This is a genomic window from Aestuariibaculum lutulentum (assembly GCF_032926325.1).
GTDB classification, from domain to species: Bacteria; Bacteroidota; Bacteroidia; order Flavobacteriales; family Flavobacteriaceae; genus Aestuariibaculum; species Aestuariibaculum lutulentum.
The window spans coordinates 1652501-1767843 of sequence record NZ_CP136709.1 but is presented as its reverse complement, the minus strand read 5'-3'; the positions used below and the strand labels follow the sequence as shown (position 1 = coordinate 1767843).

91 protein-coding genes and 2 tRNA genes (2 of these 93 running past the window's edge) are annotated in these 115343 nt (G+C 35.7%); 53 read left to right on the top strand and 40 right to left on the bottom strand.

The window, feature by feature from the left end; translation table 11 throughout:
• The 3 genes in view from infB to rimP are tightly spaced (at most 31 nt apart) and all read right to left on the bottom strand, a layout consistent with a single transcriptional unit that may run on beyond the window.
• Window positions 1-2129 carry the 5' portion of a translation initiation factor IF-2 gene (gene infB / locus R1X58_RS07580; RefSeq protein ID WP_240575227.1) on the bottom strand. The gene continues 715 nt to the left of window position 1, outside the view, so the window shows 2129 of its 2844 coding nt (coding positions 1-2129); the start codon lies at window positions 2127-2129; its stop codon lies beyond the left edge, outside the window.
• 31 nt (window positions 2130-2160) lie between these two features.
• Window positions 2161-3393: a transcription termination factor NusA gene (gene nusA, locus R1X58_RS07575; RefSeq protein ID WP_240575225.1), complete on the bottom strand. Its 1233-nt coding sequence runs from the start codon at window positions 3391-3393 to the stop codon at window positions 2161-2163.
• Window positions 3394-3406: 13 nt separating this feature from the next.
• Entirely contained in the window at window positions 3407-3868 is a 462-nt protein-coding gene (rimP, locus tag R1X58_RS07570; protein WP_240575224.1) for a ribosome assembly cofactor RimP, read from the bottom strand.
• 223 nt (window positions 3869-4091) lie between these two features.
• Between rimP and R1X58_RS07565 the strand changes: the two genes are divergently transcribed.
• A complete protein-coding gene (locus R1X58_RS07565; protein WP_240575223.1) occupies window positions 4092-4922 on the top strand; it encodes a universal stress protein in 831 nt (276 codons plus the stop codon).
• A 73-nt stretch (window positions 4923-4995) separates the two neighbouring features.
• Here the strand turns inward: R1X58_RS07565 and R1X58_RS07560 are convergent.
• A tRNA-Gln gene (locus tag R1X58_RS07560) sits at window positions 4996-5068 on the bottom strand.
• Between the two features lie 152 nt (window positions 5069-5220).
• Here R1X58_RS07560 and R1X58_RS07555 point away from each other — a divergent pair.
• Together R1X58_RS07555 and R1X58_RS07550 are read left to right on the top strand one after the other, a co-directional pair.
• Window positions 5221-8532 (top strand): glycosyltransferase family 117 protein, encoded by a 3312-nt coding sequence (locus R1X58_RS07555; RefSeq protein WP_240575222.1) that lies wholly within the window; start codon window positions 5221-5223, stop codon window positions 8530-8532.
• Between the two features lie 3 nt (window positions 8533-8535).
• A complete protein-coding gene (locus tag R1X58_RS07550; RefSeq protein WP_240575221.1) occupies window positions 8536-9189 on the top strand; it encodes a polysaccharide deacetylase family protein in 654 nt (217 codons plus the stop codon).
• Here the strand turns inward: R1X58_RS07550 and R1X58_RS07545 are convergent.
• The 3 genes from R1X58_RS07545 to R1X58_RS07535 form a co-directional block, all read right to left on the bottom strand.
• Complete coding sequence (locus R1X58_RS07545) at window positions 9186-9482, bottom strand: thioredoxin family protein (RefSeq protein WP_240575220.1); 297 nt, start codon at window positions 9480-9482, stop codon at window positions 9186-9188. The two genes, R1X58_RS07550 and R1X58_RS07545, sit on opposite strands and share 4 nt — an antisense overlap.
• 193 nt (window positions 9483-9675) lie before the next feature.
• Complete coding sequence (locus R1X58_RS07540; RefSeq protein ID WP_240575218.1) at window positions 9676-10911, bottom strand: metallophosphoesterase; 1236 nt, start codon at window positions 10909-10911, stop codon at window positions 9676-9678.
• Window positions 10912-11011: 100 nt separating this feature from the next.
• The gene (locus R1X58_RS07535; protein ID WP_240575216.1) at window positions 11012-11743 is read right to left on the bottom strand and encodes a copper homeostasis protein CutC; all 732 of its coding nucleotides are present in this window, start codon (window positions 11741-11743) and stop codon (window positions 11012-11014) included.
• A 145-nt stretch (window positions 11744-11888) separates the two neighbouring features.
• On the opposite strand from R1X58_RS07535, the gene polA reads away from it, so the two are divergent.
• From polA to R1X58_RS07520, 3 genes are all read left to right on the top strand, one after another.
• Window positions 11889-14744: a DNA polymerase I gene (gene polA / locus R1X58_RS07530; protein WP_240575213.1), complete on the top strand. Its 2856-nt coding sequence runs from the start codon at window positions 11889-11891 to the stop codon at window positions 14742-14744.
• Between the two features lie 201 nt (window positions 14745-14945).
• Complete coding sequence (locus R1X58_RS07525) at window positions 14946-15857, top strand: hypothetical protein (protein ID WP_240575212.1); 912 nt, start codon at window positions 14946-14948, stop codon at window positions 15855-15857.
• A gap of 153 nt (window positions 15858-16010) precedes the next feature.
• Window positions 16011-18800: an alpha/beta hydrolase family protein gene (locus tag R1X58_RS07520; protein ID WP_240575211.1), complete on the top strand. Its 2790-nt coding sequence runs from the start codon at window positions 16011-16013 to the stop codon at window positions 18798-18800.
• 65 nt (window positions 18801-18865) lie between these two features.
• Here R1X58_RS07520 and R1X58_RS07515 read toward each other — a convergent pair whose 3' ends face one another.
• Window positions 18866-20812 (bottom strand): YgiQ family radical SAM protein, encoded by a 1947-nt coding sequence (locus tag R1X58_RS07515; protein ID WP_240575210.1) that lies wholly within the window; start codon window positions 20810-20812, stop codon window positions 18866-18868.
• A 325-nt stretch (window positions 20813-21137) separates the two neighbouring features.
• On the opposite strand from R1X58_RS07515, the gene rplM reads away from it, so the two are divergent.
• From rplM to R1X58_RS07460, 11 genes are all read left to right on the top strand, one after another.
• Window positions 21138-21593: a 50S ribosomal protein L13 gene (rplM, locus tag R1X58_RS07510; protein WP_240575209.1), complete on the top strand. Its 456-nt coding sequence runs from the start codon at window positions 21138-21140 to the stop codon at window positions 21591-21593.
• Window positions 21593-21979 carry a 30S ribosomal protein S9 gene (gene rpsI, locus R1X58_RS07505; RefSeq protein WP_240575208.1) on the top strand — a complete coding sequence of 129 codons (387 nt, stop codon included), beginning with the start codon at window positions 21593-21595 and terminating at the stop codon, window positions 21977-21979. The genes rplM and rpsI overlap by 1 nt, the downstream gene beginning before the upstream one ends.
• 144 nt (window positions 21980-22123) lie before the next feature.
• Window positions 22124-22885 (top strand): 30S ribosomal protein S2, encoded by a 762-nt coding sequence (rpsB, locus tag R1X58_RS07500; RefSeq protein WP_240575207.1) that lies wholly within the window; start codon window positions 22124-22126, stop codon window positions 22883-22885.
• An 85-nt stretch (window positions 22886-22970) separates the two neighbouring features.
• Window positions 22971-23945, top strand: a complete 975-nt coding sequence (gene tsf / locus R1X58_RS07495) for a translation elongation factor Ts (RefSeq protein WP_240575206.1) — start codon at window positions 22971-22973, stop codon at window positions 23943-23945.
• A gap of 148 nt (window positions 23946-24093) precedes the next feature.
• Complete coding sequence (gene pyrH / locus R1X58_RS07490) at window positions 24094-24801, top strand: UMP kinase (RefSeq protein ID WP_240575205.1); 708 nt, start codon at window positions 24094-24096, stop codon at window positions 24799-24801.
• 49 nt (window positions 24802-24850) lie between these two features.
• Complete coding sequence (gene frr, locus R1X58_RS07485) at window positions 24851-25408, top strand: ribosome recycling factor (RefSeq protein ID WP_240575204.1); 558 nt, start codon at window positions 24851-24853, stop codon at window positions 25406-25408.
• Window positions 25409-25457: 49 nt separating this feature from the next.
• On the top strand, window positions 25458-26741 hold the full coding sequence (locus R1X58_RS07480) for a hypothetical protein (protein ID WP_240575203.1): 1284 nt from the start codon (window positions 25458-25460) through the stop codon (window positions 26739-26741).
• Window positions 26742-26788: 47 nt separating this feature from the next.
• Complete coding sequence (locus R1X58_RS07475) at window positions 26789-29179, top strand: efflux RND transporter permease subunit (RefSeq protein ID WP_240575202.1); 2391 nt, start codon at window positions 26789-26791, stop codon at window positions 29177-29179.
• A 65-nt stretch (window positions 29180-29244) separates the two neighbouring features.
• The gene (gene asnS, locus R1X58_RS07470; protein WP_240575201.1) at window positions 29245-30681 is read left to right on the top strand and encodes an asparagine--tRNA ligase; all 1437 of its coding nucleotides are present in this window, start codon (window positions 29245-29247) and stop codon (window positions 30679-30681) included.
• A gap of 68 nt (window positions 30682-30749) precedes the next feature.
• Window positions 30750-32210: an RNA polymerase factor sigma-54 gene (gene rpoN / locus R1X58_RS07465; RefSeq protein ID WP_240575200.1), complete on the top strand. Its 1461-nt coding sequence runs from the start codon at window positions 30750-30752 to the stop codon at window positions 32208-32210.
• Window positions 32207-32815 (top strand): hypothetical protein, encoded by a 609-nt coding sequence (locus tag R1X58_RS07460; protein WP_240575199.1) that lies wholly within the window; start codon window positions 32207-32209, stop codon window positions 32813-32815. Before rpoN ends, R1X58_RS07460 begins: the two co-directional genes overlap by 4 nt.
• Here R1X58_RS07460 and R1X58_RS07455 read toward each other — a convergent pair.
• The 8 genes from R1X58_RS07455 to R1X58_RS07420 all read right to left on the bottom strand — a co-directional run bounded on the left by R1X58_RS07455 (window position 32810) and on the right by R1X58_RS07420 (window position 38000).
• Window positions 32810-33505 carry a porin family protein gene (locus R1X58_RS07455; RefSeq protein WP_240575198.1) on the bottom strand — a complete coding sequence of 232 codons (696 nt, stop codon included), beginning with the start codon at window positions 33503-33505 and terminating at the stop codon, window positions 32810-32812. The two genes, R1X58_RS07460 and R1X58_RS07455, sit on opposite strands and share 6 nt — an antisense overlap.
• Window positions 33506-33628: 123 nt before the next feature.
• The gene (locus tag R1X58_RS07450; RefSeq protein WP_240575197.1) at window positions 33629-34105 is read right to left on the bottom strand and encodes an ExbD/TolR family protein; all 477 of its coding nucleotides are present in this window, start codon (window positions 34103-34105) and stop codon (window positions 33629-33631) included.
• A gap of 17 nt (window positions 34106-34122) precedes the next feature.
• Window positions 34123-34713 (bottom strand): ExbD/TolR family protein, encoded by a 591-nt coding sequence (locus R1X58_RS07445; protein ID WP_240575196.1) that lies wholly within the window; start codon window positions 34711-34713, stop codon window positions 34123-34125.
• 11 nt (window positions 34714-34724) lie between these two features.
• Window positions 34725-35147, bottom strand: a complete 423-nt coding sequence (locus R1X58_RS07440; RefSeq protein ID WP_240575195.1) for a hypothetical protein — start codon at window positions 35145-35147, stop codon at window positions 34725-34727.
• A 21-nt stretch (window positions 35148-35168) separates the two neighbouring features.
• Complete coding sequence (locus R1X58_RS07435; protein WP_240575194.1) at window positions 35169-35942, bottom strand: MotA/TolQ/ExbB proton channel family protein; 774 nt, start codon at window positions 35940-35942, stop codon at window positions 35169-35171.
• A 72-nt stretch (window positions 35943-36014) separates the two neighbouring features.
• A tRNA-Ser gene (locus tag R1X58_RS07430) sits at window positions 36015-36102 on the bottom strand.
• Window positions 36103-36182: 80 nt separating this feature from the next.
• The gene (locus R1X58_RS07425) at window positions 36183-37214 is read right to left on the bottom strand and encodes an asparaginase (protein ID WP_240575193.1); all 1032 of its coding nucleotides are present in this window, start codon (window positions 37212-37214) and stop codon (window positions 36183-36185) included.
• An 18-nt stretch (window positions 37215-37232) separates the two neighbouring features.
• Entirely contained in the window at window positions 37233-38000 is a 768-nt protein-coding gene (locus tag R1X58_RS07420) for a TatD family hydrolase (protein ID WP_240575192.1), read from the bottom strand.
• 148 nt (window positions 38001-38148) lie between these two features.
• Here R1X58_RS07420 and R1X58_RS07415 point away from each other — a divergent pair, with 148 nt between their 5' ends.
• Together R1X58_RS07415 and R1X58_RS07410 are read left to right on the top strand one after the other, a co-directional pair.
• The gene (locus R1X58_RS07415; RefSeq protein WP_240575191.1) at window positions 38149-38598 is read left to right on the top strand and encodes a retropepsin-like aspartic protease; all 450 of its coding nucleotides are present in this window, start codon (window positions 38149-38151) and stop codon (window positions 38596-38598) included.
• A gap of 48 nt (window positions 38599-38646) precedes the next feature.
• Window positions 38647-39279, top strand: coding sequence for a response regulator transcription factor (locus tag R1X58_RS07410; RefSeq protein ID WP_240575190.1), 633 nt, complete (start codon window positions 38647-38649; stop codon window positions 39277-39279).
• Window positions 39280-39907: 628 nt separating this feature from the next.
• Here R1X58_RS07410 and odhB read toward each other — a convergent pair.
• Complete coding sequence (gene odhB / locus R1X58_RS07405) at window positions 39908-41119, bottom strand: 2-oxoglutarate dehydrogenase complex dihydrolipoyllysine-residue succinyltransferase (RefSeq protein ID WP_240575189.1); 1212 nt, start codon at window positions 41117-41119, stop codon at window positions 39908-39910.
• 40 nt (window positions 41120-41159) lie between these two features.
• Window positions 41160-43901 carry a 2-oxoglutarate dehydrogenase E1 component gene (locus tag R1X58_RS07400; protein WP_240575188.1) on the bottom strand — a complete coding sequence of 914 codons (2742 nt, stop codon included), beginning with the start codon at window positions 43899-43901 and terminating at the stop codon, window positions 41160-41162.
• A 163-nt stretch (window positions 43902-44064) separates the two neighbouring features.
• On the opposite strand from R1X58_RS07400, the gene R1X58_RS07395 reads away from it, so the two are divergent.
• From R1X58_RS07395 to R1X58_RS07380, 4 genes are all read left to right on the top strand, one after another.
• Complete coding sequence (locus tag R1X58_RS07395) at window positions 44065-44586, top strand: alpha-ketoglutarate decarboxylase (protein ID WP_240575187.1); 522 nt, start codon at window positions 44065-44067, stop codon at window positions 44584-44586.
• A 92-nt stretch (window positions 44587-44678) separates the two neighbouring features.
• A complete protein-coding gene (locus R1X58_RS07390) occupies window positions 44679-45062 on the top strand; it encodes a hypothetical protein (protein ID WP_240575186.1) in 384 nt (127 codons plus the stop codon).
• Between the two features lie 141 nt (window positions 45063-45203).
• Window positions 45204-46046 (top strand): hypothetical protein, encoded by an 843-nt coding sequence (locus R1X58_RS07385; protein ID WP_240575185.1) that lies wholly within the window; start codon window positions 45204-45206, stop codon window positions 46044-46046.
• Window positions 46047-46108: 62 nt separating this feature from the next.
• Entirely contained in the window at window positions 46109-48109 is a 2001-nt protein-coding gene (locus R1X58_RS07380) for a TonB-dependent receptor plug domain-containing protein (protein WP_240575184.1), read from the top strand.
• Window positions 48110-48150: 41 nt separating this feature from the next.
• On the opposite strand, the gene R1X58_RS07375 is transcribed toward R1X58_RS07380, so the two are convergent.
• Complete coding sequence (locus R1X58_RS07375) at window positions 48151-48501, bottom strand: hypothetical protein (protein ID WP_240575183.1); 351 nt, start codon at window positions 48499-48501, stop codon at window positions 48151-48153.
• Window positions 48501-49475, bottom strand: a complete 975-nt coding sequence (locus tag R1X58_RS07370; protein ID WP_240575182.1) for a polyprenyl synthetase family protein — start codon at window positions 49473-49475, stop codon at window positions 48501-48503. Before R1X58_RS07370 ends, R1X58_RS07375 begins: the two co-directional genes overlap by 1 nt.
• A 123-nt stretch (window positions 49476-49598) precedes the next feature.
• Here R1X58_RS07370 and R1X58_RS07365 point away from each other — a divergent pair, with 123 nt between their 5' ends.
• From R1X58_RS07365 to R1X58_RS07330, 8 genes are all read left to right on the top strand, one after another.
• The gene (locus tag R1X58_RS07365; protein WP_240575181.1) at window positions 49599-50204 is read left to right on the top strand and encodes a TetR/AcrR family transcriptional regulator; all 606 of its coding nucleotides are present in this window, start codon (window positions 49599-49601) and stop codon (window positions 50202-50204) included.
• Window position 50205: 1 nt separating this feature from the next.
• Entirely contained in the window at window positions 50206-51552 is a 1347-nt protein-coding gene (locus R1X58_RS07360) for a TolC family protein (protein WP_240575180.1), read from the top strand.
• Between the two features lie 27 nt (window positions 51553-51579).
• Complete coding sequence (locus tag R1X58_RS07355; RefSeq protein WP_240575179.1) at window positions 51580-52752, top strand: efflux RND transporter periplasmic adaptor subunit; 1173 nt, start codon at window positions 51580-51582, stop codon at window positions 52750-52752.
• A 12-nt stretch (window positions 52753-52764) separates the two neighbouring features.
• Entirely contained in the window at window positions 52765-56232 is a 3468-nt protein-coding gene (locus tag R1X58_RS07350) for an efflux RND transporter permease subunit (RefSeq protein WP_240575178.1), read from the top strand.
• Between the two features lie 165 nt (window positions 56233-56397).
• Entirely contained in the window at window positions 56398-58152 is a 1755-nt protein-coding gene (gene aspS, locus R1X58_RS07345; RefSeq protein ID WP_240575177.1) for an aspartate--tRNA ligase, read from the top strand.
• A gap of 48 nt (window positions 58153-58200) precedes the next feature.
• Window positions 58201-59994 carry a chloride channel protein gene (locus R1X58_RS07340; protein ID WP_240575176.1) on the top strand — a complete coding sequence of 598 codons (1794 nt, stop codon included), beginning with the start codon at window positions 58201-58203 and terminating at the stop codon, window positions 59992-59994.
• Window positions 59995-60037: 43 nt separating this feature from the next.
• Window positions 60038-61828, top strand: a complete 1791-nt coding sequence (locus R1X58_RS07335) for a chloride channel protein (protein ID WP_240575175.1) — start codon at window positions 60038-60040, stop codon at window positions 61826-61828.
• Between the two features lie 3 nt (window positions 61829-61831).
• Window positions 61832-62068 carry a hypothetical protein gene (locus R1X58_RS07330; protein ID WP_240575174.1) on the top strand — a complete coding sequence of 79 codons (237 nt, stop codon included), beginning with the start codon at window positions 61832-61834 and terminating at the stop codon, window positions 62066-62068.
• A gap of 44 nt (window positions 62069-62112) precedes the next feature.
• Here the strand turns inward: R1X58_RS07330 and R1X58_RS07325 are convergent, their stop codons facing one another.
• Complete coding sequence (locus tag R1X58_RS07325) at window positions 62113-62562, bottom strand: nucleoside deaminase (protein WP_240575173.1); 450 nt, start codon at window positions 62560-62562, stop codon at window positions 62113-62115.
• Window positions 62563-62666: 104 nt separating this feature from the next.
• Between R1X58_RS07325 and dxs the strand changes: the two genes are divergently transcribed.
• From dxs to R1X58_RS07310, 3 genes are all read left to right on the top strand, one after another.
• Entirely contained in the window at window positions 62667-64448 is a 1782-nt protein-coding gene (dxs, locus tag R1X58_RS07320) for a 1-deoxy-D-xylulose-5-phosphate synthase (RefSeq protein WP_240575172.1), read from the top strand.
• A gap of 159 nt (window positions 64449-64607) precedes the next feature.
• Window positions 64608-64844 (top strand): thioredoxin family protein, encoded by a 237-nt coding sequence (locus tag R1X58_RS07315; protein ID WP_240575171.1) that lies wholly within the window; start codon window positions 64608-64610, stop codon window positions 64842-64844.
• 76 nt (window positions 64845-64920) lie between these two features.
• The gene (locus R1X58_RS07310; RefSeq protein WP_240575170.1) at window positions 64921-65898 is read left to right on the top strand and encodes a permease; all 978 of its coding nucleotides are present in this window, start codon (window positions 64921-64923) and stop codon (window positions 65896-65898) included.
• A gap of 36 nt (window positions 65899-65934) precedes the next feature.
• Here R1X58_RS07310 and dgt read toward each other — a convergent pair whose 3' ends face one another.
• Window positions 65935-67275: a dGTP triphosphohydrolase gene (dgt, locus tag R1X58_RS07305; RefSeq protein ID WP_240575169.1), complete on the bottom strand. Its 1341-nt coding sequence runs from the start codon at window positions 67273-67275 to the stop codon at window positions 65935-65937.
• 191 nt (window positions 67276-67466) lie between these two features.
• On the opposite strand from dgt, the gene R1X58_RS07300 reads away from it, so the two are divergent.
• The 3 genes from R1X58_RS07300 (at window position 67467) to R1X58_RS07290 (ending at window position 73070) form a co-directional block, all read left to right on the top strand.
• A complete protein-coding gene (locus R1X58_RS07300) occupies window positions 67467-67850 on the top strand; it encodes a carboxypeptidase-like regulatory domain-containing protein (protein WP_240575168.1) in 384 nt (127 codons plus the stop codon).
• A gap of 279 nt (window positions 67851-68129) precedes the next feature.
• Complete coding sequence (locus R1X58_RS07295) at window positions 68130-70871, top strand: TonB-dependent receptor (protein ID WP_240575167.1); 2742 nt, start codon at window positions 68130-68132, stop codon at window positions 70869-70871.
• A 153-nt stretch (window positions 70872-71024) separates the two neighbouring features.
• On the top strand, window positions 71025-73070 hold the full coding sequence (locus R1X58_RS07290; RefSeq protein WP_240575166.1) for a hypothetical protein: 2046 nt from the start codon (window positions 71025-71027) through the stop codon (window positions 73068-73070).
• 73 nt (window positions 73071-73143) lie between these two features.
• Here R1X58_RS07290 and R1X58_RS07285 read toward each other — a convergent pair whose 3' ends face one another.
• On the bottom strand, window positions 73144-73494 hold the full coding sequence (locus R1X58_RS07285; protein WP_240575165.1) for a toxin-antitoxin system YwqK family antitoxin: 351 nt from the start codon (window positions 73492-73494) through the stop codon (window positions 73144-73146).
• A gap of 391 nt (window positions 73495-73885) precedes the next feature.
• Between R1X58_RS07285 and R1X58_RS07280 the strand changes: the two genes are divergently transcribed.
• From R1X58_RS07280 to ppnP, 3 genes are all read left to right on the top strand, one after another.
• Window positions 73886-75076 carry a porin gene (locus tag R1X58_RS07280; RefSeq protein ID WP_240575163.1) on the top strand — a complete coding sequence of 397 codons (1191 nt, stop codon included), beginning with the start codon at window positions 73886-73888 and terminating at the stop codon, window positions 75074-75076.
• Between the two features lie 69 nt (window positions 75077-75145).
• Window positions 75146-77452, top strand: a complete 2307-nt coding sequence (locus tag R1X58_RS07275; protein ID WP_240575161.1) for an inorganic phosphate transporter — start codon at window positions 75146-75148, stop codon at window positions 77450-77452.
• 291 nt (window positions 77453-77743) lie between these two features.
• Entirely contained in the window at window positions 77744-78025 is a 282-nt protein-coding gene (gene ppnP / locus R1X58_RS07270) for a pyrimidine/purine nucleoside phosphorylase (RefSeq protein WP_240575158.1), read from the top strand.
• Window positions 78026-78141: 116 nt separating this feature from the next.
• Here the strand turns inward: ppnP and R1X58_RS07265 are convergent, their stop codons facing one another.
• The 3 genes from R1X58_RS07265 to R1X58_RS07255 form a co-directional block, all read right to left on the bottom strand.
• Complete coding sequence (locus R1X58_RS07265) at window positions 78142-80628, bottom strand: ribonucleoside-diphosphate reductase subunit alpha (RefSeq protein ID WP_240575156.1); 2487 nt, start codon at window positions 80626-80628, stop codon at window positions 78142-78144.
• Window positions 80629-80827: 199 nt separating this feature from the next.
• A complete protein-coding gene (locus tag R1X58_RS07260) occupies window positions 80828-81808 on the bottom strand; it encodes a ribonucleotide-diphosphate reductase subunit beta (protein WP_188217076.1) in 981 nt (326 codons plus the stop codon).
• Window positions 81809-82087: 279 nt separating this feature from the next.
• Window positions 82088-82654: a DUF3109 family protein gene (locus R1X58_RS07255; RefSeq protein ID WP_240575289.1), complete on the bottom strand. Its 567-nt coding sequence runs from the start codon at window positions 82652-82654 to the stop codon at window positions 82088-82090.
• A gap of 110 nt (window positions 82655-82764) precedes the next feature.
• Here R1X58_RS07255 and R1X58_RS07250 point away from each other — a divergent pair, with 110 nt between their 5' ends.
• Genes R1X58_RS07250 through R1X58_RS07240 form a run of 3 tightly spaced genes read left to right on the top strand, consistent with a single transcriptional unit; the run spans window position 82765 to window position 84183 of the window.
• Entirely contained in the window at window positions 82765-83352 is a 588-nt protein-coding gene (locus tag R1X58_RS07250) for a MarC family protein (RefSeq protein ID WP_240575153.1), read from the top strand.
• Between the two features lie 14 nt (window positions 83353-83366).
• Window positions 83367-83570 (top strand): hypothetical protein, encoded by a 204-nt coding sequence (locus tag R1X58_RS07245; RefSeq protein WP_240575152.1) that lies wholly within the window; start codon window positions 83367-83369, stop codon window positions 83568-83570.
• 1 nt (window position 83571) lies between these two features.
• On the top strand, window positions 83572-84183 hold the full coding sequence (locus R1X58_RS07240) for an FAD-dependent oxidoreductase (protein WP_240575150.1): 612 nt from the start codon (window positions 83572-83574) through the stop codon (window positions 84181-84183).
• On the opposite strand, the gene R1X58_RS07235 is transcribed toward R1X58_RS07240, so the two are convergent.
• From R1X58_RS07235 to R1X58_RS07220, 4 genes are all read right to left on the bottom strand, one after another.
• A complete protein-coding gene (locus R1X58_RS07235) occupies window positions 84184-85776 on the bottom strand; it encodes a S41 family peptidase (RefSeq protein WP_240575141.1) in 1593 nt (530 codons plus the stop codon).
• On the bottom strand, window positions 85776-86207 hold the full coding sequence (locus R1X58_RS07230) for a deoxycytidylate deaminase (protein WP_240575139.1): 432 nt from the start codon (window positions 86205-86207) through the stop codon (window positions 85776-85778). The genes R1X58_RS07235 and R1X58_RS07230 overlap by 1 nt, the downstream gene beginning before the upstream one ends.
• Before the next feature lie 215 nt (window positions 86208-86422).
• Window positions 86423-87013: a HupE/UreJ family protein gene (locus tag R1X58_RS07225; RefSeq protein WP_240575137.1), complete on the bottom strand. Its 591-nt coding sequence runs from the start codon at window positions 87011-87013 to the stop codon at window positions 86423-86425.
• Between the two features lie 38 nt (window positions 87014-87051).
• Window positions 87052-88023 carry an NAD-dependent epimerase/dehydratase family protein gene (locus R1X58_RS07220; protein WP_240575135.1) on the bottom strand — a complete coding sequence of 324 codons (972 nt, stop codon included), beginning with the start codon at window positions 88021-88023 and terminating at the stop codon, window positions 87052-87054.
• Window positions 88024-88180: 157 nt separating this feature from the next.
• Between R1X58_RS07220 and R1X58_RS07215 the strand changes: the two genes are divergently transcribed.
• Both R1X58_RS07215 and R1X58_RS07210 read left to right on the top strand, forming a co-directional pair.
• Window positions 88181-88699, top strand: a complete 519-nt coding sequence (locus R1X58_RS07215; protein WP_240575133.1) for a hypothetical protein — start codon at window positions 88181-88183, stop codon at window positions 88697-88699.
• Window positions 88700-88815: 116 nt separating this feature from the next.
• A complete protein-coding gene (locus R1X58_RS07210; RefSeq protein ID WP_240575131.1) occupies window positions 88816-90909 on the top strand; it encodes a M13 family metallopeptidase in 2094 nt (697 codons plus the stop codon).
• Between the two features lie 56 nt (window positions 90910-90965).
• Here R1X58_RS07210 and R1X58_RS07205 read toward each other — a convergent pair whose 3' ends face one another.
• Window positions 90966-91679, bottom strand: a complete 714-nt coding sequence (locus R1X58_RS07205; protein ID WP_240575122.1) for a tetratricopeptide repeat protein — start codon at window positions 91677-91679, stop codon at window positions 90966-90968.
• Window positions 91680-91868: 189 nt separating this feature from the next.
• Here R1X58_RS07205 and R1X58_RS07200 point away from each other — a divergent pair, with 189 nt between their 5' ends.
• Window positions 91869-92336, top strand: a complete 468-nt coding sequence (locus tag R1X58_RS07200; RefSeq protein WP_240575120.1) for a CBS domain-containing protein — start codon at window positions 91869-91871, stop codon at window positions 92334-92336.
• Window positions 92337-92458: 122 nt separating this feature from the next.
• On the opposite strand, the gene R1X58_RS07195 is transcribed toward R1X58_RS07200, so the two are convergent.
• On the bottom strand, window positions 92459-93514 hold the full coding sequence (locus R1X58_RS07195) for an NAD(P)-dependent alcohol dehydrogenase (RefSeq protein ID WP_240575119.1): 1056 nt from the start codon (window positions 93512-93514) through the stop codon (window positions 92459-92461).
• A 142-nt stretch (window positions 93515-93656) separates the two neighbouring features.
• On the bottom strand, window positions 93657-94007 hold the full coding sequence (locus R1X58_RS07190; RefSeq protein WP_240575117.1) for a hypothetical protein: 351 nt from the start codon (window positions 94005-94007) through the stop codon (window positions 93657-93659).
• A gap of 174 nt (window positions 94008-94181) precedes the next feature.
• On the opposite strand from R1X58_RS07190, the gene R1X58_RS07185 reads away from it, so the two are divergent.
• The gene (locus tag R1X58_RS07185) at window positions 94182-94514 is read left to right on the top strand and encodes a single-stranded DNA-binding protein (RefSeq protein ID WP_240575115.1); all 333 of its coding nucleotides are present in this window, start codon (window positions 94182-94184) and stop codon (window positions 94512-94514) included.
• 56 nt (window positions 94515-94570) lie between these two features.
• On the opposite strand, the gene nadB is transcribed toward R1X58_RS07185, so the two are convergent.
• The 3 genes from nadB to R1X58_RS07170 all read right to left on the bottom strand — a co-directional run bounded on the left by nadB (window position 94571) and on the right by R1X58_RS07170 (window position 99182).
• Window positions 94571-96130: an L-aspartate oxidase gene (gene nadB, locus R1X58_RS07180; RefSeq protein WP_240575113.1), complete on the bottom strand. Its 1560-nt coding sequence runs from the start codon at window positions 96128-96130 to the stop codon at window positions 94571-94573.
• Between the two features lie 77 nt (window positions 96131-96207).
• A complete protein-coding gene (nadA, locus tag R1X58_RS07175; RefSeq protein WP_240575111.1) occupies window positions 96208-97146 on the bottom strand; it encodes a quinolinate synthase NadA in 939 nt (312 codons plus the stop codon).
• Window positions 97147-97370: 224 nt separating this feature from the next.
• The gene (locus R1X58_RS07170) at window positions 97371-99182 is read right to left on the bottom strand and encodes a hypothetical protein (protein ID WP_240575109.1); all 1812 of its coding nucleotides are present in this window, start codon (window positions 99180-99182) and stop codon (window positions 97371-97373) included.
• A 268-nt stretch (window positions 99183-99450) separates the two neighbouring features.
• Here R1X58_RS07170 and R1X58_RS07165 point away from each other — a divergent pair, with 268 nt between their 5' ends.
• Window positions 99451-102039, top strand: coding sequence for a phosphoenolpyruvate carboxylase (locus tag R1X58_RS07165; protein ID WP_240575287.1), 2589 nt, complete (start codon window positions 99451-99453; stop codon window positions 102037-102039).
• Window positions 102040-102324: 285 nt separating this feature from the next.
• On the opposite strand, the gene R1X58_RS07160 is transcribed toward R1X58_RS07165, so the two are convergent.
• The 4 genes from R1X58_RS07160 to R1X58_RS07145 all read right to left on the bottom strand — a co-directional run bounded on the left by R1X58_RS07160 (window position 102325) and on the right by R1X58_RS07145 (window position 106504).
• Window positions 102325-103551 (bottom strand): ammonium transporter, encoded by a 1227-nt coding sequence (locus R1X58_RS07160; RefSeq protein WP_240575107.1) that lies wholly within the window; start codon window positions 103549-103551, stop codon window positions 102325-102327.
• A gap of 35 nt (window positions 103552-103586) precedes the next feature.
• Window positions 103587-103925 carry a P-II family nitrogen regulator gene (locus R1X58_RS07155; RefSeq protein WP_240575105.1) on the bottom strand — a complete coding sequence of 113 codons (339 nt, stop codon included), beginning with the start codon at window positions 103923-103925 and terminating at the stop codon, window positions 103587-103589.
• A gap of 160 nt (window positions 103926-104085) precedes the next feature.
• Window positions 104086-105390, bottom strand: coding sequence for an ammonium transporter (locus tag R1X58_RS07150; RefSeq protein ID WP_240575103.1), 1305 nt, complete (start codon window positions 105388-105390; stop codon window positions 104086-104088).
• 112 nt (window positions 105391-105502) lie between these two features.
• The gene (locus R1X58_RS07145) at window positions 105503-106504 is read right to left on the bottom strand and encodes an outer membrane beta-barrel protein (protein ID WP_240575101.1); all 1002 of its coding nucleotides are present in this window, start codon (window positions 106502-106504) and stop codon (window positions 105503-105505) included.
• A gap of 464 nt (window positions 106505-106968) precedes the next feature.
• On the opposite strand from R1X58_RS07145, the gene gltB reads away from it, so the two are divergent.
• From gltB to R1X58_RS07120, 5 genes are all read left to right on the top strand, one after another.
• Window positions 106969-111483: a glutamate synthase large subunit gene (gltB, locus tag R1X58_RS07140; protein WP_240575099.1), complete on the top strand. Its 4515-nt coding sequence runs from the start codon at window positions 106969-106971 to the stop codon at window positions 111481-111483.
• A 5-nt stretch (window positions 111484-111488) separates the two neighbouring features.
• Window positions 111489-112952: a glutamate synthase subunit beta gene (locus R1X58_RS07135; protein ID WP_240575097.1), complete on the top strand. Its 1464-nt coding sequence runs from the start codon at window positions 111489-111491 to the stop codon at window positions 112950-112952.
• Between the two features lie 236 nt (window positions 112953-113188).
• Window positions 113189-113443 (top strand): hypothetical protein, encoded by a 255-nt coding sequence (locus tag R1X58_RS07130; RefSeq protein WP_240575090.1) that lies wholly within the window; start codon window positions 113189-113191, stop codon window positions 113441-113443.
• Window positions 113444-113525: 82 nt separating this feature from the next.
• Window positions 113526-115118: a SulP family inorganic anion transporter gene (locus tag R1X58_RS07125; protein WP_240575088.1), complete on the top strand. Its 1593-nt coding sequence runs from the start codon at window positions 113526-113528 to the stop codon at window positions 115116-115118.
• Between the two features lie 131 nt (window positions 115119-115249).
• A protein-coding gene (locus R1X58_RS07120) for a carbonic anhydrase family protein (protein WP_240575086.1) crosses the window boundary here: on the top strand, window positions 115250-115343 show its 5' end (the start). The gene runs 536 nt beyond the window's last position; the window shows 94 of its 630 coding nt (coding positions 1-94); it begins with the start codon at window positions 115250-115252; the stop codon falls past the right edge of the window.

Here is a 115343-nt window from a genome sequence, read left to right as displayed (position 1 = left end):
ATTTGTTTTGCTTCACGTTCGTCTTCGAATACGTTGAATTTATCACCTGCTTGTGGTGCACCATCTAAACCAAGAATAGATACCGGAGTAGATGGACCAGCTTCAATAACATCGTTACCACGCTCGTCGTGCATTGCTTTAACTTTACCACTGTTTTTACCAGCTAAAACGTAATCTCCAACTTTTAATGTACCACCTGTTACTAATACTGTTGCTACATAACCTCTACCTTTATCAAGGAAAGCTTCTACAACCGTACCTACTGCTGGCTTGTTAGGATTGGCTTTAAGCTCTAATAATTCAGCTTCAAGTAATACTTTTTCTAATAATTCTTTAACACCGGTTCCTACTTTTGCAGAGATATCGTGTGATTGAATTTTACCACCCCAATCTTCTACTAAAAGGTTCATATTTGCTAATCCTTCTTTAATCTTATCAGGATTCGCTGTCGGCTTATCAATTTTGTTAATTGCAAATACAATTGGAACACCTGCAGCCTGTGCGTGAGAAATCGCCTCTTTAGTTTGTGGCATGATATCATCATCGGCAGCAGCCACAATAATAGCAATATCGGTTACCTGAGCACCACGAGCACGCATCGCTGTAAAGGCCTCGTGACCTGGTGTATCAAGGAATGCTATTTTTTGTCCGTTTTCTAATTCAACTCCATAAGCTCCAATGTGCTGTGTAATACCTCCAGACTCACCAGCGATTACATTTTCCTTACGGATGTAATCTAAAAGCGATGTCTTACCGTGGTCTACGTGACCCATTACCGTTACAATCGGGGCTCTTGGTTTTAAATCTTCTTCTTTATCTTCAACGACTTCTATTGACTCTTCAATATCCGCTGTTACAAATTCTACTTTATAACCAAATTCTTCAGCAACAATCGATAAAGTTTCTGCATCTAAACGTTGGTTCATGGTCACCATCATACCAAGCGACATACAAGCTGAGATAATTTGTGTAACAGGCACATCCATCATAGTAGCCACCTCGTTCGCTGTAACGAACTCGGTTACCTTAAGGATTTTGCTTTCTGCAGCTTCCTGCATCAACTCTTTTTGAGTTTGATCTCTGTGCTGATCTCTCTTATCTCTACGGTATTTAGCTCCCTTACCTTTAGTTGATTTTCCCTGAAGTTTTTCAAGTGTTTCACGCACTTGTTTTTTAACATCTTCATCACTAGGATCCTCTTTAATAATAGGGCGTCTAGCTTTGTTACCTCCTTTATTAAAACGATCGTTAGGACGGTTAGTGTTTCCTCTGTTATCACCACCACCTTGACCTGGCTGTCCTGGTTGATTTGGACCTCCTGCTTTACTTATACGACGACGCTTTTTCTTATTGGCATCGGCAGCATTACCTGGCTTATTATCACCTTTTTTATCTTCCTTCTTTTTCTTAGGCTTATTAAATTGAGATAAGTCAATTTTATCACCTGCAATTTTAGGACCGGTAAGCTTTTGGTACTGAGTTTTTACTTTTTCTTCTGCAACGATTTCACCGTTTTCATTAGTAACAAGTGTTTTCTCAACTTCAGGACCTTTGTGCTCTTTAGGTTTATTTACTTGCACAGGTTTTGGAGTTTCAACTTTTGTTTTTTCTTCTGCCTTTGGTTCCTGAACAGGAGCCTCGGTTTTCACTTCTGTTTTTGCCACCTCTTCTTTTGGAGCTTCGGTTTTAACAGGCTCTTCTTTTGGAGCTTCAACCTTAGGTTCTTCTTGTTTTGGTGGTTCTGGTGTTTCAGCCTGAGGAGTTTCAGCAGGTTTTTTAGGATCTAAATCAATCTTACCTACTTGCTTAGGACCAGAAAGTATTTTAGTGGCTTTTACAATTTCTTCCTTTCTAGCTGCCTCTTTTTGTTTTTCTTCAAGTTCACGCTCACGTTGCTCTCGCAGCTCCTCTTTTTCTTTCTGCTTAGCTTCACTAACCTCTTTAGATGCTACTTTTTTGTTTGCATCTACTTGAAATTCACTAGAAAGCACATTGTATACTTCCTCGGAAATTTTCGTGGTTGGTCGCTTCTCTATTTCGATACCTTTAGAATCTAAAAATTCTACGGCACGATCTAAAGAAATATTCAGCTCGCGTAATACTTTATTTAATCTAATTGTTTCAGCCATAAATTGCCTTTAAAATACTCAAATATATATGTTATTCTTCGAATTCTTCTCTTAAAATTCGAATAACTTCTTTAATAGTTTCTTCTTCTAAATCGGTACGTTTTACTAAATCTTTAACATCCTCTTCTAAAATACTCTTTGCAGTATCTAATCCAACTCTGCTAAATTCTTCAATAATCCATCCTTCTATTTCATCTGAGAACTCGCTTAATTCTACGTCTTCCTCAGCACCTTCTCTAAACACATCGATATCGTAGCCTGTTAACTGACCCGCTAAACGGATGTTGTGACCACCTCTACCAATAGCTTTACTTACTTCTTCCGGCTTTAAGATGACTTCTGCACGTTTGTTATCTTCATCGATTTTGATTGAAGTAACCCTTGCAGGACTTAACGCTCTGGTAATATATAACTGTAAGTTATTTGTATAATTAATAACGTCGATATTTTCGTTACCTAACTCACGAACAATACCGTGAATTCTAGAACCTTTCATACCAACACACGCTCCAACAGGATCGATTCTGTCATCATAAGAATCTACCGCTACTTTCGCTTTTTCTCCAGGTATTCTTACTACATTCTTAATAGTAATTAAACCGTCGAACACCTCTGGAATTTCTTGTTCGAAAAGTTTCTCTAAGAATGAAGGCGATGTTCTAGACATGATAATAGTTGGTTTTGCTCCTTTAAGCTCCACACTATCAATAACACCTCTTACATTATCTCCTTTTCTAAAGAAATCCGAAGGAATTTGTTTGTCTTTTGGTAAAACAATCTCATTACCTTCATCGTCTAATAAAATAACAGCTCTGTGACGAATGTGGTGCACTTCAGCTGTATATATTTCTCCTACTAAGTCTTTAAAGTTTTTAAATACTATAGTATTGTCGTGTTCGTGAATTTTTGAGATTAAATTTTGGCGTAATGCTAAAATAGCACGTCTTCCTAAATCTATAAGCTTTACTTCTTCTGATACGTCCTCACCTACTTCGAAGTCTGGTTCAATTTTACGAGCCTCTGTTAATGAAATCTCCTGATTTGGATCTTCAACCTCACCATCAGCCACTACAACTCTGTTTCTCCAGATCTCTAAATCTCCTTTATCAGGATTTACAATAATGTCGAAATTATCATCATCACCATATTTCTTTTTTAAGGCGCTTCTAAACACTTCCTCTAAAATCGCCATTAACGTAACACGGTCAATTAGCTTATCGTCTTTGAATTCTGAAAAAGATTCAATTAACGCGATATTCTCCATAACTCTTATTGAATTAAAATTTAATCATAACTTTTGCTTCTACAATATCCTCGTAAGCGATGTTCGCTTGTTTTGTTACAGTTACTTTCCCTTTACCTACAGGTTTAGGTTCTCTAACCTTCCATTCTAATGTTATATCTGTTTCGGTAGCCTTTGCAAGTGTTCCTTCAAATTTCTCTAAAGCTGTTTTTACTTTAAGGTCTCTATTCAGATTCTTTTTATACTGTCTTTTGTTTACTAATGGAGATGCTGCTCCTGCCGACATAACTTCCAGAGAAAAATCATGTTCTTCTCTATCTATATTATGCTCTATTGCACGACTCACAAACATACAGTCTTCAACCAAAACACCACTATCGCCATCAATCACAATTTTAATATGATTATCTGGACTAATAGTGAACTCGATTAAAAACAAGTCTGAGCGTTCTTCCAACGCAGCACCAAGTAAATCTTTTACGGTTTCTTTAAACATTTTTTATTATAAAAAGAGGGGACCCTATGTCCCCTCGTTCTTAATTTCGCCTTTCAACGCTGCAAATATATAACATTTTATTGATTTTTAAAGGAATATTTCATAAATTTAGATATAAACACCTATAGCTACAAGTAAATTAAAATCATTAAATTCATACCAGAATTTTTAAAAATCAATCATTCTAACAAACATTAAACTCAAATACAAAACCTCAAAACCAATGAAAAAAATTCTTGTTCCCACCGATTTTTCTACTGAAGCTGAAAACGCCCTAAAGGTCGCCGCTCAACTGGCAAAAAAACACAAGTGCGAACTTCACTTATTACATATACTTGAAATTCCATTGCATCAGGTAGATCCAATTAGTGGTTTTAGTGAATTACCGGAAGCTATGTTTTTTATGAAACTGGCTCACAAGCAATTTACCGAACTAAGAGAAAAAAGCTATCTCGAAGGACTTAATATTCAAGAACATGTCGAGTTTCATGAAATTTTTAAAGGTATTTTTCATGTTTGCAAAAAACAAAACATCGATTTAGTTATTATGGGCTCGAGTGGCGCTAACGGACTCAAAGAAATATTCATTGGAAGTAACACCGAAAAAGTAGTGCGCACCTCAGAAGTACCTGTATTGGTTATTAAAAACGAACACAACAACTTTAATGTTGAGAATATGGTTTACGCATCAGATTTTGAAACCGATAGCCAAAGTGCCTTCGAAAGTGCTGTGGGATTCGCAAAACTTTTTAAAAGCAAACTACACCTAATCATGGTGAATACGCCTAACTTCTTTATCACAACAGATGAAGCTAAAGCCAAAATAGAAAACTTCACAAAAGATTTCAATTTAAAAGACTGTACAACGGTAATTTACAACGATGCCAGTGTAGAAAGCGGCATTTTAAATTATGCCAAATCTATTTCAGCCGATTTAATTAGCATAAGCACACATGGCAGAAAAGGTTTATCTCATTTTTTTAATGGCAGTATAAGTGAAGATCTGGTAAACCATGCCAATCAACCCATTATGACCTTCAAAATCAAAGAATAATACTCATTTAAAACCTTAAATTTAGCGCATAAAAAAATCCTAATCTTAATAGATTAGGATTTTAGCAATTTTGTTGGCCTACTAGGGCTCGAACCTAGACTCTTCTGGACCAAAACCAGACGTGTTGCCAGTTACACCATAGGCCAATGCTTGATTGCGGGTGCAAATTTATAACAAAGTTTGGTTTCTGCAAGCTTTTTTTAAAAAAATTTTTATTCTCCCCTTAAGGTTTCCTTAAAAAGGTATTGTAAACCATATTTATTATTAAATTCGCCTTCATAAAAATAAAGAAAAATTCATGACCAATTTCAACTTTAAGAAATGGAATACCATTTTAGGATGGTTTGCTTTTTTAATTGCTCTTATAACTTACACCCTAACTACCGAACCTACTGTAAGCTTCTGGGATGCCGGAGAATATATCTTAACCTCAGCAAAGTTACAGGTTGGTCACCCACCTGGAGCTCCGTTATTTCAAATGCTTGGTGCATTCTTTTCGATGTTTGCCTTAGAACCTTCTCAGGTTGGTTTCATGATGAATATGATGAGCGCCATATCTAGTGCCTTCACTATTTTATTTATGTTCTGGACCATTACATTGTTATTAAAAAAACTAATAACTAATGATGAAGAATTAAACCAAAATAAAGCAATCGCTATTCTAGGAAGTGGTTTAGTAGGTAGTTTGGCTTTCACTTTTACCGATTCGTTTTGGTTTAACGCTGTGGAAACCGAAGTATATGCCATGGCAACACTTATTATGTCTGTGATGTTTTGGCTAGGGTTACGCTGGGAACAGGACATGGATAAACCTCGAGGTAACCGCTGGTTAATTTTAATCTCCTTTATTATTGGTCTGTCTTTTGGGGTACACTTTATGGGGTTATTAACCATTCCGGCAATTGGTTTAATCTACTACTTTAAAAATTACAAAACCATCACCCTTAAAAACTTCATTATTGCCAATGTTGCTTCGGTTGCGGTTTTATTATTTGTATTTAAATTATTAGCACCTAATATTCTTAAAATATTTAGTGCTTCTGAAATATTCTTTATTAACACAATAGGTCTTCCTTTTAATTCAGGAACTATTATTGCTGGCATTGTATTGGTTGCTCTTATATATTACGCTTTAAAATACACCAAAACTAAAGGTTACACACACTTAAACACAACCGTGCTTTGTTTAACGTTTGTTATCATTGGATTTTCAACCTGGTTAATGCTACCTATTCGAGCTAACGCTAATGTGGTAATTAACGAAAACAATCCATCCAGTGCCAGAGAACTTTTAGCTTACTACAACTTAGAACAGTATCCGGAAACCCATTTATTCTACGGGCCACAATTTACCGATCAATATGCCTTTTTAGATGAAAACAATCCGTATGTAGACGACAAGCCTAAATACGAAAAAGACGAAGAAAAAGGAGAATACGTTATTGTTAACGATTATAAAAACGCGAAACAAAACTACAATTCTAAACACGCCTCTTACTTACCACGTATGTGGAGTGCTGAGCACGCGGAAAATTACATGATGTTTACCGGATTCTTAAATTTCAAATTAAAGCCAGAACATCAAATGGATAACCAACTTCGCAGCGCCATTAATCAATTTAAAAATGATGTAGCCCAGGGTAATGTAGACCGCGAAGGCTACAACACCTTTTTAAAGCGTTTTAAAAGCTATATCGATATTGAAAAGCCAAGCTTAGCCGACAACATTAAATACATGTTTCAATATCAATTAGGATATATGTACTGGCGTTACTTTATGTGGAACTTCTCAGGAAGACAAGATGATATTCAAGGTAAATACGACAACCACGGAAACTGGATTACCGGCATCAAACCTATTGATGAAAAATTACTTGGGCTATCGCAAGACAATCTGCCCAGCGATGTTAAAAACAATAAAGCCAGAAACACCTATTACTTATTACCTTTCCTTTTAGGATTGGTTGGTTTCTTCTTCTTGTTCAATAAAGACAAAAAAGTATTCTGGACCTTGTTGGTTTTCTTCCTGTTTACAGGAGTCGCTATCCAGGTGTATACTAATGTACGTCCGTTTGAACCAAGAGAGCGTGATTATTCAGTTGTAGGATCATTTTACGTTTTTGCTCTTTGGATTGGTTTCGGAGTTTATGCCATTTACGATGCTGTTAAAAAATTAGCACCTTCAAAACTTACTGCCCCGGCAATCACTATAGCTTGTTTAGTTTTAGTTCCGGGAATTATGGCTGCCAACAACTGGGATGATCATGACCGTTCAGGAAAATACACCGCCAACTCTATGGCTAAAATGTATCTGGATTCCTGTGAAGAAAACGGTATTTTATTTACTATTGGTGACAACGATACTTTTGCGCTTTGGTACGCTCAGGAAATTGAAGGATACCGCACCGATGTACGTGTGGTAAACACCAGTTTATTCCAAACCGATTGGTACATCGACCAAATGAAACGTAAAGCTTACGAAAGCGACCCGATTCCGTCACAGTTAACACATAACTTATACCAATATGGAACCAACGATTATATTGTTATTGAAGATGTGATTCCTGATACTCTTCAAGTAAAACAATTTTTAGATTTTGTTGCGAGTGATAATCCGAAAACAAAATACAAGTACGTTTTACAACAAAACAATATCGACATCTCTCAGGTACGTCGTCAAGATTTAAATGCTACCTATTTACCTACACGTCATTTACGTCTTCCGGTAAATAAAGAAAACGCGTTAAAATCAGGCATCGTAAAACCAAAAGATGCCGATAAAATTGTACCATACATTGATCTTACTATAACCGGTAACGCCCTTTATAAAAACCGTTTATTAATGCTGGACATTGTTGCCAACAACGACTGGAAACGTCCTATTTATTTTACTGGCGGAAGTTTTGGTGATGATGATTACATTTGGATGAAAGACTATTTACAATTAGATGGTTTATGCTACAAATTAGTTCCTATTAAAACACCTATCAACAAATCAAATCCGTTTGACATGGGCCGTGTAGATAGCGATTTAATGTACGAAAAAGTGAAAAACTGGTATTGGGGTAACAGTGGTAGCCCGGATATTTACCACGACACCGAAACTCGTAAAAACTCTATTACATACAGAAGTAACTTAGCGCGTTTAATAGAACAGTTATTAAACGAAAACAAACTGGATAAAGCTGAAGAAATAGCCGATATAGCTATGACGAATATGCCGGTTGACTACTTTGGTTACTACACACTATTAGAACCATATATAAGTGCGTATTATGAGGTTAACAATAAGGAAAAAGCTGAAAATTTATTCAAACAGGTTGCTAAAAAATATCAGGAGAGTTTAACCTATTACAGTAGTTTATCTATCGATAGCCAGAACAGAATGTTCGAAGAAATCTATACCGATATTCAGCGTTATAAAGCTCTTGTAGATGTATTGGCAAAATACGATCCTAAATTCGCTGAAACAGAAGGTGATATTTTCAACAATCATTTAATGTTATTTAAGCATTTTTATGGAGATCAAGCCGATGAAGACTATTACGCTCCAGAGGAAGAAGACACAACCTTCAGTCCACAAGATAGTAGCGCAGATATCCTTGATTAAGATATGCCTACGTCTTTTGTAAAAATACCGGTAGTTATAAAAAAGATGTTCCCAAACTATGTTTGGGACGTCTCTACTACCGAAAAAATCATTTACCTTACTTTTGATGACGGACCTACTCCCGAAATCACAAACTGGACATTAGATACTCTTAAAGCTTACAATGCCAAAGCCACATTTTTCTGCATTGGTAATAACGTGGAAAAACATCCTGAAATCTTTCTGAATATTCTAAAAGAAGGGCACGCTATCGGCAACCACACACACAACCACCTTAAGGGCTGGAAAACCGCTACTGCGGATTACTTGCAAAATATAAAACAGGCACAAACTACTATTGCAGAGCAGAAATTTGAAGACAAGTCTGTAACCACAAATCTATTCAGGCCGCCTTACGGTAAACTCAAACCAAAACAAGGGAAAAACCTATTAGCCTTAGGTTATAAAATTATTATGTGGGATATTATTTCGTTTGACTGGGATAAAGATATAACCGAAGAACAATGTTTAGAGAATGTCATTTCTAAAGCTGTAAACGGAAGTGTTGTTGTGTTTCATGACAGCTTAAAAGCCGCAAGAAACATGCAGTATGCACTACCAAAAGTATTAAAACACTTTACAGACAAAGGGTATCGATTTGAGGCGATTCCGCATTAAATATACTGTTGAACAATACCAATAATGGTGTTAGCGTCCTGTTCTCCACTTTGACGCCATTTCATTTCACCGCCTTTATAGATTATTAGTGTTGGTATCGCTTTTACACGTAAAGCTTCAGCAAGTTCTCCGTTTTTTTCAACATCAATCTTAATTACTTTTGCCTTATCGCCTAACGCTGCTGCAACATCTCTTAAAACAGCGTGCATTGTAGAAGACTGTTCATTCCAATCAGTAAAAAAATCTAACAACACTGGAATTTCTACATCAATAAGTTCCCCAAATTTTGACATACTTTATTGTTTATGAGTCAAATATACTTTTACAAACCTACACATTTTTTTCATATTACGAATATTCGCATAGTTTTACTTTATATTTAACAATGCCTACTTATAAAAATACGCAATTTCTTTAGGAAATACAACATTTCTTAAGCAATCGATATTCGTTACTAATTCGAGATGCCTTAAAAGCAAATTAAGCTTAAGCCGTAGCAGTACCTTTTTTAAGTTCGATAACGGTAATTTCAGGCCAGATACCCACACGTCCGGGAAATGCCAAATAGCCAAAACCTCTGTTTACATTAAGGTATTGCCCCATTTCATTATACATCCCAGCCCAGTATTTGTAACGCCATTTTGCAGGACTCCATTTAAACCACCCCGGAATTTCAATACCAAACTGCATCCCGTGTGTATGCCCACTTAAAGTAAGATGGTAATGATATTCATCATCCTTCACCTTTTTTTCCCAGTGTGTTGGGTCGTGACTCATCAATATTTTGAAGTCATTGGCATGCACATCTTTAGTCGCTTTCTTAAGGTCTCCGGCCTTCTTAAATCCGCCGGTTCCCCAGTTTTCAACACCTACTAAAGCCAATCGTTGTCCGTCGCGTTCTATAAATCGACTTTCATTCAACAACAAATCGAAACCTATTTCCTTTTGGTGTGCTTTTAAATCTTCCAAATTTTGATGTTTCGCAGCCTCAGAATCCCAAGACACATAATCGCCATAATCATGATTCCCCAAAACAGAATACAAGCCATCTTTAGCATTTAATTTTCCGAAGATTCCTAAATAAGGTTTCAGCTCTTCGGCTTTATTATTCACCATATCGCCCGTGAATAAAATCATATCGCTTTCCTGCTCATTAATCAGGTTAATCGCATAATCTACCTTATTAACATCATCAAAACTCCCCGAGTGAATATCACTCACCTGTGTGACTTTATAACCATCGAATGCATCTGGTAAATCATCAAAAGTCAAAGTATATTTTAAAACTTTAAAATTGTATTTTCCTTTATAAATTCCGTAGATAATCGATGCAAAGGGAATCGCAGCAACACCCAAAGCAATCTTGCTTATAAACTGACGACGCGAAGCAAAATAGTTCCCTTCAGCCGAACTTCCTTCGGTAAAATATCGGTAAATCGCCTGAGGTATCCTGAATATATCTTCACCCAACATGGCAACCAATACAATCATTTTAGGCACCAATAAAGCTATAAAAAAACCAAACGCAAAGGCATGTCTGTGGCTAAAGCCATCACTTCGGTTAAAACCGTAATAGTTATAAACAAAATTACCAATAACCAATAAGGAAATAAGCCAATACAAGCCTAAAATCCAATTGTTTTTTGTGACCGTTCTAAAGGCTTGAAAGGCATATAAATCGGCGATGATGTAAATTATAATAAAGATGAGCCAACGCATCATAATCGTTTTTTTATCAAATATAACTGAATTTAAACTCTAAAATAAATGCTGAAATGCTTTTAACGCTACCTTAAGACTTCCTTGTAAGTAAGTTAACCAACTATGCGTCAGAACCTGTAACAGCCAAAATCTGCTTTATGGTTTTGATATCGGAATACGACTTTATGGTTTCATCAAAAAACTTAGCACTATTCATAGATACCTTTGGGGTTTCAATAACCGTTTCTATGGTTGATGCCGATACATGTATTTCTGAAAAACCAGCCGACCTAAACTTGCCTGCATTTTCGGGTTTAATTCCACCCCCGGGAAGAATATTTAACTCACCTTCAGTTTTATCTTTTAATTTCTGAAGTAGAGCAAGTCCTTTTTCTGCTGAAGATTCCTGCCCTGAAGTTAAAATGCGATTTACCCCTAAGGCTTTCAATTGTTCCAAAGCCTCTTTTGGATTAGAAACCCAATCGAAGGCACGATGAAATGTAAATTCTAATGGTTTTGAAAGTTCAATAAGCTCCTTTGTTTTTTCGGTATCAATCGTGTTATCATGATTCAAAACCCCTGAAACAATCCCAGCACAACCCAATTCTTTACACAATGCAATATCATGTTTCATAATGTCCATTTCGTCATCATTAAACGTAAAATTCCCACTTCTTGGACGAATTAAAACAAATACGGGAATAGATAAACTTTCCATCACTTTTTTAATAAGTCCGAACGACGGTGTTATTCCACCAACTGCCAGTTCTGAACACAATTCAATACGATGCGCTCCGGCCTTTTCTGCGTTAAGCGCTGATTCAAATGAGTTTGCGCAAACTTCTACTATCATAACTTTCAATTATAAAACAAATATACACATTCAAAAACACTAAACAGCAAGACAAAAAATTGATTTTAAAACACGCCTCAACCTATTTAAAAGGCAATTATCCCGTAAGTTTTTGTAGTTTTGAACTTCTTATAAAACAATACATATGTCTGATCAAAAACGTCTATTTTTAGTTGATGCCTACGCCTTAATCTTCCGTGGGTACTACGCCTTTATAAAGAACCCAAGAATTAACAGCAAAGGTATCGACACCTCAGCCATTATGGGTTTTATGAACTCTCTTTTAGATGTTATTAAACGTGAAAGACCAGACCATTTAGCCGTTTGTTTCGACAAAGGCGGAAGTACCGATCGCGTGGAAATGTTTGAGGCTTACAAAGCCAATCGCGATGAAACTCCGGAAGCTATAAAAGTAGCTGTACCTTATATTCAGGAAATCCTGAAGGCTATGCATATTCCAATTATGGTTAAAGAAGGCTATGAAGCCGATGATGTTATTGGAACACTTTCTAAACAAGCTGAAAAACAAGGGTATCAAACGTTTATGGTAACCCCTGATAAAGATTTTGCCCAACTTGTTTCTGAAAACATTTTTATGTATCGCCCAAAATCGTTTGGCGGTGGATATGAAACCTGGGGTATCGAAGAGGTGAAAAAGAAATTCGAAGTTACCGATCCCTTACAAGTTATTGACTTTTTAGGAATGATGGGTGATTCAAGTGATAATATTCCCGGTCTACCTGGTGTGGGAGAAAAAACAGCCAAAAAGTTTATTGCCGAATACGGTAGCATGGAAGGCTTGCTGGAAAATACCCATGAACTAAAAGGAAAGATGAAAGAGAAAATTGAAGCTAATAAAGATCTTGGTTTACTTTCAAAAAAACTGGCGACTATCATGTTGGATGTACCGGTGGAATTCGACGAACATGACTTTGAAATGTCTACGCCAGATATTGAAAAAGTAACCACTATTTTCAACGATTTAGAGTTCAGACAGCTTTTAACCAATTTCTTAAAAACGTTTTCAACAAGTACTGAAGTTGCCCCTGCTCAAGTAACCGCAACTACCGAAACCGGAAAAACAACCGAAACCAAAAAAGAACCTGCTTCAGCTGGAGCCGGACAATTCTCTTTGTTTGGAGGTGGAGATGATGAAGAAACTACTGAAACAAGTTCAGCATACACCAGAAAAACAGCAGAAACCACATCGCACTTTTACCAAAGTGTAGCTTCAGGCATGGCAACCAAACTATTCATTAAAAACTTAATGAATCAAACCTCGGTGTGTTTTGATACCGAAACCACAGACCTTAATCCATTAGCTGCTGAATTGGTCGGCATCGCCTTTTCATGGGAAACGGGCAAAGGCTTTTATTTACCATTCCCGGAAGATAAAAACGAAGCTCAGGAACTTATCGAACAACTACGTCCGTTTTTTGAAAGTGAAAGCATCGAAAAAATTGGTCAGAATTTAAAATACGACATTAAAGTTTTAGCCAAATACAACATCACCGTTAAAGGAAAATTATTCGACACCATGTTGGCTCATTATCTGATAAATCCGGATATGCGTCATAACATGGATGTTCTGGCTGAAACCTATTTAAATTACACACCAATTTCAATTGAAACTTTAATTGGTAAAAAAGGAAAGAATCAGTTATCGATGCGTCAGGTGGCATTAGACAAGCAAACCGAATATGCCGTAGAAGATGCCGATATAACACTTCAGCTTAAAGAACATTTCGAAAAAGAATTGGGCGAAGCCAATACACAAAAGTTATTTGACGATATTGAAATTCCGTTATTACGCGTATTATCGTCCATGGAACTGGAAGGCATCAACTTAGATAAAGACTTTTTACATAGTCTGGCAGAGCAGTTAGACAACGATATTAAAACTTTGGAAAGTAAAATTTACGAGATTGCCGGAGAAGAATTCAATATCGCCTCTCCCAAACAATTAGGTGATATTTTATTTGAAAAACTAAAACTGGTAGATAAACCTAAAAAGACCAAAACAGGACAATACGCAACTTCCGAAGACATACTAAGCTACTTAGCTAAAGACCACGACATCATTCAGTACATTTTAGATTTCAGAGGATTATCGAAACTAAAAAGTACTTATGTTGATGCGTTACCGCTTCAGGTCGATGACGTTACCCATCGCGTACACACCGATTATATGCAAACTGTTGCAGCAACTGGTCGTTTAAGCAGTAACAACCCGAACTTACAAAATATCCCGATTCGTACCGAACGCGGACGACAAGTGCGTAAAGCTTTTATTCCGCGTAATGAAAATTATACCTTACTGGCTGCCGATTACAGTCAAATTGAGCTACGAATCATAGCCGCCTTAAGTGAGGAAGAAACCATGATTAATGCCTTTAAACATGGTGAAGATATTCACGCATCGACAGCTTCAAAAGTATTTAATGTACCTATTGAAGAAGTGACTCGTGAACAACGTAGTAATGCTAAAACAGTAAACTTCGGAATTATTTACGGCGTTTCTGCTTTCGGATTAAGCAACCAAACCAATTTATCTCGAAGCGAAGCAAAAGAGTTAATTGATACGTATTACGAAACCTATCCGAAGCTAAAAAACTATATCAGCCAGCAAGTCGATTTTGCTCGCGACCATGGTTATGTCCAAACCGTTTTAGGACGCCGCCGTTACTTAAAAGACATCAACTCTCGTAACGCCGTAGTTCGTGGTGCTGCCGAACGTAATGCCGTAAATGCACCCATACAAGGTAGTGCTGCCGATATTATTAAAATTGCCATGATTAATATTCATAAGAAATTAGAAACGGGCAATTTTAAAACCAAAATGCTACTTCAGGTTCATGACGAATTGGTGTTCGATGTATACAAACCAGAACTAGACACCATTAAAACCTTAGTAAAAACCGAAATGGAAAACGCTTACCAATTAGCCGTTCCGTTAGATGTCGATTTAGGCACAGGCAATAACTGGTTAGAGGCGCATTAAAACACTTCTTACACCCGATGAATAGCATCAATCACCTTAAACTATGCTATTCATCGGTATTTTTTACACATTCTTTCCGATGGTCTGAAATTCAATGATTTTCATCAAATAATTTTCGAACAAAATGTATTTCTTCCTTCATTTGCTGCTCCCTCAATCTACTAAACAATAGTGTTTATTAGCAGCTTAACCATACTTAAAATGAAAAAAACTACACCAATCTTTCATTTAATAGCCTGTGCTATTATCTCATCAGCAACATTTTTTGTTTGTCAACAAGAAGACTTATCTTCTGAAGAATTATTAACAGCTAATGCTAAAGCAAGTACCTCCCTAGTATCTGAAACATCTACGGCAACGCTTAAAGAATATTCGGATGATTGCTCTGCCATGTGTATTGAAGAAGGTTCAAATACATTCTATAAAAAATCTGGACTAAAATCTGACGGAGCAGGAGAAAGTGATAATTCTAAAAATCTAAGCTACGACGTTTACAACACCGAAACAGAACTTTACGTATATGTAACTTATACAGCGACTGGGAAAAGTAGCTCTAAAATAAAATTCACCATTGACATCAATGGTAATGAAGTTGAATTTAAAAATATCGAAACTGGAGTAACAAAATTTCATAAAATTACTTTACCTGAAAACTGGCAAGCTTGCGATGAAATTCCATTCTCGATTGGTGGGAATGGAGATGATTTAGATATTGATGATTCTTATGCCTTAGTTGGTATTTGCCAAGATACCTGCGAAGAAAGTTTTAGTTACGAAGCAAATGACGATGGCAGTTATACATTTACATACAGTAGTTCTGAGGATTTAACCAATGCGGAAGTTATATTTACTTGTCCTCATATTACTGATTTCAAAGCTTTAGACGGAAAAGTATACGACGTTAATCCAGGCCAATCTCAAGGAAAAAACACCGTATTAACATGGACAGGAAACCTTGAAGCATGTACACCAATAACCTTTACTCTTCTTTTTGAAGCAGACTGCAATCAAAACCAAGCTAATTTTGCAAACTTATTTACTGACTTTAAAGTGAATGAGATTTCTAAAAAAGGTGATGCCGAAAACATTAAATTTGATTGTCCAGCTGAATAACTTCAACTAAAAAAACCATATATAATGCCTGATGCTAAAACATCAGGCATTATTGTTTTAGAACTTTACTGTTACATTTTGTTAAACTTAAGGTAATAGCTCGCTCAACTTCATGGGTTTAATTATTTTTAACCAAATTATTAAATGCAACCTATGAAATTAAGCTTTACTTACCTTTTCTTTTTAGTGTCCTTTGTTTCCATTGCCCAAAAAAAGACACTTGAATTTTCGGATATCCAGCAATGGAACAGCATAAAAAACGAAGCCATTGCCCCTAATGGACATTTTGTAGTTTACGATTTAGAACAAGACAACTCCGATAGCCATCTTCATTTAACATCTAATAAAGAGAAAACCCTTTTAGAATACTTCAGAGCCACAAAAGGGCAATTTACTTATGATTCTAAATTTTTAGCGTTTACGATTAAACCTTTAAAAGATAGCGTAGACGATATGCTTCGTCATAAGGTAAAAAAAGACAAACTTCCTAAAGACTCATTGGCTATTTACAACCTTGACACCAAGGAACTGGATAAAATAGGAAATGTAAAATCATACCTGTTGCCCGAAAAATGGTCAGGTTATGTGGCTTATCTTTTAGAAGAGATAAAAGCTCCTAAAAAAGAAGCAAAAACAGATAGCACCGATACGAAAGAAAATAAAAAAGAAGCGAAACCTAAAAAGGTGAGCAAAAGCAATGGGTTTCATTTGGTGATAAGAAATCTGAACACTAAAGTACAAGACACGTTTAAATTCGTAACCAACTATACATTTGCCAAAACAGGCAAAACCTTAGCATTTTCAACCACTGGCGAAAAAGATAACGAAGGCGAAGGCGTATATATTTACGATTTTAACACCTCGAAATTAACCAAAATTTATTCAGCTAAAAAAGCTAAATACAATAAATTAAGTTTTAGCGAAACAGGAAAACGTTTTGCTTTTGTGGTAGATACAGATACTACGAAAGTTCAAATTCGCCCTAACGAATTATACGTTTGGGAAACCGGACAAGAAACAGCCAGTAAACTTTACGATAATACCACAACCCCGAAAGGCTATTTGGTTTCCAAAGATGGCACCGTTCAATTCTCGAAAGATGAATCGAAGTTATATTTCGGACTAAGAAAACCGCCTGTTATTAAAGACACGACTTTATTAAAAGACGAAATTGTAAATGTAGAGGTCTGGACGTACAACGAGCCAAGACTATATACGGTTCAGGAATTACAGGTAAAAAACGATACGATTAAAGCTTACGAAACTGTTTATAACTTCAATACGAAAAAAACAGTTCAAATTGAAACGGAAGCTTTTCCTTACTCATCTACTACAGATAAAGGCAACTCCAATATTACATTAGCAAACACTCCAACACCTTACGCTTTAGAAAGCCAGTGGACAGGAAGAAGCCTTAAAAATTATGCCATTGTAGATACTAAAACAGGAACGCAAACCATCATTTTAAAAAAGACGCCTAGTGCCTCATTAAGTCCAAAAGGCGCATTTGTTTTTGGTTATCATTCTATCGATAGCACCTGGTTTACCTATAACGTTAAGACGAACAAATATGTAGAACTGACTAAAGGAAAAGTCTTTTACGACGAATTAAATGATTCGCCAGATTTTCCACATGCCTATGGAACAGCAGGATGGATGGAAAACGATAAATACATTTTACTTTACGACCGGTACGACATCTGGAAATACAACCCAAATTCAGGAGAAGCAACTAACCTAACCAATGGCCGCGCTAACAAAATAGTATATCGTTACATCAAATTAGATAAAGAAGAAGAATCTGTTAGTTCGAAAAACAAATGGTTATTATCAACATTTAATGAAACAACAAAAGCCGGAGGTTTCGCCGAATTCAACCCAAAAAACAGTGCATTAAAAGAACTTGAAACAGGTAATTTCAGCTATAGCAAACCTGTAAAAGCAGAACTAAGCGATGCCTTATTATTTACTCGCGAATCGTTTAAAGAATTCCCAGATTTAAGATTAACCGATTTAAACTTTAAAACCCAAAATGTTTTAAGTGATGCCAATCCGCAACAAAAAGATTACAACTGGGGAACCATAGAATTGGTAAAATGGACGTCTCTTGACGGAGAAGAATTAGAAGGTTTATTGGCTAAACCCGAAAACTTCGACCCGAATAAAAAATACCCGATGATTGTGAATTTCTACGAACGCAGTTCTGATGATATCCACAAACACAGGTCTCCATCATTTGGTCGTTCAACCATTAGTTACAGCTATTATACCAGCCGTGGTTATGTTATTTTCAATCCGGATGTAAAATACCGGGAAGGCTACCCTGGTGAAAGTGCTTTAAGCTGTGTGGTATCGGGAACTAACGATATCATTAAAAAAGGTTTTATAGACAAAGACAACATCGGTTTACAAGGTCACAGTTGGGGAGGTTATCAAATAGCGCAACTGGTAACAAAAACCAATATATTTAAAGCAGCCGAATCTGGTGCGCCCGTAGTAAATATGATTAGTGCTTACGGTGGAATTAGATGGTGGACCGGTTTAAGCCGTCAGTTTCAATATGAGCATACCCAAAGCCGTATTGGAGGAACACCATGGGAATATCCAATGCGTTACATTGAAAATTCACCAATTTTCAACCTTGATAAAATCAATACCCCTTTATTAATTTTACATAACGATGCCGACGGACACGTGCCATGGTATCAAGGCATTGAATTTTTTGTAAGCTTACGCCGTTTGGGGAAACCTGCCTGGTTCTTAAATTATAACGACGAACCACATTGGCCGCTAAAATACCAGAACAGAAAAGACTTCACTTTAAGAATGTCTCAGTTTTTCGATTACTATTTAAAAGGAGCTGCAAAACCACTTTGGATGGAGCGCGGTGTGCCCGCTACTGAAAAAGGCATTAATCAAGGCTATGAACTTATAGAAGAATAACCCTAATTTTTATAAAACAAAAAAAGCCTTGTATCTCGATACAAGGCTTTTTTTATTCTCACGAATTATCGCTTCTTATTTTTAGATCTAAACTTAGCTTTATCCTTACGTTGATTAAAAGGCACAGCATCATTAAACGTATGCTTAGGTTTACCTGGTTTATTTTTTCGCCATGAATCATTTTCAGGCAATAGAACTTTTAACAAATCCTGACGTCCTAACTTACTTAAGGTATTTCTAATCCAGGCTTTATTTTCATCTTTATACCAAAAGAAGAAACGATGTTGCTCATCCTTCTCTTTTCTTGTCTTTGGGGTTTTTACCTTCTTTAAAGTATACGGATGATAGCCACTGTAATAAATTACCGTTGCTACCGTCATAGGCGTTGGTGTGAACCCTTGTACCTGCTCCAGCTGAAAGCCCATATCTTTGGTTTCAGCAGCCAGATTAGCCATATCTTCAGCTTCACATGCCGGATGATTAGATATAAAATAAGGAATTAACTGAAGCTTCAGTTTGTGCTTAACATTAATCTTATCGAAGCGCTCCTTAAATTTATGGAAATAGGTAAACGATGGTTTACGCATCAATTTTAAAACAGGATCACTGGTATGTTCTGGAGCTACCTTAAGTCTACCTGAAACATGCTTCGTCATAACCTCTTCGGTATAATCGTCAAGTTCCTTAGGATCTGCATTTTTATTAAATTCCGGAACCAGCATATCATGGCGAATACCACTACCAATAAATGATTTTTTCACCTTCGGATGACTATCTACTGCCTTATACAATTCCGTTAACGGCTTGTGTGAAGTATCCAGATTACTACAAATAACCGGCGAAATACATGAAGGCGCTACACACTTATCGCATATAGACTGAATTTTACCCTTCATTTTATACATGTTTGCACTTGGCCCTCCAATATCAGACAAATAACCTTTAAAGTCCGGCATATTAGCCACCTTATCAACTTCCTTTAAAATAGACTCCTGACTACGAGAAGCAATAAATTTACCTTGGTGTGCCGAAATGGTACAGAAACTACAACCCCCAAAACACCCACGGTGGATATTTATAGAGAACTTAATCATTTCAAACGCTGGAATTGGTCCGCGCTTGTTATATTTTGGGTGTGGTAATCGTGTATAGGGTAAATCGAAAGAGGCATCAATTTCCTCTTCCGTCATGGTTGGATACGGCGGATTAATCATTAAGGTTTTATCACCAACCTTTTGAAAAATTCGGCGTGCAGCCAGTTTATTAGACTCCTGCTCTATAACCTTAAAGTTAGAAGCATAGGCCTTCTTATCCTTTAAACAGGTTTCATGCGATGCGATTTCAACATCTTCCCAATTACTGTTTTTTGGTATGCTTTCATCTGCACTCACCATTACCGCAGTCTGACTAATAGTATTTAAACTTTTAAAAGGTACACCTTTCTGAAGCAAACGCACGATTTCACGCAGTGGTTGCTCTCCCATTCCATATACCAGCATATCAGCCTTAGATGATTCTAAAATAGTCGGCATCAATTTATCACTCCAGTAATCGTAATGTGTCACACGACGAAGAGAGGCTTCAATTCCACCAATTAATACGGGAACATCAGGCCATTTCTCCTTTAATATATTAGAGTAAACCGTCGTGGCATAATCCGGACGAAATCCTATTTCACCATTTGGCGTATAGGCATCTTTATCTCGACGTTTTTTATTAGCGTTATAATTACTAATCATCGGGTCCATACAACCACCGGTAACCCCAAAAAACATTTTAGGACGACCAAGCTTAACGAAATCCTGAAGATTGTCGTTAACATTAGGTTGAGGCACAATAGCCACTTTTAAACCATAACTTTCTAAGGTACGACCAATAACAGCCGGACCAAAGGTTGGATGATCCACATAAGCATCTCCACTAAACAGGATAACATCAAGTTCTTCCCATCCGCGTATCTTCACCTCTTTGTTTGTGGTAGGTAACCAATCTGAAAGTTGTAATTCTTGCATAACGCTGCAAAATTAATCAAAATTCAGCTCTTGATACTTATTTATGAAAGCTTTGTGAGTTTTTTGAAGGTCCTAAAATCTAAAATTGACATTTAAACGTTGTAAAAAGTGTTTCAACTAAAAAATAATAACTCACAAATCTCTTTAAACGACAAATCCACAAACAATTCATTATAATATAATTACACTTAAAATGACCAATAATATATGAATTTAAAAAGCTGTATAAAAATAAGTTAGCACACTATTTGGTAATCAAATAATTAATCGTAAATTTGCAAACTCTTTTTGAGAGAGGAATGTTTAATAAAAATTAATTAAAAACGTGGACACATTAAGCTACAAAACAGTATCAGCTAACAAAGCTACTGCAGATAAGCAGTGGGTTTTAGTTGACGCCGAAGGACAATCTTTGGGTCGTTTAGCTTCTAAAGTTGCAAAACTTTTAAGAGGAAAACACAAGCCTAGCTTCACACCTCACGTTGATTGTGGTGATAACGTAATCGTTGTTAACGCTGAGAAAATCAACTTAACCGGAAACAAGTGGAACGATAAAACTTACGTTCGTCACACAGGTTACCCAGGTGGACAAAGAACATTAACAGCTACAGAATTGTTTGGAAAAGATCCAGCAAGAGTTGTTGAAAAATCAGTAAAAGGAATGTTACCTAAAAACAAATTAGGAGCAGATTTATTCCGTAATTTAACAGTTGTTGTTGGAACAGAGCACGCTCACGCTGCACAAAAGCCAACTGCAATTAACTTAAACGAATTCAATTAATGGAAGTAATTCACAAAATTGGCCGTAGAAAAACGGCTGTTGCTCGTGCGTATGTTGCCCAAGGAAGTGGTAACATCACTATTAACAAAAAAGACATGACTAGCTACTTTACTACTGCTACATTACAGTATAAAGTTAAGCAACCATTAGTTATGACTAACAATGAAAGCAACTTTGATATTACCGTAAATGTATATGGAGGTGGTATCACTGGTCAAGCTGAGGCAATCCGTTTAGCTATTTCTCGTGCTATGTGCGAAGTAGATGCTGAAAACAGATTAACTCTTAAACCAGAAGGATTATTAACAAGAGATCCAAGAATGGTAGAGCGTAAGAAATTCGGTCAGAAGAAAGCTCGTAAGAAATTCCAGTTCTCTAAACGTTAATATCTATTTAAAAAAATTAATAACAGTTATTGTTGTTGTCCTTGTTTGTAAAACAGGATTTAGTTTAGCATCTAAATGGTTAAGGCGAATATTCTATGACCACTTAATCATTGCTAATTCAACAGAACGTAAACTATTACAAAAATGGCAGTAGAAGTAAAAGAATTACTTGAAGCAGGTGTACACTTCGGACACCTTACTCGTAAGTGGGATCCAAACATGGCTCCTTACGTATACATGGAGCGTAATGGCATCCATATTATCAACTTATATAAAACTGCAGCTAAAATTGACGAAGCTGGAGAAGCGTTAGCAAAAATCGCTGCTTCTGGTCGTAAAATTTTATTTGTTGCAACTAAAAAGCAAGCTAAAGATATCGTTGCTGAAAAAGCAGGAGCTATCAACATGCCTTACATCACTGAAAGATGGCCAGGTGGTATGTTAACTAACTTCGTTACTATTAGAAAAGCTGTTAAGAAAATGGCTTCTATCGATAGAATGAAGAAAGATGGTACTTTCAACACGTTATCTAAAAAAGAGCGTTTACAAGTAGATCGTTTAAGAGCTAAGTTAGAGAAAAACTTAGGTTCTATCAGCGACATGACTCGTTTACCAGGTGCTTTATTTGTAGTTGATATTAAACGTGAACACATCGCGATTAAAGAAGCTCAAAAATTAAACATTCCTATCTTTGCTATGGTAGATACTAACTCTGACCCTCGTCAGGTTGATTATGTTATCCCAGCAAACGACGATGCTTCTAAGTCAATCGATAAAATCTTATCTCATGTTACAGCTTCTATTTCTTCTGGTTTAGCAGAAAGAAAAGCTGATAAAGTTGAAGGAGACGCTCCTAAAGCTAAAAAAGTTGCAGCTAAAACAGTTGCAGCTAATGAGGAAGAATAATTAACATTTACGCAATATAACTAAGTCGTTTAATTATTTTCTTTGCTAAAATATTTGAACGACTTTTTTTTAAAATTTAAAATACATGGAATCTACAGTAAAAATTACAGCAGCAGAAGTTAACAAGTTAAGACAAGCTACTGGTGCAGGGATGATGGATTGTAAAAAAGCTTTAGTTGAAGCTGGTGGAGATTTTGATAAAGCAATTGAAGTTTTACGTAAACAAGGACAAAAAGTAGCAGAAAAAAGAGCTGACAGAGATAACTCTGAAGGAGCTGCTGTTGCTAAAATAAACGCAGATAACACTTCTGGTGTTGCTATTGTTTTAGGATGTGAGACTGATTTCGTAGGTAAAAACGAAAACTTCGTAAAATTAGCTAACGATTTAGCTGATCTTGCATTAAACTACAACACTAAAGAAGAATTCTTAGCTGCAGATTTTGGTGGTTTAACAGTTGCTGATAAATTAGTTGAGCAAACTGGTGTTATTGGTGAGAAATTAGACATCACTTCTTTCGAAAGATTAGAAGCTCCTTATGTTGGTTCTTACGTTCACATTAACAAAATCGCTGCTTTAGTTGGTTTATCTGCAAAAGTAGATAACGCTGAAACTTTAGTTAAAGATGTAGCTATGCAAGTAGCGTCTATGGGTGCTACTACTTTATCTTACAAAGATTTCGATCCTGCTTTCGTTGCTTCAGAAACTGAAGCTAGAATTGCTGTAATCGAAAAAGATAACGAAGAGTTAGCTCGTTTAGGAAAAACACTTAAAAACGTTCCTAAATACATCTCTATGTCTCAATTAACTCCTGAAGTTTTAGCTCAAGCTGAAGAAGATGCGAAAGCTCAATTAGCTGCTGAAGGCAAACCAGAAAAAATCTGGGCTAACATCTTACCAGGTAAAATGGATCGTTTCGTTTCTGATAACACAACTCTTGATCAAGAGCAATGTTTATTAGACCAAAACTTCATTAAAGATGACAAAATTAATGTTGCTAAATATGTAGCTTCTTACGGTGATGTTGTAATCACTGGTTTCAAAAGAGCTTCTGTAGGTTAATCTACTTAACAACAAAAATATAAAACCATTGTGCTTCACCGTGCAATGGTTTTTTTATACACCAATCTTTAGTTTACAAATTGCCTAAAAAATTCACTTTAGCAATTTAAGATATTGATTATATTTGCACAACCTGAGTAAACAAATAATGAAATACAAAAGAATACTCCTTAAATTATCTGGCGAGGCCCTAATGGGAAATCGTCAATATGGTATAGATCCAGAACGTTTAGCCGAATATGCAAAAGACATTAAAGACATCACCGATAAAGGTGTAGAAGTTGCCATCGTTATTGGCGGCGGAAACATTTTTAGAGGCGTAGCTGGGGCAAGCAACGGTATGGATCGTGTACAAGGAGACCATATGGGAATGTTAGCCACCGTAATTAACGGTTTAGCATTACAAAGTGCCCTTGAAGATGCCGGAATACCTACTAGATTACAATCAGCAATTAAAATTAACGAAGTTGCCGAACCTTTCATTAGAAGAAGAGCCATGCGTCACCTTGAAAAAGGTCGTGTAGTTATTTTTGGCGGAGGTACCGGAAATCCTTACTTCACTACAGATTCTGCAGCCGTATTACGTGCCATAGAAATTGAGGCCGATGTAATTTTAAAAGGAACTCGTGTTGATGGTATTTACAATGCTGATCCTGAAAAAGATGCCAAAGCCACTAAATTTAATTTCATATCTTTCGATGATGTTTTAAGAAAGGGCTTAAAAGTTATGGATACTACGGCATTCACCTTAAGTCAAGAAAACCAGTTACCAATTATCGTTTTCGATATGAATAAAAAAGGAAACCTTTTAAAAGTCGTTTCCGGAGAAAATGTTGGAACCGAAGTTAACCTATAACATTTGGCGTAATTTTTGAAACATTCATTTTTACTTAAAAGCTAAAAACATGAACGAAGACATTCAATTTATACTAGACACAGCAAAAGAATCGATGACTAATTCTATAAAACACTTAGAAAAGTCGTTTGTAAACATTCGTGCGGGAAAAGCAAGTCCGGCAATGTTAGGCAGTGTTATGGTAGATTATTACGGGTCTCAAACACCATTAAGTCAGGTAGCAAACGTTAACACTCCAGATGGTAGAACCATTACCGTACAACCATGGGAAAAAAAGATGCTTCAAGAAATTGAAAAAGCTATCATGATTGCAAACTTAGGCTTCAACCCAATGAACAATGGTGATACCATTATTATCAACGTGCCGCCTTTAACAGAAGAGCGCAGACGTGATTTAGCAAAACAAGCTAAATCTGAAGCTGAAGATGCAAAAATTAGTGTAAGATCTGCAAGAAAAGATGCTAACAACGACATTAAAAAGTTAGAGGACGTTTCTGAAGATTTAAAGAAAAATGCTGAAATAGACGTACAACATATTACTGATAAGTACGTTAAAATGGTTGATGAACTTTTCGAAGTGAAAGAAAAGGAAATCATGACCGTATAATATAAAAAAGCGACATTAAGTCGCTTTTTTTTGCAAAACCTGAAGCTTTTTGGCTGCAACTATGTTAAAGCATTTCTTTATTATCCTTTGTTTTTGTGCTTCATCAATGTTGCAGGCACAGTCATCATCTATAGATACCAATGAAACCGTTAAAGATTCTTTAAAGCGGAAAGCTTTTATCGAACATTTAGGCAATGGTTATTTCCCTACTAAATACTTTAATTTCGACTTACGTTATTTAATAAAATACAACCAGTACGAAGCCCTAAGAACCGGACTTGGAGGAATAACAAACGATGCCCTTTCAAAATCATTTCGTATTAACGGATATTTGGTTTACGGATTTGGAGACGACAAATTTAAATACAATGCTGGTGGTGCCTATCGTTTAGCCAAAAAAACAAACACATGGCTTAGCGCTTCATATACAGATGATTTACAGGAAACAGGAAGCACCAAATTTTTAACCGACAAACGCTTCTTTCAATTTTTCGAGCCACGCTTACTTAACATCAGTCTTTTTCATGCGCATGTTACAAAAACGCTTGGTTTAGAACACCAGATAAATCCAAAACTAATAACTGAGTCTGAATTTTCAATAAGCCATATTGATCCCACTTATAATTATGCATATGTCGTAGACAATCAATCGTTTTCAGAATTCGACATCAGTTCGGCAAAATTTGCTGTGCAATGGAGTCCGTTTAGTCATTACGAAGATTCCCGACAGGGATTGAAGGAAGTCGAAAAAGGGTTCCCTAAGTTTACTTTTCAGTATACTAAAAGCTTCAAAGATGCTTTTAAAAGTGATTTCAATTTTTCAAAATTCGATTTTAGAACGATTTATGAATTTGGTGATGAAAAAGCAAGTTATTCTCAAATTGTATTAGTTGCAGGAATAGCCAATGGCGATATTCCGCTAACACATTTGTACCACGCTTACCCAAATAATATTAATAAAGAAACCATCTTACAACGTTTTTCGGTAGCAGGTATTAATAGTTTTGAAACTATGTATTTTAATGAATTCTTTTCAGATAAATTTACAACACTTCAATTTAAACATTACCTAAAACCTTTCAATGTTTCTCCAAGCCACAAACCTCAAATGGTTTTAATTATGCGCTATGCCTTGGGAAGTATAGACCATCCGGAACGTCATGAAAACATAACCTTCGGCTCTTTAGATAAAGGCTATACCGAATCGGGCTTCGAACTTAACAAATTACTTTTTGGCTTTGGTTTAAGTTTCACTTACAGATACGGTGCTTACCACCTGCCTAACATAGAAGATAATATTGCTTTAAAATTTACATTTAACGTGACTTTATGAGGTAATACACTTGTTTTTCCTACCTTTGCCCAACTTTTATTTAAGGCATGCTTAAACTTTTTACAAAACACTTTTGGGACGTTGTTGCGCGACTTATTCTGCGTAATAAAATAGCCATACTTCTTGGTATTTTAATCATCACAGTTTTATTCAGTACGCAATGGAAAAATATGCGCTTCACCAATACCGAAGCCAATTTGCTACCAGACGACCACGAGGTTAATATTAAGTATAACGACTTTCTAAAAATCTTTGGAGAAGAAGGCAACCTTATCATTCTTGGTGTTAAAGATTCTACCCTTTTAACCGTTGAAAAGCTAAACGCCTGGAACAACCTTGCACAAAGCTTTAAACAATACGACGAAGTAGAAACTGTTGTTTCTGTTAAAGACCTTCAGAAATTGGTAAAAGATACAGAGCATGAAAAGTTTGCTTTAGAACCTTTTATTAAAGACTCTGTTTCTTCAATGCAACAAATAGAATCTTTAGAATACGAACTCTTTAACAAATATCCGTTTTACGATAATGTTTTATTCAACAAGGAGACTAAAACGATTAGAACTGCAATATATTTAAAGAAAGATATTGTAAATACCTCGATTAGAAAGGACTTTGTAGCCAATACCCTTGAACCTAAAATAAAAGATTTTTCAAAAGCCTATAATCTAGACGTGCGTATTTCGGGTATGCCTTACATACGTACTTTAAATGCTCAGGTTATTGTTAGTGAAATTGGATGGTTTGTTGGTGCAGCTTTATTGGTAACATCACTTATATTCTTCTTTTTCTTCAGATCGTTCAGAGCCACCTTTATTTCTCTTATTGTGGTTAGTATAGGCGTGATGTGGACTTTAGGAATCTTAGGAGCTCTTAATTATGAAATCACCGTACTTACCGCTTTAATTCCGCCGCTTATTATTGTTATCGGAATTCCGAACTGTATTTTCTTAATCAATAAGTACCAGAACGAAGTAAAGAAACACGGGAATAAAGTAAAGTCGCTACAACGTGTTATTACCAAAATTGGTAATGCTACTTTAATGACTAACATTACAACCGCTTCTGGTTTTGCTACCTTTATACTTACAGAAAGTACTCTTTTAAAAGAATTTGGTATTGTAGCTTCATTAAGTATCCTGGCTATTTTTGTATTGTGTTTATTGATTATTCCAATCATTTACACCTTTTTACCTTACCCAAAAGACCGTCACTTAGAACACTTAAACAAACGTTGGATTGGTGGTTTTGTCGACTGGATGGAGCGCATGGTAAAACACGAGCGCATTGCTATTTACTGTACCGGTTTGGTTTTACTTATTGTTAGTATTATTGGAATTTACCAGATAAAAATTACAGGAAGTTTAATTGAAGACATGCCTCAGGATTCGGAATTCGTTAGCGATATTCGTTTCTTCGAAAAAGAATTTAACGGTATTATGCCTGTTGAAATCATGATTGACACCAAACGTAAAAAAGGCGTTATGAAACTGGCGACTTTAAAACGAATGGACGAATTACAGGAAGCTATTAACGAAATTCCTGAATTATCGAAACCTATTTCGGTTGTAGATTTAGTAAAATACTCTAAACAGGCTTACTACAACGGAAACACAAAATATTACCAGTTACCTACCAGTCAGGAAAACAGCTTCATTTTATCATACGCCAAGAATTCATCATCAAATGTCGACTTACTGAAGAACTTTGTTGATAGTACGGGGCAATATGCTCGTATCACTACGTTTATGAAAGACATTGGTACCGAAAAAATGGAGCGTATTGAAGAAAACCTTCAAACTAAAATAGATAAGTTATTCCCTGCTGAACGTTATACGGTAACCATGACAGGTAAAGCCGTTGTGTTCCAAAAAGGAACAAAATACTTAGTTAAAAACCTGGTAATCTCTCTATCTTTGGCCATCATTTTAATTGCCCTTTTCATGGCTTACATGTTCAGATCGTTTAGAATGATTATCATTTCATTAATACCAAACTTACTACCTTTACTTATAACAGCTGGTTTAATGGGCTATTTAGGTGTCCCTATAAAACCATCAACTATTTTAGTTTTTAGTATCGCCTTTGGTATTTCGGTAGACGATACCATACATTTCCTTGCCAAATACCGTCAGGAATTACAAGCCAGACACTGGAAAATTAAACCATCGGTATACGGTGCATTACGAGAAACTGGTGTAAGTATGTTCTATACATCTATTGTATTGTTCTTCGGCTTTTCGGTGTTTACCATTTCAAGCTTTGGTGGAACAGTAGCCCTAGGTGCATTAGTATCGACTACCCTATTATTCGCGATGTTGTCGAACCTTTTACTATTGCCTTCGTTATTATTATCGTTAGAGCGTAGTATAGCCAATAAAGAAGTTTTAAAAGAGCCTTCAATAAATATTATTCCGGAAGAAGACGATAACGAAGAATAAGCGTTTGTCTTGGTTTTAATATAAGCAGGCTAAATTTTATATTTACATTATTAATTTTATTACCTATGAAATCATATACCGTTTCAGAATTATTATCTCAAAAGGTTGCTCCTAATACTGAAGTTGAAATTAAAGGTTGGGTAAGAACCTTTAGAGCAAATCGTTTTATTGCCTTAAACGACGGATCGACTTTAAACAACATTCAGTGTGTTGTAGATTTTGAGAATTTTGATGAAGCATTATTGAAACGCATTACTACGGGTGCTGCGGTTCACATTAAAGGAGACTTGGTAGAAAGTCAGGGAAAAGGACAAACTGTTGAAGTACAGGTTAAATTTGTTGACGTTTTAGGTGATTCAGACCCTGAAACCTATCCTATTCAACCTAAAAAACACTCGTTTGAATTCTTAAGAGAGAATGCACATTTACGTACCAGAACAAGTACATTTAGTGCGGTTATGCGTCTACGTTCTGCTTTGTCTTTTGCAATTCACAAGTACTTTAACGAAAACGGATTCTACTACATGCACGCACCAATTATTACTGGTAGTGATGCTGAAGGTGCCGGAGAAATGTTTAGAGTAACCAATTTAGATGCTAAAAATGCACCTTTAAATGAAGCTGGAGAAGTAGATTACAGCAAAGATTTCTTTGGTAAGGAAACCAACTTAACGGTTTCTGGACAATTAGAAGCTGAAACTTACGCGATGTCTTTAGGCAAAGTATATACTTTCGGACCTACTTTTAGAGCTGAAAACTCAAACACCTCTCGTCACTTAGCCGAATTCTGGATGATTGAACCAGAGGTTGCCTTTATGGATTTACCTGGCAACATGGATTTAGCTGAAGACTTTATGAAATCGGTTATTAAGTACATTTTAGATAACAATAAAGAAGATTTAGAGTTTTTAGATAACCGTTTACAGGAAGAAGACAAGAAAAAACCACAGGCTGAGCGTAGCGAAATGACTTTAATTGAAAAATTAAAATTCGTTACCGATAATAACTTCAAACGTGTAAGCTACACTGAAGCTATCGATATTTTACGTAACAGTAAACCAAACAAAAAGAAGAAATTCAAATATATTATTAACGAATGGGGTGCCGATTTACAAAGTGAACACGAGCGTTACCTAGTAGAGAAACACTTTAACTGTCCGGTAATTTTATTTGATTATCCAGCAAATATCAAAGCCTTCTACATGCGCTTAAACGATGATGGTAAAACCGTTCGAGCTATGGATATTTTATTCCCTGGTATTGGTGAAATCGTGGGTGGTGCACAACGTGAAGAGCGTTTAGATGTTTTAAAAGAAAAAATGGCAGCCATTGGGATTCCAGAAGAAGACCTTTGGTGGTATTTAGATTTACGTAAATTTGGTACGGCTGTACACTCTGGTTTTGGTTTAGGTTTCGAACGTTTAGTAATGTTCGCAACCGGAATGAGCAATATTAGAGACGTAATTCCGTTCCCAAGAACACCACAAAACGCCGAATTTTAGAAAACATCAATATAATGGTTACACATCAGTAAAAGTTTTTTTACTTTTATCTTTTACCAAATCACAGTATGCTCAAGCAACATTTACAATTTAAATTATCGCAAAAGCTATCGCCGCAACAAATTCAATTGATGAAATTGATACAGTTGCCTACACAAGCTTTCGAGCAACGTATAAAACAGGAACTGGAAGAAAATCCTGCTTTAGATAGTGGTAAAGAATCTATGGATTCTGACTTTGATAGCGATTTCGACAATTCAAACGATGAATACAACGACAATGAAACCATTGGAAACGATGATATTAATGTTGATGAATACTTAAGTGACGATGAGATTCCCGATTATCGCATGCAGGCCAATAATTACAGCAGCGACGATGAAGAAAAAAGCATGCCATATGCTGCTGGAACCTCATTCACCCAACACTTAATTAGTCAGCTTAACACCTACAGATTAGACGACGAAGAACGAGAGATTGCCGAATTTTTAGTTGGCAGCGTTGATGAAAGCGGATATATTCGTCGTTCTCTAACCGATATTATGGACGATTTGGCATTTACCCAAAACGTTTATACTACCGAAGAGAAAATAAATAAAGTATTAAAAATTGTTCACCAGTTAGATCCTTCGGGTGTTGGAGCCCGAAACCTGCAAGAGTGTTTAAGCATTCAATTACACCGCAAGGATAAAACTCCCGATACCGAATTGGCTATTGATATTATCGATAATGCTTTCGAATTATTTACGAAAAAACATTACGATAAATTATTACAAAAATTTGATGTTACCGAAATACAACTCAAAGACGCCATTCATGAAATCGAGCATCTAAACCCAAAACCCGGAGGATCTTACGCTGGTAATAACCGCATTGTAGAACATGTGGTTCCTGATTTTGCCATTAGAATTGTTGATGGTGAACTGGAGCTTACCCTTAACGGTCGAAATGCTCCAGAACTTCATGTTTCAAGAGGGTATAACGACATGCTAAAAGGCTATAAAGAGTCTAAAGAAAAGTCGCAATCTCAAAAAGACGCAGTAATCTTCATCAAACAAAAATTAGATGCTGCCAAATGGTTTATTGAAGCCATTAAACAACGTCAGCAGACTTTGTTTGTGACGATGAGTGCGATTATGCATTACCAAGAAGAATACTTTTTAACTGGTGATGAGCGCAATTTAAAACCGATGATTCTTAAAGATATTGCCGACGAGATTAATATGGATGTTTCAACGGTTTCAAGAGTTGCTAATAGCAAATATGTCGACACCCCTTACGGAACAAAACTAATCAAGGATTTCTTCTCTGAAGCAATGAAAAATGATCAGGGTGAAGATGTTTCTACTCGAGAAATTAAAAAGATTTTAGAAACGGTCATTGAAGAAGAAAACAAGAAAAAGCCCCTAACCGACGAAACCTTAGCCACTATTTTAAAAGAAAAAGGTTATCCTATTGCCAGACGTACGGTTGCAAAATACCGAGAGCAACTTGACATTCCTGTTGCCCGATTACGTAAAAAGATATGATGAATAAGATTTTAAAAAGTATTTCGTTTGTTTTTCATCCGTTAATAATGCCACTTCTTGGTGTTATTTTCTACTTTTCAAAATCACCGCGTTTTATTCCTCAGGAAATCATCCAGGCCAAGTTAGTTTCGCTTTCTATTCTAACTATTATTCTCCCGATCTTACTGTACTTTTTGTTGAAAACATTGGGCAAAGTAAAATCTATTTACATGCCAACAGCACAGGAACGCATATTACCCTTAGCATTAAACTGTATTGTTGTAATCGTTATTCTTCAGCGTATTTTAACGCCAAATCAAATTGTTGAGCTTTACTATTTCTTTTTAGGTATTTTAATCTCCTCAATGACCTGTTTAATGCTTGCTGTATTTAAGTTTAAAGCCAGTATTCATATGATGGGTATCTCTGGATTGTTTATGTTCTTTATAGCTTTAAGTATTCATTTTAGCATAAACATAAACGGAACTTTAGCTTTAATGAGCATTATAACAGGAGCAATCGCTACTTCAAGATTACATGTAAATGCCCATACGTATTTAGAGTTAATTTTAGGCCTTTTTGTAGGTATCCTACCTCAATTACTTTTAGTGAATTATTGGTTATAACACATAGAACATAAGTCCTATTTTAATGTTGTTCATGTCTATGGTTTGTCCGTTAATTTGATTCTCTTTAGAAAAAATTGGAGACAAGGCATAATACATGTAAGCGTTCCAGGTATTGTAACCAAAACTTACAGTGAAGCCATACTGAAACTTTTCAAATCCTTTTACATTAGTATAACGAACATCTCCTAAATCTCCCCTGTACTTTACTCGGTTTCTAAAAATATAACCTAGTTTAAATCCTGTATAAATACGCCAGAATTTATATTCTTCGGGTGTAGAAGTTCGCCATCGAAACTCAAAAGGCATTTCAACAAGATGATTAGAGAATTTATTTTTGGTGTAGGTATCACTTTCTAAAATGAGATTATACGTAGTTACCTGATTATCATCCTGACTGATATGTAAATTATGGTAAAATGAATTTGCTGAATAGCCTAAACCCAGACCTAAAGCAACGTTTCTCCGTTTGTTTAAAGGCATGTCTTTTATAATCCCAAGGTGAATACCATTAGAAAACCCATTTTGAGAGAGGTCTACAGGCCGATTACCAAACATGTTATAAGTTATGCCAATATAAAACTGATCTTCCTTATAAAGCGAATCTACAACCTTTTCAATGCCGTTTTGGGCCATCACTTGATAGACCCCTGCAATCCATAAAATAACAAAACATATTTTGCTTCTCATTAAAACCAGATTTAGACTCAATACTTAACGAGCTATAAATTTATAATTAATTCTAACCCTATAAAAAATAAAAGCGTTTTGATGTCTCAAAACGCTTTTAAATATAAAATTAAGAATTAAAATCTATTCGCCTGTTACACTACCTTTTTTAGTAGTATAATTAATTTTTAGCGCATTTACTTTACGCAATTCCTTCTTAATATCCATTATTAGTCCCATGTTTGCATCTTTATCTACTTTTAAAGCAGTTGATAAGAATGGAACCAACTCTTCTCTTTTTGATGCGCGCTCGGCTGCAATAAAGGCAGCGATCTCGCTAACATCGGCAAATTTATCATTTAGCTGAATTTTAGCCGCTGTACCAAATTGCTTAGTATAATTTTCACTTGGTTTACCTGCATAAATATACATTACCAAATCTTTCTTATCTAACTTTTCAACCTGATCAGCAAATGGCAAATTATTTTCAACCATTAATGTATTTTGCCTCATTACGGTCGCAACCATAAAGAAGAATAATAACATGAATACAATATCGGGCAGCGATGCTGTAGATATTGCCGGCATATCGCCGCTTTTTTTCTTATTAAATTTAGCCATAAAATGTTAAATTTTAATTATTGTACTTCTGAAAGCTTTTGAGGATAATCTACTTTTATCTGCTCAATTTGTTCCTTCAATTTAGTTTTATTTCCTGGCCAATTTACATCATCATAATTAGCTTCCATTTCAGCAAATGTCATTCCGTACTGCGATTTTGCTCTACGATCTCTTAAAACATTGTATGCAGCTACTAATTCATTTTGTACTGCGATATATGTTTTATAAGTAGTTTCACGCTCATTCTTTAACGAAATAATTGCTTTATCTGGATTATCCGATGATTCCGAATCTTTTTTACCGTTACAGTAACTACAAGAACCATCTCCACCATTATCTAAGAACTCTATAGCAGCCTGTCTAAGATCTTTAATTTCCATTAATTCATCTTCTACAAGTAACTGATCTTTTCCATTTAATAAAACTTCAAAGATGTTCTTCTTTTTAATTGTTGGAGGCTGAACGTTTTCATCTTCCATAGGTGGTAACTTACGGTTGATTCCTGCATCTGTTTCAATAGTAGTTGTTACTAAGAAAAATATTAACAGTAAAAACGCGATGTCGGCCATGGAGCCTGCATTTACTTCTGGAGCTGCTCTTTTTGCCATATCTTATTTTTTTATTTGTGTAATAATTTTTTAACTGTTGAAAGCAATGTTGCTCCAATAGCAGTAACTGAAAGGATATAGAAAGCTATTAAACCAGCACCTACATTTTTAGAGATTGCTTCGGTAATACCTAATCCTTTTGCGTTAAACTGAGCTAAATCTAAATCTGTACCAGAAGAAATTCCGTAAGAGATTAAGATTACAGCAAAAAATAAACCTACAGTTAATAAGGTCTTTTTAATGTTGCCTGCGAACAGACCTTTTACAACGTATATAACGATTAATGCCAATACAATGAAAAGCACGATATAAGTAACATAAAGAATGTTATCTATTAGCCCTTCAGAGTCTGAGGTCATAATCATTAGTGCTAAGATAGCACCAACGATACCCAGAGCATACGCTATATATTTAAGAATTGTATGTAATTTCATAATTCGAGTTTTGTTTTATTATTACTTTTTGTTTCTGATTAATAGATCCATTAACGTAATAGAAGCATCTTCCATAGAGTTAACGATACTATCAATCTTAGCAATAATGTAGTTGTAGAATACTTGAAGAATCATCGCTACAACAAGACCGAATACTGTTGTTAAAAGTGCTACTTTAATACCACCTGCTACAAGAGAAGGTTGCATATCACCAGCTGCCTCAATTTTATCGAATGCCTGAATCATACCAATTACCGTACCCATGAATCCTAACATCGGTGCTAATGCGATAAATAATGAAATCCAAGAAACGTTTTTCTCTAATTGTCCCATTTGAACACCACCGTAAGCTACAACAGCTTTCTCAACAGCGTCTAAACCTTCATCTGTTCTATCTAAACCTTGGTAGTAAATAGAAGCGATAGGCCCTTTAGTATTTCTACAAACTTCTTTAGCAGCTTCTACTCCACCTGAGTTAAGAGCATCTTCTACTTCTTGAGTTAATTTTTTAGTATTTGTAGTTGAAAGATTTAAAAAGATAATTCTCTCGATAGCAATTGCTAAACCTAAGATTAAACACAAAAGTACGATCCCCATGAATCCTGGACCCCCTTCAATAAATCTCTTTTTTAATTCTTGATGAAACGTAAGCTCTTCAGCAGGAGCATCAGCAGCATCATCTTGTGTAGTTGTTACAGTTGTAGTAACTGCAGTTGTGCTTGCATTTGTAGTTGCATTAACAGTTCCAAAAGCCATCATTCCAGTAATGGCAAGGATAGAAAATAATCTTTTCATGTTCTAGATCTTAATTTTATTAGTTAAAGTGTTAAAGATATAAAAAAAATACAATTTAAAAACATATTTCAGCAGAGAGAAAGGGATTCGAACCCTCGATACGCTTTTGGCGTATACACACTTTCCAGGCGTGCGCCTTCGACCACTCGGCCACCTCTCTGTAATTTTTTTTTAAAGCACTTTTTTCGGGGGGTCAAATAACGAAAAATTCTTTGAACCTTAAAATTTTAACCGTTAATTTTAGGTCATTTCTCCTCTTAATTGTGTTTCGTAGGCTGTTTTGAATACTTTACTCGAAACATTTTGCCCTAACATGTACATTAATTTACTTAACGCAGCTTCAGTCGTCAGGTCTTTACCTGATATAACACCTATATTTTTCAGCTCATTACTAGTTTCGTAATGTCCCATCATGACACTTCCTCCTGCACACTGAGTAATATTAACAATATGTATCCCTTTATTGATAGCTTCTTTTATACTATTTAAAAACCAATCTTCGGTTGTGGCATTTCCTGCACCATAAGTCTCTATAATTACTGCCTTTAGGTCTTCAGTATTTAAAATATTCTGAAAAACTTTGGAAGACATTCCTGGAAACACCTTAATTAAAGCAATATTGGTATCTAAATTTTTGTTCACCTGAAAGCCTTTTTTCAGACTTGGCTGGTATAAATATTCATAATTAACTTTTAAGTGCACACCTGATTCTGCTAAGGCAGGATAATTAAAAGATGTAAACGCCTGAAAATGCTCGGCATTTATTTTTGTTGTTCGATTGGCACGGTAAAGTTTATATTCAAAATATAAACACACCTCTTTTATAACTGCTTTTCCCTTGTCCTGAAGTGAAGCTACCTGAATAGAGGTGATTAAATTCTCCTTGGCATCGGTACGCAGATCTCCAATAGGTAATTGCGATCCTGTAAACACAACAGGTTTTGCTAAATTTTCAAGCATAAAACTTAAAGCTGAAGCTGTATAGCTCATGGTATCACTTCCATGTAAAACCACGAAACCATCAAACGCCTCATAATGAACTTCTATTATTTCAGCTATTTGCACCCAGTAAGCCGGATTCATATTACTGGAATCAATCGGTTCATCAAACGACACTGTATCGATGTTACAATCTAATAATTGTAACTCCGGTATTTGCTTCAACAGGTTTTTAAAGTTAAACGCTTTTAAGGTTCCTGTTTTGGCATCTTTAACCATACCAATGGTACCTCCTGTGTAAATAAGTAATATGTTTGGTTTTGATGGACTCATTCTATTGAAGACTTTAAATTATATACCAAATACGTCTTTGGAGTTCTGTGTAGTTATGTTCGCAATATCTTCTTCACTCCTATTATATAAGGAAGACAATTTTTCTAACACCTTAATGATATAGGAACTTTCATTTCGTTTCCCTCTATATGGAGTTGGCGACAAGTAAGGTGCATCGGTTTCTAAAACAATATGCTTTAAATCGATTTCATTTAAAAACTGATCAATTTTTCCATTCTTAAATGTTGCAACACCACCAATGCCCAGCTTCATATTATAGTATATAGCTTTATGTGCTTGTTCTAAAGTTCCGGTAAAACAATGAAAAACACCAAATAAATCATCTCCTTTTTCTTCTTCTAAAACTTCAAAAATTTCATCAAATGCTTCACGACAATGGATAACGATTGGTAATTTATATTGTTTCGCCAATTGAATTTGATATTTAAAGGCAATTTTCTGAATCTCTAAAGTGCTCTTATCCCAATACAAATCAATTCCTATTTCACCTACCGCATAAAAATGCCTGGCAGCCAACATGTCTTCAACATGTTTTAATTCTGCTTTATAATTCTCCTGAACATGTGTTGGGTGTAAACCTGTCATTAAAAACATATGCTCCGGAAAATCCTTTTCAAGTTGTAACATCGATTCGGTATAGGTCGAATCGATAGCAGGAATAAAAAAACGAGAAATGCCAAGATCAATCGCACGATTAATCATCTCATGTCTATCTTCTTCAAAAGCTTCACTATATAAATGTGTATGTGTATCGGTAATTATCATGCGGTAAAAATAAAAAAGTAAAGACTTTTAATAGCTGTCTTTTAGATAATTTTAGTTTTAAAAGTACATTTGGAATACATTCAATTTTATATTTTTTTAACTCTAGTATCACACTATTTATACTACTTTTAAACCATAATAAATTACTATGGAAGATACATTAGGTCATTTTCTTCTTGATAAAGGATACACGAAAGTAAAGTTACGCTTTACAAAAACCAATCACTTTGAAATAAAAGCCATCTTAAACGGAGTAAAAGGCCGTTTTATTCTGGATACCGGAGCATCAAATTCCTGTGTTGGCTTTGAAGCCATTAACACTTTTAACCTTAAGGTAAAAGATTCTGAAATTATGGCGGCGGGTGCCGGTGCCATAAACATGGAAACTAAAATGTCTAAAAAGAATAAATTAAAGATTGGCAAATGGAAACAAAACAAGGTGGTTTTAGTCCTTTTTAATCTTAGTCATGTCAATACCGCTTTAATTAATCATAACTCAAAACCGGTTGACGGCATTATTGGCGCCGATATTTTAAAAAAATCGAAGGCTATAATAGATTATGAAAAGAAATACATATACCTAAAGTTAGAAAATTAGTATATTTACTGTACAAAACTAATAGCAGAAAATACTCCCTTTCATTAAATGAAGCCATCTATTGTTATTGCAGATGACCACCCTCTTATGCTTAGAGGTATGTCTGATTTCTTAACTTCCAAAGGATTTGATATCGTTGGAAGCGCGCAAGATGGTAATGCCGCTTACAATCTTATTGTAAAGCTAAAACCTGAAATTGCGATTTTAGATATAAGAATGCCGTACAAAACAGGTTTAGAGGTAGCTGAAGCCTGTAAAAAGAACAGCCTTCCCACAAAAGTTATTCTAATAACTTTTGATAAGGAAGAAGAACTCTTTGATCAAGCCAAAGAATTCAACGTATACGGCTATATTTTAAAGGAATTTGCTGTTGAAGAAATAGAAATCTGCATTTCGCATGTAATAAAAGGGGAACCCTATTTTAGTGAAGAAATAGCTTCTTATCTAAACATAAACAATCATAGTAACAGACCTAAGAATTTAGATTTACTTACCAAATCGGAATTAAAAATTGTAAAATTGGTTGCCGAAAACAAAACCAGTCAGGATATTGCAAACGAATTATCTATATCTGTGAGAACAGTAGATAAACACAGAAGCAACGCCATTAATAAACTGGAACTTGACGACAAACCTACATCTTTAGGAATCTGGGCAAATAACCACAAAGCATTCCTTTAAAAATAAGTAGAACTGCGTATTTTTTTTATGCAAAACACTGCTTACCTTTACATTGCTATTAATTAATTCTTAGGGAGGATTATACAGGAGGCTCTGGACTTTATTGTTTGGAGCTTCTTTTGTTTTAGCCATCTTTCATTTGAAACAAAAAATAAGTAGAACTGCGTATTTTTTTTATGCAAAACACTACTTACCTTTACATTGCTATTAATTAATTCTTAGGGAGGATTATACAGGAGGCTCTGGACTTTATTGTTTGGAGCTTCTTTTGTTTTAGCCATCTTACATTTGAAACAAAAAATAAGTAGAACTGCGTATTTTTTTTCTCACAATTACTCCTTAATTTTATAATGCTATTAATCAGTCTCTTTAGAGGGAAGTATATATAAAAGCTGTGTCCTTACATACAGCGTTTTTAAATCAGACACCATTAATCACAAAATGTCTCCAAAAATGGAAAAGGAAAACGATTATATAAACAAATACTTTGTTATTGGCTTAGCTACATTGGTAGTCATTGTAATCGCAATAAACGTTTTAGTTTTATTTTAGTTAGTTTTTTAGTTAAATAAAAAAAGTACTAGCGAAACACTAGTACTTTTTTATTTTATTTAGAAAAGCTCTTGAATTATAATTCTAATGCTTTTTTAATGTCGTTATTCATTAATAACTCAACAGGGTTCTCGATACCTTCTTTTACAGCAACTAAGAAACCAACACTCTCTTTACCATCAATAATTCTATGGTCGTAAGATAATGCTACGTACATCATTGGGTGAATTTCAACTTTACCATTTACAGCGATAGGACGCTCGATGATGTTGTGCATTCCTAAGATACCACTTTGTGGAGGGTTAATAATTGGCGTAGATAACATACTTCCAAATACACCACCGTTTGTAATAGTAAATGTACCACCTGTCATTTCATCAACCGTAATTTGTCCATCACGAGCACGTAAAGCTAAACGTTTAACTTCAGATTCCACACCTCTGAAACTTAAGTTTTCAGCGTTACGAATAACAGGAACCATTAATCCTTTTGGTCCTGAAACAGCGATACTAATATCACAAAAATCGTAAGAGATCATTTCTTTATCGTCAATCATTGAGTTTACTGCAGGATACATTTTCAATGCTCTAACTACAGCCAATGTAAAGAAACTCATAAACCCTAAACCAACACCATGTTTGTTTTTAAAGGCATCTTTATACTCGTTTCTTAATTCGAATATAGGCGTCATGTTAACTTCGTTAAACGTTGTTAACATCGCTGTTGTATTTTTAGCTTCAACTAAACGCTCTGCTACTTTACGACGTAACATAGACATTTTAGTTCTTGAAGTACCTCGGTTTCCACCTGAAGGTGTTCCCATAGAAGGCACTGCTTTAACAGCATCTTCTTTAGTTACACGACCATCTTTTCCTGTTCCAGAAACTGAAGCTGCTTCAATACCTTTCTCAGCTAAAATCTTTTTAGCAGCAGGACTTGCCGACCCTGTTGCATAGGTTTTAGTTTCAGCTGCTGCAGGAGCTGGAGTGTCCGCTTTAGGAGCTTCTACTTTAGCTTCAGCTTTAGGAGCCTCACCACCTTCTGGTTTAGCTGCACTGGTATCGATTAAACATACTACTGCACCTACGGCAACAGCATCACCTTCTTCAGCTTTAAGGGTAATAGTTCCGCTTACTTCAGCAGGCAACTCTAATGTTGCTTTGTCACTATCAACCTCAGCAATAGCCTGGTCTTTTTCTACATAATCACCGTCTTCTACCAGCCATGTTGCAATTTCCACTTCTGTAATGGATTCCCCTGGCGAAGGCACTTTCATTTCTAAAATCATTATCTTATAATTTTAATTGAATTTTATACTTTTTATATAACTAGTTATTATCGAAAACAGCATTGATAACGTTGCGCTGTCTCTTTTTATCACGTGTACTTGATCCTGGTGCTGGTACCGAATTGTAAGGTCTAGAATAGCATGCTAACTTAACCAGCTCCATACGTTGTGTCATGTGCGTCCAAGCTCCCATGTTTTTAGGCTCTTCCTGTGCCCATGCATATTCTGAAACATTTGGATAACGGTTAATAACTTCCTGAATCTTATCTAAATGAAGTGGGAATAACTGCTCGATACGAACTAATGCCACATCTTCTCTTCCTAACTCTTCGCGTTCTGCTAATAAATCGTAGTAGAATTTACCGGTACAGAATACTAATTTCTTAACATTATCAGGATTTACGGTATCATCAATAACTTCCTGAAATGTTCCAGAAGCTAACTCATTAATACTTGAAATCGCTTTAGGATGACGTAATAAACTCTTAGGAGTGAAAACAATTAATGGTTTTCTGAAATTACGTTTCATTTGACGACGTAACAAGTGGAAGAAGTTTGCAGGTGTTGTACAGTCTGCAACAATCATATTATCATCTCCACATAACTGTAAATAACGCTCCATTCTTGCCGAAGAGTGCTCAGACCCCTGACCTTCGTAACCGTGAGGTAATAACACCACAATACCATTTTGCGCTTTCCATTTATCTTCAGCAGCCGATAAATACTGGTCGAAAATAATTTGCGCTCCATTACTGAAATCACCAAACTGTGCTTCCCAAATAGTTAAGGTATTCGGGTTAGCCATAGCATAACCGTAATCGAAACCTAATACCCCGTACTCTGATAAGAAAGAGTTGTAGATATACATCTCTCCTTTATTTTCAGGATTTGTATTTAATAGATTGATACGATCTTCAGAAATCTCATCACGTAAAATCGCGTGTCGGTGACTGAAAGTTCCACGCTCAACATCCTGACCTGAAATACGCACATTGAAACCTTCTTCAAGTAAACTTCCGTAAGCTAAAGTTTCAGCCATACCCCAGTCTAAAGCATCAGCTTCAAATACCATTTTGGCACGACCATCTAAAATACGTTCTGCTTTACGAACAAACTTAACACCTTCCGGAACAGTTGAAACTACTTTAGAAATACCTTCCAAGCGTTCTTTAGCATAAGTCGTATCCGTTGGCACTAACATACCATCTAATTCAGAACGCTCGAAACCTTGCCAACGCTCTTGCATAAACTCTCTTACTTTCGAAGAATCAGATTCTCTTGCCTTGGTATATTCAGACTCCAGAGTATCTTTAAATTCATCAACAATACCTTTTTTATAAGCAGCATCAATCGTGTTTTCAGCAATTAACTTATTTGAATAAAGATCAAACGGGTTATCGTGTTTCGCAATAGCTTTATATAATTTAGGCTGTGTAAAACGTGGCTCATCACCTTCGTTATGACCATATTTTCTATACCCTAATAAATCGATATAAACGTCTTTTTTATAACGCATTCTATAATCTAAAGCTAACTCTACAGCATGTACTACAGCTTCAGCATCGTCAGCATTAACATGTAATACCGGCGATAAAGTAACTTTAGCAACATCGGTACAATAGGTACTAGAACGTGCATCTAAATAGTTAGTTGTAAATCCAATCTGGTTGTTAACCACAATATGAACAGTTCCTCCAGTTTTGTAACCTGCAAGCTGACTCATTTGCGCCACCTCATAAACAATACCTTGTCCTGCGATAGCCGCATCCCCATGAACTACAATAGGAATGATTTTAGAATCATCACCATCGTAATCGTTATCAATCTTAGCGCGGGTAATCCCTTCAGCAACAGACGCAACGGTCTCTAAGTGCGATGGGTTTGGCACTAAGTTCATTTTAATATTTTTACCGTTTTGGTAGGTTTTATCTAAGGTCAATCCTAGGTGATACTTAACATCTCCATCGATATCAACATCTTCGAAATCTTTACCATCAAACTCACTGAATAACTCATGCATTGGTTTTCTAAAGATATTCACCAGGGTACTTAAACGTCCACGGTGTGCCATACCAAGAACACATTCTTTTACACCATACTTTTCTACAGCATAAAATAACACGTTACTAATTGCAGGAATTAAAGACTCCCCTCCTTCAAGAGAGAAACGCTTTTGTCCAACATATTTAGTTTGTAAAAAGTTCTCAAACGTTACCGCCTGATTTAATTTAGAAAGAATATACTTTTTCTTTTCTGTATCAAATGTTGGCTGATTATCATTTAAATTTAATTTACCTTGCCACCACGCAATCACCTCTGGATTACGCAGGTACATATACTCTACCCCAATAGAACTGCAATAGATTTTATCTAAATGCACTAAAATTTCACGTAATGGTTTTGCACCAATACCTAAAACTTCACCTGCATTAAAAACGGTATCTAAATCGTTTGCGGATAAACCAAAATTTTCAATTTCTAAAGTAGGCGAGTAAGATCTTCTGTCACGCACTGGGTTTGTTTTAGTAAACAAGTGCCCACGCATTCTATACCCATCAATAAGTTTTAAAACCTGAAACTCTTTTTGAAGATATTCTGGCATTTGCGCCGAAACACCTTCAACAATCTCTCCTTCTAAACCATAGTTTTCACTTCCAAAATCGTACCCTTGAAAAAAGGCTCTCCAACTTGGTTCTACGGCGTCTGGGTTCTCTAAATATTGATCGTATAAATCAGCAAAGTAAGCTGTATGCGCTGCGTTTAAAAAGGAATATTTATCCATTATAATATTTAATTCACTATCAATTAGTCAAATTTACCGGCAAAAATACAACTTTTGCGAATATTAGATGTTTATTTTGCTATATTTATGATTACCCTAACACGCTTATAATTAAAAATTAAATTTTTACTTTATTTTGTTGACATATTTTAAAGAACTAAGTATGATTACTTTAATAAATAAAAAGACTCTACCTCTTTTATTAGCAACTCTTTGGAGTTTTAACATTTTAATTGCACAACAATCAGAAAGTGATTTCTGGAAACACGTAAGATTTGGAGGCGGCATAGGCTTAAGTTTTGGAAACGGCTTTTTTAGCGGAACATTAGCCCCAAGTGCACTTTATGAGTTTAATAATAATTTTGCTATGGGCGTGGGGTTAAACGGCACTTATAATCGAAGTAAGGACTTTTATAAATCGACCATTTTTGGAGGTAGTTTAATAGGTTTATATAGTCCTGTTAATTCCATACAAATGTCTGCTGAATTTGAAGAACTTTATGTAAGCAGGAAATACGACAATAATATATTCCGAGATGACAGCTATTGGTATCCTGCCTTGTTTTTAGGTGCTGGGTATAGAAACCGAAATGTTACCTTCGGCATTCGTTACGATGTACTTTACGATAGAAACAAAAGTATTTATGCCGATCCGTGGGCGCCTTTTGTGAGAGTCTATTTTTAAATCCTTTGACTAAAATTAAAATGTTTCATAAATGTAATGTTTGTGACATTTAAATATGCTTTTATCACTACTTTTGCGGCGTGATAAAAACCTTGAGTCAAAAAATAACCGCATTCGTTCTAATTGTCATTCTATTAGCGCACAACATCAACACCTTGTTGATTATGGTCGACTTTGTTGCTAATCAGGATTTTATCGCAAAAACACTTTGTATTCAAAAAGACAACCAGCAGGGTTGTAACGGTAAATGTCATTTGCAAAAACAACTGGCTAAAAACGAAACTGGACCAGATAAAAACATTCCTCAGCAGGAAAACAAACGTATGATGTTAGATGCCTTTTACATTTCTAACATCAACACTATCGACCACCAAAATACAATTCAATTAACAGCTAAACACAAGCTGTTTTATAAAACACCTATAGTTTACGAAAATACTCTTACTGTAGACACCCCTCCACCCAATTTTTTGTAATTCTTATTTAATAGATTCCTGACTTCTAATTCATCCATTCACGATGTATTAGAGCAATTGCTTACGCGAAAATCAAAACAAAAAACATATTGCCTAAACGCTTTATGCAAATGGCTATACACGAAATTGAATTACAAAAAAATGAAACTTACACATATAATACCCTTAATCTTTATTACTATATTCTCTGTTAGTTGTTCAACCGATAATGACGACAACATAGTTAACGAATTGGATAATCTAATTAAAGTTCAAAACCTATCAAACGACACACATACTATTGAACTTTATACAACATCTGGCCAATTCTATACTGGCTACAATACCATAAGTGTTCGAATTATTGATAACGCAACAAAAAGCTATATTGAAAACGCTTCAATAGACTGGATGCCTGTTATGCAAATGCCAACCATGCAGCATTCGTGTCCAAAATCTGAGGTCTCAAAAGCTTCTGATAAAGAAACACTTTATGAAGGTTATATTATTTACCAAATGACCAACACCGATGGCTCTGGCTGGTCATTAACTATCAATTACACCATTGATGATGTTGAGTATACCGTTACCGATACCATTACCGTTTTACAAAATGAATTACAAAATGTGAGTAGCTTTATGGGAAGTGATGGTAAACGTTATGTTGTAGCCCTAATTGAACCAAGCAATCCAATAATTGGCATTAACAATTTAGTTGTTGGTCTTTACAATATGGAAACCATGATGTCTTTTCCTATGGTTGAAAACTACACTTTAACTTTAGACCCGAGAATGCCTGGCATGGGTAATCACAGTTCACCAAATAACACCGATTTATCATTCAACAGCATTGATAATATGTATCACGCCAATTTATCGTTAACCATGACAGGATACTGGGTTTTAAACTTAAAATTGATTGATTCCGAAAACATCATTTTAAAAGGTGAAGACGTTACCGAAACAAATACTCAGAGTAGTTTATATCTGGAATTAGAATTTTAAAACTCTAGCAACAGTATCGTGTTATATTTTAATACGATACTGTTCTTTAATATAGATACAAAATGAAAAAACATATTGTTCTCATTTTGGGCATAATTTTCAGTGGTATGTCCTTTGGACAAGAAACACATGTCATTACAAAAAAAGATACCACGCTGTTAAATGAAATTATAGTTATTGGCACCCAAGACCTGAGTAATTACCGTCAAGAAAAAACCTTATCGAGTATTGACGATTACTTAGAAAAATCGAACAGAATAACCATGATAAAACGTGGTAACTACGCCTGGGAACCGGCTTTAAATAACATGACAAGCGAACGCCTGAATGTAACTATTGACGGGATGCAGATTTTTGGTGCATGCACCGATAAAATGGATCCAATAACTTCGTATGTAGATGTCTCAAATCTGAAACAAGTAGCTGTGCATTCAGGACAGGAAGGCACTGAAAATGGTCATAATATTGGTGGCGCTATCGATTTGCAATTACCGAAATCTAAATTTAATCATTCGGGATTAAGGTCAAGTATCGATTTAGGCTACGAAACCAATGGCAACTACAAAACCGGAGGTTTAGAACTGGAATATTCAACCAAAAAGTTTTACCTAAATACGGATGGTATTTACCGAAAATCTGATAATTACGACGCCGGAAATAATACCGAAGTTCTGTTTTCACAATTTGAAAAATACAATCTGTCGACTCAAGCGGGCTACAAACTATCGGACAACCACAGTCTGGATGCTAATATTATTTACGACAAAGCCACAGATATTGGCTACCCAGCGCTACCTATGGATGTATCGTTAGCCGAAGCTTTTATAACATCGTTATCGCATAATTACAAGAGCAACCTCAGCTACATAAAATCTTGGGAAACTAAACTGTATTTTAACACCATCACTCATATTATGGACGACTCTAAACGTCCTGATGTACCCATTCGTATGGATATGCCCGGATGGAGTGATACTTATGGTTTTTACAGTAAACTAAAAATAGTTGAAAATAAACATCAATTAAGTTTCAACATCAACGGATTCTACAACCGCTCCTTAGCCGAAATGACCATGTACCCGAACGACTCCAATCAACCGAGTATGTTTATGTATACCTGGCCAGACATTAGAACAGGTTACAGTGGTTTATTTGTTAAAGATAATTACACTTTAAATGATTCAGAATCGATAAACACATCTATTCGCTTCGGGTTTCACAATAACACTATTGCAAAAGATGAAGGCGTTGAAAGTTTAAAAATTTTCTATGCGGATTTAACCAATTCTAAAAACCGATTCTTAACGTCGGTGGCTTCAAATTACAATCTGCACAAGAAAAATTATCATCTATCTTTTGGCTTAGGTTATGGAGAGCGTGCACCTTCGGTTAGTGAAGGTTACGGGTTTTTCCTTTATAATAGTTTTGACAATTTCGATTATATTGGAAATCCGAATATGAAAAACGAAAAAGCTTTCGAAGCCAATATAAAAGCTAATTATCATACCGATAATTTTAAAATAGGCTTAGAATCTTCCTATTTTCTTATTAAGGATTATATTATTGGTGAAATCGATTCCAGCTTAAGCCCAATGACCATTGGTGCGAATGGCGTAAAATTATACACAGCTTTAGATGACGCTTCTATTTTCGATGTATATCTAAACACAAGTTACCAGTTGAGTCAGCAGTTTTCGGTAAATTCTTCAATTGGTTATAACTACGGAACAGGAAGTAACGGGGAACCGCTTCCGCTTATAAAACCATTATCCTATTTAGCTGAAGTAACCTATACAACGTCACACTTTAATACGGCTTTACAATTAGAAGCCAACGGAAACCAAAGTAATTACAGCAGTTTTTATGGAGAAAATGAAACACCTTCTTACGGTGTTCTGAATTTAAACTTTGCAAACATGTATTATTTAAAAAGCACCAAACTGGTTTTAAAATATGGTGTTGAAAACATTTTAGATACTTACTATTCAACCTACGCCAACTGGAATAATATAGCCAGACAAGGACGCAATTTTTATATTAACACATCTTTCGTTTTCAATTAAACATAAAAAAACACCCTCTATATAGAGGGTGTTTTTTTATGTTATTGATATTTATGTCTAAACCAAACCTTTTGCCATTCACGTTTTAATACCAAAAACGCAACATCTTCAGAGAGTTTTAAAACATCACTCCCATCAAGCTCTTTCACTTGTTTTTCAGACACATCAATGATGTATAGCAAATTTAAATAATCAGCAAATTTTTCCTGAATGAGTTTATAAATCGTCTCGTGCAACATCAATTTTAAACTGGAAGGTAAAATAGCTTCATCAAAATCTAAATCGATATTCGCCAGTAAAAAGTCTTTATTTAACTGCACTACTAATTTACTATACAAGTCTAAATTGTTAGCTTCAGATATTAAATCTTCAAACGTTGATGGCAACTGCATTATACGTTTCTATTCATTAAACTTGAACCAAATGCTTTTAATATGTCCTTATTCTTTTCAGAAATATTCAAAGTTTCTAATACTTCAAACGCTTTATTGGTATAATTTTCAATTTCAGCTCTCGTTGCTTCAGCAGCTCCACTCGACAAAAATATGTTTTTTGCTGTTTCTATTTTATCTGAAGGATCACTCGGACTTAAACTAAATAAATGCTGCAATTCTAACTTGTTCTCTTTGGAAGCAAACTCTACCGCTTTAATATACAAATACGTTTTTTTGTTCTCAATTATATCACCTCCTACCTGTTTTCCAAAGGTTTTAGGGTCGCCAAACGCATCTAAATAATCATCCTGCAACTGGAAGGCAATTCCAAGGTTTCTTCCAAATTCGTAAATCCCTTTTTGATCTTCTTCTGAAGCTTTTGCCACAATGGCTCCCATTTGCATGGCTGCTCCAACCAAAACAGCTGTTTTGTATTCAATCATTTTTAAATACTCCGGAATCGTTACATCATCGCGAATCTCGAAATCGACATCGTACTGCTGACCTTCACAAACCTCAAGTGCCGTTTTGCTAAACAATTTTGCCAAAGCCTGAAACACCGTTGGTTCGTAATTCTCGAACAACTGATAAGCCATAATCAGCATCGCATCGCCCGATAAAATCCCGGTGTTTACATCCCATTTTTCATGTACTGTTTCTTGTCCGCGTCTTAAGGGCGCATCGTCCATAATATCGTCGTGTACCAAAGAGAAGTTATGAAACACCTCAATACTCAAAGCTGCGTCTAAAGCCTTTTTATAATCAACATTAAAGGCTTCAGCAGTCATTAATGTTAACACCGGACGCAAACGCTTGCCTCCCAATTGTAAAATATAATTTATCGGATTGTATAAAGAAACAGGTTCTCTTTCTTTAGTAAACCCTTCTAAGTACGACGTTACAGCGTCTTGATAAAATAGTACGTTTTGCATGGAACAAAAATAAAGTAATTGCCCTAACTAATGCAACCCAATTTAATGCAATATTAAAAAACTGTTAAAACTGAGGAAACTTTTTTTGTTTTTAAAGTTTCTTAGCTTAGTTTTGTGCTACTTATGAAAGATGATATTTTAAAAACAGCTGCAGAATTATTCTTAAACTATGGGTTTAAGAGTGTGACGATGGACGAACTTGCCAATGCCCTTGGCATGTCGAAAAAAACACTTTATCAATATTTCGAAAACAAAAACGATCTTGTAGAAGCCACTACCTTGTATATGTATCACACCATACAAACAGGTATTAATGAAATCATTCTGCAGGACAAATCACCGATTGAAGAACTTTACGAAATAAAGCGTTTTGTTATGAAGCATTTAAAAGATGAGAAATCATCACCTCAATTTCAGCTTCAAAAGTACTACCCGAAGATTTACGCCGATTTAATGAAAAAACAATCTTGCGTTATGGGTGAATGTGTGATTAGCAACTTAGATCGTGGTGTTCAAATGGGGTTATACCGAGACACCATTAATAAAGAGTTCATTTCGAAAATCTATTTCAACAGTATGATGTCTTTAAAGGATAAAGAACTATTTCCTTTAAATAATTTTTCGATGCACACCTTAATGAACAACTATTTGGAATATCATTTACGAGGTATATGCACCCCAAAAGGGCTAGAACATTTAACTGAATATTTAAACAACAATCAATCATAAAATGAAACAAAGTCTTATACTATTATTTAGTCTATTGCTTTCTATATCGATGTTTTCACAAGAACAGTCGTATTCCTTTAGTTTAGAGGAAGCTATTAATTTTGCCATTGAAAACAATAGAACAGCCATAAACGCTGCTAAGGATATTGATGCTGCGGAAAAACAAAAATGGGAAACCACAGCTACCGGTTTGCCACAATTAAGCGCTTCCGTAGATTATCAAAATTTCTTAAAACAACAGGTCTCTTTAATTCCAGCAGAAGCTTTTGGAGGTAACCCTGGCGAGTTTGAAGAAGTTGTTTTTGGAACAAAACAAAACATGACAGCCACAGCAACCATCACTCAAAAAATATTTGACGGGTCGTATATTGTAGGTTTACAATCAGCTAAAGTATATTTAGATATTTCTAAAAATGCCAAACAAAAAACGGATTTAGAAATTAGAAAAGCCGTTATTAACGCTTACGGAAATGTGCTATTAGCAGAAGAAAGTTTAATACTTTTAAACAAAGACCGTAAAATTTTAGAGGATAATGTTAACGACACTTCTAAAATGTTTGAAAATGGTTTGGAAGAGGAAGAAAGTGTAGAGCAATTACAAATTACCCTTTCCGGCTTAATGAGTAATCTAAACAAAACAGAGCGTTTAAAGGTCTTAGCTTACCAAATGCTAAACATTACTTTAGGCATTGATATTAACGCTAAAACTACATTAAGTGACAAGCTGGAAATGCTAACGGCTCAAAACATTAGTTTATCGTTATTAAGCACTGAAGAAAATGTAGAAAACAACATTGATTATAAAATTGCTGAAAATTCAAAAGTGTCACAGGAATTACTTTTGAAATTAGAAAAAAGTAAAGCCATGCCAACACTTAACGCCTTTTTAAACGGCGGATATTCGGGATTTTCAAATAGTTTTAATTTTTTAAGTAAAGACCAGGAATGGTTTGGAACTTCGTTGTTTGGAGTAAGTTTAAACATTCCTATTTTTAGTTCTTTAGGAAGAACTGCTGCCACAGCGCGTGTAAAAATCGATCTTGAAAAAGCAGAAAACGATTTAAAGGAAACCGAACAACAATTAAAACTTCAAATCGCATCGGCTAAAAGTGAATACCAGTTCGCTATTGAAGATTATGAAAATAAAAAACTAAACCTAAATCTTGCCGAGCGTATTGAAAGTAAAAACCAAACCAAATTTTTTGAAGGTATTGGTTCAAGTTTCGATTTACGCCAGGCACAAACGCAGTTATACAACGCACAACAAGAGTTTCTTCAAGCCATGCTAGACGTTATTAACACCAAAGCAGAGTTAGAAACCATCCTAAATACAGTTCAAATAAATTAATCAATCAAAAGAAAATTTCAATTTCAAATGAAACAGATATATTCATTATTCATCGTAAGTATTCTATTGGTCTCTTGTGGAGGCGAAAAGAAAAGAAACTCTGTTGAAAAAGTTTTAGAGAGCAACAACCTAACAACCATTCGTGCAAAACGTGCCGAGCTTGTTAACGATCAGGAAACTATAAATTCAAAAATTAAACTTTTAGACGAAGCTATTTCAAAATTAGACACGGTAAAACACGTCCCTCTAATTACAGCTTTTAAGGCCGAGACCGAAGTTTTTAATCATACATTAGAAATTCAAGGTAACGTGACTACTAAAAATTTATTAGTCATCACGCCAGAATATAACGGTATTTTAACTAACGTTTACGTTAAGGAAGGACAAAAAGTAAGCAAAGGGCAACTGTTAGCAAAAATTGATGATGGCGGTTTAAGTCAGCAATTAGCACAGCTTAAAATTCAAGCCGATTTGGCTAAGACCACTTTCGAACGCCAAATGCGTTTATGGGAACAAAACATTGGTAGTGAAATTCAGTATTTACAAGCTAAATCAACTTACGAATCTCAGGAAGAAGCGGTAAGCCAATTAGAGCAACAAATCGCAAAAACTACAGTAAGAGCACCATTCTCAGGAACTATTGACGATGTTATTACAGAACAGGGAAGTGTTGTAGCAGCCGGGCAAACGCAATTAATGCGTTTGGTTAACCTTGACGATATGTATATTGAAACCGATATTCCGGAACGTTATATTGCCGATGTTACCAAAGGTAAAAACGTTATTGTAGACTTTCCTATTTTAGGAACAACCATTGAGACTAAAGTACGTCAGGCCGGAGATTATATCAACCCAAACAACCGTACGTTTAAAGTGGAAGTTGGTATTCCAAATAAGGACAAGTCTATCAAGCCTAACTTAACGGCAAGACTAAAAATTAACGATTATACTAACGAAAACGCCTTATTAATTCCACAAAGTATCATTTCAGAGAATGCAAATGGCGAACAATATGTTTACGTTATCTCAGATAAAAACGATAAAAATATTGGCGTAGCAAACCGTGTTATTATTACTACCGGCAAAACACAAGGCGATGTTATTGAGGTTTTAAGTGGTATAGAGAACGGAACTGAAATTGTTCAGGAAGGTGCACGTAGCGTTAAAGACGGACAAACAGTTGAAATCATTAACTACTAAACCAAACACGTAATGTCAAAAAACAAAAAAAGCATCTATAAAGAATTTGGTTTTTCTTCATGGGCGATAGACAATAAGACCACGATGTACGTGCTTATTCTTGTCATTTTCTATTTAGGAGTTGCGGCCTTTTTCGATATGCCGCGAGAAAGCTTCCCTGAAGTTAATGAAACTAAAATTTACGTCAGTTCTGTTTTCCCCGGAAATACAGCCGAAGACATAGAAAAATTAATTACCGATCCTCTGGAAGACCGCTTAAAAACCGTAAGTAATGTGGTTGAAATTACCTCAACATCTCAGGAAGATTACGGTATGTTAATGGTAGAATTCGACGAAAATATTTCGGTTGAAGCCGCCAAACAAAAGGTAAAAGACGAGATAGATCAGGAAACCTCAAGCGAAGACTGGCCTACTTTTAATGGTGCGAAAGTAGAACCGGATGTTTTTGAGTTGAGCCTTTCGGAAGAAATGCCAATTCTTAACATTAATATTTCCGGCGATTATCCTATTGAAAAATTAAAAGAATACGCCGAGCATTTACAGGATGAAATTGAAGATTTAGCTGAAATTAAAAAAGCTGATATTCGTGGTGCTCAGGAAAAAGAGGTTGAAGTTGCCGTAGACATTTATAAAATGATGGCTGCCAAAGTAACCTTCAGCGATATTATCAATACTATTAACAACGGAAACATGACCATGTCTGCAGGTAATTTAAAAGCCAGCGGACAACGAAGAACCATTCGTATTATTGGTGAAATTGAAAAACCCTCAGAGCTTGAAAACTTCGTTGTTAAATCTGAAAATGGTCATGCCATTTACTTAAAAGATGTAGCCGTAGTAAAATTTAAAGAAGAAGACAAAACCACCTTCGCCAGAGAATTTGGTGCTCCTGTAGTGATGCTGGACGTTAAAAAACGTGCTGGTAAAAACATGGTTGCGGCTTCAGAACAAATTCAGGTTATTGTTAAAGATGCCGTTGAAAATGTTTTTCCAGCAGACTTAAAAGTAACGATAACAAACGACCAGTCTGAAAAAACTATTGGTCAGGTAGACGATTTAGTAAACAACATTATTTTCGGGGTACTTTTAGTAGTTACTGTGTTAATGTTCTTCTTAGGATTTAAGAATGCCATTTTCGTTGGTTTTGCCATCCCGATGTCGATGTTTATGTCTATTATGATTCTTAACGGATTGGGATATAGTTTAAATACTATGGTACTTTTCGGATTAATCATGGGGCTTGGTATGCTGGTAGACAACGGTATTGTGGTTGTTGAAAACGTTTACCGTTTAATGGACGAAGAAGGCATGAGCCGAATGCGTGCTGCCAAAGAAGGTATTGGTGAAATTGCGTTCCCTATTATCATTTCTACAGCAACAACCGTAGCCGCCTTTATTCCGTTAGGATTATGGCCGGGAATTATGGGTGAGTTCATGATGATTTTACCTATTACACTATCGGTTGTATTAGGATCTTCATTATTTGTTGCCATTTTCTTTAACTCGGTAATGGTATCAGAATTCATGACTATTGAAGATAAAGACATGCCTTTAAAACGCATTATAAGAATGTCGATTATAATGTTAGTTCTTGGTTTAATAGTGGTCTTTACCGGTGGTGCTTATCGAGGTTTAGGAACCTTAATGATTGTAACAGTTGGATTACTTTGGATTTACCGTTTGTTTTTACGTAAAGCCGCCAACCATTTCCAAAATCACACCTTGGTAAAACTGGAGCGTTTATATGAAAAACAATTGCGTTGGGCGCTTTCAGGAAAAATGCCATATATTATTAGTATTGGTACATTCTCCTTATTAATCATTTCATTCATAGCATTTGGAATGTCGTTAAAAGCACAGCGCACAAAAGTGGAGTTCTTCCCAGATAACAGACCAAATCAAATCATTGTTTACATTGAATATCCGCAGGGTACAGCAATTGAAAAAACCAATGCCATAACCAAGGAAATTGAAAATCGTGTTTATAAGGTTTTAGATGATAATCAATATAAAGATGGCGATTACAATTTCTTAGTAGAAAGCGCTGTTTCTCAAGTTGGTGAAGGTGCCGGAAACCCACAAACCGATGGTGGTTCGGCTGCCGAAATGCCTCATAAAGCAAAAATCACAGCTTCCATGCGCGAATACAAATACCGTCGTGGAGCAGACAGTGAATTATTACGTCAAAAAGTACAGGAAAGCTTAGTTGGTGTTTATCCAGGAGTTCTAATTTCGGTTGAAAAAGACGCCAAGGGACCACCTGCCGGAGCCCCGATTAACATTGAAATTGAAGGTGATGATTACAATGAATTAATCGCAACTGCCGAGAATATGCGCCAGTTTATTAACGGAAAAAATATTCCTGGTATCGACGAACTTAAAATTGATGTAAATAAAGATAAGCCATCAATGAAAGTTACTATCGACAGGAAAAAAGCCGGTGAATTAGGCATTAGTGCTGCGCAAATAGGACAACAATTACGTAACTCTATATTTGGATCTAAGGCAGGTATCTATAAAGAAGATGGCGACGACTACGATATTTATGTACGTTTTAACGAAGCCAACAGATATAATACAAGTGCCCTATTCAATCAGAATATTACGTTTAGAACAAACACAGGTCAGCTTAAAGAAATTCCACTTTCTGCAGTGGCAAGTCATGAAAACACTTCTGGATTTAGTGCCATTAAACATATCGACACTAAACGTGTGGTAACTGTATATTCGGCATTATCACCAGGATTTACCGATGCAGGTGCTATTGTTGCTCAAATTCAAAATGAAATGAAGAGCTACGAAGGTCTTCCTAATGGCATTAAAATAGATTATACAGGACAAATTGAAGAACAAAACAAACAAATGAAATTCCTTGTTGGTGCGTTCTTTACCGGTCTTGGTTTAATCTTTTTCATCTTAATTTTCCAGTTTAACTCAGTTTCAAAACCAGCTATTATTATGTTGGCTATTTTCTTAAGTTTTATTGGTGTATTTGGTGGACTAGTAATCACAGCAAAACCATTCGTAATTATGATGACCATGGTGGGAATCATCTCGCTGGCGGGAATTGTGGTTAATAACGGGGTGGTACTCCTCGATTATGCTCAGCTTTTAATTGACCGAAGAAAGCATGATTTGGATATCGATCGCAAAGAATACTTAGGTACTGAAGATTTATATGAAAGCATCGTTAAAGCAGGTAAAGCCCGTTTACGCCCAGTATTATTAACGGCAATCACAACCATTTTAGGTTTAGTGCCGTTAGCCATAGGGTTAAATATTAACTTCTTTACCTTATTCGGCGAACTTGATCCGAACATATATATTGGTGGTGATAACGTGGTATTCTGGGGTCCATTAGCATGGACCGTAATCTACGGATTATTTATAGCAACCTTCTTAACGTTGATTGTCGTACCTGTTTTATTCTTCTTAAGTATGAAGCTTAAAATGTGGTATCGTTCAAAAATGCGTTCATAAAATATTGAAGAGCAATTTACTGTGGTGACTAACACTCAAATTGAAGATTAGTTAACGCTTTATCTTTAAGCCTTAATTAATAGCAGAAAAGCCCTGACAAATGTCAGGGCTTTTTTTGTTGTTAATCAGTAAACTTCATTAAATTTGCAACTCTAAAATTTCATTATGTACAGAAGTCATAATTGTGGTGAGTTAAATGCATCACATATTAATAAAGAAGTAACCCTTGCTGGTTGGGTTCAAAAATCAAGAGATAAAGGATTTATAGTTTGGGTAGATTTAAGAGACCGCTATGGTATTACCCAATTGGTTTTCGACGAAGAGCGCACATCGAAAGACATGATGGAGCAGGCACAGAACCTTGGTCGTGAGTTTGTTATTCAAGTTAAAGGAACTGTAATCGAACGTGCTTCTAAAAACCCGAATATACCAACCGGAGATATTGAAATATTAGTTTCAGAATTAAACATTTTAAACGAGGCTAAACTTCCTCCGTTTACTATTGAAGATAAAACAGATGGTGGTGAAGATTTACGTATGAAATACCGTTATCTGGATATTCGTCGTAATCCGGTAAAAAACAACTTAATCTTCAGACATAAAGTCACCCAAGAGGTTCGTAACTATTTATCTAAAGAAGGATTTATAGAAGTTGAAACCCCTTACTTAATTAAATCTACCCCTGAAGGTGCCCGTGATTTCGTAGTACCATCACGCATGAACGAAGGTCAGTTCTACGCTTTACCACAATCGCCACAAACCTTTAAGCAATTGCTTATGGTAGGTGGTATGGATAAATACTTCCAGATTGTAAAGTGTTTTAGAGATGAAGATTTACGTGCCGACAGACAACCTGAGTTTACTCAGATAGACTGTGAAATGGCCTTTATTGAGCAGGAAGATATTTTAAATGCTTTTGAAGGTTTAACACGTCACCTGCTTAAAGAAGTTAAAGGTATCGAGATTGATAAATTCCCGAGAATGCAATACGACGATGCGATGCGTTTATACGGAAACGATAAACCAGATATTCGTTTTGGTATGCAATTTGGCGAGTTAAACGACGTTGCTCAACATAAAGATTTTGGTGTTTTCAATAGTGCCGAATTGGTAGTTGGTATTGCGGTTCCTGGTGGAAACGCATACACCAGAAAAGAAATCGACCAGTTAATCGACTGGGTAAAACGTCCGCAAGTTGGTGCTTTAGGTATGGTTTACTGTCGTTGTAATGAAGATGGTACATTCAAATCATCAGTAGATAAATTCTACGATAACGACGATTTATCTAAATGGGCTGAAGTTACCGGCGCTAAGGCAGGCGATTTAATTTGTGTGCTTTCTGGCGATAAAAATAAAGTACGCGCGCAGTTAAGTGCTTTACGTATGGAATTAGCAGAACGTTTAGGTTTAAGAAACCCTGAGGAGTTTGCTCCACTTTGGGTTATGGACTTCCCGCTTTTAGAATGGGATGAAGAAACCGAGCGTTACCATGCGATGCACCACCCATTCACTTCTCCTAAACCAGGACAGTTAGAACTACTAAAAACCAATCCGGGCGATGTAAAAGCTAATGCTTATGATTTAGTGTTAAACGGAAACGAAATTGGAGGTGGTTCTATTCGTATTCACGATAAAGAAACCCAATCTTTAATGTTCGATTATTTAGGTTTCACTCCTGAAGAGGCAAAAGCTCAATTTGGTTTCTTAATGGATGCCTTCCAATACGGCGCACCGCCACATGGTGGTTTAGCATTTGGTCTTGACAGATTAGTATCTATTTTAGGAGGACAAGAAACCATCCGTGATTTCATTGCTTTCCCTAAAAATAATTCTGGTCGTGATGTTATGATTGATGCACCTGCTCCAATTGATGATGCGCAATTAACAGAACTAAGCTTACAACTTAACATAAAACAATAATTCTAAATCCTGCTTTTTGCAGGATTTTTTGATAGCGTTATAAATGCCATGCCCAAACAAACCATTTTAAAGCAGATTTTAATCTGGAGAGCCAAACACATCTCTCACAGACAATTTATTTATATTTTAAGTATTGTTATAGGTTTCACATCTGGTGTTGGTGCCGTTGTGCTAAAAAACTTAACACACTTTTTCCAGCATCTGTTGGAAGGTAAACTTATAGCAGACTATCATCATGCTTTTTATTTTTTATTTCCAATCATTGGTTTATCTCTGGTCTATTTAATTATTAAATATGTTATAAGAAATAAGGTAAGTCATGGTATTCCTTCAACCCTTTACGCTATGGCAAAACGTAAAGGTATCATGAAACGCTACCAAATGTTTGGTTCTATTTTAACGGCCCCGATAACGGTTGGTTTTGGTGGGTCGGTAGGATTGGAAGGCCCAACCGTAGCTACTGGTGCTGCCCTTGGTTCTAACATTTCCAGAATGTTTCATATGAACCAAACCTCAAGAAACCTTCTTATTGGTTGTGCCGCCGCTGGTGCTATGAGTTCCATCTTTAAAGCCCCAATTGCCGCGATTATTTTTGCCATAGAAGTCTTTAGTTTAGACCTTACTATTGCTTCGATGTTACCGTTATTACTGGCATCGCTTTCAGCCATTTTAACATCTTACTTTTTCTTTGGTGACGATATTCTTTTACCATTTAGAATTGAGGACAAGTTTTATATTAACGATGCGCCTTTTTACATTCTTTTAGGTGTTGTAGCCTCGTTTATTTCCATCTACTTTACTGAAATTTATGATAGGATTCATACGTTTTTCGATAAAATTGAATCGCCGGTAAAACGATTAATTATTGGAGGTGCCGGGTTAGGTTTACTTATCTTTTTAATTCCGCCGTTATACGGTGAAGGTTTCGATGTTATTAACAACTTAATTATTGGAAACCCTGAAAAAGCACTGCAAAGCAACCTGTTTCATATGGACACCGATAACATCTGGATTGTTGTTATGCTCTTGGGCGGACTTATATTCTTTAAGGTTATTGCCAGTTGTTTAACCTTTGGTGCTGGTGGTGTTGGAGGTATTTTTGCACCTACCTTATTTATGGGAAGTATTATGGGGAACTGCATGGCTAAAATTATTAACCATTGTGGTTTATTTAATGAACCGGTTTCAGAAAGTAACTTTACCCTTGTTGGCATGGCGGGTTTACTTGCCGGTGTACTGCATGCCCCACTTACGGCTATCTTCTTAATAGCGGAACTTACCGGAGGTTATGAACTTTTTATTCCGTTAATGTTAACCGCAACCATTTCGTTTGGTATTACTAAATACTTTAAACACCACTCGGTTTATAATATGGAACTAGGTAGAAAAGGAGAACTGATTACTCATGATAAAGACCACGCGGTTTTAACCTTAATGGATATCGATAAAGTTATTGAAACTAATTTTATTGCCATTACGCCTAATATGACTCTTGAAGAAATGATTCATGAAGCCGTGATAAAATCAAACCGAAATATTTTCCCTGTTGTTAAAAAGGATACGCAAAAACTTCAGGGCATTATACTATTAGACGATTTGCGTCCTATCATGTTCGATCAATCGCTTTATCAGGAAGTAAAAGCTACAGATATTATGCAAAAGCCACCGGCAGTTATCAATTTAGATAAAGATAAAATGACCGACATTATGCAGAAGTTTCAAGATAGCAGCGCATGGAATTTACCGGTTACAAAAAACGGCATCTACTTTGGTTTCATTTCAAAATCTAAATTATTAACGGCTTACCGTCGTCAACTAATTACGCTACAGGTAAATTCTTAATATAGAATAGCTTCAAAAGCATTTATTTATTAACTTTATAAATATGTCCTTTGAAGCTAAAAGCCTGCTACGAAAATTTTTAATCTGGAAATACAAACACATTTCCGAACGACAATTCATTTATATTTTAAGTGTATTGGTAGGCATGCTTGCAGGTATGGGAACGGTTGTTTTAAAAAATCTAACCCATTTTATTCGGTCGCTTCTCGAACTCAATCTATTTAAAAACTATCAAAATACCTTGTATTTCATCTTTCCAATAATTGGATTGGTCTTGGTGTTCATTATAAAACAAACCTGGCTAAAAAAACATATTGGCCATGGCATTTCTACAACACTATATGGATTATCTAAACTTAATGGTATTCTCCCCAGCTATAATATTTATGCCGCATTAATTACTGCCCCGCTAACAGCCGGTTTTGGAGGGTCGGTGGGTTTACAAGGCCCTGCGGTAAGTGTTGGTTCGGCATTAGGATCTAACACCGCTCAACTCTTTCATATGAATACCAAAACCAGGCTGCTTCTAATAGGTTGTGCTTCGGCCGGAGCCATGGCATCCATGTTTAAAGCGCCCATTGCCGCCATCGTTTTTGCGGTAGAAATATTTAGTCTCGATATTGCCTTTACCTCATTAGTGCCATTACTTCTGGCATCGGTTTCAGCAGTTATAACTTCGTATATGTTTTTAGGAACAGATGTTTTGCTGCATGTTATTATAAAAGATTCCTTCAATTTTAACGACATTCCTATTTACATCCTGTTGGGTGTTGTTACTGCGTTTACATCGGTTTACTTTTCAAAAGTCTTTTTTGGCATTACAAACTTTTTCAAACAGTTTGAAAGCCGAGCCAAACGCTTATTAATTGGCGGACTTGCTATTGGCACAATGCTATACTTTATTCCGCCACTTTATGGTGAAGGTTATGGCATTATGAACAACCTCTTAAAAGGTGATCATCTTTCTGCAATAAATACCACACCATTTAAAAGTTTAGACCTCGATAATATCTGGATTGTGATTGCTATGCTTTTGGGAATTACGATATTTAAAGCCATTGCCATGACCACCACTTTTGGTGCCGGTGGTGTTGGCGGGATCTTTATTCCAACACTTATTATGGGTAGCGCCTTAGGCAACGCTTTTGCTAAAATTGTAAATAATATTGGACTTGGGTTCTCGGTTAACGAAGCTAATTTTACCCTTTTAGGTATGACCGGACTCATGGCAGGTGTACTTCATGCACCGTTAACGGCTATATTCCTAATTGCCGAAATCACAAGTGGCCACGAGCTATTTGTGCCCTTAATGATTGTTGCTGCTATTTCGTTTGCCATTACAAAATATTACGTATCGCATTCTATTTACACCATGAAACTAGCCGAACGCGGCGAACTCATGACGCATGATAAAGATCAAAATACCCTCATGTCATTAAATATCGATAAAGTTATAGAAACCAACTTTGTTAAATTAAAACCCGAAATGTCTCTGGGGTATATTTTAAATGAAGCCGTGGCGAAGTCTTCAAGAAACCATTTTCCTGTAGTAAACAACGAAAATGAATTTTTAGGTGTAATAAGACTCGATGATATACGACATATGATGTTTAATGCCGATCTTTACACCAAAGTTAGCGTAGCCGATTTGATGCATGCCGATGCCGGAATCATTAATTACGATGAAGATACCATGAACGACATTATGGACAAGTTCAAATCTACCGGAGCCTGGAATTTACCAGTGGTTAAATCCGGAAAATATTTCGGTTACATTTCTAAATCAAAATTATTAACAGCCTACAGAAGGCAACTATTAAAATTCACACAATAACCCATGAAATATGCCATCATTACCATATTCTTCATAGTATTTGCAAGCATCATTACCGGCTTTGTATTGGACACGCCATATTCTCAAAAACTTATTGGTTTCGGCGTTATGGGTCTCTTTTTTATAGCCTTTCCCCTATTTGCCTATTACCGTTGGAAAGACAAAAACATAAAAGACTACATGCTCACTAAAGAAAATTTAGAAGAAATGCGTAAGTCGCAAAAAGACAATAGACTTTAATTATTAAGGCGTTACCCTTCAGGTCGGGTCATTCGCCTAATCTATCAATTCAAATTTCGTTTTTCAATAAAAAAACGCTTCATTAATTCAGATGCTTCAGCTTCTAAAACACCGCCTTTCATGATAGTTTTCGGGTGTAATCTGGTATTTAAATTAATGCAACCACGTTGTTCATCTCTGGCTCCATACACTATATTAGAAATCTGACTCCAATACAACGCGCCAGCACACATTTGGCAAGGCTCTAATGTCACGTATAAGGTACAATTTTGAAGATACTTACCTCCTAAAAAATTAGCCGCCGCTGTAATAGCCTGCATCTCGGCATGTGCCGTCACATCATTTAAGGTTTCAGTTAAATTATGACCGCGAGCAATAATTCTATTATCAATAACAACAACAGCTCCAACAGGTATTTCTCCTTTATCAAAAGCCAACTCTGCCTCCTGCAGGGCTTTTTTCATAAAATACGTATCATCAAACGGGTTTTCCATAATTCAAATATACGATTTCATATCGCTAAAATATCTCTCGTTAAATCAAATTATCCACTAATATTTTCAACTTATATGACCAATAAAATCTGTACTTTTGTCACGTGCAAAACACCTTATTACATAGCATTAATTCTCCTAAGGATTTACGTCTTTTAAAGCCCGAGCAGTTACCTCAGCTGGCTCAGGAATTGCGTGAGTTTATTATTAACATTGTCGCAACTAAAGAAGGACATTTAGGTGCTAGTTTAGGTGTGGTAGAATTAACCATTGCACTGCATTATGTTTTTAATACCCCAGAAGACCAACTCATCTGGGATGTTGGTCACCAAGCTTACGGACATAAAATATTAACCGAACGCAAAGCTGTTTTTCATACCAACCGACAATTAGGCGGTATTTGCGGATTCCCTAAACGCGACGAAAGTATTTACGATGCCTTTGGGGTCGGGCATTCGTCAACTTCCATTTCAGCAGCTTTAGGCATGGCGATTGCCTCTAAACTAAAAGGTGAAACCGAAAAACAACACATTGCCGTTATTGGCGATGCTTCGATTGCAAGTGGTATGGCCTTTGAAGGTTTAAACCACGCGGGAGTAACCGATGCTAATCTGTTAGTTATTTTAAACGACAACGCTATTGGCATTGACCCAAGTGTTGGCGCTTTAAAAATGTACTTAACCAATGTTAAGAAAGGAACTCAAAAACAGGACAATATTTTTGAAGCCTTGAATTTTGATTATTCCGGACCGATTGATGGTCATGATTTAGATGCCGTAATTTCGGAGTTAGAGCGATTAAAAACAGTTAAAGGCCCAAAGTTTCTGCACGTTATTACCACCAAAGGCAAAGGTTTACGTCAGGCCGAAGAAGATCAAGTAAAATACCATGCCCCAGGAAAGTTCGATTCTGAAACCGGAGAATTGATTCCTAAATCTGCTTCAAAAATCCCTAAATATCAGGATGTATTTGGACACACTATTGTAGAGTTAGCCGAACAAAACAAAAACATTGTCGGTATCACACCAGCCATGCCAACAGGAAGTTCATTAAAATACATGATGGACGAACTACCTGATCGCGCTTTTGATGTTGGTATTGCCGAACAGCACGCGGTAACACTTGCTGCAGGTATGGCAACACAGGGTCTAATTCCTTTTTGCAATATCTATTCTACGTTCTTACAACGCGCTTACGACCAGATTATTCATGACGTGGCTATACAAAATTTACCTGTAATTTTTTGCTTAGATCGTGCAGGATTGGTTGGCGAAGATGGTGCTACACATCATGGGGTTTACGACTTGTCGTATTTACGATGCGTCCCGAACCTGATTATTTTCGCGCCGCGAAATGAAATGGAATTACGCAATATCATGTATACCACCCAATTAGGACTGCACCATCCTATTGCCATTCGTTATCCTAGAGGCCGTGGTATTACAGCAAACTGGAAACAACCTTTTGAAACCATTGAAATTGGAACCGGAACAATACTGAAGGAAGGTGATAAAATTGCCATTTTAAGTATAGGAACTATTGCTAAAAATGTTACCGATGCCATAAATGGTTGCAATAATCCAGAAACTATTGCTCACTACGATTTGCGCTTTGTTAAACCTTTAGATGAAGCCCTCCTACATCAAATATTCAAAAAACATAATGCGATAATCACCATAGAAGACAACTCGGTTAAAGGTGGTTTCGGGTCGGCGATTTTAGAATTTGCTTCAGCCAATAATTATAAGAATAACATTAAAGTTTTAGGCATTCCTGATGTAGTTATTGATCATGGTAGCGTAACAGAACTGCAACAACAAATAGGTTTAGATTCTACACAATTAGTAAAATTATTAAACAACATATTGATTGTAAACAATCAATAATGTTAATTAGAAACTAAATTCCACACAAAAGTTATTCGTTTCCTCTTCCGCAAAAACGTCTAAAACGTGACAAAAGTCACCTATCTTTTTAAATCTCTATCGTAATTTTACAATTGATTGATATCCCTGTATCTATCATCCAAAATAATACATTTAATCATGAGTAAAGTAATTAAAATTTTAGGAACCGGTTGCCCTAAATGTCAATCGATGACCAATGTTGTTAAAGACGTGGTTACCACAAATAACATTGATGCAACCATTGAAAAAGTTGAAGATATCGTAGAAATTATGAAATTCAATATCATGACGACACCTGCTTTGGTAATTGATGATGTTATTACCATAAAAGGAAGAGTCCCTTCAAAAGATGAAGTTCTTGCACTTTTAAACTAGAAAAAACAGCAATGCATTATTCTAATAAATCATGGTACATAGAAAATTGTAAAACAATTTTCGAATACGAGTAGCTATGTTTAATTGGTTACAACAAATAGCAGATTGGCTGGTTTATGATGTCTTGAATTTAGATCAGAAACAACATCTGGCTGAAGCCTTAAACTTCTTTATTTACGATACTGTTAAAATTCTAATCCTTCTTGTTATTGTCATCTTTTTTATGGGCATCGTTAACAGTTATTTCCCCATAGACAAGGTTAAAAATTATCTGTCAAGAAAAAAACTATATGGTCTGGAATACCTTATGGCAAGTCTTTTTGGAGTTGTCACTCCGTTTTGTTCCTGTTCATCGGTTCCGTTATTCATTGGCTTTGTAAGAGGCGGTATTCCGTTGGGAGTTACGTTTGCTTTTCTAATTACATCTCCTTTAGTTAATGAAGTCGCCATTGGCCTTTTTATAGGTTTGTTTGGTATAAAAACCACAATTATCTATATCATTAGTGGCGTATTACTTGGAACCATATCCGGAATCATTCTTCAAAATCTTAATCTGGAACGCTACCTGACACCCTGGGTAAAAGACGTTTTAACAAATGCTAAAAAAGAACAAGATATATTTCAAGCTGAAAAGCAACCTTTCACGAAGCGCTTACCTGTAATATGGACTGAAGTTGTAAACATTCTTAAAGGTATTATACCTTATGTTATTGTTGGAATTGCCATTGGCGGATTCATGCACGGATATATTCCTGAAGGCTTTTTTGAAAAATTTATGGCTAAGGACAATCTTTTTGCTGTTCCGCTTGCCACCATATTATCTATTCCCATGTACTCAAACGCGTCAGGTATACTTCCTATAGTTCAGGTATTAGTTTCTAAAGGTATACCATTAGGGACTGCCATTGCCTTTATGATGGGGGTTGTTGGCCTGTCGCTTCCCGAAGCCATGCTCTTGAAAAAAGTTATGACTTTTAAACTTATTGCTATATTTTTTAGCGTGGTAACTCTATGCATTATCATTTCAGGATATCTATTCAATATTATCTTATAACTTGGATAATGCAACAGACAAGCCTGCATTGCAATTCTAGAAAGTAATGCCCTTTATCTTTTTATAATCCAAAATAGCTTTACTATCGGATAACAATGACACATAGTAACACACACTTGATAAGCGCGCATATAAACTAGAACTATCGATTTTTATATTTTTAGGCAAACCTTTTAAAATCAGTTTATCGTAATTGGAAGCCGTACCGTTAAAACTATTATTTACCGCAGTAGTATAAGTTTCTAACAAGGTATTAATAACACCATAACCCGCAATTTCTTTATCAATGACTTCGGTTGATTGATATATATTTTCGATACTTATTTTTATGATATCATTAATCTGCGCTTCGTATTTGCATTTATCCATTAATGCACAGTCGAAATCGCCATTTAAAATAGCTTCTTCATTTTCCATGAAAATATCGACCGCTTCATTAATTAAAGACCCAATAGCCAGTGCTCGCAAATACCCAATTCGGTCGGCTTTAGTCGATAACGCATAATAATTTTCAGGACGGATGGTATGACGAATAATTTTTGACAAATACTCCAAGGCATATTCCTCCTGAATAAGCCCAAGATTGATACCATCTTCAAAATCGATAATGGTGTAACAAATATCATCGGCAGCTTCTACTAAAAATGTTAGCGGATGGCGCGCGTAACTAACACTGTCTTCACTACGCTTTATCAATCCAAGTTCTTCGGCAATATCAATATATGCTTCCTTTTCACTTTGGAAAAATCCATACTTTTTATCTGCAATATGAGCTGTTGGCTTTTTGGGTAACGATTCTTTTGGATACTTAGTAAACGCCCCAAGAGTAGCATAACTTAGACGTAATCCTCCAATACGACCAGCACGATCTTCAGTTAAAATTTTAAAACCATTGGCGTTTCCTTCAAAATCACATAAATCCTGATACTCCTTTGCGGTTAATTCGTCTTTATATTTTAATCCTTCTCCGGTTTTAAAGAATTCTCCAATAGCCTTTTCACCTGAATGTCCAAATGGCGGATTACCAATATCGTGAGCTAAAGCTGCCGCAGCCACAATAGCACCAAAGTCGTTAGCCTGATAGCCATGAACATTTTGTAAATGCGGATGTTTTTCAAGTAATTTTTTTCCAACCAATCGCCCTAAAGAGCGTCCAACAACACTAACTTCCAGACTGTGTGTTAGGCGGGTATGAACAAAATCGGTTTCCGATAAAGGAATAACCTGCGTTTTATCTTGTAAACTTCTAAATTCTGATGAAAATATAATACGATCATAATCAACCTCAAAACCCAGACGCGTTTCGTCCTGCTCTTTTCTAAGTCGTTTATTAGTATCACCAAATCGCTTTAAAGATAATAGTTGTTCCCAGTTCATAGTAAATTATTAATGCATGGCAAGATAGTTAAATTCACCAATATTTACGGGGCTTTTATTCGCTACAAATATTCTAAACCTAACTTCTATTAACATTAAGATAACATTAAGTAAATATTCTTTAATATTGAGATAACACAATACTTGTATTTAAGCTTTTAATTTGCAGTCTATTAAAAAAACACATATAAATGAAACGTTTATTTTTTGTAGCCGCAATGTTAATTTCAGCAATGTCTTTTAGCCAAAACACTGGCTTAGTTGTTGGAAAAATTATGGATGCCGAAGTAAATAATGCGCCTTTAGTATTAGCTAATGTAACTATTAAGGGTACTGAAACTAAAGTTGATACAGATCAAACAGGTTTATTTGTATTTGAAAACTTAGAAGCAGGAGATTACACCTTAGTATGTAGCTTTGTGGGTTACGAAACAAAAGAAATTAATATTCATGTTGACGCTTTTGAACCTACAGAACTTAAATTTTCATTAGCAGCAAGCACCATTTCATTTGATGAATTAGCGCTTCTTACTGCCACTGCCGAAAACAACAATAAAACCTTACCTCAAGGATAAAAATATAAATATATTAGGGATTAATATATTCGAGTAGTCTGCAAAGCCAATAACCAAGTTATTGGCTTTGTTATTTTTAAAACAAAACCTTTCACCAAAAAACAAGCGTACCTATAGAATTTCATTGATTTGTTTCCATACTTCAATGTTAAGTTAACGTTTACAAACATTAAATCTCATAACATTCACATAACGCTTTTATTACTATTGTTTAACTTCTAGATAACGATGCGTTCATACAACGTAACGTTCTTTGCAGCAGATAAAAACTAACATTTTATGAAAAAATTTACTGTATTGCTAATGCTATTAGTAGGAGCAATATCATACGCACAAACCACTGGTTCTGTGGTTGGTAAACTTACTGATAAAGAATATAACGACGAGCCATTAGCCTTTGCTAACGTCCTTATTAAAGGAACCACAACCGGTACAACTTCAGACTTTGACGGACTATATAGTCTTGAAAATCTAGAAGCTGGTAATTACACTTTAGTTTTCAGTTTCGTAGGTTACGAAACTCAAGAAATTGCTGTTACAGTAACAGCTGGAAAAGTAACAGAAGTTAATGTACCTATGGGTGCCAGCGCTGCTTCATTAAGCGAGGTTGTTATTACAACTACTACAAAACGTGAAAGCGAAACTGCCTTATTATTAGAACAAAAGAAAGCGGTTATTATTAAAGAAAGTATTGGATCAGAACGTTTATCGAAAATTGGTGTTTCTGATGCTTCTGCTGCTACCGAAAAAATTTCTGGGGTAACTAAAAGTGAAGGTTCTGGAGATATCTACATTAGAGGTCTTGGTGACAGATATTTATCGACTACCATGAACGGTTTACCAATTCCTTCTGATGATGTTAACAATAAAAACATTAATCTGAACTTATTCTCGACTAACATTATTGAAAATGTTGGAATTAGTAAAACATATACAACTTCTAGTTATGCAGACCAGAGTTCTGGTACGGTAGATATTTCAACTAAAAGTTATGCTAAAAAAGAATTAGCTATCCAATTATCTTCTGGTTACAACACCAATGTATTAGGATTAAATGGATTTAAAACCAGTATTGTTTCTGATGATGTAACTTTTGGTTTCCATAAAAAGCAATATGCATTAGTTGATTTAATTACAAGACAAGGTTGGGAACCTGTAAACACTAAAAACATTGGTAACTACGGACTTCAATTAAACGGAGGTACTAAATTTGATTTATTTGGTAAAGAAGTAAAATTATTTGCTGCGGGATCACACTCTAAATCTTATGAATACAGAGATGGTATGTTTAAAAGCTACCGTTCAAACGTATTAGACAATGCCTTTACAGATGTAGAGCAATATAATACTAAAACTAACTCTACAGGGTATATCGATTTAGGTTTAAAACTTAACGACAACCACAACCTTAAATTAACAAGTTTATCGGTTAATACAAGTAACGACCAGGTTTACGAACAAGGTAGAAATGGTGAAGGTTATGTTTTCGATCAAGACCCTAAAGAAGACGGTGCTTTTGTTAGAGACCAAAACTTCAAACAAACTACGATGTTAGTTAACCAGTTAGCTGGTACTCACAATATCACTGAAAAAAATCAATTAACCTGGGCAGGAGGCTTTAACTATGTATTTGCACAAGAGCCTAACAGAATTCGTAACGAAGCTAACATTTTCGAAGAAGAAGGTTACGTGCAATATTCTCACGTTGGTGATTTCCAACAAAGAAAATCTAGCCAGAAAATTGAAGATTACGAATACAATGCATTTATTAACGATGCTATTGAATTCGGTAAATTAGATGAGGATGACATGTCGCCATTCAAACTAAATATCGGTGCTAACTTCCGTCAAAAAGACCGTACTTTCAGTTCTCAATTTATTGGTGTTAGAGCTCGTGGTTTCCAGGTACCGGATGTAGATAGCTTCTCATTAACATTCACTCCAGACAACTTCCAAAACGGGTTAGTATTACGTGAAGGTGCTCCAGACCGTTATGATGCCGACATAAACATTATGTCAGGTTATGCAAACTTAGATTTTGGAACTAACAAACGTTTCTCTGGTAATGCAGGTGTTCGTTTTGAAAGAGATGAAATAAATGTACTTTGGGATGTTAACAACTACGTTGGTCGTGTTGGCGAAACAACAAAAGAATATACAGGGCTTTACCCAAGTGTTAACTTAAAGTATGAATTAAACGAAAAACAGTTTTTACGTTTAGCATCGAGTTTAACTCAAACTTTACCTGAGTTTAAAGAAATCGCTCCTTTCGAGTACGTTTCTCCAACTGGTCGTATTACAAGAGGTACACCAACCTTAGAGAAATCGGATGTGTTTAACATGGATTTAAAATATGAATTTTTCCCAAGTAACGGTGAATTAATTTCAGCTACTGGTTTCTACAAGCAAATTAAAAATCCTATAAACTTAGCACAAAGTAGAGGATCATCAGGTGTATTCGAATATCAAAACACAGGAGATCAGGCTGAAGTTTTTGGTTTAGAATTAGAAACAAGATTCGACTTAATTAAAAATGAAGACGAAGAAAGCTTATTAAACTTCAACGCTAACGTTACTAAAATGTGGTTTAATCAGGATTTATATGAAAACTATCAGTACAAAGATGTTACTGAAACCGATTTACAAGGTGCTTCAGATTTAATCTTAAACGGATCCTTAAGCTATAATAGTAATACTGAAAGAGAATTCAATGCTACTTTAACTGGTAACTATTCTTCTGATAAAATCTTTGCTTTAGGTTCTCCTGAAGATTTTGATAACAGTGATGTACTTTATAACGATCAAATCATCGAAAAAGGATTCGTAACTTTAGATTTAGTAGTAAGTAAAGAAATTACTGATAAGCTACAAATTAAGTTTGTTGGAAGAAACTTATTAAATCCAGAAATCGAGCAAACGCAGTTAATTAGAGATATCCCAACAGGTATCGAAACTAACGAAACTGTACAATCTTACAAGAAAGGAAGCTTATTAAGCTTAAGCCTAAAATACACATTCTAAATCAGTTAACATTGAGTTAACAAATGTCTTTCGTCGCGAAGCAAAGGTAACCTAGTTTTAATATTAGGTTAATAGTGAACAAACACTTAGTCCTTTACTTTGCGACGAAATTATTTTGCTTCGAAAAGCACAAAAAACTAATTAAAAAACAAAATGAAAAAATCATTCCTAAATTTATTTAAAGCTTTTGCTGCATCGGCAGTATTAGTTGTTGCTACAAGCTGTGATTCTGAAGACCCAGCTCCAATTGGTGGAGGTGACACTGAAGTTATGGCTAACTTAAAAGATGGTGTATTAAACGGAACTTTAAAAGAAAACTATACACTTAACGCGGCTGTACAATATCAATTAACTGGTTCATTCATTATTGATGAAGGTGCTATCTTAACTGTACCTGCTGGAACGACAATTGTTGCTGACAATGGTGGTACAGATGTTTACATCGCGGCATTAAAAGGAGCTCAAATAAATATTAACGGTACTGCTAGCAATCCAGTAGTTATGTCTTCTGTAGATGGTAACCCTGGAGACTGGGGTGGATTAACACTTTGTGGTAATGCTACGACTTCTGCTGGTGTTGATGCTGTTGCTGAAGTAGGTGGATTTATCTACGGTGGTAACGACGATAGCGATAGCTCAGGTATTATCCGTTACTTACAAATTGTTGGTACTGGTGCACAAATTAACTCTGAGTCTCAATACAATGGAGTATCTTTTTACGCTGTAGGTTCTGGTACTTTAGTTGATAACGTTGCTGTTATAAATGGTGATGATGACGGTGTTGAGTTCTTTGGTGGAACTGTATCTGTTACAAACTTATACTTAGAAAACAACAGTGATGACGCTATCGACTGGACTGAAGGTTGGAGTGGTTCTGTAACAAACGCTTATATTTCTCATACTGTTGCTGGTTTCTCTACTGCTTTTGAAGGTGATAAAGCTAACGGTGACCCAAAATTCACAAACATTACTGCAATCTCTACTGTTGGTGGTACTGCTTTACAGTTTAAGAAAGAATCAGGAGGAACTATCACTGGTTTATCTTTAAGTGGTTACGATATTGATTTAGATATGAAAGATGCTGGAGCGCTTTCTAACGTAGTATTCGTTGATGGATATACTCCAGTAGCTTTAGAAGAAGATGATGCAAATACTGCTGATGTAGATGAAAGTGCTTACACTTTCGCTTTAAACACGTCAGTTGTTCCTACTGTAGACGTTGCTGATTTTGATTGGGTAGATTCTGATTTATCATTCGATAGTGCTGTTTTACAAGGAGCTGTTACTGGAGACGTAACTTTAGATGCTTCTGTAAGCTATAAACTTAACTCTTCTTACATCGTGCAGTCTGGAGCTTCATTAACAATCCCTGCTGGAACAAAAATTACAGCTAGAGATGGTGGTACAGGTGTTTACATCGCTGTTTTACAAGGAGGTCAAATCTTTATTGAAGGTACTCCTGCTAATCCTGTTATAATCTCTTCTGTAAACGCTAATCCTGGTGACTGGGGTGGTTTAACCATCTGTGGTAACGCTACAACTTCTGCTGGTGTTAATGCAGTTGCTGAAATTGGTGGTTTCATCTACGGAGGAACTAACGATACTGATAACTCAGGTTCTATTAAAAACTTAGTAATAAAAGGAACTGGAGCTCAAATTAACTCTGAGTCTCAATACAACGGTGTATCTTTCTATGCTGTAGGTTCTGAAACTGTTTTAGAAAACATCGCTGTAATCAATGGTGATGATGATGGTGTTGAGTTCTTTGGAGGTACTGCTTCTATTACTAACTTATACTTAGAAAACAATAGTGATGATGCTATCGACTGGACAGAAGGTTGGAGTGGAACTATTGATAACGCTTACATTTCTCATACTGTAGCTGGGTTCTCTACTGCTTTTGAAGGAGATAAAGCTAACGCAAATCCTAAATTCAATAACATTACAGCAATCTCTACTGTTGGAGGTACTGCTTTACAGTTCAAAAAAGAATCTGGAGGATCTATTACTGGATTACACTTAATTGGTTATGATAATGATTTAGATATGAAAGATGGTGGAGCTTTATCTAACGTACAAATAGATGGAGCTACTGCAGATGCTACTTTAATTTCTGGCACATTCTATACCTTAAATTCAGGTAAAAGTGCTGCTGCTTTAGACATCACTTCTTGGACTTGGATCAACGCTAGCTTATAGTATTAAGCTTTCATACTAAACATAAAAAAAGCATCTCAATCGAGATGCTTTTTTTATGTTTAGTATTTACGTTTTAAAGACCCTTATCGTTCTTCACGTTTGTTTCTTTTAAACTTGCTATTTCATTAGCGTTGTAATCTACTTCTTTTATAGTTTCACCAGTATAGTAAAACCATTTGCCGACTTTTTTCCCATTATCATAATTACCAGAAACCGTTTTCTTACCTTCTTCGTTGTAGCTTAACCATTCACCTTGTAATTTACCATCTGTAGTGTAAAACCCTGTTTGGGCTACCACTCCATTGTCATGATAGTAAGTTACCTCAATTAAATTAGTATCTTTATTAAGCTTTAAGTCTCTTTTTTGTTGTCCAAAAGAAACCACAGTAACTAAAAAGGCCAGAGATAAAATAAACTTCTTCATAATCATGGGGTATTAAACATTTATACAGTAAATATACGCATTTCATAACATTTAATCAACAGTTAGGTAACATTAATTTAACATTGAATACATTTAATACTGAATACCAATACGTTATATGTTAAAATTTAACATACGTGAATTAATAATTACTTAATATTACCGTTACATTTAAATCATCCAATTACGTTTTATTTGCGTGAGTCTTAAGACAACATTTAGTATTTCATATAATCTATTAGTTTTTGTCGACTACATTATTATGATTTCTATGGAGACTACCTTCGGCCAAGGTAGTCTCTTTTTTTTTACGTACATTTAACATTAAGGAAACATTGAAATCGTTTTAAAGTTAGACTTTTGCCGGCGACAAAAACTTAGAATAAAATTTATGAAATTTAGATGGAGCCTGGTAGCTATTTTAATGTTAGCTACAAGCACTTATTATGCGCAAGAAACTAATGCCCCAAAGTTTGGCAAAGGACTTTTTAATCTAGTTGGCAAGGACAGTTCATTTACAATGAAAGTTGGATTTCGTATGCAACTTTTAGGAACTTCAACATGGCAGGATGGAGAATCTTTAGAAACCAGTATGTTAATTAGACGTTCGCGTTTAAAATTTGACGGTTTCGCCTTCTCTCCAAAACTTCAGTATAAAATAGAGTTAGGATTAGCTAACCGCGATATGTCTGGTGCTTCCCAATACACCAGTAATTCTCCAAGATACGTAATGGATGCTGTTTTAAAATGGAATTTTGCAGGAAACTTTGTATTATGGGCAGGACAAACCAAATTACCAGGGAACCGCGAACGTGTAATTTCGTCGGCAGACTTACAATTGGTAGACCGTTCGTTAGTAAACAGCCGTTTTAACATTGACCGTGATATGGGACTTCAGTTAAGACACCATTTCAACCTAACAAATAAATTTATTGTTAAAGAAATAGCTTCTATTTCTCAAGGTGAAGGTCGTAATGTAACAACAGGGAATGAAGGTGGACATCAATATACCGGACGTGTGGAATTGTACCCTTTTGGAGATTTTATAAGCAAGGGAGACTATAAAGGTTCTGATTTAAACCGCGAGCAAACTCCTAAATTAGCTGTTGGAGCAACATATAACTTCAACAACAACGCCGTAAGAGACCGAGGAAATCTGGGATCTTACATGGAAACTAATGAAGGGCTGTACGAAACAAATATTTCTACTATCTTTATAGATGCCATGTTTAAGTATAAAGGATTCTCTTTTATGGGTGAATATGCCGATAGAACAGCTGATGACCCAATAGCTAAAAATGCTGATGGTAGTTTAACAGGAGCTGAAGTACAAGTTGGTAAAGGTTTAAACCTTCAATCAGGCTATTTATTCAAAAATAACTGGGAAGTTACTGGTCGTTATACCAACGTAGAATTAGATAAAAATATTACAGGTAAAAATCCTGAAACACAATATACATTAGGACTATCTAAATTTATTGTAGGACATAAATTAAAAGTACAAACCGATATTAGCTATTTAGATGTACCAACCAACAACGGTCAGGTGATGTACAGACTACAGTGCGATATCCATTTCTAAAAGTTAACATTAATATAACATTACATACAGAAACACTAAAGATATTTGCAAACTATTTCTAATTAAAAAATGGAAAATATTTATTTATTTATGATTATTGCCCTGGCCATTTTAGCCATTGCCGATTTGGTTGTTGGGGTTAGTAACGACGCGGTAAACTTCTTAAACTCCGCTATCGGTTCGAAAGCCATTTCGTTTAAAACGATAATGATTGTTGCCAGTATTGGTATTGCCGTAGGAGCTATTTTCTCAAGCGGTATGATGGAAGTTGCCCGAAAAGGGATTTTCAATCCGCATGAATTCATGTTCAATGAAATTATGATCATTTTCATGGCGGTAATGATTACAGACATCCTCCTTTTAGACTTTTTTAATACGGTTGGTATGCCTACCTCTACAACAGTTTCTATTGTATTCGAATTACTGGGAGCTTCTGTTGCTATGGCCCTTATTAAAATTGCACATCAAAACGGAAACTTTTCCGATGTTGTAAACTACATTAACACCTCGAAAGCGACGTCAATTATATTTGGTATTTTACTCTCGGTAGTAGTTGCTTTTTCAATAGGAGCCATTGTACAGTGGATTACCCGTTTATTATTGTCATACAACTTTTTAAATAAAGCTAAATGGGTTGGTGCTGTTTTTGGTGGTTTAGCCTTAGCTTCAATTACCTACTTTATTTTCTTAAAAGGAATTAAAGGAACTGCATTTGCCAGTCAGGAATTGGAGATGCTTGGCGGGATGAAAATCAGCAAGTTCTTAGAAGAAAAAGTACTACTTATTGTGTCTTTAAGTTTTGTGTTATGGAGTTTAATTTCATACGCCTTAATGACCTTCTTAAAAGCGAATATCTATAAAGTAATTATTGCTGTTGGTACCTTTGCCTTAGCATTAGCTTTCGCTGGAAACGATTTAGTAAACTTTATTGGTGTGCCTATCGCTGGTTACCAGTCTTACAACGCCTGGGTTAGTTCTGGTGTTGCTGCCGATGCATTTAGCATGGGTGTATTAGCTGAAAAAGTACCTACGCCAACCATTATGCTTGTTATTTCAGGTTTAGTAATGGTAGCTACGTTATGGTTCTCTTCAAAAGCGAAGAAAGTAACTGAAACAGAAATTAATTTATCTAGAGAAGGTGAAGGAAAAGAACGTTTTCAACCAAACTTCTTATCTCGTGGTTTCGTAAGATCGGCTATTGCTATGTCGCAAATGTCATCGTTTATCTTACCAGGATCGTGGCAAGAAAAAATTGAAAAACAATTTGAAAAACCAGAAGTGTCAACTTCAAAATCGAAAGCTAAAGATTTACCGGCTTTCGATATGGTTAGAGCAGCTATTAACTTAACAGTTGCTGCAGCTTTAATCTCTTTAGCGACTTCTATGAAATTACCTCTTTCTACAACTTATGTAACCTTTATGGTGGCCATGGGTACCTCTTTAGCCGACAGAGCCTGGGGTAGTGAAAGCGCTGTATATCGTGTTGCCGGAGTATTAAACGTTATTGGAGGTTGGTTCTTTACCGCATTTATCGCCTTTATCGCTGCCGGATTAATTGCATATTTAATTAACTGGAATGTATCTGTAATGGTACCGGTTTTATTATTATTTGCTATTGTTTTATTAGCGAGAAACTATATTTCACATAGAAAATCATCTGCGGAATCTAAAACTGAAGATAGCTTAACCCTTTCTGAAAACAGCTCTATTCAAGGTGTTATTCACGAAAGCTCTAAAAACATTGCTAATGTTGTAAAACGCGGAAACAAAATTTACACCAATGCCATTAACGGTTTAGCAAAACAGGATTTAGTTTTATTGAAGAAGAACAAAACTCAGATTATCAAACTATCGAATGAAGTTGATGAATTGAGAGACAATATCTTCTATTTTATTAAAAACTTAGATGAATCTAGTGTTGGCGCGAGTAACTTCTACATTCACATTTTAGGTTATTTACAAGATATGGTTCAGTCTTTAGAGTACATTACTAAAGTGAGTCATAAACACATAAACAACAACCATAAAAAGTTGAAGTTTAATCAGATTAAAGAACTTAAAGAAGTAGATGAGCGTTTCGAAAGATTATTCACTAATGTTCACAATGCATTTAACACAGAATCTTTCGATCAACTTTCTGTAATTTTAGGAAGAAAATCTGAAATCACTTCTTTAGTTACAACTAAAATTCAAAAACAGGTTGAACGTACTCGTACTGAAGAATCGAGTCCGAAAAACACAACCTTATACTTTAGCTTACTTTTAGAAACTAAAGATTTATTAAATGCAACTATGAATCTTTTAGAAGAATACGACCAGGCACACGACGCATCTGTAGTTCCTGCGACTATTAAAGCTGAAGAAACAAAAGCATAAGTAACATATTACTTCATATAAAAAAGCCTGTGAAATTTTCACAGGCTTTTTTGTTTTATGTCTTTTATAAATAAGATAAAACTATCTTAATACTAAACCCCTATTTACTTAACATAATGCACCTAATTTGGCTCTCACAAAGTAAAGGGAAATCCTTTTCAATAACATTTGAATCGTTGAGTTAGATAAAAGCACCTGTTCTGGGTGCTTTTTAATTTTTATAACATCCTATATACGAATACTATTTAATTCCTACCTATTTTGTATACATTTGCAGAAAACAAACCAATTATGATATCAGAAAACAGTTATTTTAACAATAATGTAAAATCCTTAGGCTATACCACAGCTGAAGGAAAATCAACTTTAGGCGTTATGGAACCGGGAGAATACGAATTCTCAACCTCACTACATGAAACTATGACCGTCATTGAAGGTGAGATGACCGTAAAACTTCCTAATTCAAATGAATGGGCAACATATAAAGCAGGTGAAGCCTACGAAATTGACGCAAATAAAAGCTTTTTAGTAAAGGTTGGCACACAAACCTCATATTTGTGTCAGTACCAATAAAACCAGACCTTAATCAAACTAAAAAAGCACCTCCAAAGAGGTGCTTTTTTTGTAATATAACACTTAATTAAAAAATCATTCTCAGCCAATTAAAAGCTCATATAGAATGCATATTATTATGAACCACACATCACACAATCGTCGTCACCTTGACCGGCTTTAGCTTGTGCAATTAGGGCTTTCATTTCTTCTGGAGTCATTGGTTGAACATCAACCTCTGCCTGTGTTTGTTTTGAAAATTTAGCTGCATTTTTTGCTGCTACATTTTGCTTTTGATCCTGCTCCTGAACATTAACCTCTTTAACTTCTACAGCCTGAGCAACAGGTTCTTCTTTTTTAGTGGTCTGAAGCGTAAATTTAATGGCATCTACAGCACTCTTAGTACGTAAGTAATACATACCTGTTTTTAAGCCGCTTTTCCAGGCATAGAAGTGCATCGATGTTAATTTAGCCATGGTTGCTCCTTCCATAAACAAGTTAAGCGATTGCGACTGATCGATAAAGTATCCACGTTGACGAGACATATCGATAATATCTTTCATACTTAACTCCCAAACCGTTTTATAAAGCTCTTTAATGTGCTGAGGAACATCAACATTTTGTACTGAACCATTAGCACGCATTATATCTTGTTTTAAACTTTCATTCCAAAGACCAAGTTCTACCAAGTCTTCTAACAAATGTTTATTTACAACGATAAATTCACCCGATAATACACGACGTGTATAAATGTTAGATGTGTAAGGCTCGAAACACTCGTTATTTCCTAAAATCTGAGATGTTGAAGCTGTTGGCATTGGTGCTACTAAAAGCGAGTTACGAACTCCGTGTTTTAATACCTGCTGACGCAATTTATCCCAATCCCAGTTACCGCTTAATTCTTCATCTTTAATATTCCAAAGATTGTGTTGGAACTGACCTTTACTAATAGGAGAACCTTCGTAAGTCTGGTAAGGTCCGTCTACCTTAGCTTCTTCCATACTTGCTGTTACAGCAGCATAGTAAAGGGTTTCAAAAATATCCTGGTTTAATTGTTTTGCTTCATCACTGGTGAAAGGCATACGTAATTTAATAAACGTATCTGCCAATCCTTGTACACCTAATCCAATTGGACGGTGACGCATGTTTGAGTTTTCAGCTTCAATTACCGGATAGTAATTTCTGTCGATTACTCGGTTTAAGTTTTTTGTTACACGTTTTGTAATACGGAATAATTCCTTGTGATCGAACTCTCCGTTTTTAATAAACATTGGTAACGCAATCGATGCTAAGTTACATACGGCAACTTCATCTGGAGATGTGTATTCAAGAATCTCTGTACATAAATTAGACGAACGAATGGTACCTAAATTCTGTTGGTTCGATTTACGGTTCGCTGCATCTTTATACAGCATGTACGGTGTACCCGTTTCGATTTGAGATTCTAATATTTTCTCCCAAAGTTCACGTGCCTTAATGGTTTTACGACCTTTACCTTCGCTTTCGTATTTTAAATATAATTCTTCAAATGCTTCACTGTGCACTTCGTCTAATCCAGGACATTCGTTAGGACACATTAAGGTCCAAGATCCGTCTTCCTGAACACGTTTCATGAATAAATCTGAAATCCACATCGCGTAGAATAAATCACGCGCACGCATTTCCTCCTTACCGTGGTTTTTCTTCAGGTCTAAGAAATCCATAATATCGGCATGCCAGGTTTCGATGTACATCGCGAAACTTCCTTTACGCTTTCCTCCTCCTTGATCTACATAACGTGCTGTATCGTTAAATACTTTTAGCATTGGAACAATACCATTTGATGTACCGTTGGTTCCGGCAATATAACTTCCTGTTGCTCGGATATTGTGAATAGCTAAACCAATTCCTCCGGCAGATTGAGAAATTTTGGCCGTTTGTTTTAATGTATCGTAAATACCATCAATACTGTCATCTTTCATTGTTAAAAGAAAACAAGACGACATTTGTGGTTTTGGCGTTCCTGAATTAAATAAAGTTGGCGTCGCATGAGTAAAGTATTTTTTAGACATCAACTCGTAAGTTTCTACTACCGATTCGATATCGTCTAAGTGAATACCAACTGCTACACGCATTAACATGTGCTGCGGACGCTCGGCAATCTTTCCGTTTAATTTTAACAGGTAAGAACGCTCTAATGTTTTAAATCCGAAGTAATCGTAACCAAAATCGCGGTTGTAGATAATGGTAGAATCTAACACCTCTTTGTTATCCATAATCACTTTGTATACATCATCTGCTAAAAGCGGAGCTTCTTGTCCTGTACGCGGATTGATGTAAGTATAAAGATCGTGCATAACATCACTAAAACTCTTCTTCGTGTTTTTATGTAAGTTAGACACAGAGATACGTGCTGCTAAACGTGCATAATCTGGATGCGCCGTAGTCATGGTTGCAGCAATCTCAGCAGCTAAATTATCAAGTTCGCTCGTGGTTACACCATCGTAAAGTCCTTCAATTACTCGCATTGTTACTTTTAACGGGTCTACTAACTCGTTTAATCCGTAACATAATTTTCGCACCCTTGCGGTGATTTTGTCGAACATAACCTGTTCTTTTCTGCCGTCTCTTTTGATTACATACATAGTATTACACGTGTTTTGGTTTTCCTGATTACAGCTTCAGAAAAAGGGTTAATTAGATATTTCCAAATACCGATCAATAAAAAGATCAATACTTAGATGATTTAGTTGGATATAAAACTTGTTTGAACCCCATTCCCCAGAAGGGAATGAGATGATACTTTTATAGATTAATAAGATGATTCTTCAACCGGATTTTTAATTAAAAATCTTCGTCGAAAGAGAACTTATCTTTGTCTTCTTCTTTGTTAAGAACTCCTGCCTTTTGATATTCAGACACACGTTTTTCGAAGAAATTTGTTTTTCCTTGTAACGAAATCATATCCATAAAATCAAATGGGTTACCTACATTGTAAACTTTCTCGCAGTTTAATTCAACCAACAACCTGTCGGTAACAAATTCTAAGTACTGTGTCATTAATTTAGAGTTCATACCAATTAAACTAACCGGTAAAGACTCGGTAATAAATTCGCGCTCGATATCTAAAGCGTTAACAATAATATCTTTAATACGCTCTTTAGGCACCTGGTTTACTAAATGGTTGTTGTGTAAGTGCACCGCAAAGTCGCAGTGTACACCTTCGTCTCTCGAGATTAACTCGTTAGAGAAGGTTAAACCTGGCATTAAACCACGTTTCTTTAACCAGAAAATAGAACAGAACGCTCCGGAGAAGAAAATACCTTCTACTGCTGCGAATGCAATTAAACGCTCTGCAAAACTTGGTGATTCAATCCATTTTAAAGCCCAGTCTGCTTTTTTCTTAATCGCCGGGAAATTTTCAATAGCATTGAATAAAATGTCCTTTTCTTTTTCGTCTTTTACGTAAGTATCAATTAATAGGGAGTAGGTTTCACTGTGAATATTTTCCATCATGATTTGAAATCCGTAGAAAAATTTGGCTTCACTGTACTGAACTTCATTAACGAAGTTTTCAGCTAAATTCTCATTTACAATACCATCGCTTGCTGCGAAGAAAGCAAGAATGTGTTTAATAAAATAACGCTCATCATCAGTTAACTTATCTTTCCAATCGGTTAAATCCTGATGTAAATCGATTTCCTCTGCGGTCCAGAAACTTGCTTCTGATTTTTTATACCATTCCCAGATGTCATGATGCTGAATTGGGAATATTACAAAACGATCTTTATTTTCTTGGAGAATGGGTTCGATAGCCTGAGACATTGTTTTTGAGAGTTTTAATTTTAAAGTTTAACGAAAATTTTTAATCGATTTGGGAGTAACAAATATTGGAAAATGATGTTAAAAATGAAAGCTTTAGTTATAAACATTGTGCAAAAGTTTTTAACAATAATGAAAATTACTGAGTATAAGAAGTTTACAAATAAAAAACACTAAAATACTGATTATCAGTATTTTACATTTTTGGTTTTTTCAAAAAGTTTACAGAAATTAAAAGTTTTCCGACCGGAAAACCCTTTATTTTACAGGTGTTTTAAGCAATTATTTAGCCTCGGCGATTTTCTCCAACTCAGCATACCAGTCTTCACCAAATTTTCTTATCAAAGCATTTTTAACAAATTTGTAAACAGGCACCTGTAATTCCTTTCCTAGAGAGCAAGCATCGTCACAAATTTGCCATTTATGATAATTCACAGCCGAAAATTCACTGTAATCCTGAACACGAATTGGATACAGTTCACAAGACACCGGTTTTTTCCATGACACGTCACCATTTCGATAAGCCGCTTCAATACCGCAAAGTGCTACGTCCTTCTCATCATAAATAACATAAGCACAGTCGGCACCATTAATAAGAGGCGTTTCTAATTCACCATCATCTTCCGACGTCACAAAAGCACCTTGCGCTTCAATAGCATCAATACCCTCCTGACGTAAGTAAGGTTTCACCTTTGGGTAAATATCTTTTAAAATCTGAGCTTCTTCTTTATCCAGTGGTGCTCCTGCATCACCATCAACACAACACGCTCCTTTACATGCCGAAAGATTACACACAAATTCTTTTTCTATAATATCTTCAGAAACAATTGTTTTCCCTAATTGAAACATACCTTTACTACCATTTTTCGGGTGCAAAAATAACGAAACTTTATGTTTAAAACACTATTGTAATTTATGATATTGCTATACATTTGTTACGAAATTTAAAACATGAACTTATGCAATTCAACTTTAAAGAAATATTTACTGCCTTTATGGTTCTCTTCGCTGTTATCGATATTATTGGAAACATTCCAATTATTATTGATTTAAGAAAAAAAATGGGACACATTCAAAGTGGTAAAGCTTCCATTATTGCCGGAGTTATTTTAATCATGTTTTTATTTTTAGGTAAAAGCATTTTGAATCTGGTTGGTATTGATGTAAACTCCTTTGCAGTTGCCGGTTCATTTATATTATTCTTTATTGCTTTAGAAATGATTCTTGGCATTACCCTTTACAAGGAAGAAGAGCACAGCGCTATGTCTGCCACGGTGTTCCCTTTAGCTTTCCCATTAATAGCAGGCCCAGGAAGTTTAACCACATTATTATCGCTAAGAGCAGAGTTTAGCACCGAAAATATAATTGTTGCGGTACTCTTAAATGTTATTATTATTTTTGTAGTGCTTAAAACATCAAAAAAGATTGAGCGCCTTATAGGGCAAAACGGAATTAATATTATCCGTAAAGTATTCGGGGTTATTTTATTGGCTATTGCCGTTAAATTATTCGCTCACAACATTAAAGCCTTATTCGCTTTAACCTAAAAACATTCTTAAAAATGAAAATAGCAACCATAGTTATAAGTGTATTAGCATTGGCCCTTGTGGTTTTTAATGCAACAAAAATTAATTTCAGCGCCCCATTACAAGGCGAAAGTTCTGTTGCGATTATTACCATTTTAGCTTCGCTTTGCGCCATTCTTATTATGCTTATTTTATACACATCTAAGCGCATAGAACAAAAAGTAAAAGAACGCCGTTAATATGCAATTTGATGCTTTAATTATTGGAGGTGGCGCAGCTGGTTTATCCTGTGCTTTAATTTTAGGCTCCGCAAAGAACAAAGCCTACGCTAAAGACAAACACATTGGTATTGTTGTTCACCAAAAAACATCACATCTTCAAACCGCTTTATTCAATAATGTTCTAGGCCTTACACCAGGCACTACAGGTGCGTCTGTTTTAGAAAGCGGGAAACAGCAACTTACTAAGCTTTATCCGCATGTAGAACAAATTGAAGGTGAAAAGGTTCTTGAATTAGAAAAAATTAAAAACGGTTTTAAAATTAAAACCAACAAACACACCTATCAATCTAAAATTGTTGTTGTTGCGGTTGGCTATACCAATTTAATGCACATTAAAGGTTTAGAACAATATGTTGAGCCTCACCCAAGATCTGCAATTGAAAAAGACCGTATCTGGTTAAAAAACACCGACCATTTAATTGAAGAAAATCTTTATGTTGCCGGATCTTTAGCAGGATGGCGCAGTCAGTTTGCTATTTGTTCAGGTAGTGGCGCTCATGTCGCTACAGACATTCTAACCCTTTGGAATGAAGGGAATCATGCTAAAGTACACGATAAAATAGAAGAGTAATTACTCCCATACCTCACTTAACCGAATTACCTCATCAATCATAATATCACTCTGATTGATAATTTGCTCAAATGCACCATCACCATACAATTGATCGGCTAAAGCAGCTTTAATGTATTGCTTCACCTCGTCGTGATAAGCCACAAAAGTAATTTTAGTATTGGTACGAAGATTTACATAATCCTGAAAGTCGAAAACCATTTCATCGCTCACCATGTAGTTATCAATAAAATCTTCTCGAGACATAATACCATAGGCCTTTCGATCTTTATCCAACTCTACGAACACAAAATTACTTATAAAACCACTACGCTGTAAAAAGGTTAAGGTTTCGTTTTGTAAGCTTGTATCGATAGGAACAAATACATCAGGAATAATACCTCCGCCTCCATAAACCACTTTACCTTTTGGTGTTGTAAATTTTAGGGAATCGGCTACTTTAATCTTATCGGAATCAAATAACTCTCCACTCTCAATACGATCGAAATAATCATGATAATAATCGTCGTTTCCTTTGTTATAAGAACGTTGAATAGAACGTCCTGTTGGTGTATAATACCTAGAGACAGTCAGTCTTACAGCACTGCCGTCACCTAAATCCATTTCACGTTGTACCAGGCCTTTACCGTAACTTCGGCGACCAACAATAGTCCCTTTGTCGTTATCCTGAAGCGCTCCGGCTACAATTTCACTTGCCGATGCCGAATTTTCATTAATTAACACAAATAACTTACCGTCTTCAAAATCGCCTTTGCTGGTAGCAAAGTTTTTTTCAATATGACCTCGTTTATTTTTGGTGAATAATATTAGCTTTTCATCTTCTAAAAACTCATCAACAATTTGCTCGGCAATCCCAAGAAAACCACCCGGATTATCACGTAAATCTAAAGCGATTTCTGTCGCGCCTTCATCCAGTAATTTATCTAAAGCTGTTTTAAACTCTTTATAAGTCGACTCCGCGAAGCGGTTAATTTTTATATAACCCAGCTTACCAGTTAACATGTAAGCTGCATCAACACTTTTAATAGGAATCGCAGAACGCTTCACTGTAAAATCTAAAAGTTTCGATTCGCCCTTTCTATAGACCTTTAATTTCACTTTAGTGTTTTCAGGTCCTTTTAGCTTATCGACCATATCACTATTGTTCAGCTTCGCTCCAAAAAGTGTATCGCCATCGGCCATTAAAATACGATCACCGCCTTTAATACCAGCCCTTTCACTTGGTCCGCCTTCAATAGCACGAATAACTGCAATACTATCTCTAAAGGGATAAAAACTTACGCCAATACCAATAAAATCGCCTTTCATGTTTTCTGAAACGCGCTGCATATCTTCTTTTGGAATATACACCGAATGCGGATCGAGATTCTCCAGAATGCCATTTACTGTAACATCTACAATGCTATCGGTGTTAATGTCATCAACGTAATCGTAATCTATATAATCGATAAGTCGGTTAAGCTTATCTTTTTTGCTATTTGTAGAAAACAACCTGTCCGGCGAATCACTAAAATTTAACTTTCCGCCAATAAAAATCCCTGCCGCAATAGCAACACCAAGTATTAAGGGCAAGTATTTTTTATTATTAGACATTAAGCTTCTATATCTTCAATTTGTTTCAGTTCGATGCCAGCTTTAGCTAAAAATTTAAGACCAGAATCGTCTTTGTAAGCATCCTGATAAACCACTTTTACAATACCTGCTTGGTGTATAAGTTTACTACATTCTTTACACGGTGACATGGTAATGTATAAGGTAGCTCCTTTACATGATTGTGTCGATGCCGCTACTTTTAAAATCGCATTGGCTTCGGCATGCAAAACATACCATTTTGTGTAGCCTTCATCATCTTCACAAAAATTTTCAAACCCCGATGGCGTACCATTATACCCATCAGAAATTATCATTCTATCCTTTACAATAAGTGCTCCAACCTGTCTGCGGTTACAGTAAGACAATTTTCCCCACTCTTTAGCAATTCTTAAATACGCTTTATCGTACTTAAGCTGTTTAATCTTCGGCATGAATCTGTATTTGTTTTTGGCGTGTTGATTTTAGCAACCAGGCTTTCGGTAGTCGCTTTTATTTTTACAAAATAAAGAGCTCCAACAACTACCTCAATCCTTCACGCGAAATAATATAACGAATATACTTGGTTCGTATTTTAATTACAACCCTACTTCGTTAAACTTTTACGAAAGTTTATATAATTTTAGATGTTAAGTACTTAATTTTTAGATTAAGCCAAGAAATCGCTGTTTAAAATCATAGGAATAACGAGCCCAACCACAATGGCCGAAATCACCATAATCCAGTCGCGTTTTGAAAAACGGAAAATGGTTTGCACCAAATACCCTAAAAACAACACGATAAATACAATAATAATCTGTGCGATTTCTATTCCTAATGCAAATTCTAATAACAATACAAGTTTACTATCAGAATCTCCAAGTAACATTTTAAACTCTCTGGCAAAGCCTAACCCGTGAATTAATCCAAAAAATAAAGTAGATAAAAATAAAACACCCACTTTTTCCTTTTGCGCGCCTTTTCCCGACGTAAACACATTAAACAAGGCGACCACTAAAATGGTAATAGGTATTAAAAATTCAACAATCGTAGCATTTACACTCACCATCCCATAAGATGCCAGAACCAAAGACAAAGTATGTCCTAGGGTAAACATAGAGACCAATAAAAACACGCGTTTCCAGTCTTTAAACAAATAAGGAACCGTTAAAACAATAAGGAATAAAACGTGGTCGTAAGCTTTGATATCAAGGACATGATTTATACCATACTCTACGTTAAACCAAAAATTCTCTAGCATAATAATTAATTAAGATATGGGAAATGTCAAAGATACAATTAATTCGATTTTTTCAGAGGCGTGTTATACTTTTTATCCAACTGAAAGAGCATCTCTTTAGTAATATCCTGAAGATCAAAACTATGATTCCATCCCCAGTCTGCTCTGGCACGTGAATCATCAATACTTTTAGGCCAGCTATCTGCAATGGTCTGCCTGTAATCCGGACTGTAGATTATTTTAAAATCGGGATGCGATGCCTGAATACTTTCTGCAACGTCTTTTGGTGTAAAGCTAATAGCCGATAAATTATAAGACGACCTTATTTTTATTGCTTCGGCAGGTGCTTCCATAATATCAACAGTTGCCTTTATAGCATCATCCATATACATCATGGGTAGTTTCGTGTTTTCAGACAGAAAACATTCATAAGCCCCATCGGTTATCGCTTTATGATAAATTTCAACAGCATAATCGGTAGTTCCTCCGCCAGGCATGGTTTTCCAGCTTATAATTCCAGGGTAACGTAAACTCCTGACATCTACCCCAAATTTATTAAAATAATACTCACACCAACGCTCGCCCACCTGCTTGGTAATACCATAAACGGTTGATGGCTCCATAACAGTATACTGAGGTGTATTTTCAACCGGAGTTGTGGGTCCAAACACCGCAATACTCGATGGCCAGAATACTTTTTTAATCACATTGGCTTTCGCCAGATTTAGCACATGAAACAGCGATTCCATATTTAAATCCCAGGCTTTCATTGGGAATTTTTCTCCCGTAGCACTAAGCATGGCAGCCATAAGGTAAATCGTGTCAATCTGATATTTATCGACGCATATTTTAATACTGGAATAGCTTCGCGCATCGACCACTTCAAAAATACCTGTATTAACAACACCTAAATTGCTGTAACTAATATCGCTTGCAATAACATTCGAACTACCATACAAATCACGTAGCTTAAATGTTAATTCTGAACCAATTTGTCCGCAAGCCCCTATTATTAATATTTTAGGTTTCATTTAACCAAGGTTTTATGTGTACTACTTAAAATTACTAAGATTTTATTGAAAACTTTTCATTTCTACATGAAAACATTTTAAACTTCATCACCATCTATTTTAAAGATTAATAAACTATTCCTATATCTTTGCCGTTGTATTTATATTTAAAAAACCTATGAATTTTAAATTTTTAAGTCTTTTAGGCATTTTCATCATAATCATGAGTTCTTGTAAGCAATCTGAAAACCAGGAACAAAATACCGATACTTCTAAAAACACTAACGAAGTGACGGAAAGTGATATTGCCAAACTTAAATACACCGAATTCTTATTAGATAATCAAACAGAAGAAGCCATACAAAGCTGGAACGAATACACACAAATTAACGATGTTGTTAACAACGTAAAAAAAGGCGACCTCAGCTTTTTCAATGACAACGATGAAGCCATCACTGTTCTCCTTAAGGATTTTAATAAAAATATTCCCGAAAAAGTAAATACCGATGCTGTTAAAGCACGTATTACAGCATTTGAAACCAAACTTTATAAACTACAAAGTTTTTCCGGGTTATCGACAACCAAACGAGATGAGTTGCTTGCAACGATTAAAGAATTTCTAGTTGCATTTTCAAATTTGAACCTTCAAATGAATAAAAAAATGGAGGCCGACAAAAACGTTTTTGAACGTCCTTAATCTGCTTTTCATTTTAACAGGTTTGTTCTTTCAATTTGTGTTAAGATTTTCATAATCAACCCCCTGTTCATAGACAAGTATGCTACCTTGGGCTCATTATTTAACCAAATCAGCATATGAAAACAAACTTAAATCTTAAGCCTTTCTTAGGCTTATCGTTGGTCTTGGCTGTAGCTTCGTGTAAAAACGAAACAAAAACCGAAACCACCGAAGTTGCCCAAACACCTGGCATTAACCTTGAGTTTATGGATTCCTCGGTAAAACCACAAAACGATTTTTTCAAATTCGTTAATGGTAAATGGTTAGCAACTACCGAAATTCCGGATGACCAAACCCGTTGGGGAAGCTTTAATGAATTAAGAAAGAAAACCGATGAAGACGCACTAGCCATCTTAAAAAATGCCATGTCTGACAACAAAGACATTAAAAAGAGTGAAGTACTTCCGGGATCTGACCAACAAAAAGCTATCGAACTTTTTAAAACCATAATTGATACTGTAAGCAGAAATAAAATGGGTATCAATCCCATTAAAAAAGACTTAAAAAAGATTGATGCCATTCAGAATATAGAAGATCTTCAAAACTTTTTAATTGAAATGGAACCTACCGGAGGCATTGGTTTCTTTGGTTTTCATGTAGGCACCAACCCAAAAAACAGTAATATTAACTCTGCCTTTTTAGGTTCGGGTCGTTTAGGACTTCCTGATAGAGATTATTACGTTAAAGATGATACAGACTCTAAAGAGAAAAGAGAACTTTACGTGGCACATGTTACTAAAATGCTTCAATATTTAGGAGATACTGAAACTGAAGCTAACGACCAGGCTAAACGTATTTTAGCTTTCGAAACACGACTTGCCGAACCAAAAATGGATAAGGTAGAACGTCGTGATGCCCGCAAACGCTACAACCCTAAATCTATCTCCGAATTACAAAATATGGTTCCCGCTATTAAATGGAATACTTATTTTAAAGGTATCGGCGTTAAAAGTATCGACACCATTATTGTTGGCGAATTAAAATATACCGAAGCGTTACAAAATATCCTTGCCGAAAACAATGTAGACGACTGGAAAGCGTATTTACGTTGGTCTTTATTCAACCGATCGGCAAGTGCATTAAGTACCGAAATAGAAACTGCTAACTGGGAATTCTATGGCAAAACATTACGTGGTGCAAAACAACAACGTCCTTTAGAAGAACGAGCGCTTTTAACAGTTAACGGTGCTGTTGGCGAAGCCTTAGGCAAACTTTATGTAGATGAAGTTTTTCCTCCTGAAGCTAAACAGCGTGCAGAAAAAATGATTGCTAATGTGATTAAAGCTTTTGAAAATCGCATTAGAAATGCAGCCTGGATGACTGAAGAAACGAAAGAAAAAGCTGTCGAAAAACTTTTAGCTTTAACCGTTAAAATCGCTTATCCTGATAAATGGAAAGATTACTCCGATTTGGAAATCAGTTCAACAGATGAAAACGGATCCTTTTCTCAAAACATGCTTAACGTAAGCGCCTGGAACCATAAAAAGAATTTAGAAGATTTAGGTAAGCCGGTAGATAAAAGCCGTTGGGGTATGTCTCCACAAACGGTTAATGCCTACTTCAATCCATCGTTTAACGAAATTGTATTCCCTGCAGCTATTTTACAGCCTCCATTTTTCAATTTTCAGGCAGACGATGCTGTTAACTACGGTGGTATTGGTGCGGTTATAGGTCATGAGATTTCACACTGTTTTGATGATTCTGGTGCGAGATATGATAAAAACGGAAACCTGAACAATTGGTGGACAGACGAAGATTTAACACGGTTTGAAGCTTTAGGAAAAGATTTAGCAGATCAATACAGTGCCATTGAAGTGTTACCTGAAACCAATATTAACGGTCCATTCACACTTGGCGAAAATATTGGGGACCTAGGTGGTGTAAATGCAGCTTACGATGCTTTACAGCTTAGCTTTAAAGATAACGGAAGACCAGAAGACATCGACGGTTTTACTGCCGAGCAACGTTTCTTCATGTCTTGGGCGACTGTTTGGAGAACCAAAATGCGTGATGACGCTTTAAAAAATCAAATTAAAACCGATCCGCACTCACCGGGTATGACCAGAGCTGTTCAACCTCTTTTAAATGTTGATGCCTTTTATCAGGCTTTTGATATTAAAGAAACCGACAGTTTATACTTAGAACCGAGTAAACGAGTAAAAATCTGGTAATAAAAAAAGGGTGTTTTCAAAATTAGAAAACACCCTTTTCTTCTTTAACACTAAATTTATTTTTTCTCTTCTGCAGCCTGCGCCTGAAGCATTTGTTTTTGTCTTAACAACTCATTCTTCGTAATTTGAATCAAATTAAAATTAGGCGCTTCTTTAAATGCAGCATCTAAAATATCTACAGCTGCATCAATATTTGCTTTTCTATCTTTATTGTAAAGCGATAAAGCCTGCAAATACATAAATGCAGATTTTAAAGACACTTCGTAAGGCTGTTGTGTTTCGTAAAACGCCTTTTTCATATCATCTGTAGCATTTGCCAAACCGTAAGTAATATTTTTATCAGCTTCCTCAATCTGTTGTGTTTGTAAATTAAGTTCAGCTAATTCATAAGCTAAATGAGCATTCGGGTCTCTTTTAAAAATTTCCTGAAAAAATCCGATAGCCAATTCAGGACGCTTCACTGCTTTTAATGAAATCGCCTTTACTTCTAAAGCCATATCCGAATCGTCCATTTTTTTATCAATACCAATAGTGTTAAGCGCCTGAACATATTGCCCCTCTCTCATGTATATGTAAGCCAAAGTGTCTAAGCGTTCAAACGATGGCGATAATACATTTAGATGCGTTAAACCATTTATGATTCCCTGCACATCACCCTGCTTTTGCATTTGCTTATAATAAGCTTCAAAATGTTTTATTAAATCTGAGTTACTCTGGGCTCCCATTGTCATGCCACAAACTAATAAAACCAATACTAATATTCTTTTCATGCGTCTTTGTTTTTCTAGGATGCTAAAACTATAAAAATTTAACAGTTACACAAGTAAAAATTTACCAATAATCTTATTAAAAAATTAAAACACTCCACTTAAGCTTTAATAATTGTTAAAAACGAAAAATGGCATTCTTAGGATTACTAGAAAAAAAGAATTATATTTAGAACTACTAAATTAAATATTATGGGGATAAAAAGTTTTCAAGGAGCGAGGAAACATCAAGCACAGATGGTTGATGAAACACCTCTAAAAGTGAGTGATTACATGTCTACCGATTTGATTACGTTTACTCCCGATCAAACCATTGAAACGGTAATTGAAGCGTTAATACATCATAGAATTTCGGGTGGACCAGTAATTAATGATAAACACGAATTGGTTGGCATTATTTCGGAAGGAGATTGCATTAAAAAAATTAGCGAAAGTCGCTATTACAATATGCCTATGCAGGATAAAACCATTGAACACTACATGGCTAAAAATGTGGAAACTATTGATGGTAATATGAATATTTTTGACGCCGCCAGTAAATTTTTAAACGCAAAAAGACGACGTTTTCCTATTGTGGAAAACGGCAAACTGGTAGGACAAATTAGTCAGAAAGATATTTTAAAAGCAGCCATGCAATTAAAAGGACAAAATTGGAAGTAGAAGAGAGATAAGCAAAAAATCTTCCAACATTAAAGCTTTTGGTTATTCATTTTCCAAAAGCTTTTTTGTTTGTATCATCTTTACGATTAATAAAAGTATAATTCTAATAACAGCATTACAAACTAAGCCTTTAGAGATGCCATATCAATTACAAATCTATAATGAACATCGCTTTTCAACATACGCTCATAAGCTGAATTAATATCTTGAATATTGATAATTTCAATTTCTGAAGTTATACCATGCTCTCCACAAAAATCCAGTAGTTCCTGAGTTTCAGCAATGCCTCCAATTAACGAACCCGCAACGGTTTTACGTCCCATAATCATAGGAACAGAATTTAACATTGGATCTAATGGCCCTAAATACCCTACTAATACTAAAGTTCCGTTTGTAGCCAAGGTTCCGACATAAGGGTTTACATCATGAATGTAAGGTACCGTATCAATAATAAGATCGAAATGTCCTTGAAATGCATTCATTTGGTCTTCATCTGTAGAAATAATAACCCTGTGCGCTCCCAAATCCATAGCATCCTTTGTTTTATCAGGAGATCTTGAGAATAAGGTTACTTCGGATCCCAAAGCATTCGCCAACTTTATAGCCATATGCCCGAGTCCACCCAAACCAATTACAGCCACTTTGCTACCCTTCCCAACTTTCCAGTGTCTTAAAGGAGACCAGGTCGTAATTCCGGCACAAAGCACTGGTGCCACGGCAGCCGGGTTCAGGTTAGTGGGCACTTTTAATACAAAATGTTCATCGACGACAATACTTTCGGAATACCCTCCAAAAGTCTGCATATTAAAATACTTGTCATGACCGCCATAGGTACCAACCCATTCCGGACAATACTGTTCTAAATCATTTTCACAATTAGAACACGATCTACACGAATCTACCAAACACCCTACAGCCACGAGGTCACCAACTTTAAAATTTGTTACCGCATCACCTACATTAATAACTTTTCCAACAATTTCATGACCGGGAACTACCGGGTAAACCGAAAAGCCCCAATCGTTTCTTGCAAAATGAAGATCGGAATGACAAACTCCACAATACTCTATATCTATCTCAACATCTTTCGCTGTTACTCCCCTTCTTTTGATGCTTAGTTCTCCTAAACCAGCATCACTGGCTTCTGTACCATAAGCTTTAATCTGTTTAACATCCATAATATTCAAATTTTAAATTACTTTAATATTACCATGATTTAGAGCAACTTGCTTTATAAAGATAAGCATAAAATTTAGAATTAAAATATCACGGTTAATCCATGTTAGACCATGTCTCAGGCAAAGCTAATTACAACAGATTCTAACTTTCACGTTTAACCAAAGCATAATAATCTCCTTCTAAAGGCAAGTATCCTTGATCGTAAACAAAGTAATATACAGTACCCGTTTTTGTAGTGTAGATACTGGTAAAATAATTAAAATCGAAACCAGCTTCAATTAATTTTGCTCTGGAAGTTTTGGTTTTCTGATTAGGATTCAACTGTTCTAAAATTCTGTGATTCTTTCGAAGTCTGTTATTGGTATTTCGAATCAGGTTTTTACTATCCTTATTTACCCGATTGTTATAAGCATTCCGGCAACCATCGCTGCAGAATTTCTTATCGATGCGACCTACAATTTTCTCACCACATTCTAAACATTGTTTTTGCATAGTTAACTGATATTTAAATAAATATACAAATTATTCGTTTACAAACGACTACAAACATTTACAAACGAATTTAAACAAGTAATAACCGACTAACATTTCTACCGTATCGCACCTTTGCCTTGTCGAAACATAAGAACTCGATAGTATTAACTGTTTAACCTTAAATTTAAAATTATGAATACGCTTAGAAACAGAGTACAGTTGATTGGAAACTTAGGAAATGATCCTGAAATTATGAATTTAGAATCTGGCAAAACACTGGCCAAATTCACTATTGCAACTAACGAAAGTTATACAAATAGCAAAGGAGAGAAAATTACCGACACCCAATGGCATAATGTAATAGCCTGGGGACATACCGCTAAGATTATTGAAAAATATGTAAATAAAGGCAAAGAAGTGGCCATTGAAGGCAAGTTAACATCACGAAGCTACGACGATAAAGAAGGTAATAAACGCTACATTACAGAGATTGTTTGTAACGAACTTTTAATGTTGGGAAAATAATTAACTGCTACGAATTATTTTCATAAAGTCAAGGCCGTTTAAATAAACGGTCTTGATTATTTTTTTACGTTGTCGATGTTGAAATATCCGCCTTTATTTTCCTTTCGTTCTAAAGACTGACTGACAATAAGGTGAGCAACATTAATCATGTTTCTTAGTTCACAAAGCGACGAGGTGATTTTCGATTCTTTATAAAATGCTTCAACCTCATCATGAATTAGCTCCAAACGCTTCTTAGCACGATTTAAACGCTGGTTACTTCTTACAATACCCACATAATTACGCATCAACGCCTGTAATTCTTTTAAATTATGCTGAATTAACACATGTTCTTTAGTAATCGCCGTTCCCTCATCATTCCAATCCGGAATATCAACATCGGCAGATTTATACTCATGTTTCACATGATACTTATAGATATTATGCGCATAAACTAAAGCTTCTAATAACGAATTGGATGCTAATCTATTTGCGCCATGTAAGCCTGTTCTTGTACATTCGCCACAAGCAAATAAATTATCAATGGTCGTTTTTCCTTTTTTGGAAACCTTAATACCTCCACACAAATAATGAGATGCAGGGACTACAGGAATCCAATCAGTTTTAATATCGATATGATTATCTAAACATTTCTGATAAATATTCGGAAAGTGTTTAATGAAGGCTTGAAAATCTAAATGGGTACAATCTAAAAATACATGAGATGCTCCCGATTTTTTTAATTCCCTGTCAATACTTTGCGATACAATATCTCGTGATGCCAATTCAGCACGATCGTCATATTTTAACATAAAACGTTCGCCTTCACCATTTCTCAAATAAGCACCAAAACCTCGAACCGCTTCAGAAATTAAAAATGAAGATTCCCCTTTTGCATCGTACAATGCCGTTGGATGAAACTGTACAAACTCCATATCTTTAATCCGCGCCTTCGCTCGGTATGCCATGGCAATACCATCGCCAGTAGCAATTACCGGATTTGTAGTATGCCCGTAAACACAACCAATACCTCCAGCCGCTAACAAGGTACTATTTGCTTTTATTGTTGAAATCTCTCCGGTCTCTTGATCAAAGACATAAGCACCATAACATTTCAACTCTTCAGGGTCTGCACCTTCAATATGGTGATTAGTGATTAAATCTAAAGCAAAATGATGGGGTAAAATAGTAATATTTGGCAACTGATGCGCACGCATTAATAAAGCACGCTCTATTTCATATCCTGTGATATCTTTATGATGCACTACACGATATTCGGAATGTCCACCTTCTTTACCTAAATCAAATTCTCCCTCGGCGTCCAAATCGAAATTTGCACCCCAAAGTAACAGCTCTTCAAGGCGTTCTGGTCCTTCTTTAATCACCATTTTAACCACGTCCTCTTTACAAAGTCCGTCACCGGCAATTAAAGTATCTTTTATATGCTTTTTAAACGAATCGTTTTCCTTATCAAGCACTATGGCTACACCACCTTGAGCATATTTAGTATTCGATTCGTCTTCGTTTGCCTTAGTAACAATAATGACCTTTCTTTCAGGAAATTTTTCAGCAATTTTAACTGAAAACGTTAATCCGGCAACACCCGAACCAATAACTAAATAATTTGTAGTAACCATGGTTTTACTCGATAATCGAGAATTAAATACTTCGAGTTAACCTCGAATTCAATACTATTTTATATTAAAATTATTGTCTATTTAGACAATTCCAACATGCGTTCAATAGGTAGTAACGCACGCTCTATAATGTTTTCCGATACGTGAATCTGAGGCGATTCGTTTAATAAACAATCGTACAATTTCTGCATCGTATTCATTTTCATAAAATGACACTCACTACAAGCACAAGTGTTATCTTCAACCGCAGGCGCAGGAATTAAATCGGCCGTAGGGATTTCTTCTTGCATTTTATGTAAAATACCTGCTTCGGTAGCTACGATAAACTTTTCGGTTGGATGTTGTTTCACGAAATTAATCATTCCTGAAGTCGACCCGATATACGCCGCCGTATCTAAAATATGTGTTTCAGATTCCGGGTGCGCAATAATCTTATAATCCGGGTGTTTTTTGTGAAGTTCAATTAACTTATCTATAGAAAAGGCTTCATGAACCACACAACTACCATCCCATAGTAGCATATCTCTACCGGTTTCTCTCATTATGTAACGACCAAGATTTTTATCTGGCGCAAAAATAATAGGTGTTTCTTCTGGTATAGACTGAACAATTTTTAATGCGTTTGAAGACGTACAAACAATATCACTTAATGCTTTTATTTCTGCTGAGCAGTTAACATAAGTAATCACGACGTGATCTGGATGCGCTTTAGTAAAAGCCTCAAAACTATCAGGAGGACAAGAATCGGCTAACGAACAACCCGCTTTTAAATCTGGTAACACTACCGTTTTATCCGGGTTTAATATTTTAGCAGTCTCGGCCATAAAGTGCACGCCTGCAAATACTATAATATCGGCATCGGTTTCGGCCGCCTTTTGTGACAAGCCTAAACTATCTCCTACATAATCTGCAATATCCTGAATTTCCGGCACCTGATAATAGTGGGCAAGAATTACAGCATTTTTTTCCTTTTTAAGACGATTTATTTCTTTTACTAAATCTATTGTTTCACTCATATCTTCTCAATTTCATCTACAATCGTACACCGGTGTAAACGCATATTTTTTGCAAATATCATAATTAAAATTATAATGCATTGTGTTTGCCTTAAAAAATAAAGCGGAATTGAATACAAATTATCTATTCTATAAATCTTTTAATTCTTGTTAAAGAAAAAGGCGTTTCTTTAATAAAATTGAAACGCCTTTTAGGAAACTACTAACCATCAATAGCTTAATATTTAACTCACTAGAACCTCATTTTCAAGTTCTAATTCTAAACTGTTTAATGTAAACTCACCTCTTTCCAACTGACTCAAAACATCATTCTTAACATCCTGAAATTTGTTCTGAATATTTAAAAACATGATTTTATAATAAGAAACACCGGCTTTCATATTTGTCAAAAAAGTCTTTAGGTACTTCTCCTCTTTCGCTGTCATATCATTTTTAGCAGCATCTACCTTTTGTTTTAGATAATCGATATAGATAAAAAGCTCCTTAACAAACATATGAGGTCTGTCTGTTCTGGAAATCATATTATCCCGACCATAAATGTGATCGGTCATATTTTCAAGGCTCATAACTTTAGAATAATACGCCATATTAGGTCCCGGACAAATAGAAACGCCTTGGCCTTCTGTTTTTGTATCTAAATTATATTTCAACAACGCAGAAGTTCCTAAACCAACACAAGTACAAGATTTTTCTATAATCTTGTTATATTCCTCATTATAAACCTGATCAGATAGATTTAAATCATCTAAAGCTTTAATTTTTAAATGCTGATATTCACGAGATGCCGTACAAACCCCTGTGTCTTTAAATTCCTTATTGAGAGCCACAAACTTTTTAGGACAAGCACTACCCGGACGCCCTTTATTTATCAAGGTTTCCTTTTCTAAATCTTTAGTGTTATTCTTTAGGTTATTAAACGGAATTCCTAATGGCGAGATATCACTTAAATACAAATCGTCTTCTTTAGCTAAAAGCAGCTTATCTATAGTTTTCTCATCAACTGTTGTCGCTTCTGGAACCAATAAAAAAGGCGTTCCCCAACCTATGGCATCTAACTCATATTCATCCAATAAAAACTCATGCTCTTCATGAGTTCCCACACCGCCTTGTGCCGAAATTTTTATCGATAGAGATTCTTCAGGAATAACCCTATTTTGATTTTCCAATTCCTGCTTTAAAATAGATTCAATAGAGCTTCTTAACGTTTCTCGGTTTTCTTTGAATTCAGACAATACAGGTCCTAGCAAATAACCATCGGTAGCAAATGCATGACCTCCACAGTTTAAACCAGATTCTATGCGATACTCTGATACCCAGAGCCCTTTTTTAGCTAAAAATTTCCCCTGAATTAATGCCGAACGATAATCGCTAACTTTTAAAATGATTTTCTTTTTAAACTCGCCTTGCTGATTAGGAAAAAAATCTTCAAACGAACTCATATACGCATACAACCGTGGATTCATACCAGCCGAAAGTACCACCGAAGAATTTAATTTACTATTAGCAAACCCTCTAAATGCCGCATGTGCATCGTTATATTCTACAGGTAGTTTTTCATCTTTATCATAATTATCTTTATCAACTTTGGTCATGATGTTCACATCAATACTCCCTTTAACCAATCGTTGATCTAACCATGATTTAATATCCGATTTTGCCACACCTTTTTCAATTAATGCCTGAAACTCAGTTTTAAGATTGCTATGGGTAGGCAGTAAATCTAAATATGTTTTAAAATCATGACTCATTTCGAGCGCTGATTTTTTCATCGCTTCAAACTTTTTATCAACCACATCATGAATTAAATTCAGATAAGAGGTAATACGTTTGGCTCTAAAATCGTCAACTTTATTTGTAATTTCCTGATAAGGTAATTCAAACTTCTCACTATACATTTTTCGTAACTTCTCGATAAGTATATCGTCTACCAGAGAAATCACCGAATCAATTCCATATTGCGCAACTTTCAGGGGTGAATCTATAGTAAAACCAATCCCCATAACCGGAATATGAAACGAATGTGCCTTTTTATTCATAGTTGAATTTTTGGTTACTTTTTTAAAAGGTTAAAAGTAAAGTGTTCATATTTCACTATTTATGACATTTATCATAAAACCAATATTAACCAAGATAAGTAACCATAAGGGTTTCGGGATTATAAAGATTTGTAAGAAACTCTTCTTTTATTTAATTATTCACAACAAGAAATCGATAAATAGAAAATTTTAATAAAACTTTAAGACGATTGCACTTGTTTCTTAGAGCTTCATTACTTTTATGCTTAATTTTCAATTAGAACGATATATGTCTGTAGAACCAAAATTAACGCGATTCAAACAAAACGTATTGTCTAAATACCAAATATACAACAGTATATTTATGACATTACCTTTTGATTCGATCACAAAAACAGGAGTCTTACTCCCATTATTTCATGAAACTTGTAGAAAAGGATTTGCAAACGGAGACGATCCGACCACGATTGTAGACACCTTCTTCAAAAAATATCAGGCAAGGCGTAATAAAGAAAGTCAAATTAATCTGTTATTCAGATTTATACAATACATAGAGCGTCAGGTTGTATTATTTGATGCTATTGAAGATGCCGCCTTCCCGATTGTAAACAACATGGAAGGGATTGGAACTTTAAGAAACCTGAAAGAAGCGTCGAATTCTGAAAACAAACTTGAAGAATTACGCGCTTACCTGGAAGAATTTAAAGTGCGTATTGTATTAACTGCGCATCCAACACAATTTTACCCGGGTTCGGTTTTAGGAATTATTACCGATTTAACCGAAGCCATTAAAAGCAACGACCTGTCTCAAATTAACAATTTATTCGGGCAGTTAGGTAAAACGCCTTTCTTTAAGCACACCAAACCTACGCCTTACGACGAAGCCATTAGTTTAATATGGTACTTAGAGAATGTATTCTATCATTCATTCGGACAGATTTACAACTACATTCAAACCAATATTTACGACGACAGTAAAAAACATAACGAAATTATTAATATTGGATTCTGGCCAGGTGGTGACCGTGATGGAAACCCATTTGTTAAGCCAGACACAACACTTAAGGTAGCTCGTAAGTTAAAACAGTCTATTTTAAAGAAATATTACGCCGATCTTAAAAATTTAAGAAGAAAACTAACCTTTAGAGGAGTTGAAGATCGTATTATACGTTTAGAAACCATTATTTATAATTACAGTATCGATTTAGACACACCAGATAAAATTTCGGCTAAAGAATTACTTACCGAATTATTAAGCATAAGAAACGTTGTTGTTGAGCAGCACCAGTCGTTATACGAAAACGAAATCAATCAGCTTATTAATAGAATTCACATGTTCAGATATCACTTTGCTACATTAGATATCAGACAGGACAGTAGAATTCACCATTCGGTATTTACAAGTGTAGTCGATCATTTAATTGCTAAAGGAAGCAAGTCTATTCCGGCTAATTATCATGATTTATCGGAAGCTGAACAAATCGATATTTTATCGAAAGTTTCTAATGAAGATATCGATTTCGACGCCTTTGAAGATGAAATGGTTTATAATACTTTAAAGACTATTGAAGCCATAAAAGAAATTCAAGCCACAAACGGCGAAAAAGGTGCTAACCGTTACATTATTAGTAATAACCAGACTGCATTAAACGTGATGCAGCTATTTGCTATGCTAAAAATGGTTGCTTTTAGCGATAATTTAACCGTAGATGTGGTGCCTTTATTTGAAACCATTACCGACTTAGAAAATGCACCAGCCGTTATGGAACAGCTTTACAGCAATCCGCAATATATGGCACACCTAAAAGAACGTGGCATGAAACAAACCATTATGCTTGGGTTCTCAGACGGAACTAAAGATGGTGGTTATTTAATGGCCAACTGGGGTATTTACAAGGCCAAAGAACTGTTAACCGAAATGTCTAGAAAATACGATGTTACCGCCATATTCTTTGACGGTCGTGGTGGACCACCAGCACGTGGAGGAGGAAAAACGCATCAGTTCTATTCTTCATTAGGACCAACAATTGAAGATAAAGAAGTACAGTTAACTATTCAAGGACAAACTATTAGTTCTAATTTCGGAACTTTAGACTCATCGCAATACAACCTTGAGCAATTAATTAGTTCTGGTATTAAAAACAGGCTAACCGAGAAAAACATGCTTTCTGATGAAGATCGCGTTGTTATGAACGATTTAGCTGAAACAAGTTATCAGGTTTACAAAGACTTTAAAGGACACGAGATGTTCATCCCATATTTAGAACGCATGAGTACTTTAAAATACTATGCAAAAACGAATATTGGAAGTAGACCATCAAAACGTTCGAAATCTGACAAATTAATTTTCTCCGATTTAAGAGCCATTCCTTTTGTTGGATCCTGGAGCCAGTTAAAACAAAATGTACCAGGATTCTTTGGTGTAGGTACTGCTTTAAAGAAATATGAAGAGCGTGGAGAATTCCACAAAGTGGAACAACTTTACAACAACTCTAAATTCTTCAAAACGTTGTTAGAAAACAGTATGATGTCGTTAACCAAATCGTTCTTCGATTTAACCAAATACATGTCTAAAGACGAAGAATTTGGCGCGTTCTGGAACATCATTTATACCGAGTATCAAACTACAAAATCGTTGCTTTTAAAGCTAACGGGATACAGCGAATTAATGGAAAACGAACCATCTGGCAAAGCTTCAATTGAGGTAAGAGAATCGATTGTTCTTCCTTTATTAACCATACAGCAGTATGCCCTTAAGAAAATTCAGGAGTTAGAAAAACAAGGAGTTCCGGTTGATGATGAAGAAAAGAAAATTTTCGAAAAAATCGTAACACGTTCACTTTTTGGTAATATTAATGCCAGTAGAAATTCTGCTTAAAAACAAATTACATTTTACACAAATAGAAAAAGCCTTCGATATCGAAGGCTTTTTCATTTCCTTAATAGATCACCTCAACTATTCTGGTTGATTATTTTATAAAATTTATCAGGTAATTTTACATTGAGAGACTGGCAAATAATCTGTAGTATCAACGAAGCAGCCTCTTCTTATTACAACAAAACTTCGGCAGACAACTTAAACAATTAATTAAAATAAAAAAAGGATAGCTTGCCATTCACATAACAAACCATCCTTTTTAACACTAACTAAAACGATATATAATTAGTTGTCATTTAACCTGAAATCCGGATAAGCATCCATTCCATGTTCATGACCATCTAACCCTTCAATTTCTTCTTTTTCAGATACTCTGATACCTACAGTTTTCTTAAGCACATAAATAATTACAAATGATGACACTACACAAATAGCAGCATAACAAAGCACACCTATTAATTGCGTTAAGAAACTATGATCTGGATTTGTTGAAAAGATTCCAACTGCTAAAGTCCCCCAAATACCACATACCAAATGCACGGCGATAGCTCCCACAGGATCATCTAATTTTAACTTATTATCTACAAAGCTTACTGCCAACACGATTAACACTCCTGCAATAACACCAATAATGATTGCACTGGTTGGAGAAACCACATCAGCTCCAGCTGTAATACCTACTAAACCTCCTAAAATACCATTTAAGAACATGGTTAAATCCATGTTTTTATACATAGCAGTAGACAACAACATAGCTGATACTCCACCTGCAGCAGCAGCTAAACAGGTTGTTACCAACACTAAAGACGTTAATCCTGGATCGGCTGAAAGTACAGAACCACCGTTAAATCCGAACCATCCTAACCAAAGAATTAATACTCCGGCAGTAGCTAATGGAATACTGTGTCCTGGAATCGCCTGCGCTTTTCCTTCTTTAAATTTACCAATTCTAGGTCCTAAAAGACAAACCGCTACAACAGCAGCCCATCCTCCTACAGAGTGCACTAATGTAGAACCTGCAAAATCATAGAAGCCCATAGCATCTAAAAATCCGCCACCCCACTTCCAAGAACCAGCAATCGGATATACTAAACCTACATATATTAAGGTAAAGATCATGAAAGGCACAATTTTAATACGCTCTGCTACAGCTCCCGACACAATCGTTGCTGCGGTTGCCGCAAACATCCCTTGAAATAAGAAGTCTGTCCAGTACGTATACCCTTCATTATATGTTAAATCTAAAGCACCCTCAGCTGTTAACGGCGAATCTAATCCGAAACCGGCAAATCCTATAATACCATTAAACTCTCCCGGGTACATTAAATTAAATCCAACCAAGCAGTATAATAACAACCCGATTGTGATGATAAATATGTTTTTAAATAATATGTTTATTGTATTTTTTTGTCTAGTTAAACCAATTTCCAAACATGCAAATCCCAAGTGCATGAAAAAAACCAGTGCTGTACAGATCATCATCCATACATTGTTTGTAGTAAGTAATTCCATTGTTATTAGTTATTTAATCTTTTAAGATGCTATTATTATTTTAATGTTTCTCCTCCCTTTTCTCCTGTTCGTATTCTGTAACATTCTGTAATGTCTGAAACAAAGATTTTACCGTCGCCTACTTCACCTGTTCCTGCTGAACCCAAAATAGCCTGAATGGTAGCCTCTTCAAAATCATCATTAACAACAATAGATAAATACCTACGCTGAATATCGGAAGTACTGTAACTTATACCTCTGTAAACATGTCCTTCTTTTTCATTACCAATACCAGTAACATCCCAATACGAAAAGAAGTTAACACCTACTTCGTGTAAAGCTTCCTTAACCACACGAAATTTAGATTTTCTAATAATTGCTTCAATTTTTTTCATAATATCCTCTTATTTGTTTAGTTAGTTAAATTTAGAAAAATATCTTTTCTCATAATTCCATCCATCTTCATAAACAGTTAAAAAGATGCCTTGTGAACACAAGACATCTTTTAAACAAAACTCTAATTTCTATAAAGAAATCGTTCTTATAATTTTTTTACTATTCTATTTCTCTTTGTCTCTTACCTGCGTAAGCAATAGATCCGTGCTCAGAAATATCAAGACCTGCAATCTCTTCAGCTTCTGTTACGCGTAAACCACCACAACACTTACTAATAATGGTTAAGAATATCCAAGATGTTGCTAATGCCCACACAGCATAAGCTACAACTCCGATGGCCTGAGCAGCTAATTGAGCTACACCTCCACCATTTAAGATACCAATACCTGCATCACCATCGATACCCCAAAGACCTATTACTAAAGTCCCCCAAGCACCAGCAATACCGTGTACAGAAATGGCACCTACAGCATCATCTATTTTTAATTTACTTTCTACAAGTCCAATAGAAATCACCACTAAAATACCACCTATTAAACCAGCTAAAACAGCTCCCCATTCGCTCATATTACCACATCCTGCAGTAATACTAACAAGACCAGCTAAAGCACCATTTAAAGTCATACTTAAATTTGGTTTTCCATTTTTAATCCAAGTGAATAATAAAGCACTTAAAGCACCAGCAGCTGCAGCTAAGTTAGTTACTAATACTACTTGAGAAGCAGCAGTAGAATCGTCGCCACCCCAAGCTAATTGAGAACCACCGTTAAATCCGAACCATCCTAACCAAAGGATAAACACCCCTAGTGTAGCATACATCTGGTTGTGACCATGCATTTCAATTGGTTTACCATTTAAGAATTTTCCAATTCTAGGTCCTACCATCCAAGCAGCAACAAGTGCAGCCCATCCTCCAACAGAGTGAACGATAGAAGATCCTGCGAAATCGATAAATTCAGCTGGCATCCATTCAGCGTTTAACCATCCGCCATTCCATTCCCAACCACCAGCGATTGGATAGATTAGAGCTGTAATGATAATACTAAAAATTGCATACGTAGTATACTTTGTTCTTCCAGCTATTGCTCCAGATACAATGGTTGCAGCTGTAGCAGCGAATACTGTTTGGAAGAATAAATCGGCAGCTCCTTGTGAAAACACAAAACCACCCCAGTGGAAAAATCCACCTCCCGAAACATCAGCTCCGTACATTAACGAATACCCGATAAACCAGAATGCCAACGACCCAACAGCGATGTCAAGGAAGTTTTTCATGGCAATATTTACAGCATTCTTAGAATCTGTCATACCAGACTCAACTAAAAAGAATCCTGCTTGCATAAAAAATACTAAGATACCAGAGATCAGCATCCATAGCATCCCCATATCGCCCTTGATTGATTCTGCTAAAGCATCAACCGCAGCGGTATCCTGAATTAAAAGAGGCATGTTTAATAAAGACATATTATATAATTTTTAAGGGTTAGATTGTTTTGGAAGGTGAAGTAAGTTGGTTAGTTAGTATGTACCCCACCCTCCATTATAGTTTATTTAAAATTTATTGCATGCTTTTCTATTAGAATGAATAGATTGCTGCAAGAGTAAAAGCAGCTAAGTTATCTGTTGCAGCACCATCGCTATCAAGATATGGCATAGCATCAGTCCAAGAATCTAATCTAATCTCTGGCTTGATGATTAGGTTATCAACTGAATAACTTCCAGTTAAAGTAAGAGCTAATACACTTTCTTCATCTGGATTAGCATCACCATGTAAACCAAAATACTCACCTCTTAACCCTAAGCTAAAAGAATCAGACATTCCATATTGAGGATATAATGCAGCTCCGTAGAAACCAGAACCATCATTATCGTTGTACGCAGCATTGATACCTAAATAAAATGCATCAGATAAATCAAAACCACCAGTATAATCAACTTCGAAACCTAAACCTCCGTGCTCTCCGCTGTCATAATATAAATTTAAGAACTGACCTGAATACCCTAACTGAGCACCAAATGCATATTCTCCAGTCCAAGATGTATCATTAGTATCCCATGGATTAGTTACTGCTAACATTAAGCTTAAATCATCAGATAAAGCAAAATCAGCTTTTAAACCCATATGTGAGAAAGGCCCGTTTGAAAATAAGTAAGAACAGCTATAGTTAAAGTTTGCCGCTGGAGCGATAACCTCGTATCCTAAAAACGTATTCCATCTACCAAAAGTTAACGTTGTGCTTTCAGATACATTCCAGTATACATACGCCTGGTTAACGATACCGTCTACGATATCAGTATTAAATGTAGCACCAGCTCCTCTAGGCCCGGTAACTAAGTCAAGAACAGCTCCTACTTTTTCACCTTCGTAGCTAGCTATTAAATTTCCCATACCTAATGCAAAACCAGACTGACCTGCGAAAGCTGTTCCAAACGATTGTCCCATATTGTCTGAAGCTGTCAAATAAGTTTGGTAGTAAGCATCTACGCTACCTGAAATAGACAAAGCAGGTTTTTTGTCCTCCTGAGCAAACAGTGTCGTAGCTGCAAAAAGCATTGAAAGAGTAAGTAGTTTTTTCATAATGTTTAATTTAAGTTATTAATGTTTTTTGGTTAATTTTTCCTTAAGAACGTCGTAAACTTATGTTAAAAAAACTTAACCCCCATAAAAAATAGGGGTACAACTTAAACTTTTATAGATATTCTAATTTTATCCCTTTTTTTTTAAGGGTACTGTTTTATTTTTTTGATTTTTTTGAATTTTAACAACTCGACATATTGAATTATCATCAATATTTAATGTTTTTTAATGCGTTAAATTCTATTTATTGAAATATTCATTAAAATAATTTCAGTTATCTCAATTAAACACTGATAATAACACTTTGAGTATTTATTAAAAATTTAGGTATTTATTAACATATAATTATTTTTATCTTCACTTCTCTCCTAATATCGAAATAATGAAATCGTCATTATTTTTATTTAAAATCTATACATATATTCGCTTATTAAGTCACTTTTCAAAACCAAAATTTGTTGATTATGCTGAAGAAACAAGGAATGTATTTACCTGAGTTTGAACATGAAAATTGTGGTGCTGGTTTTATTTGTAATCTTAACGGTGAGAAGACAAATCAAATCATACACGATGCATTAGAAATTCTTGTAAAACTAGAACATAGGGGAGGCGTTAGTGCCGATGGAAAAACTGGTGATGGTGCCGGTTTATTGATTGATATTCCTCATGATTATTTTAAGCGTGTATGCAGCTTTAGTTTACCAGAACAAAGAGAGTATGCCGTAGGTATGGTTTTTTTACCAAAAAACACCAACCAATATAAATTCTGTAAAGATATTTTCGAGAAGGAAATAAAAGCTCAGGGGCTTTCTATTTTAGGATGGCGTAAAGTACCTGTAGATTCATCTCAATTAGGTGAAATCGCATTAGCGTCTGAACCTACTATTGAACAGTTATTTGTAGGTAAAACCGAAGAGATTTCGGAAGATACTTTTAAAGCTAAACTATATGCTGCTCGTAAAATTACCGAACACACTATTAGAACATCAAAAATTTCTGAAAGCGGCTATTTTTATGTACCAAGTTTATCAACAACAACATTGATATATAAAGGTATTATCATGCCTGAAGATATCGGACCATACTACACCGATTTACAACAAATCGATTTAGTAACCCGTCTGGCTTTGGTACACCAGCGTTTCTCAACCAACACCATGCCAACATGGGAACTGGCTCAGCCATTCCGCTTCATGTGTCAAAATGGTGAAATCAACACCCTTCGTGGAAACGTAAGTAGAATGCGTGTTCGTGAGGAAATTATGAAGAGTGAAGTCTTCGGACCTCAAATTGATAAATTATTCCCAATCATTTTACCAGGCAAATCAGATTCTGCCTCTATGGATATGGTTGTTGAATTATTAACACATACCGGAAGATCATTACCAGAGATTATGATGATGATGATTCCTGAAGCCTGGGAAAAACACAAAACCATGTCACCAGAGCGTAAAGCATTTTACGAATACAATGCTTGTATTATGGAACCATGGGATGGCCCTGCTTCTGTACCATTTACCGATGGTGATTATATTGGAGCTCTTCTTGATCGTAACGGATTAAGACCATCGCGTTACACCGTAACTAAAAGTGGAAAATTAATCATGTCTTCCGAAGTTGGTGTTGTAGATATCGAACCAGACGATATTAAAGAACACGGTCGTTTAGAACCAGGAAAAATGTTCCTGGTAGATATGAACGAAGGCCGCATTGTTAGTGACGAAGAAATTAAAAATAAGGTGGTTTCTGAACGTCCTTACCAGGAATGGTTAAACAAAACCAGACTACATTTAAGAGATGTAGCCTATACCAACGAAACCTGTCCGATTGAGACAATTGACATTAAAACAAGACAACGTTTATTCAATTACACGTTCGAAGACATACAAGAGGTTATTACCCCTATGGCCATTGACGGCAAAGAAGCCTTAGGGTCTATGGGTATTGATACACCATTAGCAGTGTTATCAGACCGACCTCAACTTATTTCAAATTACTTTAAACAATTATTCGCGCAGGTAACCAATCCGCCATTAGATGGTATTCGTGAAGAAATTGTAACCGATATAGCTCTAAACTTAGGTAAAGACCGTAATATTTTTAGCATTACCGAAAGACAATGTAGAAAGTTACGTATTCAAAATCCGGTGATTTCTAATGCCGATTTAGAAAAAATAAGAACCATTTCTGTTGAAGGATTCAAGGCAGAAACTATTCACATGCTTTACCCAAAAAGTCAAGGACTTAATGGTTTAGAAAATGCTTTAGAAGATATTATTGTACAGGTTACTAAAGCCTTAGAGCGCGGCACAAACATCATCATCTTATCAGATCGTGGTGTTAACAAAGACTTCGCTCCTATTCCTGCTTTATTAGCATGTTCTTATGTTAACCACCAGATGAACCGTTTACGTAAGCGTTCGTACTTCGATATCATCATCGAATCTGCAGAGCCTCGCGAACCGCATCATTTCGCAACCTTATTCGGTTACGGAGCCAGTGCCATTAACCCGTACATGGTTAACGAAATCATTAGAATGCAGGTGAAAGAAGGATTTATTGAAGGCATGGATGAAGATAAGGCTGTGACTAACTTCAATAAAGCTATCGGTAAAGGACTTCTAAAAATTATGAACAAAATTGGAATCTCTACATTACACTCGTACAGAGGTTCTCAAATTTTCGAGATTGTTGGTTTCAATTCACAATTCGTAGAAAAATATTTTCCATACACTGCTTCAAGAATTGAAGGTATCGGACTTTACGAAATTGAAAAAGAAATTAACGAACGTTACAAACAAGCTTACCCTGATAACTTAATCGATAAGAAATTAGGTTTAAATATTGGAGGCGATTACCGTTGGAGACGTAATGGCGAACGCCACATGTTTAACCCGACTACCGTTTCTAAATTACAACAAGCTGTTCGTTTAAGCGATCAGAAAAGCTACGATGTTTACGCTCAGGCTGTAAACGATCAGGCTGAAAACTTAATGACTATTCGTGGATTATTCGAATTCGATAATTTAGATCCAATTCCACTTGAAGAAGTAGAACCATGGACTGACATTGTAAAACGTTTCAAAACCGGAGCGATGTCTTATGGGTCGATTTCTCGTGAAGCACACGAAAACTTAGCCATTGCAATGAACCGTATTGGTGGTAAGTCGAACTCTGGTGAAGGTGGAGAAGACAGACGTCGATTCCATCCAGATGTAAACGGTGATAGCCGTAACTCGGCCATCAAACAGGTAGCTTCTGGACGTTTCGGTGTGACATCTCACTACTTAACCAATGCAAGAGAGATTCAAATTAAAATGGCGCAAGGTGCGAAACCTGGAGAAGGTGGACAGCTTCCTGGTGAAAAAGTTTTACCTTGGATTGCTTCTGCCCGTAACTCAACACCTTTTGTTGGATTAATTTCACCACCGCCTCACCACGATATTTACTCTATTGAAGATTTAGCTCAGCTTATTTTCGACTTGAAAAATGCAAACCGTGAAGCGCGTATAAATGTGAAGCTAGTATCTGAAGTTGGTGTTGGTACTATTGCTGCCGGTGTAGCAAAAGCCAAAGCCGATGTGGTATTAATTTCAGGATATGACGGTGGTACTGGAGCTTCCCCACTAACCTCTTTAAAACATGCAGGTTTACCTTGGGAGCTTGGTTTAGCTGAGGCACAACAGACTTTAGTACTTAACAACTTACGTAGCCGTATTGTTGTAGAATGTGACGGACAGTTAAAAACAGGACGTGACGTAGCTATCGCTGCCTTATTAGGAGCTGAAGAGTTTGGATTTGCAACTGCACCGTTAGTAGCTTCAGGATGTATCATGATGCGTAAGTGTCACTTAAATACATGTCCTGTAGGTATTGCAACTCAAGATAAAGAATTACGTAAAAACTTTAAAGGTACACCAGAGCACGTTATTAACTTCTTCTATTATGTTGCTGAAGAGTTAAGAGGCATCATGGCTCAGTTAGGATTTAGAACACTATCTGAAATGGTTGGTCAAACACATAAAATCAACGCCAATAAAGCGATTACACACTATAAAGCAAAAGGTTTAGATTTATCTGCTATTCTTCACAGACCGGAAGCATACAGCAAAATGACCGTAAGAAATACTGAAAAACAAGATCACAATTTAGATGAAGTTTTAGATTTCACGATCTTAAAAGATTCTCACCGCGCTTTATATAGAAAAGAGAAAATGGATTTAGCTTACCCAATTCACAACACCGATCGTACGGTTGGTGCTATTGTAAGTAATGAAATCTCTAAAATATACGGGCACTTAGGGTTACCTGAAGACACCTTAAACATCAGTTTTACAGGATCGGCAGGACAAAGTTTCGGAGGATTTGGTGCTCATGGTTTAACTTTCAAACTAGAAGGAAACACCAACGATTACTTAGGAAAAGGATTATCCGGAGCGAAATTAATTGTTAAGAAACCCGCCAAAGCGGACTTTATTGCTGAAAACAACATCATCGTAGGAAACGTTTGTTTATTCGGAGCTATTGAAGGTGAAGCCTACATTAACGGTATCGCTGGAGAACGTTTCGCCGTAAGAAACTCAGGTGCTAAAGCCGTTGTTGAAGGTGTTGGAGACCACTGTTGTGAGTACATGACTGGAGGTAAAGTGGTAGTTCTTGGTAAAACAGGAAGAAACTTTGCAGCTGGTATGAGTGGTGGTATCGCTTACGTTTACGACCCGGAAAATAAGTTTACTAACGGATTATGTAACACGGAAACCATTGAATTCGAAGAGTTATCTGCTGAAGATGCTAACGATTTAAAATCAATGATTCAAAAACACGTGGCTTATACAGATAGTAACAAAGGAAAAACACTGCTTGAAGACTGGGAAAACAGTTTAGCAAACTTTGTAAAAGTAATGCCAACCGAATACAAACGTGCACTTAAGCGTTTAGAGACTGAAGAACAAATGGTAGAAGAATTAGAAATAGCATAATTGTCATGGGAAAAGTAACAGGATTTAAAGAATTTGAAAGACAAGATGAAGGTTACACGCCTGTAAAAGACCGTGTACAACACTATAAAGAATTTACAGTTCCGTTAAGCGACGCCGAAATCACAAAACAAGGTTCTCGTTGTATGGATTGTGGAATACCGTTTTGCCACAGTGGCTGTCCGCTTGGTAACTTAATTCCGGATTTCAATCATATGGTACACCAAGGTGAGTGGCAAAAAGCCTCTTGGTTATTACACTCAACCAATAATTTCCCTGAGTTTACAGGTCGTTTATGCCCTGCTCCGTGTGAAAAAGCATGTGTATTAGGTATTATCGAAGATCCGATTTCAATTGAAAACATTGAAAAAAACATCGTTGAACGCGCCTTTAAAGAGGGATGGATTAAACCACAGCCACCTAAAACAAGAACTGGTAAAACAGTTGCCGTTGTAGGATCTGGTCCTGCCGGTTTAGCAACTGCTCAACAATTAAACAGAGCTGGTCATACCGTAACTGTTTTTGAGCGTGATGATGAAGTTGGAGGTTTATTACGTTATGGTATTCCTAACTTTAAATTAGAGAAAGAAATCATCGATCGTCGTTTAGCTATCTTAAAAGCTGAAGGCATCACCTTTAAAACTAATGTCAATGTTGGTGTAAACTACGACGTTGAAAAACTACACGAATTTGATGCTGTTGTGCTTTGTGGTGGTGCTACCGAAAGACGTAGCTTACCAACTCCTGGCATTGACGCCGATGGTGTAGTTCAAGCCATGGATTTCTTAACACAACAAACTAAAGTAGTTTTTGGTAAAGAAGTTAAAGATCAGGTATTAGCTACCGGTAAGGATGTTATTGTTATTGGTGGTGGAGATACCGGGTCAGATTGTATTGGTACGTCTAACCGTCATGGAGCAAAATCGGTTGTTAACTTCGAGATTTTGCCGAAACCACCAGGACACCGTTCTCCAACAACGCCTTGGCCTTTCTGGCCTTTACAGTTAAAAACATCGTCTTCTCACGAAGAAGGTGTTGAACGTAACTGGTTAATTAACACCAAAGAATTCGTTAAAGATGAAAATGGTAAATTAATCGCGTTAAAAACGGTTAATGTTGAATGGAAAATGGTTCCGGGAGAGCGCCCACAATTAATAGAAATTGCAGGCACCGAGAAAACCTGGCCATGTGACTTAGCCTTATTAGCACTTGGGTTTACAGGTCCTGAGGCAACAATAGCTCAAAAATTAGGCATTGAAACCGATGCCCGTTCTAACTACAAAGCAGAATATGGTAAATACCAGACAAATATCCCAAATATATTTACTGCCGGTGATATGCGTCGCGGACAATCATTAATAGTTTGGGCCATTTCTGAAGGTAGAGAAGCCGCAAGACAAGTTGATATTTATTTAATGGGTAAGTCAGATTTACCTACTAAAGATGCCACTGGAGATTTAGTAGCTCTTTAATTATCAATAATTTAAAAATTAACAAAACCCTCTTACAGATAATTGTGAGAGGGTTTTTAATTATTACCTCCTCAATTTTTAATATCGTTTATTTTCAAATTTTAAAAAATTCCCCCCTTTTAGTTCATTTTTAAAAATAATTAACTTAAAAAATAGCATAGAATGTTATATTTGTTTTAAACAACTGTATTTAGATGTTTAAAAGAGCAATAGCAATATGTCTTACCACAATTTTCATGGCGTTAATTACAGCGCCATCGGTAATTGCTGTTCTGGACGATTCTATTGATACTTCTATTTTTTATTCTATGGCAGAAGAAGAAGAAAATGGTAAATGTAAAAGTTTAGTTTCTCCCTTCTCATTACAAACACATGAAGGTTTAACAAACTTTTCAATTAATAACTTTCAGTTTTATTCTTATCGTTTTAAAACCTATCCGAAACCACATTTAAATTTGGTTTCACCACCTCCGGAACAATACTTATCATAATCTTATAAGAGTTCTTGAACTCTACCTTTATTGTAAATATTAACATATTCCTTCTTAACAGTTGGAAAAAATTATTAATGATATGTTTAAAACTTTAAAAAACGACTTGCCTGCAAGTATCGTAGTATTCTTTGTTGCATTACCTCTTTGTTTAGGTATTGCTTTAGCCAGTGGTGCGCCATTATTCTCCGGATTAATTGCCGGTATAATTGGTGGAATTGTTGTAGGAGGTCTTAGTGGATCTAAAATTGGCGTTAGTGGTCCCGCTGCCGGTTTAGCAGCCATAGTATTGACTGCTATTGGCTCTCTTGGTGGCTACCAAAACTTTTTGGTTGCCGTTGTTATTGCCGGAATCATTCAAATTGTATTTGGCGTTTTAAAAGCGGGAGTTATTGGATACTATTTCCCTTCTTCGGTTATTAAAGGTATGCTTACCGGTATTGGTATCATCATTATCTTAAAACAAATTCCACACTTTTTTGGATACGATGCCGAACCTGAAGGTGCCGATAGCTTTATTGAAGCATCGGGAGAGAACACTTTCTCTGCTATTCTACACATTGTAGACAATATTACTATAGGCTCAATGATTGTAGGGTTTATTGGATTGGCAATTATTCTGTTTTGGGACAAAGTTTTATCTAAAAAAGCAAAATTCTTTCAGGTTATTCAAGGCCCATTAGTAGCTGTTGTTGTTGGTATAATTTATGTTATTCTTACTTCAAGCTCAGATAGTATCTCAATTCTTGATAAACACCTGGTAAGTGTTCCAGTTCCGGAAGACACAACGTCTTTTTTTAATCAGTTCAGCTTTCCAAATTTTTCTGCCATTACAAATACAGAAGTCTGGATTGTAGCCTTTACCATGGCTTTGGTTGCAAGTTTGGAAACCCTGTTATGCGTGGAAGCTTCCGATAAAATTGATCCTGATAAAAACGTAACCCCTACTAACCGCGAACTTTTAGCTCAAGGTGCAGGAAATATTGTTTCCGGTCTTATTGGAGGTTTACCAATTACACAGGTTATTGTTAGAAGTTCTGCCAATGTTCAGTCTGGTGGTAAAAGCAAATTATCGACTATCCTACATGGTTTTTTCCTGTTAATTTCGGTGATATTAATTCCTAGATTATTAAATATGATTCCTTTGTCGGTTTTAGCCGCCGTGCTATTAGTTGTAGGTTACAAGCTGGCTAAACCTTCATTATTTAAAACCATGTACGCCTTAGGTTGGAAACAATGGCTTCCTTTTATAACAACAGTTCTGGGTATAGTTTTTACAGATTTATTGGTCGGCATTAGCTTAGGACTCTTAGTCGGTATTGTTGTCGTTTTACTAAAGAGCTATCAAAACTCACATTTCCTACATATTGAAGATAAAAGTAATGGAAAACACCAAATAAAAATGACATTAGCAGAAGAGGTTACCTTCTTTAACAAAGGTGCTATTCTTAAAGAATTAGACAGTTTACCAATAAATACTATTTTGGAAATCAATTTAATTAAAACCCGATATCTGGATAATGATGTCATAGAAATTCTAGAAGATTTCTTATTTAAAGCCAAGGAACGTCATATAGATATCAAGCTGGTTTCTAAACGTGGTACTGTTCATAACCCTGAAAGCTTTATTCAATTCTTTAACGAAAGGCCAAAATCTGATTTAAGCCTAAGTTAGATCCAATTGCCTAAACAAAGATAAAGTCTTAAATTTGGCCCGTTTATTATAACATTTTCAATTACAACATCAATTTCAAAGCTAATATTATTTGCTTGAAAACAACATATTACTTAAACGTTTAAAATACTATGAAAGCACATACTAGAGAAACCCAAGCAACAATGACTCCTGAAAAGTCATTACAATTCCTAAAAGAAGGAAACCTAAGATTCCAACAAAACC

Bases quoted from the DNA above. Each gene is read 5' to 3' on its own strand.
- nadB (WP_240575113.1), bottom strand. From the start codon at position 96,130: ATGGTTACTACAAATTATTTAGTTATTGGTTCGGGTGTTGCCGGATTA.
- gltB (WP_240575099.1), top strand. From the start codon at position 106,969: ATGCTGAAGAAACAAGGAATGTATTTACCTGAGTTTGAACATGAAAAT.
- asnS (WP_240575201.1), top strand. From the start codon at position 29,245: ATGAAATCATATACCGTTTCAGAATTATTATCTCAAAAGGTTGCTCCT.
- R1X58_RS07130 (WP_240575090.1), top strand. From the start codon at position 113,189: ATGGCGTTAATTACAGCGCCATCGGTAATTGCTGTTCTGGACGATTCT.
- R1X58_RS07365 (WP_240575181.1), top strand. From the start codon at position 49,599: ATGAAAGATGATATTTTAAAAACAGCTGCAGAATTATTCTTAAACTAT.
- R1X58_RS07210 (WP_240575131.1), top strand. From the start codon at position 88,816: ATGAAAACAAACTTAAATCTTAAGCCTTTCTTAGGCTTATCGTTGGTC.
- R1X58_RS07350 (WP_240575178.1), top strand. From the start codon at position 52,765: ATGTCAAAAAACAAAAAAAGCATCTATAAAGAATTTGGTTTTTCTTCA.
- R1X58_RS07475 (WP_240575202.1), top strand. From the start codon at position 26,789: ATGCTTAAACTTTTTACAAAACACTTTTGGGACGTTGTTGCGCGACTT.
- R1X58_RS07520 (WP_240575211.1), top strand. From the start codon at position 16,011: ATGAAATTAAGCTTTACTTACCTTTTCTTTTTAGTGTCCTTTGTTTCC.
- R1X58_RS07200 (WP_240575120.1), top strand. From the start codon at position 91,869: ATGGGGATAAAAAGTTTTCAAGGAGCGAGGAAACATCAAGCACAGATG.
- R1X58_RS07450 (WP_240575197.1), bottom strand. From the start codon at position 34,105: ATGGCTAAATTTAATAAGAAAAAAAGCGGCGATATGCCGGCAATATCT.
- frr (WP_240575204.1), top strand. From the start codon at position 24,851: ATGAACGAAGACATTCAATTTATACTAGACACAGCAAAAGAATCGATG.
- R1X58_RS07250 (WP_240575153.1), top strand. From the start codon at position 82,765: ATGCAATTCAACTTTAAAGAAATATTTACTGCCTTTATGGTTCTCTTC.
- R1X58_RS07460 (WP_240575199.1), top strand. From the start codon at position 32,207: ATGATGAATAAGATTTTAAAAAGTATTTCGTTTGTTTTTCATCCGTTA.
- R1X58_RS07215 (WP_240575133.1), top strand. From the start codon at position 88,181: ATGAATTTTAAATTTTTAAGTCTTTTAGGCATTTTCATCATAATCATG.
- R1X58_RS07150 (WP_240575103.1), bottom strand. From the start codon at position 105,390: ATGTCTTTATTAAACATGCCTCTTTTAATTCAGGATACCGCTGCGGTT.
- R1X58_RS07355 (WP_240575179.1), top strand. From the start codon at position 51,580: ATGAAACAGATATATTCATTATTCATCGTAAGTATTCTATTGGTCTCT.
- R1X58_RS07280 (WP_240575163.1), top strand. From the start codon at position 73,886: ATGAAATTTAGATGGAGCCTGGTAGCTATTTTAATGTTAGCTACAAGC.
- aspS (WP_240575177.1), top strand. From the start codon at position 56,398: ATGTACAGAAGTCATAATTGTGGTGAGTTAAATGCATCACATATTAAT.
- R1X58_RS07240 (WP_240575150.1), top strand. From the start codon at position 83,572: ATGCAATTTGATGCTTTAATTATTGGAGGTGGCGCAGCTGGTTTATCC.
- pyrH (WP_240575205.1), top strand. From the start codon at position 24,094: ATGAAATACAAAAGAATACTCCTTAAATTATCTGGCGAGGCCCTAATG.
- R1X58_RS07425 (WP_240575193.1), bottom strand. From the start codon at position 37,214: ATGAGTCCATCAAAACCAAACATATTACTTATTTACACAGGAGGTACC.
- R1X58_RS07185 (WP_240575115.1), top strand. From the start codon at position 94,182: ATGAATACGCTTAGAAACAGAGTACAGTTGATTGGAAACTTAGGAAAT.
- R1X58_RS07220 (WP_240575135.1), bottom strand. From the start codon at position 88,023: ATGAAACCTAAAATATTAATAATAGGGGCTTGCGGACAAATTGGTTCA.
- R1X58_RS07135 (WP_240575097.1), top strand. From the start codon at position 111,489: ATGGGAAAAGTAACAGGATTTAAAGAATTTGAAAGACAAGATGAAGGT.
- R1X58_RS07190 (WP_240575117.1), bottom strand. From the start codon at position 94,007: ATGCAAAAACAATGTTTAGAATGTGGTGAGAAAATTGTAGGTCGCATC.
- odhB (WP_240575189.1), bottom strand. From the start codon at position 41,119: ATGATTTTAGAAATGAAAGTGCCTTCGCCAGGGGAATCCATTACAGAA.
- R1X58_RS07165 (WP_240575287.1), top strand. From the start codon at position 99,451: ATGTCTGTAGAACCAAAATTAACGCGATTCAAACAAAACGTATTGTCT.
- R1X58_RS07400 (WP_240575188.1), bottom strand. From the start codon at position 43,901: ATGGATAAATATTCCTTTTTAAACGCAGCGCATACAGCTTACTTTGCT.
- nusA (WP_240575225.1), bottom strand. From the start codon at position 3,393: ATGGAGAATATCGCGTTAATTGAATCTTTTTCAGAATTCAAAGACGAT.
- R1X58_RS07290 (WP_240575166.1), top strand. From the start codon at position 71,025: ATGAAAAAATCATTCCTAAATTTATTTAAAGCTTTTGCTGCATCGGCA.
- R1X58_RS07330 (WP_240575174.1), top strand. From the start codon at position 61,832: ATGAAATATGCCATCATTACCATATTCTTCATAGTATTTGCAAGCATC.
- R1X58_RS07295 (WP_240575167.1), top strand. From the start codon at position 68,130: ATGAAAAAATTTACTGTATTGCTAATGCTATTAGTAGGAGCAATATCA.
- R1X58_RS07360 (WP_240575180.1), top strand. From the start codon at position 50,206: ATGAAACAAAGTCTTATACTATTATTTAGTCTATTGCTTTCTATATCG.
- R1X58_RS07310 (WP_240575170.1), top strand. From the start codon at position 64,921: ATGTTTAATTGGTTACAACAAATAGCAGATTGGCTGGTTTATGATGTC.
- R1X58_RS07540 (WP_240575218.1), bottom strand. From the start codon at position 10,911: ATGATGCGTTGGCTCATCTTTATTATAATTTACATCATCGCCGATTTA.
- rpsI (WP_240575208.1), top strand. From the start codon at position 21,593: ATGGAAGTAATTCACAAAATTGGCCGTAGAAAAACGGCTGTTGCTCGT.
- R1X58_RS07265 (WP_240575156.1), bottom strand. From the start codon at position 80,628: ATGTATGTAATCAAAAGAGACGGCAGAAAAGAACAGGTTATGTTCGAC.
- R1X58_RS07260 (WP_188217076.1), bottom strand. From the start codon at position 81,808: ATGTCTCAGGCTATCGAACCCATTCTCCAAGAAAATAAAGATCGTTTT.
- R1X58_RS07195 (WP_240575119.1), bottom strand. From the start codon at position 93,514: ATGGATGTTAAACAGATTAAAGCTTATGGTACAGAAGCCAGTGATGCT.
- R1X58_RS07525 (WP_240575212.1), top strand. From the start codon at position 14,946: ATGAAAAAAACTACACCAATCTTTCATTTAATAGCCTGTGCTATTATC.
- nadA (WP_240575111.1), bottom strand. From the start codon at position 97,146: ATGAGTGAAACAATAGATTTAGTAAAAGAAATAAATCGTCTTAAAAAG.
- R1X58_RS07340 (WP_240575176.1), top strand. From the start codon at position 58,201: ATGCCCAAACAAACCATTTTAAAGCAGATTTTAATCTGGAGAGCCAAA.
- polA (WP_240575213.1), top strand. From the start codon at position 11,889: ATGTCTGATCAAAAACGTCTATTTTTAGTTGATGCCTACGCCTTAATC.
- R1X58_RS07550 (WP_240575221.1), top strand. From the start codon at position 8,536: ATGCCTACGTCTTTTGTAAAAATACCGGTAGTTATAAAAAAGATGTTC.
- R1X58_RS07300 (WP_240575168.1), top strand. From the start codon at position 67,467: ATGAAACGTTTATTTTTTGTAGCCGCAATGTTAATTTCAGCAATGTCT.
- R1X58_RS07285 (WP_240575165.1), bottom strand. From the start codon at position 73,494: ATGAAGAAGTTTATTTTATCTCTGGCCTTTTTAGTTACTGTGGTTTCT.
- R1X58_RS07445 (WP_240575196.1), bottom strand. From the start codon at position 34,713: ATGGCAAAAAGAGCAGCTCCAGAAGTAAATGCAGGCTCCATGGCCGAC.
- rimP (WP_240575224.1), bottom strand. From the start codon at position 3,868: ATGTTTAAAGAAACCGTAAAAGATTTACTTGGTGCTGCGTTGGAAGAA.
- R1X58_RS07515 (WP_240575210.1), bottom strand. From the start codon at position 20,812: ATGCAAGAATTACAACTTTCAGATTGGTTACCTACCACAAACAAAGAG.
- R1X58_RS07415 (WP_240575191.1), top strand. From the start codon at position 38,149: ATGGAAGATACATTAGGTCATTTTCTTCTTGATAAAGGATACACGAAA.
- R1X58_RS07565 (WP_240575223.1), top strand. From the start codon at position 4,092: ATGAAAAAAATTCTTGTTCCCACCGATTTTTCTACTGAAGCTGAAAAC.
- R1X58_RS07385 (WP_240575185.1), top strand. From the start codon at position 45,204: ATGAAACTTACACATATAATACCCTTAATCTTTATTACTATATTCTCT.
- R1X58_RS07370 (WP_240575182.1), bottom strand. From the start codon at position 49,475: ATGCAAAACGTACTATTTTATCAAGACGCTGTAACGTCGTACTTAGAA.
- R1X58_RS07315 (WP_240575171.1), top strand. From the start codon at position 64,608: ATGAGTAAAGTAATTAAAATTTTAGGAACCGGTTGCCCTAAATGTCAA.
- R1X58_RS07435 (WP_240575194.1), bottom strand. From the start codon at position 35,942: ATGAAAAGATTATTTTCTATCCTTGCCATTACTGGAATGATGGCTTTT.
- R1X58_RS07170 (WP_240575109.1), bottom strand. From the start codon at position 99,182: ATGAATAAAAAGGCACATTCGTTTCATATTCCGGTTATGGGGATTGGT.
- R1X58_RS07395 (WP_240575187.1), top strand. From the start codon at position 44,065: ATGATTACTTTAATAAATAAAAAGACTCTACCTCTTTTATTAGCAACT.
- R1X58_RS07335 (WP_240575175.1), top strand. From the start codon at position 60,038: ATGTCCTTTGAAGCTAAAAGCCTGCTACGAAAATTTTTAATCTGGAAA.
- R1X58_RS07125 (WP_240575088.1), top strand. From the start codon at position 113,526: ATGTTTAAAACTTTAAAAAACGACTTGCCTGCAAGTATCGTAGTATTC.
- rpsB (WP_240575207.1), top strand. From the start codon at position 22,124: ATGGCAGTAGAAGTAAAAGAATTACTTGAAGCAGGTGTACACTTCGGA.
- R1X58_RS07420 (WP_240575192.1), bottom strand. From the start codon at position 38,000: ATGATAATTACCGATACACATACACATTTATATAGTGAAGCTTTTGAA.
- R1X58_RS07205 (WP_240575122.1), bottom strand. From the start codon at position 91,679: ATGAAAAGAATATTAGTATTGGTTTTATTAGTTTGTGGCATGACAATG.
- R1X58_RS07225 (WP_240575137.1), bottom strand. From the start codon at position 87,013: ATGCTAGAGAATTTTTGGTTTAACGTAGAGTATGGTATAAATCATGTC.
- R1X58_RS07325 (WP_240575173.1), bottom strand. From the start codon at position 62,562: ATGGAAAACCCGTTTGATGATACGTATTTTATGAAAAAAGCCCTGCAG.
- R1X58_RS07160 (WP_240575107.1), bottom strand. From the start codon at position 103,551: ATGGAATTACTTACTACAAACAATGTATGGATGATGATCTGTACAGCA.
- R1X58_RS07375 (WP_240575183.1), bottom strand. From the start codon at position 48,501: ATGCAGTTGCCATCAACGTTTGAAGATTTAATATCTGAAGCTAACAAT.
- R1X58_RS07535 (WP_240575216.1), bottom strand. From the start codon at position 11,743: ATGATAGTAGAAGTTTGCGCAAACTCATTTGAATCAGCGCTTAACGCA.
- R1X58_RS07235 (WP_240575141.1), bottom strand. From the start codon at position 85,776: ATGTCTAATAATAAAAAATACTTGCCCTTAATACTTGGTGTTGCTATT.
- R1X58_RS07230 (WP_240575139.1), bottom strand. From the start codon at position 86,207: ATGCCGAAGATTAAACAGCTTAAGTACGATAAAGCGTATTTAAGAATT.
- tsf (WP_240575206.1), top strand. From the start codon at position 22,971: ATGGAATCTACAGTAAAAATTACAGCAGCAGAAGTTAACAAGTTAAGA.
- R1X58_RS07410 (WP_240575190.1), top strand. From the start codon at position 38,647: ATGAAGCCATCTATTGTTATTGCAGATGACCACCCTCTTATGCTTAGA.
- rpoN (WP_240575200.1), top strand. From the start codon at position 30,750: ATGCTCAAGCAACATTTACAATTTAAATTATCGCAAAAGCTATCGCCG.
- R1X58_RS07555 (WP_240575222.1), top strand. From the start codon at position 5,221: ATGACCAATTTCAACTTTAAGAAATGGAATACCATTTTAGGATGGTTT.
- R1X58_RS07275 (WP_240575161.1), top strand. From the start codon at position 75,146: ATGGAAAATATTTATTTATTTATGATTATTGCCCTGGCCATTTTAGCC.
- ppnP (WP_240575158.1), top strand. From the start codon at position 77,744: ATGATATCAGAAAACAGTTATTTTAACAATAATGTAAAATCCTTAGGC.
- dgt (WP_240575169.1), bottom strand. From the start codon at position 67,275: ATGAACTGGGAACAACTATTATCTTTAAAGCGATTTGGTGATACTAAT.
- R1X58_RS07155 (WP_240575105.1), bottom strand. From the start codon at position 103,925: ATGAAAAAAATTGAAGCAATTATTAGAAAATCTAAATTTCGTGTGGTT.
- R1X58_RS07380 (WP_240575184.1), top strand. From the start codon at position 46,109: ATGAAAAAACATATTGTTCTCATTTTGGGCATAATTTTCAGTGGTATG.
- R1X58_RS07255 (WP_240575289.1), bottom strand. From the start codon at position 82,654: ATGTTTCAATTAGGGAAAACAATTGTTTCTGAAGATATTATAGAAAAA.
- R1X58_RS07245 (WP_240575152.1), top strand. From the start codon at position 83,367: ATGAAAATAGCAACCATAGTTATAAGTGTATTAGCATTGGCCCTTGTG.
- R1X58_RS07145 (WP_240575101.1), bottom strand. From the start codon at position 106,504: ATGAAAAAACTACTTACTCTTTCAATGCTTTTTGCAGCTACGACACTG.
- R1X58_RS07455 (WP_240575198.1), bottom strand. From the start codon at position 33,505: ATGAGAAGCAAAATATGTTTTGTTATTTTATGGATTGCAGGGGTCTAT.
- R1X58_RS07545 (WP_240575220.1), bottom strand. From the start codon at position 9,482: ATGTCAAAATTTGGGGAACTTATTGATGTAGAAATTCCAGTGTTGTTA.
- R1X58_RS07440 (WP_240575195.1), bottom strand. From the start codon at position 35,147: ATGAAATTACATACAATTCTTAAATATATAGCGTATGCTCTGGGTATC.